Annotated in this window: 108 protein-coding genes, 1 tRNA gene and 1 pseudogene (2 of these 110 cut by a window edge); 50 read left to right on the forward strand and 60 right to left on the reverse strand. The window is 72.8% G+C overall.

Going from position 1 to position 112,298, the window contains the following annotated elements:
* On the forward strand, positions 1-958 hold the 3' portion of the coding sequence (locus tag AAH979_RS18640; protein ID WP_346259390.1) for a hypothetical protein. It extends 260 nt beyond the left edge of the window; 958 of the gene's 1,218 nt are visible here — the last part of the coding sequence; its start codon lies off the left edge, out of view; it ends in the stop codon at positions 956-958.
* Here the strand turns inward: AAH979_RS18640 and AAH979_RS18645 are convergent.
* Genes AAH979_RS18645 through AAH979_RS18660 form a run of 4 tightly spaced genes read right to left on the reverse strand, consistent with a single transcriptional unit; the run spans position 948 to position 3,659 of the window.
* Positions 948-1,754, reverse strand: coding sequence for an ABC transporter ATP-binding protein (locus tag AAH979_RS18645; RefSeq protein WP_346259391.1), 807 nt, complete (start codon positions 1,752-1,754; stop codon positions 948-950). The two genes, AAH979_RS18640 and AAH979_RS18645, sit on opposite strands and share 11 nt — an antisense overlap.
* An 8-nt stretch (positions 1,755-1,762) precedes the next feature.
* Entirely contained in the window at positions 1,763-2,533 is a 771-nt protein-coding gene (cbiQ, locus tag AAH979_RS18650; RefSeq protein WP_346259392.1) for a cobalt ECF transporter T component CbiQ, read from the reverse strand.
* Positions 2,534-2,544: 11 nt separating this feature from the next.
* Positions 2,545-2,922 (reverse strand): PDGLE domain-containing protein, encoded by a 378-nt coding sequence (locus AAH979_RS18655; RefSeq protein ID WP_346259494.1) that lies wholly within the window; start codon positions 2,920-2,922, stop codon positions 2,545-2,547.
* Positions 2,923-2,939: 17 nt separating this feature from the next.
* Entirely contained in the window at positions 2,940-3,659 is a 720-nt protein-coding gene (locus tag AAH979_RS18660; RefSeq protein WP_346259393.1) for an energy-coupling factor ABC transporter permease, read from the reverse strand.
* A gap of 139 nt (positions 3,660-3,798) precedes the next feature.
* On the opposite strand from AAH979_RS18660, the gene bcp reads away from it, so the two are divergent.
* The 3 genes from bcp to AAH979_RS18675 all read left to right on the forward strand — a co-directional run bounded on the left by bcp (position 3,799) and on the right by AAH979_RS18675 (position 5,014).
* Positions 3,799-4,275, forward strand: a complete 477-nt coding sequence (gene bcp / locus AAH979_RS18665; RefSeq protein WP_346259394.1) for a thioredoxin-dependent thiol peroxidase — start codon at positions 3,799-3,801, stop codon at positions 4,273-4,275.
* 30 nt (positions 4,276-4,305) lie between these two features.
* Positions 4,306-4,386 (forward strand) — tRNA-Leu (locus AAH979_RS18670).
* Between the two features lie 109 nt (positions 4,387-4,495).
* Positions 4,496-5,014: a GNAT family N-acetyltransferase gene (locus tag AAH979_RS18675; RefSeq protein WP_346259395.1), complete on the forward strand. Its 519-nt coding sequence runs from the start codon at positions 4,496-4,498 to the stop codon at positions 5,012-5,014.
* A gap of 24 nt (positions 5,015-5,038) precedes the next feature.
* Here AAH979_RS18675 and AAH979_RS18680 read toward each other — a convergent pair whose 3' ends face one another.
* The 3 genes from AAH979_RS18680 to AAH979_RS18690 form a co-directional block, all read right to left on the reverse strand.
* Positions 5,039-6,106, reverse strand: coding sequence for an expansin EXLX1 family cellulose-binding protein (locus tag AAH979_RS18680; RefSeq protein WP_346259396.1), 1,068 nt, complete (start codon positions 6,104-6,106; stop codon positions 5,039-5,041).
* Positions 6,107-6,238: 132 nt separating this feature from the next.
* Positions 6,239-7,075, reverse strand: coding sequence for an MOSC N-terminal beta barrel domain-containing protein (locus tag AAH979_RS18685; protein WP_346259397.1), 837 nt, complete (start codon positions 7,073-7,075; stop codon positions 6,239-6,241).
* Positions 7,076-7,155: 80 nt separating this feature from the next.
* Positions 7,156-8,004, reverse strand: a complete 849-nt coding sequence (locus AAH979_RS18690) for a class I SAM-dependent methyltransferase (protein ID WP_346259398.1) — start codon at positions 8,002-8,004, stop codon at positions 7,156-7,158.
* Between the two features lie 51 nt (positions 8,005-8,055).
* On the opposite strand from AAH979_RS18690, the gene AAH979_RS18695 reads away from it, so the two are divergent.
* From AAH979_RS18695 to AAH979_RS18730, 8 genes are all read left to right on the forward strand, one after another.
* A complete protein-coding gene (locus AAH979_RS18695; protein WP_346259399.1) occupies positions 8,056-8,922 on the forward strand; it encodes a MurR/RpiR family transcriptional regulator in 867 nt (288 codons plus the stop codon).
* A 79-nt stretch (positions 8,923-9,001) separates the two neighbouring features.
* Positions 9,002-10,651, forward strand: coding sequence for a urocanate hydratase (gene hutU, locus AAH979_RS18700; RefSeq protein WP_346259400.1), 1,650 nt, complete (start codon positions 9,002-9,004; stop codon positions 10,649-10,651).
* Between the two features lie 7 nt (positions 10,652-10,658).
* On the forward strand, positions 10,659-11,882 hold the full coding sequence (locus AAH979_RS18705; RefSeq protein ID WP_346259401.1) for an allantoate amidohydrolase: 1,224 nt from the start codon (positions 10,659-10,661) through the stop codon (positions 11,880-11,882).
* Complete coding sequence (locus AAH979_RS18710) at positions 11,879-13,219, forward strand: formimidoylglutamate deiminase (protein ID WP_346259402.1); 1,341 nt, start codon at positions 11,879-11,881, stop codon at positions 13,217-13,219. The genes AAH979_RS18705 and AAH979_RS18710 overlap by 4 nt, the downstream gene beginning before the upstream one ends.
* 83 nt (positions 13,220-13,302) lie before the next feature.
* Positions 13,303-14,475 carry an imidazolonepropionase gene (hutI, locus tag AAH979_RS18715; protein ID WP_346259403.1) on the forward strand — a complete coding sequence of 391 codons (1,173 nt, stop codon included), beginning with the start codon at positions 13,303-13,305 and terminating at the stop codon, positions 14,473-14,475.
* Positions 14,463-16,016: a histidine ammonia-lyase gene (gene hutH / locus AAH979_RS18720; protein WP_346259404.1), complete on the forward strand. Its 1,554-nt coding sequence runs from the start codon at positions 14,463-14,465 to the stop codon at positions 16,014-16,016. The genes hutI and hutH overlap by 13 nt, the downstream gene beginning before the upstream one ends.
* A gap of 10 nt (positions 16,017-16,026) precedes the next feature.
* Complete coding sequence (locus AAH979_RS18725; RefSeq protein WP_346259405.1) at positions 16,027-16,719, forward strand: hypothetical protein; 693 nt, start codon at positions 16,027-16,029, stop codon at positions 16,717-16,719.
* Between the two features lie 160 nt (positions 16,720-16,879).
* On the forward strand, positions 16,880-17,155 hold the full coding sequence (locus tag AAH979_RS18730; RefSeq protein ID WP_346259406.1) for a DUF4190 domain-containing protein: 276 nt from the start codon (positions 16,880-16,882) through the stop codon (positions 17,153-17,155).
* A gap of 81 nt (positions 17,156-17,236) precedes the next feature.
* On the opposite strand, the gene AAH979_RS18735 is transcribed toward AAH979_RS18730, so the two are convergent.
* Positions 17,237-17,452 (reverse strand): hypothetical protein, encoded by a 216-nt coding sequence (locus AAH979_RS18735; RefSeq protein WP_346259407.1) that lies wholly within the window; start codon positions 17,450-17,452, stop codon positions 17,237-17,239.
* A 25-nt stretch (positions 17,453-17,477) separates the two neighbouring features.
* Here AAH979_RS18735 and AAH979_RS18740 point away from each other — a divergent pair, with 25 nt between their 5' ends.
* A complete protein-coding gene (locus tag AAH979_RS18740) occupies positions 17,478-18,005 on the forward strand; it encodes a CGNR zinc finger domain-containing protein (protein ID WP_346259408.1) in 528 nt (175 codons plus the stop codon).
* Between the two features lie 55 nt (positions 18,006-18,060).
* Here the strand turns inward: AAH979_RS18740 and AAH979_RS18745 are convergent, their stop codons facing one another.
* Complete coding sequence (locus tag AAH979_RS18745; protein ID WP_346259409.1) at positions 18,061-18,804, reverse strand: helix-turn-helix domain-containing protein; 744 nt, start codon at positions 18,802-18,804, stop codon at positions 18,061-18,063.
* Between the two features lie 63 nt (positions 18,805-18,867).
* On the opposite strand from AAH979_RS18745, the gene AAH979_RS18750 reads away from it, so the two are divergent.
* Positions 18,868-19,449 carry a TIGR03086 family metal-binding protein gene (locus tag AAH979_RS18750; RefSeq protein ID WP_346259410.1) on the forward strand — a complete coding sequence of 194 codons (582 nt, stop codon included), beginning with the start codon at positions 18,868-18,870 and terminating at the stop codon, positions 19,447-19,449.
* Between the two features lie 140 nt (positions 19,450-19,589).
* Here AAH979_RS18750 and AAH979_RS18755 read toward each other — a convergent pair whose 3' ends face one another.
* The gene (locus tag AAH979_RS18755) at positions 19,590-20,633 is read right to left on the reverse strand and encodes an NBR1-Ig-like domain-containing protein (protein WP_346259411.1); all 1,044 of its coding nucleotides are present in this window, start codon (positions 20,631-20,633) and stop codon (positions 19,590-19,592) included.
* Between the two features lie 181 nt (positions 20,634-20,814).
* Between AAH979_RS18755 and AAH979_RS18760 the strand changes: the two genes are divergently transcribed.
* Entirely contained in the window at positions 20,815-21,318 is a 504-nt protein-coding gene (locus tag AAH979_RS18760) for a peptidase inhibitor family I36 protein (protein ID WP_346259412.1), read from the forward strand.
* A gap of 63 nt (positions 21,319-21,381) precedes the next feature.
* Here the strand turns inward: AAH979_RS18760 and AAH979_RS18765 are convergent, their stop codons facing one another.
* A complete protein-coding gene (locus AAH979_RS18765) occupies positions 21,382-22,566 on the reverse strand; it encodes a low temperature requirement protein A (RefSeq protein ID WP_346259413.1) in 1,185 nt (394 codons plus the stop codon).
* 191 nt (positions 22,567-22,757) lie between these two features.
* Here AAH979_RS18765 and AAH979_RS18770 point away from each other — a divergent pair, with 191 nt between their 5' ends.
* Positions 22,758-23,939 carry a low temperature requirement protein A gene (locus AAH979_RS18770; protein ID WP_346259414.1) on the forward strand — a complete coding sequence of 394 codons (1,182 nt, stop codon included), beginning with the start codon at positions 22,758-22,760 and terminating at the stop codon, positions 23,937-23,939.
* A 66-nt stretch (positions 23,940-24,005) separates the two neighbouring features.
* On the opposite strand, the gene rdgB is transcribed toward AAH979_RS18770, so the two are convergent.
* From rdgB to AAH979_RS18805, 7 genes are all read right to left on the reverse strand, one after another.
* Positions 24,006-24,629, reverse strand: a complete 624-nt coding sequence (gene rdgB, locus AAH979_RS18775) for an RdgB/HAM1 family non-canonical purine NTP pyrophosphatase (protein WP_346259415.1) — start codon at positions 24,627-24,629, stop codon at positions 24,006-24,008.
* Positions 24,626-25,354 (reverse strand): ribonuclease PH, encoded by a 729-nt coding sequence (gene rph, locus AAH979_RS18780; protein ID WP_346259416.1) that lies wholly within the window; start codon positions 25,352-25,354, stop codon positions 24,626-24,628. The genes rdgB and rph overlap by 4 nt, the downstream gene beginning before the upstream one ends.
* 108 nt (positions 25,355-25,462) lie before the next feature.
* Complete coding sequence (locus tag AAH979_RS18785) at positions 25,463-26,209, reverse strand: MBL fold metallo-hydrolase (protein WP_346259417.1); 747 nt, start codon at positions 26,207-26,209, stop codon at positions 25,463-25,465.
* A gap of 279 nt (positions 26,210-26,488) precedes the next feature.
* The gene (locus tag AAH979_RS18790) at positions 26,489-26,965 is read right to left on the reverse strand and encodes a hypothetical protein (RefSeq protein ID WP_346259418.1); all 477 of its coding nucleotides are present in this window, start codon (positions 26,963-26,965) and stop codon (positions 26,489-26,491) included.
* 137 nt (positions 26,966-27,102) lie between these two features.
* Positions 27,103-28,068, reverse strand: a complete 966-nt coding sequence (locus tag AAH979_RS18795) for a cysteine synthase (protein ID WP_346259419.1) — start codon at positions 28,066-28,068, stop codon at positions 27,103-27,105.
* A 10-nt stretch (positions 28,069-28,078) separates the two neighbouring features.
* The gene (locus AAH979_RS18800; RefSeq protein WP_346259420.1) at positions 28,079-28,456 is read right to left on the reverse strand and encodes a MoaD/ThiS family protein; all 378 of its coding nucleotides are present in this window, start codon (positions 28,454-28,456) and stop codon (positions 28,079-28,081) included.
* A 69-nt stretch (positions 28,457-28,525) separates the two neighbouring features.
* Complete coding sequence (locus AAH979_RS18805; RefSeq protein WP_101370024.1) at positions 28,526-29,014, reverse strand: M67 family metallopeptidase; 489 nt, start codon at positions 29,012-29,014, stop codon at positions 28,526-28,528.
* Between the two features lie 178 nt (positions 29,015-29,192).
* On the opposite strand from AAH979_RS18805, the gene AAH979_RS18810 reads away from it, so the two are divergent.
* Positions 29,193-30,053, forward strand: coding sequence for an aldo/keto reductase (locus tag AAH979_RS18810; protein ID WP_346259421.1), 861 nt, complete (start codon positions 29,193-29,195; stop codon positions 30,051-30,053).
* A 73-nt stretch (positions 30,054-30,126) separates the two neighbouring features.
* On the opposite strand, the gene AAH979_RS18815 is transcribed toward AAH979_RS18810, so the two are convergent.
* The 3 genes from AAH979_RS18815 to AAH979_RS18825 all read right to left on the reverse strand — a co-directional run bounded on the left by AAH979_RS18815 (position 30,127) and on the right by AAH979_RS18825 (position 32,596).
* Positions 30,127-30,663, reverse strand: a complete 537-nt coding sequence (locus AAH979_RS18815) for a DUF2017 domain-containing protein (RefSeq protein ID WP_346259422.1) — start codon at positions 30,661-30,663, stop codon at positions 30,127-30,129.
* Positions 30,639-30,929: an ATP-dependent Clp protease adapter ClpS gene (gene clpS / locus AAH979_RS18820; RefSeq protein WP_318401841.1), complete on the reverse strand. Its 291-nt coding sequence runs from the start codon at positions 30,927-30,929 to the stop codon at positions 30,639-30,641. The genes AAH979_RS18815 and clpS overlap by 25 nt, the downstream gene beginning before the upstream one ends.
* A gap of 71 nt (positions 30,930-31,000) precedes the next feature.
* Positions 31,001-32,596, reverse strand: a complete 1,596-nt coding sequence (locus AAH979_RS18825; protein ID WP_346259423.1) for a hypothetical protein — start codon at positions 32,594-32,596, stop codon at positions 31,001-31,003.
* A gap of 224 nt (positions 32,597-32,820) precedes the next feature.
* On the opposite strand from AAH979_RS18825, the gene AAH979_RS18830 reads away from it, so the two are divergent.
* The 4 genes from AAH979_RS18830 to AAH979_RS18845 all read left to right on the forward strand — a co-directional run bounded on the left by AAH979_RS18830 (position 32,821) and on the right by AAH979_RS18845 (position 38,763).
* Positions 32,821-35,499, forward strand: a complete 2,679-nt coding sequence (locus AAH979_RS18830) for a LuxR C-terminal-related transcriptional regulator (protein WP_346259424.1) — start codon at positions 32,821-32,823, stop codon at positions 35,497-35,499.
* 69 nt (positions 35,500-35,568) lie between these two features.
* Complete coding sequence (locus AAH979_RS18835) at positions 35,569-36,864, forward strand: nicotinate phosphoribosyltransferase (RefSeq protein ID WP_346259425.1); 1,296 nt, start codon at positions 35,569-35,571, stop codon at positions 36,862-36,864.
* 2 nt (positions 36,865-36,866) lie between these two features.
* Positions 36,867-37,451: an isochorismatase family protein gene (locus AAH979_RS18840; RefSeq protein WP_346259426.1), complete on the forward strand. Its 585-nt coding sequence runs from the start codon at positions 36,867-36,869 to the stop codon at positions 37,449-37,451.
* Between the two features lie 49 nt (positions 37,452-37,500).
* A complete protein-coding gene (locus AAH979_RS18845; protein WP_346259427.1) occupies positions 37,501-38,763 on the forward strand; it encodes an MFS transporter in 1,263 nt (420 codons plus the stop codon).
* Between the two features lie 162 nt (positions 38,764-38,925).
* Here the strand turns inward: AAH979_RS18845 and ctaD are convergent, their stop codons facing one another.
* The 4 genes from ctaD to eda all read right to left on the reverse strand — a co-directional run bounded on the left by ctaD (position 38,926) and on the right by eda (position 44,143).
* Entirely contained in the window at positions 38,926-40,686 is a 1,761-nt protein-coding gene (gene ctaD / locus AAH979_RS18850) for a cytochrome c oxidase subunit I (RefSeq protein ID WP_346259428.1), read from the reverse strand.
* Between the two features lie 305 nt (positions 40,687-40,991).
* On the reverse strand, positions 40,992-42,098 hold the full coding sequence (locus AAH979_RS18855; RefSeq protein WP_346259429.1) for an FAD-dependent monooxygenase: 1,107 nt from the start codon (positions 42,096-42,098) through the stop codon (positions 40,992-40,994).
* 168 nt (positions 42,099-42,266) lie between these two features.
* Positions 42,267-43,364, reverse strand: a complete 1,098-nt coding sequence (locus tag AAH979_RS18860) for a sugar kinase (protein ID WP_346259430.1) — start codon at positions 43,362-43,364, stop codon at positions 42,267-42,269.
* A gap of 119 nt (positions 43,365-43,483) precedes the next feature.
* Complete coding sequence (eda, locus tag AAH979_RS18865; RefSeq protein ID WP_346259431.1) at positions 43,484-44,143, reverse strand: bifunctional 4-hydroxy-2-oxoglutarate aldolase/2-dehydro-3-deoxy-phosphogluconate aldolase; 660 nt, start codon at positions 44,141-44,143, stop codon at positions 43,484-43,486.
* 54 nt (positions 44,144-44,197) lie between these two features.
* Here eda and AAH979_RS18870 point away from each other — a divergent pair, with 54 nt between their 5' ends.
* Together AAH979_RS18870 and AAH979_RS18875 are read left to right on the forward strand one after the other, a co-directional pair.
* The gene (locus AAH979_RS18870; RefSeq protein WP_346259432.1) at positions 44,198-45,121 is read left to right on the forward strand and encodes an IclR family transcriptional regulator; all 924 of its coding nucleotides are present in this window, start codon (positions 44,198-44,200) and stop codon (positions 45,119-45,121) included.
* Positions 45,122-45,366: 245 nt separating this feature from the next.
* Positions 45,367-46,503, forward strand: a complete 1,137-nt coding sequence (locus tag AAH979_RS18875; protein WP_346259433.1) for a cellulose binding domain-containing protein — start codon at positions 45,367-45,369, stop codon at positions 46,501-46,503.
* Positions 46,504-46,601: 98 nt separating this feature from the next.
* On the opposite strand, the gene AAH979_RS18880 is transcribed toward AAH979_RS18875, so the two are convergent.
* Together AAH979_RS18880 and AAH979_RS18885 are read right to left on the reverse strand one after the other, a co-directional pair.
* The gene (locus tag AAH979_RS18880; protein ID WP_346259434.1) at positions 46,602-47,603 is read right to left on the reverse strand and encodes a hypothetical protein; all 1,002 of its coding nucleotides are present in this window, start codon (positions 47,601-47,603) and stop codon (positions 46,602-46,604) included.
* A 185-nt stretch (positions 47,604-47,788) separates the two neighbouring features.
* On the reverse strand, positions 47,789-48,577 hold the full coding sequence (locus AAH979_RS18885) for an aldo/keto reductase (RefSeq protein WP_346259435.1): 789 nt from the start codon (positions 48,575-48,577) through the stop codon (positions 47,789-47,791).
* Between the two features lie 74 nt (positions 48,578-48,651).
* On the opposite strand from AAH979_RS18885, the gene AAH979_RS18890 reads away from it, so the two are divergent.
* The 3 genes from AAH979_RS18890 (at position 48,652) to AAH979_RS18900 (ending at position 52,747) form a co-directional block, all read left to right on the forward strand.
* The gene (locus AAH979_RS18890; RefSeq protein ID WP_346259436.1) at positions 48,652-49,749 is read left to right on the forward strand and encodes a DNA polymerase ligase N-terminal domain-containing protein; all 1,098 of its coding nucleotides are present in this window, start codon (positions 48,652-48,654) and stop codon (positions 49,747-49,749) included.
* Between the two features lie 151 nt (positions 49,750-49,900).
* Positions 49,901-51,103, forward strand: a complete 1,203-nt coding sequence (locus AAH979_RS18895) for a threonine synthase (protein ID WP_346259437.1) — start codon at positions 49,901-49,903, stop codon at positions 51,101-51,103.
* A gap of 147 nt (positions 51,104-51,250) precedes the next feature.
* Complete coding sequence (locus AAH979_RS18900; protein WP_346259438.1) at positions 51,251-52,747, forward strand: hypothetical protein; 1,497 nt, start codon at positions 51,251-51,253, stop codon at positions 52,745-52,747.
* A gap of 16 nt (positions 52,748-52,763) precedes the next feature.
* Here AAH979_RS18900 and AAH979_RS18905 read toward each other — a convergent pair whose 3' ends face one another.
* Positions 52,764-53,156, reverse strand: coding sequence for a cupin domain-containing protein (locus AAH979_RS18905; RefSeq protein WP_107267926.1), 393 nt, complete (start codon positions 53,154-53,156; stop codon positions 52,764-52,766).
* A gap of 640 nt (positions 53,157-53,796) precedes the next feature.
* Here AAH979_RS18905 and AAH979_RS18910 point away from each other — a divergent pair.
* Positions 53,797-54,258, forward strand: a complete 462-nt coding sequence (locus AAH979_RS18910) for a fibronectin type III domain-containing protein (protein ID WP_346259439.1) — start codon at positions 53,797-53,799, stop codon at positions 54,256-54,258.
* 126 nt (positions 54,259-54,384) lie between these two features.
* A pseudogene (locus AAH979_RS18915) lies at positions 54,385-55,239 on the forward strand (NAD-dependent protein deacetylase); the annotation flags it as partial.
* A 98-nt stretch (positions 55,240-55,337) separates the two neighbouring features.
* On the opposite strand, the gene AAH979_RS18920 reads toward AAH979_RS18915, so the two are convergent.
* From AAH979_RS18920 to AAH979_RS18930, 3 genes are all read right to left on the reverse strand, one after another.
* The gene (locus AAH979_RS18920; RefSeq protein WP_346259440.1) at positions 55,338-56,261 is read right to left on the reverse strand and encodes a DMT family transporter; all 924 of its coding nucleotides are present in this window, start codon (positions 56,259-56,261) and stop codon (positions 55,338-55,340) included.
* A 256-nt stretch (positions 56,262-56,517) separates the two neighbouring features.
* Complete coding sequence (locus tag AAH979_RS18925) at positions 56,518-56,808, reverse strand: adhesin (RefSeq protein WP_346259441.1); 291 nt, start codon at positions 56,806-56,808, stop codon at positions 56,518-56,520.
* A 337-nt stretch (positions 56,809-57,145) separates the two neighbouring features.
* Positions 57,146-58,219 (reverse strand): NAD(P)-binding domain-containing protein, encoded by a 1,074-nt coding sequence (locus AAH979_RS18930; RefSeq protein ID WP_346259442.1) that lies wholly within the window; start codon positions 58,217-58,219, stop codon positions 57,146-57,148.
* An 82-nt stretch (positions 58,220-58,301) separates the two neighbouring features.
* Here AAH979_RS18930 and AAH979_RS18935 point away from each other — a divergent pair, with 82 nt between their 5' ends.
* The 5 genes from AAH979_RS18935 (at position 58,302) to AAH979_RS18955 (ending at position 65,748) form a co-directional block, all read left to right on the forward strand.
* The gene (locus tag AAH979_RS18935; protein WP_346259443.1) at positions 58,302-59,612 is read left to right on the forward strand and encodes a phospholipase D-like domain-containing protein; all 1,311 of its coding nucleotides are present in this window, start codon (positions 58,302-58,304) and stop codon (positions 59,610-59,612) included.
* 105 nt (positions 59,613-59,717) lie between these two features.
* The gene (gene aceB / locus AAH979_RS18940; RefSeq protein ID WP_346259444.1) at positions 59,718-61,298 is read left to right on the forward strand and encodes a malate synthase A; all 1,581 of its coding nucleotides are present in this window, start codon (positions 59,718-59,720) and stop codon (positions 61,296-61,298) included.
* A gap of 113 nt (positions 61,299-61,411) precedes the next feature.
* Positions 61,412-62,878: an FAD-linked oxidase C-terminal domain-containing protein gene (locus AAH979_RS18945; RefSeq protein ID WP_346259445.1), complete on the forward strand. Its 1,467-nt coding sequence runs from the start codon at positions 61,412-61,414 to the stop codon at positions 62,876-62,878.
* A 3-nt stretch (positions 62,879-62,881) separates the two neighbouring features.
* The gene (locus tag AAH979_RS18950) at positions 62,882-64,273 is read left to right on the forward strand and encodes an FAD-binding oxidoreductase (RefSeq protein ID WP_346259446.1); all 1,392 of its coding nucleotides are present in this window, start codon (positions 62,882-62,884) and stop codon (positions 64,271-64,273) included.
* Entirely contained in the window at positions 64,273-65,748 is a 1,476-nt protein-coding gene (locus AAH979_RS18955; RefSeq protein WP_346259447.1) for a heterodisulfide reductase-related iron-sulfur binding cluster, read from the forward strand. The genes AAH979_RS18950 and AAH979_RS18955 overlap by 1 nt, the downstream gene beginning before the upstream one ends.
* Positions 65,749-65,786: 38 nt before the next feature.
* On the opposite strand, the gene AAH979_RS18960 is transcribed toward AAH979_RS18955, so the two are convergent.
* Both AAH979_RS18960 and AAH979_RS18965 read right to left on the reverse strand, forming a co-directional pair.
* Entirely contained in the window at positions 65,787-66,422 is a 636-nt protein-coding gene (locus AAH979_RS18960) for a pyridoxamine 5'-phosphate oxidase family protein (RefSeq protein WP_346259448.1), read from the reverse strand.
* Between the two features lie 65 nt (positions 66,423-66,487).
* Positions 66,488-67,432 (reverse strand): LLM class F420-dependent oxidoreductase, encoded by a 945-nt coding sequence (locus tag AAH979_RS18965; RefSeq protein ID WP_346259449.1) that lies wholly within the window; start codon positions 67,430-67,432, stop codon positions 66,488-66,490.
* 291 nt (positions 67,433-67,723) lie between these two features.
* Between AAH979_RS18965 and AAH979_RS18970 the strand changes: the two genes are divergently transcribed.
* Together AAH979_RS18970 and AAH979_RS18975 are read left to right on the forward strand one after the other, a co-directional pair.
* The gene (locus AAH979_RS18970) at positions 67,724-68,740 is read left to right on the forward strand and encodes an ABC transporter substrate-binding protein (RefSeq protein WP_346259450.1); all 1,017 of its coding nucleotides are present in this window, start codon (positions 67,724-67,726) and stop codon (positions 68,738-68,740) included.
* Position 68,741: 1 nt separating this feature from the next.
* Positions 68,742-69,563: an ABC transporter permease gene (locus AAH979_RS18975; RefSeq protein ID WP_346259451.1), complete on the forward strand. Its 822-nt coding sequence runs from the start codon at positions 68,742-68,744 to the stop codon at positions 69,561-69,563.
* Positions 69,564-69,640: 77 nt separating this feature from the next.
* On the opposite strand, the gene AAH979_RS18980 is transcribed toward AAH979_RS18975, so the two are convergent.
* The 5 genes from AAH979_RS18980 to AAH979_RS19000 all read right to left on the reverse strand — a co-directional run bounded on the left by AAH979_RS18980 (position 69,641) and on the right by AAH979_RS19000 (position 73,944).
* Positions 69,641-71,149 (reverse strand): Nramp family divalent metal transporter, encoded by a 1,509-nt coding sequence (locus AAH979_RS18980; RefSeq protein WP_346259452.1) that lies wholly within the window; start codon positions 71,147-71,149, stop codon positions 69,641-69,643.
* A 96-nt stretch (positions 71,150-71,245) separates the two neighbouring features.
* Complete coding sequence (locus AAH979_RS18985) at positions 71,246-72,010, reverse strand: hypothetical protein (protein ID WP_346259453.1); 765 nt, start codon at positions 72,008-72,010, stop codon at positions 71,246-71,248.
* The gene (locus AAH979_RS18990) at positions 72,007-72,438 is read right to left on the reverse strand and encodes a sigma-70 family RNA polymerase sigma factor (protein ID WP_346259495.1); all 432 of its coding nucleotides are present in this window, start codon (positions 72,436-72,438) and stop codon (positions 72,007-72,009) included. The genes AAH979_RS18985 and AAH979_RS18990 overlap by 4 nt, the downstream gene beginning before the upstream one ends.
* A gap of 166 nt (positions 72,439-72,604) precedes the next feature.
* Positions 72,605-73,375, reverse strand: a complete 771-nt coding sequence (locus tag AAH979_RS18995) for a hypothetical protein (protein ID WP_346259454.1) — start codon at positions 73,373-73,375, stop codon at positions 72,605-72,607.
* Between the two features lie 236 nt (positions 73,376-73,611).
* Complete coding sequence (locus AAH979_RS19000; protein WP_346259455.1) at positions 73,612-73,944, reverse strand: nuclear transport factor 2 family protein; 333 nt, start codon at positions 73,942-73,944, stop codon at positions 73,612-73,614.
* Positions 73,945-74,032: 88 nt separating this feature from the next.
* Between AAH979_RS19000 and AAH979_RS19005 the strand changes: the two genes are divergently transcribed.
* Entirely contained in the window at positions 74,033-74,608 is a 576-nt protein-coding gene (locus AAH979_RS19005; RefSeq protein WP_346259456.1) for a helix-turn-helix domain-containing protein, read from the forward strand.
* A 330-nt stretch (positions 74,609-74,938) separates the two neighbouring features.
* Positions 74,939-77,770, forward strand: coding sequence for a hypothetical protein (locus tag AAH979_RS19010; protein ID WP_346259457.1), 2,832 nt, complete (start codon positions 74,939-74,941; stop codon positions 77,768-77,770).
* 28 nt (positions 77,771-77,798) lie between these two features.
* Here the strand turns inward: AAH979_RS19010 and AAH979_RS19015 are convergent, their stop codons facing one another.
* Both AAH979_RS19015 and AAH979_RS19020 read right to left on the reverse strand, forming a co-directional pair.
* Positions 77,799-78,524, reverse strand: a complete 726-nt coding sequence (locus tag AAH979_RS19015) for a response regulator transcription factor (RefSeq protein WP_346259458.1) — start codon at positions 78,522-78,524, stop codon at positions 77,799-77,801.
* Entirely contained in the window at positions 78,521-79,921 is a 1,401-nt protein-coding gene (locus AAH979_RS19020; RefSeq protein WP_346259459.1) for a histidine kinase, read from the reverse strand. Before AAH979_RS19020 ends, AAH979_RS19015 begins: the two co-directional genes overlap by 4 nt.
* 130 nt (positions 79,922-80,051) lie before the next feature.
* Here AAH979_RS19020 and AAH979_RS19025 point away from each other — a divergent pair, with 130 nt between their 5' ends.
* The 5 genes from AAH979_RS19025 (at position 80,052) to AAH979_RS19045 (ending at position 84,688) form a co-directional block, all read left to right on the forward strand.
* The gene (locus AAH979_RS19025; RefSeq protein ID WP_346259460.1) at positions 80,052-80,951 is read left to right on the forward strand and encodes an ATP-binding cassette domain-containing protein; all 900 of its coding nucleotides are present in this window, start codon (positions 80,052-80,054) and stop codon (positions 80,949-80,951) included.
* A complete protein-coding gene (locus AAH979_RS19030; RefSeq protein ID WP_346259461.1) occupies positions 80,948-81,781 on the forward strand; it encodes an ABC transporter permease in 834 nt (277 codons plus the stop codon). The genes AAH979_RS19025 and AAH979_RS19030 overlap by 4 nt, the downstream gene beginning before the upstream one ends.
* A gap of 1 nt (position 81,782) precedes the next feature.
* Positions 81,783-82,592, forward strand: coding sequence for a hypothetical protein (locus AAH979_RS19035; protein ID WP_346259462.1), 810 nt, complete (start codon positions 81,783-81,785; stop codon positions 82,590-82,592).
* A 98-nt stretch (positions 82,593-82,690) separates the two neighbouring features.
* The gene (locus AAH979_RS19040) at positions 82,691-83,923 is read left to right on the forward strand and encodes a serine hydrolase domain-containing protein (protein WP_346259463.1); all 1,233 of its coding nucleotides are present in this window, start codon (positions 82,691-82,693) and stop codon (positions 83,921-83,923) included.
* 132 nt (positions 83,924-84,055) lie between these two features.
* On the forward strand, positions 84,056-84,688 hold the full coding sequence (locus AAH979_RS19045) for a hypothetical protein (protein ID WP_346259464.1): 633 nt from the start codon (positions 84,056-84,058) through the stop codon (positions 84,686-84,688).
* A 13-nt stretch (positions 84,689-84,701) separates the two neighbouring features.
* Here AAH979_RS19045 and AAH979_RS19050 read toward each other — a convergent pair whose 3' ends face one another.
* Both AAH979_RS19050 and AAH979_RS19055 read right to left on the reverse strand, forming a co-directional pair.
* Positions 84,702-85,874, reverse strand: coding sequence for a hypothetical protein (locus AAH979_RS19050; RefSeq protein ID WP_346259465.1), 1,173 nt, complete (start codon positions 85,872-85,874; stop codon positions 84,702-84,704).
* Between the two features lie 946 nt (positions 85,875-86,820).
* The gene (locus AAH979_RS19055; RefSeq protein WP_346259466.1) at positions 86,821-87,342 is read right to left on the reverse strand and encodes a hypothetical protein; all 522 of its coding nucleotides are present in this window, start codon (positions 87,340-87,342) and stop codon (positions 86,821-86,823) included.
* A gap of 606 nt (positions 87,343-87,948) precedes the next feature.
* On the opposite strand from AAH979_RS19055, the gene AAH979_RS19060 reads away from it, so the two are divergent.
* Entirely contained in the window at positions 87,949-88,485 is a 537-nt protein-coding gene (locus tag AAH979_RS19060) for a roadblock/LC7 domain-containing protein (RefSeq protein ID WP_346259467.1), read from the forward strand.
* A 99-nt stretch (positions 88,486-88,584) separates the two neighbouring features.
* On the opposite strand, the gene groEL is transcribed toward AAH979_RS19060, so the two are convergent.
* From groEL to AAH979_RS19075, 3 genes are read right to left on the reverse strand one after another with little or no spacing between them, the layout of a single operon-like run.
* Positions 88,585-90,945 carry a chaperonin GroEL gene (gene groEL, locus AAH979_RS19065; protein ID WP_346259468.1) on the reverse strand — a complete coding sequence of 787 codons (2,361 nt, stop codon included), beginning with the start codon at positions 90,943-90,945 and terminating at the stop codon, positions 88,585-88,587.
* A complete protein-coding gene (locus AAH979_RS19070; protein ID WP_346259469.1) occupies positions 90,935-91,447 on the reverse strand; it encodes a hypothetical protein in 513 nt (170 codons plus the stop codon). Before AAH979_RS19070 ends, groEL begins: the two co-directional genes overlap by 11 nt.
* Before the next feature lie 57 nt (positions 91,448-91,504).
* Positions 91,505-92,821 (reverse strand): MFS transporter, encoded by a 1,317-nt coding sequence (locus AAH979_RS19075; protein WP_346259470.1) that lies wholly within the window; start codon positions 92,819-92,821, stop codon positions 91,505-91,507.
* A gap of 156 nt (positions 92,822-92,977) precedes the next feature.
* Between AAH979_RS19075 and AAH979_RS19080 the strand changes: the two genes are divergently transcribed.
* Positions 92,978-94,024: a helix-turn-helix domain-containing protein gene (locus AAH979_RS19080; protein ID WP_346259496.1), complete on the forward strand. Its 1,047-nt coding sequence runs from the start codon at positions 92,978-92,980 to the stop codon at positions 94,022-94,024.
* Positions 94,025-94,095: 71 nt separating this feature from the next.
* Here the strand turns inward: AAH979_RS19080 and AAH979_RS19085 are convergent, their stop codons facing one another.
* From AAH979_RS19085 to AAH979_RS19100, 4 genes are all read right to left on the reverse strand, one after another.
* On the reverse strand, positions 94,096-95,667 hold the full coding sequence (locus AAH979_RS19085; protein ID WP_346259471.1) for a PQQ-dependent sugar dehydrogenase: 1,572 nt from the start codon (positions 95,665-95,667) through the stop codon (positions 94,096-94,098).
* A gap of 89 nt (positions 95,668-95,756) precedes the next feature.
* Complete coding sequence (locus AAH979_RS19090; protein WP_346259472.1) at positions 95,757-96,227, reverse strand: hypothetical protein; 471 nt, start codon at positions 96,225-96,227, stop codon at positions 95,757-95,759.
* Between the two features lie 70 nt (positions 96,228-96,297).
* Positions 96,298-98,259, reverse strand: coding sequence for a hypothetical protein (locus AAH979_RS19095; RefSeq protein WP_346259473.1), 1,962 nt, complete (start codon positions 98,257-98,259; stop codon positions 96,298-96,300).
* 2 nt (positions 98,260-98,261) lie between these two features.
* Complete coding sequence (locus AAH979_RS19100) at positions 98,262-99,794, reverse strand: sigma 54-interacting transcriptional regulator (protein WP_346259474.1); 1,533 nt, start codon at positions 99,792-99,794, stop codon at positions 98,262-98,264.
* A 97-nt stretch (positions 99,795-99,891) separates the two neighbouring features.
* On the opposite strand from AAH979_RS19100, the gene AAH979_RS19105 reads away from it, so the two are divergent.
* Positions 99,892-100,089 (forward strand): hypothetical protein, encoded by a 198-nt coding sequence (locus AAH979_RS19105; RefSeq protein WP_346259475.1) that lies wholly within the window; start codon positions 99,892-99,894, stop codon positions 100,087-100,089.
* Positions 100,090-100,182: 93 nt separating this feature from the next.
* Here the strand turns inward: AAH979_RS19105 and AAH979_RS19110 are convergent, their stop codons facing one another.
* From AAH979_RS19110 to AAH979_RS19120, 3 genes are all read right to left on the reverse strand, one after another.
* The gene (locus tag AAH979_RS19110) at positions 100,183-101,271 is read right to left on the reverse strand and encodes a hypothetical protein (RefSeq protein ID WP_346259476.1); all 1,089 of its coding nucleotides are present in this window, start codon (positions 101,269-101,271) and stop codon (positions 100,183-100,185) included.
* 154 nt (positions 101,272-101,425) lie between these two features.
* Entirely contained in the window at positions 101,426-102,127 is a 702-nt protein-coding gene (locus tag AAH979_RS19115) for a class I SAM-dependent methyltransferase (protein WP_346259477.1), read from the reverse strand.
* 123 nt (positions 102,128-102,250) lie between these two features.
* The gene (locus tag AAH979_RS19120) at positions 102,251-102,757 is read right to left on the reverse strand and encodes a hypothetical protein (RefSeq protein WP_346259478.1); all 507 of its coding nucleotides are present in this window, start codon (positions 102,755-102,757) and stop codon (positions 102,251-102,253) included.
* A 21-nt stretch (positions 102,758-102,778) separates the two neighbouring features.
* Here AAH979_RS19120 and AAH979_RS19125 point away from each other — a divergent pair, with 21 nt between their 5' ends.
* The gene (locus tag AAH979_RS19125) at positions 102,779-102,928 is read left to right on the forward strand and encodes a hypothetical protein (protein ID WP_346259479.1); all 150 of its coding nucleotides are present in this window, start codon (positions 102,779-102,781) and stop codon (positions 102,926-102,928) included.
* Here AAH979_RS19125 and AAH979_RS19130 read toward each other — a convergent pair.
* Positions 102,902-103,291, reverse strand: a complete 390-nt coding sequence (locus tag AAH979_RS19130; RefSeq protein ID WP_346259480.1) for a hypothetical protein — start codon at positions 103,289-103,291, stop codon at positions 102,902-102,904. The genes AAH979_RS19125 and AAH979_RS19130 overlap by 27 nt on opposite strands.
* A 572-nt stretch (positions 103,292-103,863) precedes the next feature.
* Here AAH979_RS19130 and AAH979_RS19135 point away from each other — a divergent pair.
* The gene (locus tag AAH979_RS19135; protein ID WP_346259481.1) at positions 103,864-104,667 is read left to right on the forward strand and encodes a helix-turn-helix transcriptional regulator; all 804 of its coding nucleotides are present in this window, start codon (positions 103,864-103,866) and stop codon (positions 104,665-104,667) included.
* Positions 104,658-104,846, forward strand: coding sequence for a DUF397 domain-containing protein (locus tag AAH979_RS19140; RefSeq protein WP_346259482.1), 189 nt, complete (start codon positions 104,658-104,660; stop codon positions 104,844-104,846). The genes AAH979_RS19135 and AAH979_RS19140 overlap by 10 nt, the downstream gene beginning before the upstream one ends.
* Here the strand turns inward: AAH979_RS19140 and AAH979_RS19145 are convergent.
* A complete protein-coding gene (locus AAH979_RS19145) occupies positions 104,824-105,600 on the reverse strand; it encodes an N-acetyltransferase (RefSeq protein ID WP_346259483.1) in 777 nt (258 codons plus the stop codon). The genes AAH979_RS19140 and AAH979_RS19145 overlap by 23 nt on opposite strands.
* An 86-nt stretch (positions 105,601-105,686) precedes the next feature.
* On the opposite strand from AAH979_RS19145, the gene AAH979_RS19150 reads away from it, so the two are divergent.
* Positions 105,687-106,517, forward strand: coding sequence for a peptidylprolyl isomerase (locus tag AAH979_RS19150; protein ID WP_346259484.1), 831 nt, complete (start codon positions 105,687-105,689; stop codon positions 106,515-106,517).
* Between the two features lie 464 nt (positions 106,518-106,981).
* Here AAH979_RS19150 and AAH979_RS19155 read toward each other — a convergent pair whose 3' ends face one another.
* Genes AAH979_RS19155 through AAH979_RS19165 form a run of 3 tightly spaced genes read right to left on the reverse strand, consistent with a single transcriptional unit; the run spans position 106,982 to position 109,572 of the window.
* On the reverse strand, positions 106,982-107,641 hold the full coding sequence (locus tag AAH979_RS19155) for a response regulator transcription factor (RefSeq protein WP_346259485.1): 660 nt from the start codon (positions 107,639-107,641) through the stop codon (positions 106,982-106,984).
* The gene (locus tag AAH979_RS19160) at positions 107,638-109,014 is read right to left on the reverse strand and encodes a histidine kinase (protein ID WP_346259486.1); all 1,377 of its coding nucleotides are present in this window, start codon (positions 109,012-109,014) and stop codon (positions 107,638-107,640) included. Before AAH979_RS19160 ends, AAH979_RS19155 begins: the two co-directional genes overlap by 4 nt.
* Positions 109,015-109,071: 57 nt before the next feature.
* A complete protein-coding gene (locus tag AAH979_RS19165) occupies positions 109,072-109,572 on the reverse strand; it encodes a hemerythrin domain-containing protein (RefSeq protein ID WP_346259487.1) in 501 nt (166 codons plus the stop codon).
* A gap of 107 nt (positions 109,573-109,679) precedes the next feature.
* Here AAH979_RS19165 and AAH979_RS19170 point away from each other — a divergent pair, with 107 nt between their 5' ends.
* Positions 109,680-110,531, forward strand: a complete 852-nt coding sequence (locus AAH979_RS19170) for a class I SAM-dependent methyltransferase (RefSeq protein WP_346259488.1) — start codon at positions 109,680-109,682, stop codon at positions 110,529-110,531.
* A 15-nt stretch (positions 110,532-110,546) separates the two neighbouring features.
* On the opposite strand, the gene AAH979_RS19175 is transcribed toward AAH979_RS19170, so the two are convergent.
* From AAH979_RS19175 to AAH979_RS19185, 3 genes are all read right to left on the reverse strand, one after another.
* Positions 110,547-111,422 (reverse strand): metallophosphoesterase, encoded by an 876-nt coding sequence (locus tag AAH979_RS19175; RefSeq protein WP_346259489.1) that lies wholly within the window; start codon positions 111,420-111,422, stop codon positions 110,547-110,549.
* Between the two features lie 44 nt (positions 111,423-111,466).
* The gene (locus AAH979_RS19180; protein ID WP_346259497.1) at positions 111,467-111,865 is read right to left on the reverse strand and encodes a cold shock domain-containing protein; all 399 of its coding nucleotides are present in this window, start codon (positions 111,863-111,865) and stop codon (positions 111,467-111,469) included.
* 145 nt (positions 111,866-112,010) lie between these two features.
* Positions 112,011-112,298 carry the 3' end of an ABC transporter permease gene (locus tag AAH979_RS19185; RefSeq protein WP_346259490.1) on the reverse strand. Its footprint extends 501 nt past the window's final position, so 288 of the gene's 789 nt are visible here — the last part of the coding sequence; the start codon falls outside the window, past its right edge; the stop codon is at positions 112,011-112,013.

Raw genomic sequence — 112,298 nt, forward strand, 5'->3', positions numbered from 1 at the left:
CTACGCCGGGGAGCCGTACCTGGAGATCCGCCCCGACGGCGTCTACGAGAACACCGCCTCCCCGGCGACGTACCTGAACCGGACCCTCGCCGGGGACACCGCGCTGCCAGCCGGGGCCGATCCGACCCGGGCACCGTCCTGGCGGCGGGTCGGCACCGAGCCGGTGGTCCGCTGGCACGACCAGCGCAGCCGCTGGCTGGCGGAGGCGCCACCGCCCGAGGTCGCCGCCGGCCCGGACCGGCCGCATCGGGTACGCGACTGGGTGGTGCCGCTGCGCGACGGGCTGCGCCCGGTGGAGCTGCGCGGCACGCTGGACTGGCTGCCGCCGCCCGACCCGCTGCCCTGGTGGAGCGCCAGCCTGCTCGGTGCGCTGGCGATCGGGGCGCTCGGGGTGCTGCCCCGGAACTCCCGACCGGGCCGCCGGGTCACCGTCGGGCTGGCCGTACTCGCGGTCGTCGGCGGGGTGGCGGCGCTGGGCTTCGCGCTGGCCCGGGGCGCCGACGCCGGGCTCGGCGGGATGCTGCTCGGACTCGTCACGGGGCAGCTCTGGCCGACCCTGACCGGCGCGGCCGCACTGGCCGCCGGGGTGTACGCGTTGACCCGGCGACCGACCGGCGACTTCGCGCTGGCGCTGGCCGGTACCTGTCTGGCGCTCTTCACCGGGGTGACCAACGCGGCGGTCTTCCTGCGCTCGGTGGTCCCGGTGCCGTGGCCGGCACAGTGGGCCCGGGTCCTGGTCGCGGTGGTGATCGCGGTCGGCGGCGGGCTGGCCGTGGCCGGGATGCTGCGGCTGCGCGCCACCGGCCGGTCGGCCGGCCCCGCACCGACCGGCACCGGTGCACGTCGGGAGCCGGCCCGCCGCTGGTCGGTGACCCTGCCGGCGGGCGAGCCCGGCTCCGCCGCCGACGCAGGGCGCGCCGACGCAGGGCGCGCCGACGAGCCGGCGGTCAGCGGCTAGCAGCGGTAGGGCCGTTGGCGGCGAGTTGCCGGGCGGCCACCGCCGGGTCGAACCCGTACGGCAGCTCCAGGCGGTGCCGGGCGAGCAGGTCGGCGTCGGCGAGGATTTCGGCGGTCGCCCCGTCGGCGACGATCCGACCGGTGTCCAGGATCACCGACCGGTCACAGAGCTCCAGCGCGTACGGCAGGTCGTGGGTGACCATCAGCAGGGTCACCGGCAGCCGGCGCAGGATCCCGGCCAGTTCACGGCGGGCGGCCGGGTCGAGGTTGGAGGAGGGCTCGTCCAGGACGAGGATCTCCGGGCGCATGGCCAGTACGGTCGCGACCGCCACCCGGCGGCGCTGCCCGAAGGAGAGGTGCTGGGGCGCCCGGTCCCGGTGCTCGGCCATCCCGACCGCCTCCAGCGCCTCGGTCACCCGCTCGGCCAGCTCGGCGCCGCGCAGACCGAGGTTCGCCGGGCCGAACGCCACGTCCTCGGCGACGGTGGGCAGGAAGAGCTGGTCGTCGGGGTCCTGGAAGACGATCCCGACCCGGCGGCGGATCTCGGCCAGGGTGGCCCGGTCCCGGTCCACGGTCAGCCCGCCGACGGTGACCGTGCCGGCACCACCGGCGAGGATCCCGTTCAGGTGCAGCACCAGGGTGGTCTTGCCGGCGCCGTTCGGGCCGAGCAGGGCGATCCGCTCGCCGCGCGGCACGGTCAGGTCGACACCGCGCAGCGCGACCTGACCGTCGGGATAGCTGAACTGCACTCCGCGGACGTCCAGGGACGGCGGGTCGGCGGCCGGGGCGGTGTCCACGGCCCCGATCATCCCAGCACGACCGCGGCGGCGGCGATGCCGGTGGCGGCGAGCGGCACCGTCGCCGCCACCAGCCAGTGCCGGGTGGTGGCCGCGCCCGTGGCCAGCCACACTCCCGGCATCCGGCCCTGGTAGCCCCGGGAGACCATCGCCAGATAGACCCGCTCACCCCGCTCGAAGGCGCGCAGGAAGAGCGCGCCCACCCCGGCGGCGAAGCCGCGCAACTGCCACAGGAACCGGGGATCGTCACCCCGGGAGATCCGGGCGACCCGCATCCGCCGCGCCTCGCCGACCAGTACGTCCAGATAGCGCAGCATGAAGGTGGCGATCTGGGTGAGGATCTGCGGGCAGTGCAGCCGGTCCAGCCCGAGGATCAGGTCCCGCATCGTGGTGGTACCGGCGAGCAGCAGCGAGGCCAGCACCCCGAGGGTGCCCTTGGCCAGGATGTTCCAGCCGCCGTAGAGCCCGTCGACGGAGAGTTCGAGCCCCAGCCAGCTCACCCGCTCGCCGGTGCCGAGGAACGGCAGCGCGAACGCGAACACCACGAACGGCAGCTCGATCAGCGACCGGCTGGCCAGCCAGCGCAGCCCGACCCGGGACACCGCCGCCACCAGCAGCACGAGCAGGAGGTAGCCGCCGAAGGCCCAGAACGCCTCCCGGGGGGTGGCGACCACGGCGAGGGTGAAGACCACCATCGCCGCGATCTTGACCTCGGGCGGCAGCCGGTGCACCGCCGACGTCCGGTCCCGGTAGAGCACGTGGGCGTGCCCGGCTCCCATCTCCGCCGTCCCTACTCGGTGCCCGCCGAACCGGTGGCTCCCGGCGAAGCGGTGGTCGAGCGGCGGCGGCTCAGCCAGAACAGGCCGCCGCCGACGGCGAAGGTGATCAGCACGCCGAGTACCCCGGAGAGCCCGGTGGAGAGGAACGCGTTGTCGACGCCCCGGACCCCGTAGTCGGCCAGCGGCGAGTCGGCCAACTCGTGGTCCTTGGCCTGCTGCGCCGGGCAGCTACCACCGGTGATGTTGTCGTCCGCGTCGAAGGTGCAGCCCTCGCGCAGCGACGAGTCCAGGCCGTCCGGGTGGGCCGAGGCGAAGTTGCTGACCACTCCGGCCAGGAGCAGCGCGACCAGCAGGCCGCCCAGGATGAATGCGCCGGAGCGCTTCGAGATCCGGGTTCCTCCGGTCGTCATCGGGCACCTCCGGCCAGCGGCAGTTGGTTGGCGGTCTGGAGCGGGCGCAGCGAGCGCAGCGCGTAGACCAGGTCGGGCCGGACCTTCGCCACGGTGACCACGGTGGTCGCGGTGATCAGGCCCTCGCCGACGCCGATCAGCAGGTGCATCCCGGCCATCGTGCCGGCCAGCCCGCCGAGGCTGCTGCCGACGTCGGTGGTGCCGCCGAGCCAGTACTGCAGGACGAAGCCCTGCGAGGCGACCAGCACGCTGAGCACCGCGGCGACGAACGCGGTGACGGCCAGCCCGGTCACCGTACGGGGCAGGATCCGGAGCAGGAGCGCGACCAGCAGGTACGCGACCGCGACGCCGATCAGCGCCATGTTGGTGATGTTCAGGCCGAGCATCGCCACCCCGCCGTCACCGAAGATCAGCGACTGCACGATCAGCACCACCGCCACGCAGAGCGCCCCGACCCAGGGCCCGACCAGGACTGCGGCGAGTGCCCCGCCCAGCAGGTGGCCGCTGACCGCGCCGGTGAAGATCGGGAAGTTGAGCATCTGGACGGCGAAGATGAACGCGGCGACCAGCCCGGCCATCGGAGCGAGCCGGTCGTCCAGGTCCTGCCGACCGCGGAACACGCACAGCGCGAGCGCGACCAGGGCCAACGCCCCGAACGCCGCCGCCACGGGACCGTTGATGATCCCGTTCGAGATGTGCATTGCCAGGTATTCCACGCCACCTCCCAGGTGCCGGCGCGGGATCCGCCCCGCCGGCCGGCCCAGCCTAGGAGCCGGCCATCACTATTGCCAAGATTTTGCAAGAGCTGGTACGGCAACCGCAATCTCCGGTCCACCTGGCGATAGGGTCGTGGCCATGACCTCGCCGATCCGCCTCGCCCCCGGGGACACCGCGCCCGACTTCGCGCTGACCACCGACTCCGGAGAGACGCTCTCGCTCAAGGAACTCCGCGGCCGCAAGGTGGTGCTCTACGCCTACCCGAAGGCGATGACGCCGGGCTGCACCACCCAGGCCTGTGACTTCCGGGACTCGCTCGCCTCGCTTCAGGCCGCCGGCTACGAGGTGGTCGGCATCTCACCGGACTCCCCCGCCGCGCTGGCGAAGTTCCGGGACCGGGACGCCATCACCTTCCCGCTGGTCTCCGACCCCGACAAGGCGGTACTCGTCGCGTACGGGGCGTACGGCGAGAAGCAGTCGTACGGGCGGACGATCACCGGAGTGATCCGGTCGACCTTCGTCATCGACTCCGAGGGCCGGATCGAGCGGGCGCTCTACAACGTCAAGGCCACCGGGCACGTCGCCAAACTCCGCCGGGACCTCGGCCTGGACTGAGCCCGCCAGCGGTCTAGACTTTGAGCGCGAGCGGGAGTGGTGTAATGGCAGCCACGCAGGATTTAGGTTCCTGTGCCTTCGGGCGTAGGGGTTCGACTCCCCTCTCCCGCACAGCTCGGTCTGGCCGGCGCCCGCGCGGGCGCCGGCCCCGCTGTTAGCACCGTCACGCCCGGCGCGCGGGCCGACGGGGGTAGCCGGGGGGCGGACGAGGATGGCTCGGGTGGGCATCCGCTTCGTACTCGACCCGCCGTCGACCCCCGAGTTGCGCGACGAGATCGTCCAACTGTGGACGGCGGTGACCAACGCCGGTGGCGCGGTCGGGTTCGTCGGCCCGGTAACCGAGGACGACGTCCGGCCGTTCGCGCTGGCCACCCTGCATGCGGCGGACGAGGGGCCGGACCAGCTCCTGGTCGGTTACCAGGGCGACGAGTTGATCGCGCTGCTCTTCCTCACCGACAACCGGTTCCACCTCAAGGCGCACTGGTGCGTGCTGAAGCGGGTGATGGTGCACCCCGACCGCCAGGGGTACGGCTACGGCCAGGCCCTGCTGCGCGAGGCCGAGCAGGTGGCCCGGAAGGCGGGCTGGGAGGCCCTGCACCTGACCGTCCGGGACGGCCGGGGTGTGGAGGAGTTCTACCGGCGGCTCGGCTATCGGGAGGTCGGCCGGCTGCCCGGGGCGCTCCGGGTCGGGCCGGGCGACGACCGCGACGAGATCCAGATGTGGTTGCCGCTGACCTGACGACCGGCCCTCGGGAGATGGCGGTCAGCCGCAGCCGACCGCCGGGGCGGGGCCGCCGGCCGCGCCGGCCACCGGCTGTCCGGACGGGGCCGCTCCGGTCGGCGTACCCGGGTCGGGCGTGGACGACGCGGTCGGCGCCGGGGTGGTGCTGGGGGCGGGCGAGGCGGACGGGCGCGGCGAGCCGGTACCCGCCGGGGTGGCGTCGTACATCCGTACCGTGCCGCGCTGCACCTGCCGGGGCGCCAGCCGGATACCGGTGGCGACCGCCTGGTGCCCGTAGACGTCGGTCACCCGGATCGAGTACGGCCCTGGGCCGATCCCGCCGTCGATCACCCAGTAGTTGTCCGAGCCGCGCTTCGCCGCCCGCCAGCCCGAACCGGCCCGCTTCGCCGCCACCGACTTCACCGGGTTGCCGTGGTTGCCCACCTGCACCGCGAACCAGTACTGCGACACGCCGCTCTTGAGCCGGAAGGTGAGCGGGCCGGGCAGCGGCGGGTCGACCGCCGCCCGGTAACGCACCGGGACGATGCCCTGGGACAGGTCGGCGATCTTGGCGAACGCCTGCCTGGACAGGTCGATCTTGTTGTTCGTGCAGCCCGCGCAGCGGTCCAGCACCATCACCCGGACGGTGCCCTTCGGGCCGGTCACGTCGAGGAAGCTGCCGCAGGCGGCCGAGCCGGCGTACTGGCTGGAGCCGAGCGCGACGTAGAGCCGGTTGGCCGGCGGGCCCGGCAGCGAGCAGTTGCCGCCCGAGCTGCCCCCGTCGTAGTGCGACGCCTTTCCCTTGTAGACGGTCGCACCGAGCGGCGGCCCGAGCCGCTCCACCGGCGGCCCGGCCCGCTCCACAATCGGCCCGAGCCGTTCCACCGGCGGTGCGGCCAGTGCGGCGGCGCAGGCGGCCGACTCGGAGAGCTGCCAGCAGAGCACCAGCCCGAGGACGGCGGCGAGTACCGCCGCGAAACCGCCGGCCAGCCAGCGCCACGACGGCCGCCGCCGTGACACCGCGGCACCCGCGCCCGCGCCGTCGCCAGACTGCGGGGCAGCCGCCGGGGCGCCGCCGTCCGTACTGTCGGGAAGTTCCGCCTCGGTCACCCGGGGCATGTTGCCGTAGCCGTCGCGGCTTTCGCAAGATCTCCAGCGGCCGCGAGCCGGGCCGGTCGACAGGCGCCGATGGGCCGGCGCCGGCCGCCCGGCCCGGCTACCGCCGGGCGGAAGAGGACCGCCTCAGTCGAGCGGCTGCACCGGGTCGCCGACGCTGAGCGTGCCGTTCGAACCGGCCAGGCCGGACACCGGCACCAGGTTCTGGCCGAAGACCAACTGCTGGTTGATCCGGCGGTACTTCGCCAGGGTGCGCAGCGGCTCGCGGCCGCGTACCCCGATTTCCTGGTCCGTGGTGGTGACCAGGCAGCGGCCGCAGGGCTTGGCCACCCGGAACGTCACCGGACCGATCCGGAGCCGGCGGCCGGTCCAGCCATCCTCGGCCCACGGGTCGGCCCCGCCGACCACCACGTTGGGGCGGAACCGGGTCATCGGTAGCGGCGCCTCGACGTTGCCGGATTCGACCAGGGACTCGTTCAGCGCGTCCAGCGAGGCGCGGTTGGCCAGCAGCAGCGGGTAGCCGTCGGCGAAGCTGACCCGGTCGGCGGGGTCGGCCAGACCGGTGTCCGGGATCGGGCGCACGGTCGGGTCGCCGAGCCAGACCAGCCGGACCTTCCGGTCGAGCAGCCGGGAGAGCCAGTCGTCGGCTGCCGGCTCCGCCCGCCGGGCCGGCGCGGCGGGCATGTTCGAGAAGACGCGTACCGCGACCGGCTCGCCGTCGGTCGGCTCGGTGACCTCCAGCGCGGACCGGCCGGCGGCGCGCAGCACCAGCCCGCCGGGGCGGAGTTCGGGGCGGATGGCCACCAGACCGGTCGCCTGGCGCTGGGTGACGCCGATGCCGTCGTCGTCCACGATCATCCAGCGCCGGTCGCCGGCCAGGCCCCACGGCTCGACCCGGGCGGCGTCGAGGTCGAGGCGGTAACAGCCCTTGACCGGGTACGTGTGCAGGGAGACCAGCCGCATGGTGTTCACCCTGCCACAGCGGTTCGGGTGGTCGGGTAGGTGGTTTCCGGCCACCGGGCGCGGAGCGCGGAACCGGACGCCTACCAGGCGATGCCGATCCCGTCGCCCGGGTACCAGTGCTGAGCCGGGGTCTCCCGGTAGGCGAGGAAGCGGCGGCCGGTCTTCTCGGCGTGCTCGGCGAGCACGTTGGTCACCGTGACGTTGTCGGTGAGCAGCCGGGCCCCGGAAGCCAGCTTCGGGGACACGGCCTGGAACTCCCGGCGTTCGTGCCCGGTGCTGTGGTTGCTGTCGTGCAGGAAGAGGTCGACCGGGCGGTCCAGCGCCTTGATCGAGGCGAGCGAGTCCCCGATCACCAGGTCGACCACGCTGGCCCAGGGCTCGGCCTTGGCCAGGTAACCGGCCTCCGGGTTGATGTCCAGCGAGGTGACCCGGCCCGGCTCGCCGTCGGTCGCGTTGCGCAGCAGGGCCGAGGCGAGTACGCAGGTGCCGAGCCCCTTGTCGACCCCGGTCTCCACGACGTGCCTCGGCCGGATGGCCCGGACGATCGCGTACCAGCCGATCCGGCGGGCGTACCGGACGCGCCGGTCGGCCAGCCCGCGCCGGTAGGAGGCGGCGGTGGACTGCTCGATGTGCCGCCGCAGCGGCTCGTCCTGCTCGATCTCGGTGAGGTACGCCCGCACCTGTTTGACCGGTACGTCACAGGTCAGGCTGACGAACCAGGCGAGGTGCTCCCGGCTGAGCGTGGTCAGGTCGTAGGTGTAGTTGTGGTGCTCGCGGGAGGTGAGCAGCCACTTGGCCGAGAGAGTGATCACCCGGGCGTCGTGCCGGGCCACCCGCATGAACCGCTTGGGGAAGGCGGCAACGGGGGCGAGGCGGGTGCGGGCGATCGCACGCCGGAGATCACCCCACCCATCCCGAGGTTTTGTCACGTTCCCGGGTCCCCATTGCCCTCTGAATTATTTCATGCATACAGTCTTCTTGTGAATGACAGCGCTGTCATCGCGGCGCCGCCGATGGACCGCGTGCTCGACCTGTTCCAGGGCATCCGGCTGACGCCGACCCAGCGACGGATCGCGCACAGCCTGGTCCAGCACGCCGCCTCCGCCGCGTACCTCTCCGCGGCCGAGGTCGCCGAACTGGCCAAGGTCAGCCAGCCCTCGGTGACCCGGTTCGCCATGGCCCTCGGTTACGACGGTTATCCGGCGCTGCGCCGCCGACTCCGGGAGATCGCCGCCGCCGGCTACGGCCGGCCCGACCTCGGGATGCCGGCCGGCAACGAGATGCAGCGGGCGATCCGCGCCGAGGCCGACAACCTGGACCGGCTCGCCGAGCAGCTCGCCGACCGGGACGGGGTGACCGCCGCCGGCACGCTGCTGGCCGGCAGCCGCCCGCTGGTCGTACTCGGGTTGCGCGCCGCCGCCCCGCTGGCCGGCTACTTCGCGTACTTCGCGGCGAAGGTGCATCCGGACGTACGGGTCCTCGACTCCGGCGGGACGCTGCTGACCGACCGGCTGGAGCAGGCCGGGGCGGCCGGGGCGAGCGCGCTGCTCGGCATCGTGCTGCCCCGCTATCCCCGGGAGTCGCTGGACGCGCTCCGGGAAGCCCGCGCGGCCGGGATGTCGGTGGTGGTGATCACCGACTCGGCGGTCAGCCCGGCCGCCGAGTACGCCGACATCGTGCTGCCGGCCGCGGTCGGCGCCCAGCTCGTCTTCGACCTGCACACCGCGCCGATGGCGCTGTCGATGGTGCTGCTCCAGGCCGTCTGCGACGCCGCACCGGCCGACGCCCAGCGCCGGCTGGAGGAGTTCGAGCAGTCGGCCGCCCGCCGCCAGTTGTTCGTCGGATAACACCGGCAGTCGCCGATCCCGCAGCACCGCCCCGCACCGCACACCACCATCGAACCGTTCCACTGCAGGAGGAGTTGACATGCCCGAGCCGATCCGCGCCGCCCGCGGCACCACCCGGACCGCCGCCGGGTGGCCGCAGGAGGCGGCGCTGCGGATGCTGATGAACAACCTCGACCCGGAGGTGGCCGAGCGCCCCGACGACCTGGTCGTGTACGGCGGGACCGGCCGGGCGGCCCGGGACTGGCCGTCGTACCACGCACTGGTCCGGACGCTCGGCTCGCTCGCCGACGACGAGACGATGCTGGTGCAGTCGGGGCGGCCGGTCGGGGTGCTGCGGACCCACGAGTGGGCGCCCCGAGTGCTGATCGCCAACTCGAACCTGGTCGGCGACTGGGCCACCTGGCCGGAGTTCCGCCGCCTCGAACAGCTCGGCCTGACCATGTACGGCCAGATGACCGCCGGCTCGTGGATCTACATCGGCACCCAGGGCATCCTGCAGGGCACCTACGAGACCTTCGCCGCCGTGGCCGCCAAACGGTTCGGTGGCTCGCTGGCCGGCACCCTGACCCTGACCGCCGGCTGCGGCGGGATGGGCGGGGCGCAGCCGCTCGCGGTGACCATGAACGGCGGCGCCTGCCTGATCGTCGACGTCGACCCACAGCGGCTGGCCCGCCGGGTCGCCACCCGCTATCTGGACATCGTGGCCGACTCGCTCGACGAGGCGGTCGCGCAGGTCCTCGCCGCCAAGCGGGAGCGCCGGGCGCTCTCGGTCGGGGTGGTCGGCAACGCCGCGACCGTCTTCCCCGAACTGCTCCGCCGAGGCGTGGAGATCGACGTCGTCACCGACCAGACCAGCGCGCACGACCCGCTGTCGTACGTCCCGGAGGGGCTGGAGCTGGCCGACGCCGCCGAGCTGGCCCGGGTGAAGCCGGCCGAGTACACCGAGCGGGCCCGGGCCGCCATGGTCACGCACGTCGCCGCGATGGTCGGCTTCTCCGACGGCGGTGCCGAGGTCTTCGACTACGGCAACTCGATCCGGGGCGAGGCGCAGCTCGGCGGGTACGACCGGGCGTTCGCGTTCCCCGGCTTCGTGCCGGCGTACATCCGGCCGCTGTTCAGCGAGGGCAAGGGACCGTTCCGCTGGGCGGCGCTCAGCGGTGACCCGGCCGACATCGCCGCCACCGACCGGGCGGTGCTGGAGCTGTTCCCGGAGAACGAGTCGCTGGCCCGGTGGATCCGGCTAGCCGGCGAGCGGGTCGCCTTCCAGGGCCTGCCGGCCCGGATCTGCTGGCTCGGCCACGGCGAGCGGGACCGGGCCGGGGTCCGGTTCAACGAGATGGTCGCCAGCGGCGAGCTGACCGCCCCGGTGGTGATCGGCCGGGACCACCTGGACGCCGGGTCGGTCGCCTCGCCGTACCGGGAGACCGAGGCGATGGCGGACGGCTCCGACGCGATCGCCGACTGGCCGCTGCTGAACGCGCTGGTCAACACCGCCAGCGGCGCCTCCTGGGTGAGCATCCACCACGGCGGCGGGGTCGGCATCGGCCGTTCCATCCATGCCGGCCAGGTCTGCGTCGCCGACGGCAGCCCGCTGGCCGGGCAGAAGATCGAGCGGGTGCTCAGCAACGACCCGGCGACCGGCGTACTCCGGCACGTCGACGCCGGCTATCCGGAGGCCGTCGCGGCCGCCGCCCGGGGCAACCTGCGTATCCCGATGGCCGAAGGGTAGGCGGGCGTTGACGTCGAACCCGATCCCGGTGCACACCTGGTTTCCCCGGCTCTGGGCGGAGATCGCCCCGATCGGCCGTGACCCGGGCACCGGCGGCTACCTCCGGTACGGCTTCACCGAGCCGGTACGGGAGTTGGAGCGGTGGTTCCGCGGCGTCGCCGAGGCCGACGGGGCGCACACCGTGGTGCCGGACGGCAACGGCAACCTGATCGCCTGGTACGGCCCGCCGCCCGAGCAGGGCGACGCCGTGCTGCTCGGCAGCCACTTCGACTCGGTACCGCACGGCGGCGGCTACGACGGCCCGCTCGGCATCGTCAGCGCCCTGCTGGCGGTACGGGCGCTCCGGGCGGAGGGGCGGGAGTTCCGCCGCCCGGTCGGGGTGGTGGCGTTCGCCGAGGAGGAGGGCTCGCGGTTCGGCGTACCGTGCCTCGGCTCCCGGCTGCTGACCGGGGCGCTCGATCCGGACCGGGCGGCGGCGCTGACCGACCGGGACGGCGTCACCCTGGCCGAGGCGATGGGCGGTCGGCCGGCGGGGGCCCGACCGGAGCTGCTGGACGGGATCGGCGCCTTCGTCGAGCTGCACGTCGAGCAGGGCCGGGCGCTGGTCGACCTCGGCGCGCCGGTCGGGGTGGCCAGCGGCATCTGGCCGCACGGCCGCTGGCGGCTGGACTTCACCGGCGAGGCCAACCACGCCGGCACCACCCGGATGGCCGACCGGCGTGACCCGATGCTGACCTACGCCTTCACCGTGCTGGCGGCCAACAAGGAGGCCCGACTGCGCGGTGCGCACGCCACGATCGGCCGGGTCGAGGTGGAACCGAACGCCACCAACGCGATCCCGGCCCGGGTCCGCGGCTGGCTGGACGCCCGGGCCGCCGACGCTGGCACCCTGGAGGCGCTGGTCGAGGGGGTACGGGCCAAGGCCGCCGACCGGGCCACCCGGGACGGTACGACACTGACCGTCACCCGCGAGTCGCTCAGCCCACTGGTCGAGTTCGACGGCGGACTGGTCAAGGCGTTCCGCGAGGTGCTCGCCGAGGGCGTACCGGTGCTGCCGACCGCCGCCGGGCACGACGCCGGGATCCTGGCCGAGCACGTGCCGACCGCGATGCTCTTCGTGCGGAACCCGACCGGGGTGTCGCACTCCCCGGCCGAGGCGGCCGGCGACGACGACTGTGCCGAGGGCGTACGCCGGCTGGCCGACCTGCTCGCCCACCTGGCCGCCGGATGACCGCCACCGAGCCGGCGCGCTACCACGCCGAGTACGCCTGGCTGCCGGACCGCCCCGAGCCCGACTCCGACGTGCTGATCGAGGTGGTCGACGGCCGGTTCGGCAGGGTCACCGCCGGGGTGCCGGTGCCGCCGCCGGACGCCCGGCGGCTGCCCGGGCTGACCCTGCCGGGGCTGGCCAACGCGCACTCGCACGCCTTCCACCGGGCGCTGCGCGGGCGCACCCACGGCGGCCGGGGCGACTTCTGGGCCTGGCGCAGCCAGATGTACGCGGTCGCCGACCGCCTCGACCCGGAGCGTTACCTCGCGCTGGCCCGGGCGGCGTACGCCGAGATGGCGCTCGCCGGCATCACCTGCGTCGGCGAGTTCCACTACCTGCACCACGCTCCGGGCGGCGCCCCGTACGCCGACCCGAACGCGATGAGCGCGGCGCTGGTCGAAGCCGCCGCCCAGGCCGGTGTCCGGCTCACCCTGCTGGACACCTGCTATCTGACCGCCAGCGTGGACGGTAAGCCGTTGGCCGGGCCGCAACTGCGGTTCGGTGACGGCGACGCGGTGCGCTGGGCCGAGCGGGCCGCCGCCTTCACCCCGGCCGGCGGGCACGCCCGGGTCGGTGCGGCGATCCACTCGGTCCGGGCGGTACCCGCCGACCAGTTCGCCGAGGTGGCCAGCTGGGCCGCCGACCGGGCCGCCCCGCTGCACCTGCACCTCTCCGAGCAGCCGGCCGAGAACGAGGCGTGCCTGGCGTACCACGGGCAGAGCCCGACCGCGCTGCTGGCCGAGGCCGGCGTGCTCGGCCCGGCCACCACGGCGGTGCACGCCACCCACCTGACCGGCCCGGACGTCCGGGTGCTCGGCCGCAGCGGCACCGGGATCTGCGTCTGCCCGACCACCGAACGGGACCTGGCCGACGGGGTGGGGCCGATCCGGGAGCTGGCCGACGAGGGCAGCCCGATCAGCCTCGGCAGCGACAGCCACGCGGTGGTCGACCTCTTCGAGGAGGCCCGGGCGGTGGAGCTGAACCTGCGGCTGGCCACCCTGACCCGGGGCCACGTCACCCCGGCCGAGCTGCTGCACGCCGCGACCGGGGGGCACGCCGCGCTGGGCTGGCCGGACGCCGGCGCTCTGGCGCCCGGCGGCCGGGCCGACCTGGTCACCGTGCGGCTGGACACCGCCCGGACCGCCGGGGTGCCGCCGGTCGGGATCTTCTTCGCGGCCGGCGCGGTCGACGTGACCGACGTGCTGACCGACGGCCGGCCCGTGGTCCGGGACGGGCGGCATGCGACGGTCGACGTCCCGGCCGAGCTGGCGGCGGCGATCGCGGCGGTGACGCGATGAACCTGCTGATCGGGACGGTGGCCCCGTGAACCTGCTGATCGGGACGGTGGCCCTGTGAACCTGCTGATCGGGACGGTGGCCCCGTGAACCTGCTGATCGACAACATCGGCGAGCTGGTCACCAACACCGGGATCGGCGAGGGCGGGCCGCTCGGCATCCGCCGCAAGGCGGCGCTGCTGGTCGAGGAGGGCGAGGTCGCCTGGATCGGCCCGGCCCGGTACGCCCCGGCCGCCGACCGGCGGATCGACGCCGACGGCGCCGCGGTGCTGCCCGGGTTCGTGGACAGCCACGCCCACCTGGTCTTCGCCGGGGACCGGGCCGCCGAGTTCGCCGCCCGGATGGCCGGCGAGCCGTACACCGGGGGCGGCATCCGGACCACCGTCGCTGCCACCCGGGCCGCCGACGACGACCGGCTCCGCGGCACCGTCGGGCGGCTGCGCGCCGAGGCGGTCCGGCAGGGCACCACCACGATCGAGATCAAGAGTGGGTACGGGCTCAGCGTCGCCGACGAGGCCCGCTCGCTGCGGATCGCCGCCGAGTTCACCGCCGAGACGACGTTCCTCGGCGCCCACGTCGTGCCGCCGGAGTACGCCGACCGGCCGGACGACTACGTCGGACTGGTCTGCGGGCCGATGCTCCGGGCCGCGCTGCCGTACGCGAAGTGGATCGACGTCTTCTGCGAACGGGGCGCCTTCGACGCCGACCACGCCCGGGCGATCCTCACCGTCGGGCAGGCCGCCGGGCTCGGGGTGCGGGTGCACGCCAACCAGCTCGGTCCCGGGCCGGGGGTGCAGCTCGGGGTGGAGCTGGGCGCGGCCAGCGTCGACCACTGCACGCACCTGTCCGATGTGGACGTGGACGTGCTGGCGATGTCGGAGACGGTGGCGACGTTGCTGCCCGGCGCGGAGTTCTCCACCCGGTCGCCGTACCCGCACGCGCGGCGGCTGCTCGACGCGGGGGTGACGGTGGCGCTGGCCACGGACTGCAACCCCGGGTCGTCGTACACCTCGTCGATGCCGTTCTGCATCGCGCTCGCGGTCCGGGAGATGGGCATGACCCCGGCGGAGGCGGTCTGGGCGGCCACCGCCGGTGGCGCGCGGGCGCTGCGCCGCGCGGACGCCGGAGTGCTCCGTCCGGGGGTACCGGCCGACCTGAGCATCCTCGACGCGCCCTCCTATCTGCACCTGGCCTACCGGCCCGGTGTTCCACTGATCAGCCAGGTCCTGCACAACGGAGTACCGCAATGTCAACCGTGACCCGACCCGTCGTCACCGTCCAGCCCACCGGGATCTCCCCGGCCGACGTGCTGGCGGTGGCCCGGGGCACCGCCACCGTCGTCCTCGATCCGTCCACCCTGGACGCCATGGCGGCCAGCCGGGCGATCGTGGACCGGATCGAGCAGACCGGCCGCCCGGTGTACGGCGTCTCGACCGGGTTCGGCGCGCTGGCCACCACCTTCGTCGCCCCGGAGCGTCGGGCCGAGTTGCAGCACGCGCTGATCCGCTCGCACGCCGCCGGGGTGGGCGCCCCGATGCCCCGCGAGGTGGTCCGGGCGATGATGCTGCTGCGGATCCGCTCCCTCGCCCTCGGCCACTCCGGGGTACGCCCCGAGCTGGCCCGGGCGCTGGCCGACCTGCTCAACGCCGACATCACCCCGTGGGTGCCGGAACACGGCTCGCTCGGTGCCTCCGGCGACCTGGCCCCGCTGGCGCACTGCGCGCTGGTGCTGCTCGGCGAGGGCTGGGTGCTCGGCCCGGACGGCAGCCGGCAGGACGCCCCGGCGGCGCTGCGCGCGGCCGGGCTGCGCCCGGTGACACTGGCCGCCAAGGAGGGGCTGGCGCTGGTCAACGGCACCGACGGGATGCTCGGAATGCTGTTGCTGGCGGTCGCCGACGCACGCCACCTCCTCACGATGGCCGACGTGACGGCGGCACTGGCCATCGAGGCGATGCTCGGCTCGGACCGGCCGTTCCTGCCGGAACTGCACGCGATCCGCCCGCATCCCGGGCAGGCGGTGTCGGCGGCCAACATCCACCGGCTGCTCCAGAGTTCGTCCATCATGGACTCGCACCGGGACGACCTGTCGCACGCCGTGCAGGACGCGTACTCGATGCGCTGCGCCCCACAGGTCGCCGGGGCGGCCCGGGACACCCTCACCTTCGTCGACCAGGTCGCCGGCCGGGAACTGCGCTCGGTGGTGGACAACCCGGTGGTACTCCCGGACGGCCGGGTCGAGTCGACCGGCAACTTCCACGGCGCCCCGCTCGGCTTCGCCGCCGACTTCCTGGCCATCGCCGCCGCCGAGGTCGGGGCGATCGCCGAACGACGGGTGGACCGGCTGCTCGACGTCACCCGGTCCCGGGAGCTGCCGGCGTTCCTCTCCCCCGACGCCGGGGTCAACTCCGGGCTGATGATCGCCCAGTACACCGCCGCCGGCATCGTCGCGGAGAACCGGCGGCTCGCCGCACCCGCCTCGGTCGACTCGCTGCCGACCAGCGGCATGCAGGAGGACCACGTCTCGATGGGCTGGGCGGCGGCCAAGAAGCTGCGTACGGTGCTGGAGAACCTGACCAGCCTGCTCGCGGTGGAACTGATCGCCGGGGTACGCGGCCTGCAGTTGCGGGCCCCGCTGACGCCGTCCCCGGCCGGTCGGGCAGCGCTGGCGGCGCTGCGGGAGGCAGTCGGCGAGCCGGGGCCGGACATCTTCCTCGCCCCGGTGATGGAGGCGGCCCGGGCGGTGATCGCCGGGCCGGAGTTGCGGGCCGCGATCGAGGCGGAGGTCGGCCCCCTGGGGTAGAACATCCGGCATGGGTTACGAGACATGGTTCACCGGCCGGGTCAGCATCTCCCCACCACTCAACCCGGCCGAGGTCCGTTACCTGACCCGGTTCGCCGAGGTCCGGCACATGCACCGGACCAAGGGACCGTACTTCGTCGACGGCGGCGGCTACGCAGGGCAGGACATCGAGCCGGACGTACTCGACGGCGGCAGCGAGCCACCGCCCGGGCAGCCCGGCCTCTGGTGCCAGTGGGTGCCGTCCGAGGACGGCTGCACCCTCGGCTGGGACGAGGAGGAGAAGTTCTACGACGCCGAGCGCTGGATGGCGTACCTGGTCGACACCTTCCTCAAGCCCGGCGCCACGCTCGCCGGGGAACTCGCCGCGCCGCTTCCGGAGCGGGTCTACGCCGACGAATTCGCGGAGTTCACCTTCGACCATGTGGTCAACGGTGTGATCGAGGCCCAGGGCGACGAGCCGGACGACCGGTGGCGGCTGGAGGTGCGGGACAACGTCGTCTACGCGGTCCACTACGCGGCACCGCCCGACTACGACGAGATCGACGCGGCGGATCCCGGCGAGTGGGGCGACGCCCAGTGGACGGAATACCATGCCAGGACCCGGCACAACGTCGCGTACGTGGTGCGGAACGGCGAGGTGGTCGAGGTCGACCCGGCGGACGGGCTCAGCTTCGCCCCGGTCGACGGGCCGGACGAAGGCTGACGGCGGAGCTGTCCGGTAGGTGCTCGCCGGCTACCGCTGGCGGGCCACCTCAAGGCGGTCTACTCCCCAGTGGTCGCTACGGCTCGACTTCCGCTCGGAGCGTTACGGGGCTGAGCCGTCTGGGTAACTCCCCTGTGGACACCCACACCGAGGAGGACAAATGGCATCGCAGAGCACCGGCGGGGCGGCCGGGCAGGCAGGTGGGTCGGTTCGCGGCACCAACGTGATGGCGATCCTCTCCCTGGTCTTCGCCTTCGTCTTCGCGCCACTGGGCATCGTCTTCGGCGTCGTCGCCAAGCGGCAGATCCAGCAGACCGGCGAGCAGGGCAGCGGGCTCGCCAAGGCGGGCTTCTGGCTGGGCATCGTCTTCACCGCACTCACCGTGCTCTGGTTCGTCCTCATCGCCGTCGTCGCGGCGGCCTCGAACGGAAGCTGAGCGCAGCGCGAACACCCGGGGTGGTTCGTCCGGTCCGGTCGCGGGCCGGCGGAACCACCCTGCGGCGTTTCACCTGGTACGTCACCTGCGCCAACGCCGCCGGCTGAACCAGCCCGGGCCGCCCGCCGCGAACGTGCTGACCGGCGCTCGGGCGACCCCGGTCGGCACCGCCGACGGTCGTGCCGTCCCGGCCAGCAGCCGCCACATCCCGCAGTGGCACGACTGGTAGCTCACGATCCCGTCACTGGTCCGGTGGCGTGACCGGGTCCGCCAGAGGTGCCCGTTCTCGTCGTTCATGGTCCGAGCCTGCTGTAATGGCATTGTGCATCTCAACCCTTACGGGCAGGACGCCGTACGACTGATCGCCGACCTGGCCAACGACCCGCCCCGCTCCCTGCCCGACCTGGTACGCCGGTGCGGCGCCGCCGGGCTGGTGCTGGACATGCCCGTCGGCGAGCAGGACCTGACCGTGGCCCTGGAGCTGGTCGACCAGTGGTCCGAGATCGTCGACGCCACCGAGCCGGCCCAGCGGGCCGCCCTGGTCAACCGGCTGCTGGCGGCGGCGTCGGCGTACCCCCGGCTCACCGACCACGGCGGTACCGGATGGCACCTGCACTACCGGGACGAGGGCGTACCGCTCGGTGCGGTGCTGCGGGCCCTGGTCAGCGTCGGTACCGCGCTACACCTCGCCGGGCGGGGAATGTCCCGGCTCGGCCGCTGTGCCGCCGACGGCTGCCGGACCATCTACGTCGACACCTCTCGGGGCGGCCAACAGCGGTACTGCTCGCCCCGCTGCGCCAACCGCGACGCCGTCCGCCGCCACCGGGCGGCCGAATCCGTTAGATCTTGACGACTTTTTGTCGCTCCAACCGCAACAAGTCGTCAAGATCTTGGCGGGGTGGATGTCAGTAGCGGGCGGCGTAGTGGGTGGGCGACTCGCCGAACATCTTCCGGAAGTCGCGGGTGAAGTGCGCCTGGTCGGCGTAGCCGAGTTCGGCGGCGAGCGCGGCCCAGTCGACCGGTTCGCCCCGGGCCAGCCGCTCGGTCACCTCGCGCAGCCGGTAGCGCCGGATCACCCACTTCGGCCCGATCCCGACGTACTCGGCGAAGAGCCGCTGCACCGCCCGAACGCCGGTCCCGAGGTGCTCGGCGAGCGCGTCCACCCGGTTGATCCGGCCAGTGGCGGCGATCGTGGCGACGATCTCCGCGACCTCCGCCGCCCGGGGATCGGGCTCGGGCCGGCGGCGCCGCAGAAATTCCTCCACGTTCGGCACGTCGAGCGGATCGGGCAGGTCGCCCGGAAAGACCTCCGCCGCGTCGATCGACCGGTCGGTGATCGTCGAGACCGGCGCGCCCAGGAAGGGCCGGAAGCAGCCCGGCCGGAACGCCACCCCGAAGACCCCGTCGACGCCGGTCAGCACCCTGACCTGGTGCCCGCTGCTGACGCCGGTCACGATCCCGCGACCGCCGCGGAACGTCAGGTGCACGTTCGGGTACGGCACGATCAACTGCCGGTACGGCTCGGGGTACTCCCAGGAGACGATCCAGTAGCGCTCGACGTACGGGGCGAGGTCCGGCGACGGGGTCGCGAAGGCGTGCCGTTGGTATCTGGTCCACGCCCCGCCGAGTTCGCGTACGTCCCTCCGCACTCCCGCCAGGGTATGTCGCGTTCGTTCAAGACGACCGCCACACCTCGTGGTGTGCTTGCCGACATGCCTGACGCACCATTCGTGGCCAGGGCGGCCGCACCGCTGATCGAGATCATCCGCGACATCGAACCCGACCAGCTCGACAACCCCACCCCGTGCGCCGAGTACGACGTCCGGAAGCTGGTCAACCACCTGCTGTTCTGGGGTCCGTCGCTGGAGGGTGCCGGGCGGAAGGAGACCGTACCGCCGCCGGCCGGCAGCGAGACGGAGCTGGACCTGACCGGGGACGACTGGACCGCCGACCTGGCGGCGCTGGTGGAGCGGATCGCCGGCACCTGGGCCGAGCCGGCCGCCTGGGACGGCACCACCCACATGGGCGGCCCGACGGAGCTACCGGCCGCGCTGGTCGGCGGGATGATCGTGACCGAGCTGGTGGTGCACGCCTGGGACCTGGCGAAGGCGACCGGGCAGCGCCCGAGTTGGGACGACGACCTGCTCGGCTACGTGCACGACGAGGTGGCGAAGACCGCCGAGCAGGGCCGGCAGATGGGTGTCTACGGGCCCGAGGTCGCGGTCCCGGCCACGGCGCCGACCCTGGACCGGATCCTCGGAGTCGTCGGCCGCGACCCCGCCTGGAGCCGCTGACCGCTGACCCGCCGACCGGCTTCGGTCCGGAGCCGCTGACCCGATGACCCGCCGACCGGCTTTGATCCGGAGCCGCTGACCCGACGACCGGCTCCGGTCCGGAGCCGCTGACCCGTCGGCCGGTCGACCGGCCTTCCGGCTCAGAGCGGGCTCGGAGTGCCGGTCGTGGCGTCGACGTGGACCAGGAAGAACAACGGTCGGGCGGTGGGAAAGAGCTGCCGGCCGAGTGCGTCGACCATCTTCCAGCGAACCATGCAGGTGGTCGGCGCGGACGGCGCGGTCACGGCGACGGTGATCCACACCCGCTCGTTGGGCAGCGTGTCGCCGATCGGGATCCGCTCCGGGGTCCGGCAGCTCCCCGGCTGGGCCGGCACGTCCTCCCGCTGGAGATAGCGGTTGCGCCAGGACACCGTACCGGCGTTCTGGATCTCCCAGACCTTCACGAAGTTCTCGCCGACCCGTACCCGGGTGCCGTCCGGGATGGTGACGTCGGTGATGAACCGGCTCCGGTCGCCGTCGATCAGCGGTCCGGTCGGCACCCCGGCCGGGGCGGTGGTGCCGGTGCCCGCCGACGCGACGCCGGTCGGGGCGCCGGACCGCTCGGGGTCGGGCCGGGCGGCGACGAGCAGGGCCACCGCCAGCAGCGTGCCCGCCAGGGCCAGCGCCCCCAGCGCGACCGCCCCGCCGAGCCGGGCCGAACCGGGCCGGCCCCACCCCCGGCCAAGACGACGACCCCACGCCGCCACCACCGGGGATTCGCGGGTCATCGGCACTGAACCTTTTTCCACCTGGACCGCGCGGCGCTCACGCACCGCGTCCGACCTTGCGGTCCGCCGGACCGCAAGGGGAGGTTGAAAAAGGTTCACCGATCCGGATTCTCCGGTGGCCGGTGGGGTGGAGTCGGCGGCGGGGCGGGCCGACTCCCAGCTGGCCCGCCACGCCGTCTCGTCGCCGTGGCACGCCCGGACGAATTCCCGAGTGGTCTCCCAGGACGGGAATCGCGTTCCGGAGGCCGCCTCGTGCAGCGTGGTGTGCGAGATCGACCGGGACATCGCGGCCATTCGCCGAAACGACGGGTTTCCCGCCCCGGCGCGCAGTCGGCGTAATGCGTCGGCGAATTCGGTGACCGGGTCGGGTGGTCCGGCGGAAATGCGGTCCCGATCCGGATCGTCGCTGGCACGCATCCAGACCCCCACCTTGTCAGAAGCGTTGTCAGCCTACGTCAGACCCTACCGTACAACGGGACGGCGGCCGAGCCTCGAAGCACAAGGGACGTCGATCCGACAGCGAGAGATTGGCGCTGCCGGATTCCGATGACCAATGAACATCAATCGGAAATGGCCTCGGAAGAAAGCGGGAAAGAGAATGAGAATACGTTTCACCGCCACCGTCGGCACGATGCTCACCCTCGCCGTCGCCTCGACCGTCCTCGGCACCTCCACCGCGTACGCCGCCGGGCCGGACGGCGCGGCCGCGCCGCACTGCGCGTACAACGCGGACACCGCGGAGCTGGCCTGTGCCGCCACGCCGGAGCAGGCCAGGAGGGACGTGGGGAGCCGGGCCAGCTATCTCGTGGCGCAACTGTGGAAGGACGCCGGCTATCAGGGCGGGACGCTGCGCTACTACAAGTCCCGGGCCTGCACCGCCACGATGGCCGACCGGGAGATCTCGGTCCCGGTCGTGCCGGCGGGCTGGAACGACAAGCTCACCTCGGTGAAGACCGATCGCAGCACCGCCAGCACCAGGTGCTCGGTACGGATCTACCAGCACGGTCGCTTCACCGGTCCGTCGTTCACCGTCAACCACTACACGCCGAACCTCGGCGGCTTCGGCTGGAACGACCACGCCTCCTCCTGGTACATCAGCTGAGCCGAGCATCGGCGCGTACCGTCCGGGGTGTCCCGCCGTCGGGGCACCCCGGCCCGGCGGCGGTTACCGGGTCGCCGGCCTCGGCGGATTGGTCAGGGTCTGGATCAGGTTCGACGTCGCGATGCCGGCCAGCACACCTACCACGGTGAGCCCGACCATGACCGGTGGCAGCAGGGGTGTCGCCGCCGCCAGACCGGCCAGCAGGAGCAGCCCGACCAACCGGGCCCGGTTCACGTGGGCGAAGACGGTGTAGTCGAGCAGCGCCCGGCCGACCAGGAAGAGTGCCGGGCCGCCCAGAATGACCGCCGCCAGGGCCGGCGGCGTGTCACCGAACGGCTGGCGGATGACGAGTTGACTGGCGACCGAGGTGCCGACGATGCCGGCCACCATGACCAGGTGGACGAAGGCGGTGATCTCGCTGAGCCGGGCCGGGTTGGCGGCCCTGGCGATGGTGCCGGTCATCAACTGCCCGGCCCGGTAGATGTAGATGCGCCAGATCAGCACCGTGGTCGTGAAGACCACCACCAGGGCCACCGCCCGGTCCCGGGTGTAGCGGCCCTCGCTGAACTCGCTGCCGACCAGGAAGAGCGACGCCCCGAGCGCGACGATCACGAACTGCCGGTAGCGCTCGGCGACCCGCTCCCCGACGCGCCGGGGTTCCCGGGGCGGCCGGCGCCACGCCCAGGGGGTGGGCCAGCCGAGCACGACGCCGAGGTATTCGACCGCGAGCGCCACCGCCCAGAGCGTCGCCCGGGTCCCGGCGTTCGCCTGGAGCCCGCCGATGATCCACGGTACGGCGGCGACCGCCTCCCAGAGCATCGTCCGGTGGGTGCGGGTGCGTGCCGCGCCCGACGGGACCAGGGTGTAGTAGAGCCCGCTGCCGAAGTGGATCGCCAGGTAGGTGACGGCGAACAGCAGCCCACCCTCCTGGTACGCCTCCGGCACCGTACCGGCCAGCAGCAGGCTGCCCGCCATCACGCCGACGACCTGCGGCACCACCGTCGGCCGGGTCAGGTCCAGCAGGTCACCGGCCCAGGTGGCGAGCGCCCAGATCAGCGTGAACGCCAGGAACAGCACCACGGCCCGACCGGTACCGCCCCAGCTCAGGTCGTTGAGCAACTCCTCGGTGACGACGATCAGCGCGAAGATGTACGCCAGGTCGAAGAAGAGCTCCAGGTACGTCGGACGGGTCGGATCGGGCCGGGCCGAGGCGGGGGCGGGTTCACCGGCCTCACCGCGCATCGCCATCGGTCAGCCCGTTTCCCTCCCGGCGCGCGCCCGCCCCGTCCCGACAGCGCCCGACCCGGCACGTCACCGCCCCGAGACTAGAGGTTTCGCTCTCTGCTAACGCCCGGTTTTGTAGGTTTAGGGGCGTCGGGAGTCCGGCCCCGCCGCGGGCGAACGGATGCCTCGGGAAGGTCGGCAGGAGGCCAGAACCCGTGACGACCAGCGAATTGCCGAGGATCCTCCGCCGGCGCGACGAGCCCGAGTACCCGACCTTCCTGGAACTCTTCTTCGACCTGGTCTACGTGTTCATGCTCTCCCGGCTCTCGCAGGGGCTGGCCGAGGATCCCAGCGTCCGCACCGCGGCGCAGATGGCCGTGCTGCTGCTCGCGGCGTGGTGGGTCTGGGTCTTGACCGCGTGGCTCACCGACCTGTTCAATCCCCGGCTACCGGTGATCCAGGCCCTGGTGCTCGTCGTCATGTTCGGCACCCTGGTGATGGCGGTCACCGTACCGAGGGCCTTCGACGAGCTGGGCTTCGTCTTCGTCGCTGCGTACTTCGGCATCCACCTGGCCCGGGGCGCGGTGCTGATTCCGGGTACCCGGGTGCACCGGGCGATCCAGGCCCGCAGCGTCCGGGTCTTCTTCTGGTTCGTCGTCACCGCCGGGCTGTGGGTCGGCGGCGTGTTCGCCGAGGGTACGACCCGATTGGTGCTCTGGGCGGCGGCGGTCGCGGTGGACCTCGGATCGGCCCGGATCGGCTGGCCCACCCCGCGACTCGGCCGCACCGAGCTGGCCAGCCAGATCTTCACCGGCAACCACCTGGCCGAGCGGCATCGGGAGATCTTCCTCATCGCGCTCGGCGAGCTGATCCTGACCGCCGGCGCCGGTCTCGCCTTCGACCGCACCGGGGAGATTCGGCTCGCCGTCTGCGCGGTGGCCTTCGGCAACGCCGTACTGCTGTTCCTGCTCTACTTCCACCGCATAGAGCAACTGCTGTCCCCCCGGAACGTGTCGTCGGTGGAGCGGGTCCGGCCGGGCACCTCGACCTCGTACACCCACCTGGTGATGGTGGCCGGCACCGTGGTGGTGTCCGCCGGCACCACCCTGGTGCTCGGCCGTCCGCTCGGCCCGGCGCCGGTGGCCTGGATAGTCACCCTGCTCGGCGGCCCGGCGCTCTTCCTGCTCGGCACCTGCCTGTTCGACTACGTGGTGACCGGCCGGCTCTTCCGGCCCCGCCTGGTCGCGATCCTCGCACTCGCCGCGCTCGGCCCCGCGATGCCGCTGCTCCCGCCGCTCGGGATCATGGTCGTGGCGAACCTGGTCCTGCTGGTCACCCTGCTGGCCGAGCTGACCGTGCTGGGGCACCGGCTGCCCGGAAGCCCCGGACCGGCCTGACCGACCTGTTCCGACCGGCACGGGATGGCGATCGCCGGCTGCCCGGTTCGGGTGCGGGGCCGCCCGCTACGGGCGGCCCGGCTCCGGCAGTACCTTGGCGATCACCTTCGCCAACGCCCGCAGTGCCTTGCCCCGGTGGCTGATCGCGTCCTTCTGCTCCGGGGAGAGTTCGGCGTTCGTCCGGTCCTGCCCGTCGGCGAGGAAGATCGGGTCGTAGCCGAAGCCGCCCTCGCCACGGGGCGCCCGCAGCAGCCGTCCGGTCTGCCGGCCGTCGACCAGGTGCTCCTTGCCGCCGGGCAGCACCAGGGCCGCCGCGCAGACGAAGGCGGCGCCCCGGTGCTCGTCCGGTACGTCCGAGATCTGCGCGAGTACCAGCTCCAGGTTGGCCCGGTCGTCGCCATGCCTGCCGGACCAGCGGGCGCTGAACACCCCGGGCATGCCGTTCAGGGCGTCCACCGCCAGCCCGGAGTCGTCGGCGATCGTCGGCAGGTTGCTCCACTTGACGCCTTCGCGCGCCTTGAGCAGGGCGTTCTCCCCGAAGGTCAGTCCGGTCTCCGGAACCTCCTGGTACTGCGCGACGTCGGCCAGCCCGACGAGCTGGATGCGCTGCGGGCCGAGGGCGTGGTCGAGGATCCGCTGGAGTTCGGTCAGCTTCTTGGCGTTCCGGGTCGCCAGCAGCACCTTGGTCATTCGGCCAGCGCCTTCCGCTGGGCGTCGGTCAACTCGGCGCAGCCGAGCACACCGAGGTCGAGCAGCGCGTCGAGTTGCTCGCGGGCGAAGACGCCGGCCTCGCCGGTCCCCTGCACCTCGACGAAGTCCCCGGTGCCGGTGCATACCACGTTCATGTCCACCTCGGCCGCCACGTCCTCAAGGTAGTTCAGGTCGAGTCGCGGCTCGCCCTCCACCACGCCGACGCTGACCGCCGCCACCGACCGGTGCATCACCTTCGCCGGCTTGCCGGCCAACGCCTTCCGCTCGGCCAGCCAGTTCACCGCGTCGTGCAGCGCGACGTACGCCCCGGTGATCGCGGCGGTCCGGGTGCCGCCGTCGGCCTGCAACACGTCGCAGTCCAGCACGATCGAGTTCTCGCCGAGCGCCTTCAGGTCGATGCAGGCCCGCAGGCTCCGGCCGACCAGCCGGGAGATCTCGTGGGTACGGCCGCCGATCTTGCCCCGGACGCTCTCCCGGTCCGAGCGGGTGGTGGTGGAGCGGGGCAGCATCGAGTATTCCGCGGTGACCCAGCCCAGGCCGGAACCCTTGCGCCAGCGCGGCACCCCCTCGGTGACACTCGCCGTGCAGAGCACCCGGGTGTCGCCGAACTCGACGAGTACGGACCCCTCGGGATGGATGCTCCAGCGTCGGGTCAGGGTCACCGGTCGGAGTTGGTCGGGCCGCCGCCCGTCAGGTCGCGCCATCCCCGCAGCCTATGTGCTCGCCCGATCGCGCCGCCCGAGGGTGCCCCCGGCGCCCACGTGCCGGGTCGGGGCCGGGCGGGTGGGTCCGGCGGCGGGCAGATCTCGGGGCTACACCTCGTACCGGGCGCCGGGCCGGACGATCTCGACCGGGCCGGCAAAGGCGGAGAGCGCCGCCTCGTGGGTCACCGCTTCGCTGCCCCAGGCGGCGACCAGGTGGGTCAACAGCAGCTTGCCCACCTCCGCCTTGGCGGCGGCCTCGCCCGCCTCGCGCCCGGTCAGATGCAGGTCGGGCGGGTTCTCCACCCCGTCCAGATAACTTGCCTCGCAGAGGAACAGGTCGGCGCGGTGGGCCAGGCGGAGCAGCGACTCGCAGGGGGCGGTGTCCGAGGAGTAGCAGAGCGACCGGCCGCCGTGCTCCAGCCGCACCCCGTAGGTTTCCACCGGATGGTTGACCCGGTCGACGGTCACCGCGAACGGCCCGATGGGGAACGTCCCGGGTTGCAGGCCGTAGAAGGTGTAGACGTCGTCGAGCAGGCCCTCGTCCAGGCTGTACGCGTTGGCGAGCCGGTCCGGCGCGCCGCTCGGGGCGTACACCGGCAGCGGCGGGTAGGGGCCGTCCGGGGCGTACCGCCGGACCACGATGTACGGGACCGCGTCGAGGATGTGGTCGCCGTGCAGGTGGGTCAGCAGGATCGCGTCGACCGCCTTCAGCCCGACATAACGTTGTAACGCGGAGAGCGAGCCCGAGCCGAAGTCGAGCAGCAGCCGGAAGCCGTCGGCCTCGACCAGATAGGCCGAACAGGCCGCTTCGGGGCCCGGGAAACTGCCCGCACAGCCGAGGATGGTCAGTCGCATCAAGTCGCCCCGCCATTACTGATGGTCACGGACAGCCCGCCGACCAATGCGCGAACGATCAACGCCGGAAGGTCTGTCACGGTGCGCAGCCTACGCCGCGACACCTGGGCACAAGAAAGATCTGGGTACAGTTGTCGTCAACGTGACATCCGGTCTGGGCGACCCGGCCCGGTACGGGTTAGACGCCGCAAACGGCCCGACCATTACGTTCCGTCACCTTCGACGGGCATGTCGGTATCCGCCTCCGACCCCGCCGAGGGCACCCTCGGTCACCGTCGCCTACAGGCAGCACCAGCAGTACAGATTGTCCCCGGCGGCCCGCGCCGCCCGAGCCAGTGCGACCAGTTCGGCGAGGGTAGAGGCCAGCAGTTGCGGTTCGGGCGGGTGCCAGGCGAACTCCTCGATGGCGGCCCACCGGGCGGCCAGTCCCGGCACCTGGTCGTCGGTCACGCCGGCCAGTGCGTCCCGGGCCCGCTCCCCCACGGTGAACACCCACGGGCCCTCGTATTCTCGCTGGTCGATCTGGTCCGGGGGCGGCCAGACCAGGTCGGTCGGCACCAGGTCCGTCCTCCACTGCTTGCCGAGGACGAATCCGACCAGCCGGCCGAGGGTCACCGTCGGCTCGATGCCCTTGAGGTCCAGCACGCCGGTCTCGGGATGGGCCGCCGGGTCCAGCGCGTGTCCCCCGGTCGCCGTCATCAGCGCCAGCACGGCGTCCGCGTCCCGCGCGCGGAAGTAGTCGTACAGCACGCCCATCGAAGACCTCCCCGGTGGTTCCCGCCACCGTCGTGGTCGCGGTCGGGAAGATCAGACCACCGGGGTACGACAGCGGGCCGGAACCCCGCCGGCCGGGTCGGTTCGGTGCACCGCGCCCGGCCGGACGGGTTCGCCGGTCAGGCCCAGAGCTGGCCGTCCAGCGCGTCCTCGGCGTCGGCGAGGGTGCCGCCGTAGGCGCCGGTCGACAGGTATTTCCAGCCGCCGTCGGCGACCACGAACGCGACGTCGGCCCGGCGGCCGGCCTTGACCGCCTCGTGCGCCACGGCAAGCGCGGCGTGCAGGATCGCCCCGGTGGAGAACCCGGCGAAGATCCCCTCCACCTCGACGAGCTGCCGGGTACGCAGCACCGCGTCCCGGGTACCGACCGAGAAGCGCCGGGTCAGCACGCGGGCGTCGTACAGCTCCGGGACGTAGCCCTCGTCGATGTTGCGCAGCCCGTAGACCAGTTCGCCGTACCGGGGCTCGGCGGCGACGATCTCGATCTCGTCGACCTTCTCCCGCAGGTAGCGCCCGGTCCCCATCAGGGTGCCGGTGGTGCCCAGCCCGGCGACGAAGTGCGTGATCGTGGGCAGGTCGTGCAGCAGCTCCGGACCGGTGGTCTCGTAGTGCGCCTGCGCGTTGCCCGGATTGCCGTACTGGTAGAGCATCACCCAGTCGGGGTGCTCGGCGGCGATCTGCTTGGCGGTCGCCACCGCCTGGTTGGAGCCGCCGGCGGCCGGCGAGAAGATGATCTCGGCGCCGTACATCCGGAGCAGTTGGACCCGCTCCGCCGAGACGTTCTCCGGCATCACGCAGACCAGCCGGTAGCCCCGGAGCTTCGCCACCATGGCCAGCGAGATCCCGGTGTTTCCGCTGGTCGGCTCAAGGATCGTGTCACCCGGCCGGAGCCGGCCGGCCCGCTCGGCCTCGCGGACCATGAACATCGCCGGCCGGTCCTTGATGCTGCCGGTCGGGTTCCGGTCCTCCAGCTTCGCCCAGAGCCGCACCGGCGGTGCCCCGTCGGGCACCGTCGGCGACAGGCGGGGCAACCCCACCAGCGGAGTACCGCCGCACGCGTCGAGCAGGCTCTCGTACCGCGTCATGGCGGCCTCCTCAGCGAGCGGCGGACGCGGCCGGCACTGACGTGCCGGGCCCGATGTTCGCGGCTGCCGCCGCACTGTGCCCGATGATCGCCGCGGCTGCGGCGAAGCCGAACGCGCCGCCGGCCACGGCCGGCAGGATGGTGACGGTGTCCCCGTCGGAGAGCTTGGCGTCCAGCGCGCCGAGGAACCGGACGTCCTCGTCGTTGACGTAGACGTTGACGAAGCGGTGCAGCGCCCCCTGCTCGGTGACCAGCCGGCCACGCAGACCGGCGTATTTACCGTCCAGGTCGGACAGGAGTTCGTTGATGGAGTCGCCGGACCCCTCGACGACCTTGGCGCCGCCGGTGTAGCTGCGCAGGATGGTGGGGATGCGAACCTCGATGGCCATGACTGATGTGCTCCTTGGAACGACGGAGTGGGGGAACGGACTACGAAAACGGCTGCTGAGCTGCGGAAGTCAGCGGCCGGAACACTCGTAGTCGACCGTCGCCGGGCTCTGCCCGAACATGTACGACTGCACGGCGTTCGGGTCCACCGTGGCGTCGACGACCCTGACCGGCTCCTCGGTCACCACCCCGTCCACGATCCGGAACGAACGGATCTCCTCGGTCTCCGGATCACGGGTGGAGACCAGCAGATAGTGCGCGCCCGGCTCTCCGGCGAAGGAGATGTCGGTGCGGGACGGATAGGCCTCGGTCGCGGTGTGCGAGTGGTAGATGACCACCGGCTCCTCGTCGCGATCGTCCATCTCCCGCCAGACCCGCAACTGCTCCATCGAGTCGAACTCGTAGAACGTCATGGACCGTGCGGCGTTCACCATCGGGATGTGCCGGGTCGGGGTGTCGGCGCCGGCCGGGCCGGCGACCACGCCGCACGCCTCGTCGGGGTGGTCCCGGCGGGCGTGCGCGACGATCGCCTCGACTATCGACCGGTCGATGCTCAGCACAGGCCCAGCCTACCGCCTGTCGGGCCGGTCGGGAGCGGTCGAGCTCGGCCGACGGGAGTGGCCGACCTCACGTGATCCCACGTGGCGGGCGGTGCCAGCCTGTGACAGAAAGAGTGCGACGGGAAGGCCCGGTCGCGCCGGGCCGCCGGCCGGGTGTCCGAGTGGAGGAGGTAGTGCGATGAACTCACGCCGCATCGGGAACACCGAGGTGAGCGCCATCGGTCTCGGCGGCATGCCGATGTCGATCGAGGGACGGCCGGACGAGGAACGCTCGATCCGTACCATCCACGCCGCGCTGGATGCCGGCGTCACCCTGATCGACACCGCCGACGCCTACCACCTGCACGCCGACGAGGTGGGGCACAACGAGTCGCTGATCGCGAGGGCGCTGGCCAGCTACGGCGGGGACACCTCCGGGGTACTGGTCGCCACCAAGGGCGGGCACCTGCGGCCCGGCGACGGAAGCTGGTCGGTGAACAGCTCACCGGAATATCTCAGGAGCGCCTGCGAGGCGTCCCTCAAGCGGCTCGGGGTGGAGGCGATCGGGCTCTACCAGCACCACCGCCCCGACCCCCGGGTCCCGTACGCCGATGCGATCGGCGCGATCCGGGACCTGGTCGACGCCGGCAAGGTCCGGATGGCCGGCATCTCCAACGCCAACCCGGAGCAGATCCGGCAGGCCCGGGAGATCCTCGGCGACCGGCTGGTCTCGGTGCAGAACCAGTACTCCCCGGCGTTCCGCAGCTCGGAGCCGGAGCTGGCGCTCTGCGACGAGCTGGGACTGGCCTTCCTGCCCTGGTCCCCGCTGGGTGGGATCTCCCGGGCCGGCGAGCTGGGCAGCCGGTTCGCGCCGTTCGCCGAGGTCGCCGCCGCCCGGGGCGTCAGCCCGCAGCAGGTCTGCCTGGCCTGGCTGCTGGCCAGGTCGCCGCGGGTGATCCCGATCCCCGGATCGAGCCGGCCGGAGACCATCCGGGACTCGGTGGCCGCCACCGAACTCCAGCTCGACCCGGACGAGCTTGCCGCCCTGGACCGGGCCTGAACCGCCCGGACGGGCCCGAACCGCACGAACCGGCGCCGCGCCAACGCACGACGCGCGGCGCCGGCCTGGACGGTCAGTCGGCGAGCTTGCCGTCGACCAGCGCGGTGAGCAGCGACTCCTGGAGATAGCCCAGGTAGGCGTAGATGGAGAGCTGGAAGACCCGGGTCGAGGTCGGGTCGTGCAGCACCGCGTCGTCCAGTTCGTCGCCGAGGTCGGTGTCGGCGGAGATGTCCAGGCGTACGCCCATGGCCAGCCGGGCGTCGTTGAGGGCCCGCAGCCACGCCTCGGCTGCCTCGGCGTCGAGGCGTACCTCGCCGCCGGTCACCGGGGGCAGCGCGGCGAGTACCGCGCCCGCCTGGTCGATCTTGCCGGTCTTCAGGTCGCCCTCGGTGTACTGCCTGAACTCGGCCGAGTCACCCGGGCTCTCCGGATAGGTGTCCGGGAAGAGCCGTCCGACGACCGGGTCGGAGTGGTCGAAGCCATCGGTGAGCAGGCCGACCACCTCGGAGGCGACCTTGCGGAGCACCCGCACCTCGTCGGCGGCGAACGTGGCGACGCAGTGCTCGCCCTGTCGACGAAACGTACTCACGCCCGGTCCACCGTCGCCCACAGCCCGTACGCGTGCAGCTGGGACGCGTCGTGCTCCATCCGCTCGCGGGCGCCGCTGGACACCACCGCCTTGCCCTTGTTGTGCACGTCGAGCATCAGCTTCTCGGCCTTCTCGTGGCTGTAGCCGAAGAGTTTCTGGAACACCCAGGTCACGTACGACATCAGGTTGACCGGGTCGTCCCAGACGATCGTCACCCATGCCCGGTCGGCGACCGGCACGTCTTCGGTGTCCGGCGCGTCGACCGGTGCAACCTGTGGAGCCGCCATGCCCCCCATCGTGCCACCGTCGACGGCGTAGCGAGGAACCGGAACGCCGCCCGGGCCCGAACCGGGCTCGTTCAGGCGAGCAGACGACCGTGCCGGATCGCCTCGGCCAGCACGTCGGTGAGCGAGTCGGCGACCGCCTCGAACCGCCGGGACACCTCGCGGCACAGCTCCAGCTCGGTCTCCCGCAGCGCCCGGCCGAGCCAGGACCGGGCCTGGATCGGGTCGGCCCGGAACGGGTTGCGCCAGTACTGGTAGCAGCCGCCGGAGAGGCCGACCCCGAGCGGCGGCAGGATGACCCCGCCGGTACCGCCGGGATAGGCCGCGAGCGCGCCGACCGCACCCAGCCCGAGTACGGTCTCGACCTCGCCGGTCTCCCGGATCAGCAGTACCCGGTCGAAGTCCCGGGCGGCCCGGGCGGCGGCGAGTCCCCAGCCGACCGCGGCGGCGGCACGCAGCCGTACGCCCTCGTCCGGCACCGCGCCGAAGACCAGGGCGAGCGACTCGCCCAGCATCTTGTCCACACCCGCGTCGCAGGCCGCCACCACCTCCAGCGACAGCGCCTCGACCTCCCGGTCGAGCAGCCCGGGCAGTCCCGGTACGCCGGCACCGCCGACCACCTCGCGCACGCAGCGCAGATGGATGGCGGCGATCTCCAGGGCGATGTCCCGGCGGAGCTGGTGGGCGAGGCCCCGGGACCGCCGCTCCAACCGGTCGGCCCAGTCGGAGGTCCGGGCGGCCGGCGCGACCGGAACCGTCCGGGTGGACCCGGGCGCGACCGGCGGGGTGAGGCTGGCCCGGCGCAGCCCCTCGGCACTGGCCCAGTCGATCAGGGCCCGGCGCAGGTAGGCGGTGTCGGCGGCGGCCGGATCGAGGTCGATCCAGTCCACTCCGGCGAGCGCGGGCACCGCGGCGACCAGAGTGGTCCGGCGCGCCTCCAGCCAGCCTGCCGACGACCCGTCAGGTGCCGGTTCCTCGTCGTCCTGGCCGGGCGCCGCGAACCCGCTGACGATGGCGGCTGCGGAACCGGTGGAGTACGCCGGTGTGCGCCCGATGCCGTCGGCCGGGCCGCACCCGGCGGCGGCCCAGCGGTCGGCGGCGCCCGGGGTGCCGACCAGGAAGACCGCGGCCTCCTCCGCCACCTCGGCCAGCAGGTCCAGCTCGGCGCCGGCGACCGGCTGGTCGTCGGGGAGTACGTAGAGCAGCGCGCCGCCCCGGCGCACGGCGTCGCGGACCACCCGGATGCCGGCCACACCGAGCGTGCCGGTATCCGGCGCGTCGACCAGGGTGAAGTGCCGCAGCAGCGGGTCGGGCACGGTCAGCTCGACCCGGCGCGGCGGGCGGGCCAGGGCCGGGCCGGCACCGACCGGCTCCGGCCGGTACTCCCGGGAGGAGCGCAGCCCGGGCACGTAGGCGGCGCCGCCGACGGACGGCGCGTAGTCGACCACCAGGAAGCTGCCCGCCGGCACTCGCAGCGGTGGCGCGGCGGTGCCGAGCAGTCCGGCGAGTACGGCCCGGCGGTCCTCGCCGGACGGCCCGACCGTGATCACGGCGAGCGGTTCGTCGGGTGGGGACTCGACCAGCGCCGGTTCGTCGCCCGGCGTACGGCGGGGCGTCCGGGTGCCGGGCGCTGCCGGCGACCCGGAGACGGGGAGCGACCGGAACTCCATCGCCGTCTGCACCTCCCAGCCGACCGGAACACTCCGGCCGGACCGCTGCCGTCGGCAAGGCTCGACCGGTGGTACTGGCCGAGGTCCCGCCGAATATCGGAACGCTACGTGTCGATGCCGGTACGCTACGAGCATCAACGATACTCATGGATGGCCGCACGGCTACTCAAATTCATTCAGTCACCAGACGCGCGCGGATGGCATCCGGTCTATATGCTGCCCCGATGGGGCGGTGGAGCTTCGTTGGCCGAACGGATGAACTCAACCGGTTGGTGAGTGCCGCCACCAGCCCGGGCAGCCGAGGCATTTTCTTCAGCGGCACCGCCGGCGTCGGCAAGAGCCGCCTGCTCGGCGAGGGGCTGGCGGCGCTGCCCGCGCACGGCTGCGCCGTCTGGTCCGCCTCCGCCAACATCGCCACCGCCGGCATCCCGTTCGGCGGACTCGCCCAGGTGCTCCCGACCGACCAGCCCGCCGGTCTCTCCCCGGCCGGCATCATGCGCTGGGCCGTCGACGCGCTGCACCAGCAGGCGGCGGGCCGGCGGATCGTGATCGGCATCGACGACGCGCACCTGCTCGACCCCTCCTCGGCCGCCCTGGTCTATCTGATCGCCCGCTCCGACAACGCGACGGTGCTCGGCACGCTGCGCAGCGGCGAGGCGGTACCGCTGCCGATCCGCGCGCTGTGGACGGACGACCTGGTCGACCACGCCGAGCTGGCCCCGCTGACCCCGGACGACAGCAACGACCTGCTCACCGCGATGCTCGGCGACCCGGTGGACGGGCCCTCGGCGGACCGGCTCTACCGGCTCTCCGAAGGCAACGCCCTGATGCTCCGGGAGCTGGTCATCGCGGCGCACGCCAGCGATGAACTGACCCGGACCTACGGCGTCTGGCGGTGGACCGGCCGCAGCCAGCTCCCGGCCAGCCTCGACGAGCTGATCGACGCCCGGATCGGCCAGCTCGACCCGGGGGTGCGCGCGGTGGTCGAACTGGTCGCGATGGGTGAGCCGATCGGGCTGACCCTGCTGCACCGGGCGACCGACGGCTCCAGCGTGGAGACCGCCGAGGAGCGCGGCCTGATCCGGGTCGACGTGCACGACCGCCGCTCGGACGTCCGGCTCGCCCACCCGCTCTACGGCGAGGTGGTCCGGCGGCGCTGCCCGGTCACCCGGGCCCGCCGGCTCAACGCCCACCTCGCCGAGCTGGTCGAGCGGGCCGGCACCCGGCGCCGCGACGACCTGCTCCGGGTGGCGGTCTGGCGGCTCGACTCCGGCACCGCGCAGGATCCGGCCCTGCTGCTGCGCGCCGGCGGGCAGGCGTTCAGCCAGTTCGACGTACCGCTCGCCGCCAGGCTGGCCCGGGCCGCGCTCGGGGCCGGCGGCGGCTACCAGGCCGCCGAGCTGCTGGCCACCATCCTGATGTTCGGCGACCAGGCCGAGGAGGCGATCCGGGTGCTCGACTCGGTCGCCGACCAGATCTCCTCGGACGAGCGGCGCAGCCGGTGGCTGACCGTACGCGGCATGGTCTCGTACTGGGGGCTCAACCGGGAGTCCACGGTGGCCGAGATCGCGGCGGACGCGGCACGGCTGACCGACCCGGCCGACCGGGCCCGGGTGGTCGCCTTCGAGGCGATCATGCGACTGCACCGGCTGGAATGCGCCGAGGCGCTGCGGCTGAGCCGCTCCGTGCTGGACCGGCCGGCCGCCACGGTGGCCGCCCGGGGCCTGGCCCGGTGCACCATCGCGCACCTGCAGGCCGCCCGGGGCGAGCTGACGCTCAGCGGCCGGGCCGTCGACGGGGTGGCCGCCGAGGCCGCGCAGTGGCGGACCGAGATGCCCTACCTGCAACTCGCGCTGGAACTGGCCCGGGGCACCCGGCTGACGCTCGCCGGCGACCTGGCCGGGATCGACGCGATCGTCGCCGCCGAGTTCGCCGACCTGGCCGACGCGGGCGACTTCCGGCTCGGCTCCGGCTATCTCTCGATCCTGCGTGCCCAGGCGGCCCGGCTGCGCGGCCAGACCGGTGAGGCGCTGCGGACCAGCCTCGGTGCCTGTGCCGTCCTTGCCACCAGCCGGGTCTTCGCCGGGCTGGCCCACGCCGAGCGGGCCCAGGCGGCGGCGATGCGCGGCGACGTCGACTCCGCGGTCGAGGCGATGGCCGAGTCGGACCGGTCGCAGACCTCCGGGATGGCCGTGCTCTACCCCTGGCTCGAACAGGCCAGGGCCACCGTGCAGGCCGCCACCGGCGACCTGGGCAGCGCTGTCGGCACGCTCCGCGAACTGGTACACCGGCTCCAGGCGGACGGTTTCGCCGGGCACGAGGTGCTGGCCCTGCACGACCTGGTGCGGTTCGGCCGGGCCGACACCGAGGTCGGCGAGCCGACCGTCACCGGCCGGCGGCGGACCGTGGCCCAGCGGCTGACCGAGCTGAGCGAGACAGTCGACGGCCCGCTGCCGGCGCTGATGGCCCGGCACGCCCGGGCCGAGTACGGCCACTCCGGCGACCAGTTGCTCGCCGTCGCGGAGGGCTTCGCCGAACTCGACCTCAACGTCTTCGCGGCCGAGGCGACCAGCCGGGCGGTGACCCGGCTCCGGGCGGCCCGGTCGAACCGGTCGCACGAGGCGAACCTGCGACTCGCCGGGCTGCTCCGGCGCTGCGACGTGCTGCGTACGCCCGCGCTGTCGGTACGCCAGCCGGCGCTGACCGAGCGGGAGCGGCAGATCGCCAGGCTGGCCGCCCGGGGGCTGGCCAGCCGGAACATCGCCGAGCAGCTCTACATCTCCACCCGCACCGTGGAGAACCACCTCCAGCGGGTCTACAACAAACTCGGCGTGGCCGGCCGCGGGGAACTGTGGCCGGCGCTGAAGGCGATACCCGAGCAGGAGGGCGAGCCCGACCGCTGACCCGGGCCGGCCACCGGGTGACGAGGTGACCGGCGACCGGCGGCGGCGCGGCACGCTTAGGCTGGCGTGGTGCACAGTTCCCGCCCCGCGCTGCTCACCGACCACTACGAGCTGACCATGGTCAGCGCCGCCCTCCGGGACGGCACCGCCGACCGGCACTGCGTCTTCGAGGTCTTCACCCGTCGGCTGCCGACCGGCCGCCGCTACGGCGTGGTCGCCGGCACCGCCCGGCTGGTCGACCTGCTGGCGGACTTCCGGTTCGACGAGGCGGACGTCGCCTTCCTCCGGGACAGCGGAGTGGTCGACGAGCCGACCGCCGAGTGGCTGTCGAGATACCGGTTCAGCGGCGACATCGACGGCTACGCCGAGGGCGAGCTCTACTTCCCCGGCTCGCCGATCCTGACCGTCTCCGGCACCTTCGCCGAGTGCGTACTGCTGGAGACGCTGACGCTGTCGGTGCTCAACCACGACTCGGCGATCGCGGCGGCGGCGGCCCGGATGGTCACCGCGGCCCGCGGCCGTACGCTGATCGAGATGGGTGCCCGGCGGGCCAACGAGGAGGCGGCGGTGGCCGCGGCCCGGGCCAGTTACCTGGCCGGGTTCGGCTACACCTCCAACCTGGCCGCTGGGCAGCGCTACCGGATACCGACCGCCGGCACCGCCGCGCACGCCTTCACGCTGCTGCACGACGACGAGCCGACCGCGTTCGCCTCGCAGGTCGCGGCGCAGGGCAAGAGCACCACGCTGCTGGTCGACACCTACGACATCGCCCAGGGCATCCGGAACGCTATCGCGGTCGCCGGGCCCGACCTGCGGGCGGTGCGGATCGACTCCGGCGACCTCGCGGTGCTGGCCCAGCACTCGCGGGAACTGCTGGACTCGCTCGGCGCCACCGAGACCAAGATCATCGTCTCCGGCGACCTCGACGAGTACGCCATCGCCGCGCTCGCCGCCGAGCCGGTCGACATGTACGGCGCCGGCACCGCCGTGGTGACCGGCTCCGGCGCCCCGACCGCCGGGCTGGTCTACAAGCTGGTCGAGGTGGACGGCCGCTCGGTGGTCAAGCGTTCCGAGCACAAGGCGACCGTCGGCGGGCGCAAGGTCGCCGTCCGGCGGCACAAGCCGAGCGGTACGGCGACCGAGGAGGTCGTCTCGCACGGCGCACCCGAACCGCAGCCCGGCGACCGGGCGTTGCAGCGGCGATACGTCACGAACGGCGAGCCGGAGCCGCTGCCGAGCCTGACCGAGTCGCGGGAGCACCTGCGGCAGTGCCTGATCTCCATCCCCTGGGAGGGACTCAAGCTCTCGGCGGGCGACCCGACCATCCCGGTCACCGTCGTCTCCGCCGACCAGCCGGAAGGGTAGCGATGAGCCGAGCACTGATCATCGTCGACGTGCAGAACGACTTCTGCGAGGGCGGGTCCCTCGCGGTTGCCGGCGGCGGCGCGGTGGCGGCCGGGATCTCCCGGCTGCTCGCAGCCGTTCCGGACCGCTGGGAGCACGTGGTGGCGACCAAGGACTACCACGTGGATCCGGGCGGGCACTTCGCGGACCGGCCCGACTACGCCACCTCCTGGCCCCGGCACTGCGTCGCCGGCACCGAGGGCGCGCAGTTCCATCCGGACCTGGCCACCGAGCGGGTCGAGGCGGTGTTCCGCAAGGGCGAGTGGGCGGCGGCGTACTCCGGGTTCGAGGGGACCACGGAGGGGGCCGAGGGGCTGGCCGACTGGCTCCGGCAGCGCTCGGTCGACACCGTCGAGGTGGTCGGGATCGCCACCGACCACTGTGTCCGGGCCACCGCCCTGGACGCGGCTCGGGAGGGCTTCGCCACCACCGTACTGCTCGACCTGACCGCCGGGGTCGACCCGGGCACGACCGACGCGGCGCTGGCCATGCTCCGCGAGGCCGGCGTCACCCTGCGCGGCACGCCCCGGGTCGGCGGCAACCCTTAGCGGGTACGTCGTACCCGCCCGGCAGGATGGCCGGGGAGGTGATCACCCGATGAAGCTCACGCCCTACCGGGACGCCCTGGCGCTGCCCGGGGTCCGGCCCCTGATGCTGCTCGCCCTGCTGGTCCGGGTCCCCAAGACCATGACCCTGCTGGCGCTCACCCTCTACGTGGTGGAGCACCTCGGGCACGGGTACGCGGCAGCCGGGCTGGCGGGTGCCGCGATGACGGTCGGCTCCGCGCTCGGCGCGCCGGTGCTGGGCCGGCTGGTCGACCGCCGGGGGCTCCGGCCGGTACTCGTGCTGACCACCGTCGCCGAGGCCGCGTTCTGGTTCAGCTCGCCACTCATGCCGTACCCGGTGCTGCTGGGTGGGGCGCTGCTGGGCGGCCTGCTGACCCTGCCGGTCTTCTCGGTGATCCGGCAGTCGATCGCCGCACTGGTGCCGGCGGACCGGCGCCGGCCGGCGTACGCGCTGGACTCGATGTCGGTGGAACTGTCGTTCATGGTCGGGCCGGCCGTGGCGGTGCTGCTGGCGACCAGCGTGTCGCCCCGGGCCACCCTGCTGGTGGTCGGCGCCGGCATCGTCTTCTCCGGCCTGGCGCTGGTCTGGCTGGACCCGCCGACCCGGGACGACCGCGAGCCGGCCGTGCCGGGCAGGCCGCCGTCCCGCCGGGAGTGGCTGACGCCCCGACTGGTCGGGATGCTGGCCATCACCACCGCCGCCACCCTGGTGCTCGGCGGCACCGACGTCGCCGTGGTGGCGGTGCTGCGCGCCGCCGACCAGGTGCACTGGACCGGCGTGGTGCTCGGCGTCTGGGCCGTCTACTCCCTGGTCGGCGGCTTCATGTACGGCATGCTGACCCGGCCGCTCCCGCCGCTGGCGATCGTCCTGCTGCTCGGGATCTGCACCGTCCCGATCGGGCTCGGCGGTGCCCAGTGGTGGACGCTGGGCCTCGCCCTGCTGCCGGCCGGGGTGCTCTGCGCGCCGGCGCTCGCCGCCACCTCCAACGCGGTGAGCCAGCTCGCCCCGTCCGGGGCCCGGGGCGAGGCGATGGGGTTGCAGAATTCGGCCCTCACGGTCGGACTGGCCCTCGGTGCACCGCTGGCCGGCGCGGTCATCGACGCCTCCGGGCCGGCCTGGGGGTTCGCCGCCACCGGCCTGGTCGGCACGCTGCTCGGGCTGGCCGTCCTGCCCGTCGAGGTGCGCCGGCGGCGCGCGGCCGTCGGAGCCGACCCAACGGCACCGGACGCCGATCCGGCACCAGACGCCGATCTGGTCCCGCCACCCGCGCTGCGGGCCCCGGCCGAACCCTGAGCGCCGCTCGGCGCGGGTCCACCGACTGGATGCTCGACCTGCTGCCCGACTCGGCGTCGGACCCCTGAGCGCCGCTCGGCGCGGGGTCCACCGGGCAAACGCGCTCGCGGCCGGCACCGGAGGGCTGCTCCGGGTGCCGGCCGCGAGATCGAACGGGGTGGGCTACCGCTGGTCGATGTTGCTGGCGGTGTCCTCGGTGTAACTGGCGCCGTGATCGGACTCGCTGGTCAGCGGCTTGGCGCCGCCCTCGGGCGGGCCGGCCAGCGACTGCCCGCCGGCGGCCAGCTCCGGGAACTTCGCGTCGAAGGCCGGCCGCTCGGAGCGGATCCGGGGCATCCGGTCGAAGTTGCGCAGCGGCGGCGGCGAACTGGTCGCCCACTCCAGCGAGTTGCCGTGACCCCACGGGTCGTCGACCTCCACCACCGGACCGGCCTTGTAGGACTTCCAGACGTTGTAGAGGAACGGCAGGGTCGAGATGCCGGTGATGAACGAACCGATCGTGGAGATCATGTTCAGCGTGGTGAACCCGTCCAGCGGCTGGTAGTCGGCGTACCGCCGGGGCATGCCCTCGTTGCCGAGCCAGTGCTGCACCAGGAACGTGGTGTGGAAGCCGATGAAGGTCAGCCAGAAGTGCACCTTGCCGAGGCGCTCGTCCAGCATCCGGCCGAACATCTTCGGGAACCAGAAGTAGATGCCGGCGTACACGGCGAAGACGATGGTGCCGAAGAGCACGTAGTGGAAGTGCGCCACCACGAAGTACGAGTCGGAGACGTGGAAGTCGACCGGCGGGCTGGCCAGCAGTACGCCGGTGAGGCCGCCGAAGAGGAAGGTGACCAGGAAGCCGACCGACCAGAGCATCGGGGTCTCGAAGCTGAGCTGCCCCCGCCACATCGTGCCGATCCAGTTGAAGAACTTCATACCGGTCGGCACCGCGATCAGGAAGCTCAGGAACGAGAAGAACGGCAGCAGCACCTGGCCGGTGGCGAACATGTGGTGTGCCCACACGCTCATCGAGAGCGCCGCGATCGCGATGGTCGCGCCGACCAGACCCTTGTAGCCGAAGATCGGCTTGCGGGAGAAGACCGGGATGACCTCGCTGATGATGCCGAAGAACGGCAGCGCGACGATGTAGACCTCGGGGTGCCCGAAGAACCAGAAGAGGTGCTGCCAGAGCATCGGGCCGCCGGTGGCGGCGTCGAAGACGTGCGCGCCGAGGATCCGGTCCGCGGCGAGCGCGAAGAGGGCCGCCGCCAGCAGCGGGAAGACCATGATCACCAGAAGGCTGGTGACCAGGATGTTCCAGGTGAAGATCGGCATCCGGAACATCGTCATGCCGGGTGCCCGGAGCGTCAGGATCGTGGTGATCATGTTGACGCCACCGAGGATGGTGCCCAGACCGGAGATGGCCAGGCCGACGATCCACATGTTCGCGCCGACCCCGGGCGAGTGCTCCACGTTGCTCAGCGGGGTGTACGCGAACCAGCCGAAGTCGGCCGCGCCGCCGGGGGTGAAGAAGCCGCCCAGCGCCAGCGTGCCGCCGAACAGATAGAGCCAGTACGCGAAGCTGTTCAGCCGGGGGAACGACACGTCCGGGGCGCCGATCTGGATCGGCACCACGAAGTTCGCGAACGCGAAGACGATCGGCGTCGCGAAGAACAGCAGCATGATCGTGCCGTGCATGGTGAAGAGCTGGTTGTACTGCTCCGGCGACAGGAACTGGAGTCCTGGCCGGGCCAGCTCGGCGCGCATCAGCAGCGCCATCAGGCCACCGATCATGAAGAACGCGAACGCCGTGACCATATACATGATCCCGATCTGCTTCGCGTCCGTCGTACGCAGCAGCCGCGTGAGTGCCGAGCCCTTGACCGGCTGGCGGACCGGCCAGGGCCGGGTCACGATCGGCTTGGGTGCGACGGTGGTCACGAGTGGCCTCCGGTTCTCGTTAGTCCCACTCGGCACGCGCTGTTGATCTGCGAGCCGTACCTCGCAGGCAGAATAGTCCCCGGCAGCGGCGGGTCCCTCCTCGGGTACGCCCCGACCCGCCGGGACCGCCCCACCAGCCCCGCCCGGCACCGCCGCGCGGGGCGACGGAACCCGCCGTCAGTCGGCTCGCCGCGCGGGCCGCAGCGCTTTCGCGGGTCCCCGCGGGCGCAGCACCCTGCTCCGCACCGCCCGCTCCGGATCCCGTGGCCGCGCCGCCCGCTCCGGACCATCTGGTCCGCGCACCGTCACGCCGGGTCGACGAGGAGCCGGTAGTGCTCCTGGAAGATCCGGTTGCCCCGGATCCGCAACAGCGGGTCGCGCAGCGGCGGCGGTACGTCCCGGGTCCGGTCGCGGTCGCGGGTCCGGTCCAGCACCCACTTGATCCGGGGCCGGCGCCGGCTCTCGTAGCTGTCCAGCGCCTCGGGCACACTCGCCGACCGGGACAGCGAACGGGCCAGCACCAGCGCGTCCTCCAAGGCCATCGCGGCGCCCTGGGCCAGCGTCGGCGCCGTGGCGTGTGCGGCGTCACCGACCAGCACCACCCGGCCCCGGGACCACGCGCCCAGTTCCACCTCGTCGGTACGGGTCACCTGCACCTGGTCCATCGCGGCCAGGATGGCCGGCACCGGGCCGCCGTACCCGCCGAACAGTTCCCGTAGCCGGGCCAGCGGGTCGGCCGGTGGCGCGGTGCCGACCTCGTCGGCGTAGCAGTGCAGCCGGCCGGCGCCCATCGGCATCGCGACGAACGCGGCCCGCTCGCCGAGCAATCCGGTCCAGTCGTCGAGCGGCGGGCCGCCGCTGACCACGCCACGGTAGCCAACATGCCCCGCCGGCCGGGCCGGGCCGCCGAGCGCGGCCAGCGCGCGGACCGCCGAGCGGCGCCCGTCCGCACCGACCACCAGGTCGTACTCGGCCCGGCCGCCGTCGCCGAAGGTGACCGTGACGCCGTCCCGGTGCAGGTCGAGGGCGCGGACCTCGGTGTTGTACCGCACCTCGCCGCCGGCCCCGCTCAGCAGCACCCGGTGCAGGTCGGATCGGGGCAGCGCCCGGCACTCGCCGACCCCCGACCAGAGTTTGTCGAGGTCGACCTCGCAGAGTTCCCGGCCCTGCGCGTCGAAGAACCGCTGGCAGCGGATGACCTGGCCGAGCGGTCGCACCGGATCGTCCAGCCCGATCTCCCGCAGCGCCCGCTCGGCGTTGCCGGGCAGGTAGAGACCGATCTCGGGGGCACCGGTCCCGGACGACCGCTCGGTGACCTCCGGCCGGAAGCCGGCGAGCCGGAGGGTACGCGCGACCGCCAGCCCGGCGATCCCCGCGCCGACGACGAGAACGCGCAGGTGGGATGCGGCCATCTGGTGACGCCTCCGGAGGGATGGGCACGCGTTGAAGGCAAGACACTACTCCGCGCTATCACCCCAGGGAAGATCCGATCGGATGTGCCCAGCTCACGACCGGGTCGCCGGCATCGGCCACTAGATCAGCGGCGTCGACCCCAAGGACCAGGTGGTCGGGTCACCGACTCACCGCTGGACCCGGGCACCCGCCCCCCGGACGAGTGCCTCGACCTCCTTCAGGCTCGCCATCGAGGTGTCGCCGGGGGTGGTCATCGCCAGCGCGCCGTGCGCCGCGCCGTACTCCACCGCGCTGGCCAGGTCACCGCCGGTCAGCAACCGGTAGATCAGCCCGGAGGCGAAACTGTCGCCGCCGCCGACCCGGTCGAGGATCTCCAGGTCGGGCCGGTGGGTCGCCTGCACGAAGCCGCTTCCGGCGGACCAGGCGATCGCTCCCCAGTCGTTGACGGTCGCGCTGCGTACGGTGCGCAGCGTGGTCGCCACCACCTGGAAGTTGTCGTACTCCTTGGTGACCGCCTCGATCATCCGCTGGAAGTTCGCCACCTCCAGCTCGGCGAGGGACTCGTCGGTGTCCGGCACCGCGAAGCCGAGCGAGGCGGTGAAGTCCTCCTCGTTGCCGATCATCACGTCGACGTACCGGGCGAGTCGCCGGTTGACCTCCTGCGCCCGGGCCTGGCCGCCGACCGCCTTCCAGAGGCTGGGCCGGTAGTTCAGGTCGTACGAGATCAGGGTGCCGTGCCGGCGGGCGGAGGTCATCGCGGCCTCGATGGTCTCCGGGGTGACCTCGGAGAGCGCCGCGTAGATGCCGCCGGTGTGCAGCCAGCGCACGCCCAGGGTGCCGAAGAGGTGGTCCCAGTCGACGTCGTCCGGGCGGAGCTGACTGGCCGCGGTGTGCCCCCGGTCCGAGGTGCCGACGGCACCGCGTACCCCGAAGCCCCGCTCGGTGAAGTTGAGCCCGTTGCGGACGCTCCGGCCAATGCCGTCGTACGGCACCCACCTGACGAACGAGGTGTCCACCCCGCCGGTCAGGATCAGGTCCTCCAGCAGCCGTCCCACCTCGTTGTCGGCGAACGCGGTGACCAGCGCGGTACGCAGCCCGAAGCACCGGCGCAACCCCCGCGCCACGTTGTACTCGCCACCGCCCTCCCAGGCCCGGAACGCCCGCGCCGTGCGTACCCGGCCCTCGCCCGGGTCGAGCCGGAGCATCACCTCGCCGAGCGAGACCAGGTCGAAGCGGCAGTCGTCGGCGGAGCGGAGCGTCAGCATGGGCGGACCTTTCAGGCGGGCCGGACGGCGCGGGGACGGCGGTCAGCGGTGGAGGGTGCGGGACGGGAGCCGAGTCGGGCAGGCGCGGGCCGGGTCGGGTCGGGTCGGGCTGGTCGGGCTCAGCCGGCGGAGCGGCTGGCCTCGACGGCGGCGGCGGTCAGCCGGGTGACCTCGTCCCAGCGCCCCTCGGCGAGCAGCGCGGGGGCGACCATCCAGGTGCCGCCGACGGCGAGCACGGCGGGCAGTGCCAGGTAGTCGGCGAGGTTGCCGGTGTTGACGCCGCCGGTCGGGATGAACCGGACCGACCGGAACGGGGCGGCCAGCGCCTTGACCATGCCGACCCCGCCGAGCTGCTCGGCGGGGAAGAACTTGACCGTGTCCAGTCCGGCGTCCAGCGCCATCTGGATCTCGGTGGCGGTGGCGGCGCCGGGAAAGACCGGCAGCCCGCGCTCCTGGCAGTGCCGTACCACCGCGGGTGAGAAGCCGGGGCTGACCACGAACCGGGCGCCCGCCTCGGCGGCCTGGTCGACCTGGGCCGGCGTCAGCACGGTGCCGGCGCCCACCAACAGGTCGGGGCGCTCGGCCATCGCCCGGATGGCGTCGGCGGCGGCGGCCGTCCGGAAGGTCACCTCGATGGCCCGCAGGCCGCCCTCGGTGAGCGCGGCGGCCAGCGCCGGCGCCGAGGCCGCGTCCTCGAGGACCACGACCGGCAGGATCCGGGTCGCCGCGATGGTCTCTGGTACGCCGGCAATCTGTTCATCATGTTGAACGCTGGTCACATACGCGACCCTACTGCGCTCCCGGACACTGTCAAGCCGACTAGAGTGGCCGGCATGACGACGGGTACGACCAGCGGCGCGGAAATCCGGCCGGGCCCGGCCGGCCAGCCCGTACCCGGCCGGTCGGACCAGGCCGGCCCGGCACTGACCGGCCGGTCGGAGCAGGCCGCCCGGACGGTGCCGTCCGGCGCCACCGCTCCGCTCGGGGCGGTCGAGGCGTTCCAGCCGGTGAAGTCGGCCGGCCGGACCCTCGACGTGCTGGAGGCGCTGGCCGACTCGCCGCAGCGCCGCTCCCTGGTCGAGCTGGCCCGCGCGCTGGGGATCCCGAAGAGCAGCCTGCACGGGCTGCTGCGCACGATGATCCAGCGCGGCTGGGTGGAGGCGGACGCCACCGGCACCCGGTTCGGGCTGGGCGTACGCGCCCTCCAGGTCGGTGCCGCCTATCTGGAGGCGGACGACGCCACCGGCCTGCTGGCCGGGGTGCTCGACGACCTGGCCGGCCAGTTCGGCGAGACCGTGCACCTGGGCCGGCTGGACGGGCCGCACGTCGTCTACCTGGCCAAGCGAGAGTCGGTGCACCGGCTGCGGCTGTACAGCGCGATCGGCCGGCACCTCCCGGCGCACGCGACCGCGCTGGGCAAGGCGCTGCTGGCGCAGCGCACCGACGAGGCGGTGGACCGGCTGCTGAACTGGCCGCTGCCCGCGCTCACCCGACACACCATCACCGACCCGGAACTGCTGCACGCGGAGTTGGCCTCGGTGCGGGACCGGGGCTACGCGGTGGACCGCGAGGAGAACACCGAGGGCATCGTCTGCTTCGCGATGGCGGTGCCGCTGCACTCCCCGGCCGTGGACGCGATCAGCCTCTCCGTGCCGGCGACCAGGCTCGACGCGGACAGCGAGGAGCGGATCGTCGCCGCGCTGCACGGCGCGGTCCGGCAGGTGCGGGCCGCCCGCGCCCTGCTGGCCGGCGCCTGACCCGGCCACCGCCGCCGGTCGCCCTGCTTTCCGGTACGCCGTTCAGCCCGGCTGCGTTACCGCCATAACCGGCTCATCGACATGAACGACACCGGGGCGACTCTCGCCCAGTTGCTTTCCGATTTCAAGCATGTAAATGTGTCTCTGGCTGCCATGGGAGCGCTCCCTCGCACCACCCCGCCGCACCGCCCGGTACCTCGCGGCACCGCACCACTCCACGGACACCCACCACGCCAAGGAGCATCATGAGACGTTCCGTCCCCGTCTTCGCGGCGGTCGCCGGCCTGCTGGCCAGCGCCGCCATCGCCGTACTCAGCGCCGCCGGCCCCGCCCAGGCCGACGTCCAGATCTGCGAGCAGTACGGCTCGACCACCATCCAGGGCCGGTACGTGGTCCAGAACAACCGCTGGGGCACCACCGCCCAGCAGTGCATCAACGTCACCGACACCGGCTTCTCCATCACCCGGCAGGACGGCCAGGGCAACACCAGCGGCGCCCCCGTCTCGTACCCGTCGGTCTTCCTCGGCTGCCACTACACCAACTGCTCGCCCGGGACCAACCTGCCGATGCAGGTGAGCCAGATCAGCAGCGCCAGCAGCAGCATCAACTACAACTTCGTCAGCGGCGCCACCTACAACGCCTCGTACGACATCTGGCTGGACCCGACACCGAAGCGGGACGGCGTCAACCAGATGGAGATCATGATCTGGTTCAACCGGCAGGGCTCGATCCAGCCGATCGGCTCCTCGGTCGGCAGCGCCACCGTCGCCGGGCGTACCTGGGACGTGTGGCGCGGGAGCAACGGCTCCAACAACGTCATCTCGTACCTCGCGCCGTCCCCGATCAACAGCTGGAACTTCAGCGTGCTGGACTTCATCAACGACGTCCGCAACCGGGGTGCCATCACCAACTCGTGGTACCTGACCAGCATCCAGGCCGGCTTCGAGCCGTGGATCGGCGGCACCGGTCTCGGCGTGAACTCGTTCTCCGCGTCGGTGAACGGCGGCGGCAACCCGCAGCCGAGCAACCCGCCCACCAGCCAGCCGACCAACCCGCCGGGCGGCACCCCCTGCCGGGTCGCCTACACGGCGAACTCCTGGAACAACGGGTACACCGCGTCGGTCACCATCACCAACACCGGCTCCAGCACCATCAACAACTGGTCGCTGACCTACAACCTGCCGTCCGGGCAGCAGGTCGGCAACGCCTGGAACGCCACCGTCACGCAGAGCGGATCGGCGGTGACCGCCCGCAACATCAGCTGGAACGGCACCATCGCACCGGGCGGCACGGCCTCGTTCGGCTACCAGGGCACGTTCAGCGGCACGTACTCCTCACCGACGTCGTTCAGCCTGAACGGCTCCCCCTGCACCCGCGCCTGACCCCTGCCTGACCCGCTCCCATCCAGCCGCCCCGTCCCGGGCACAGCTCCGATCGTGTGCTCCTACCACCCCGGCGGGGTGGTAGGAGCACCCGCCGGTCAGCGGGTGGTGGGGCCGGGGCCCAGGTGGAGGCGTTGGCCGGGGAGGTGGGGGTGCAGCGTGCGGGGGTCGGCGAAGACCACCCGGCTCAGGTCGTGCCCGCCGGGGTCGCCGGCCAGCACGCCGGGCACCGCCGACAGCATCGCCGAGCCGGCTGGCGGCACCGTGGGCAGCGCACCCGGTTGCCCGGGCGGCAGCACCGGTGCCAGGGCGCAAAAGGCCGCGCGTACCCGGTCGGCGCGGTAGTCGGCCGGATCGTCGGTCGCCCGGAGCAGTACACCGCCGTGCCGCAGCGGGCGTACCTCGGCGAAGGCGCCGCTCGCCCGGAGCCGCTCCGGCCCACCCAGCTCGGCGACCAGTTCCCGGGGACAGACCGTCACCCACTCGTAGCCGCGCAGGTGCGTACGGCTCAGCTCGGCGGAGGATTCCGCGGACCGGCCGAGCGCCGCGTCCAGCATCGTCGCCGGGGAGAGCAGGCCGGCGTTGACCACAATCTCGCCGTACGCCGGGTCCGTCGCGTCGCTGACCAGCTGGGCCAGCTCGACCAGGGCCGGCAGCACCAGCGGCAGCCCTCCGGACCGTCCCTCGAAGCCGATCGAGATCTGCAGCCGGACGTGCCGCCGACCGGCGAACCGGGCCAGGAAGACGTCCAGTTCGGAGGCGATCGCGGTCGGCGCGACGTCGAACCACCTGGCCGAGAGCTGGGCGAAGTCGGCGGTGATCCCGTCCACCCAGCGTCCCGGCCGGCGGCGCCGCCCCCGCCCAGCGGCGTCCTGCTCGAACGCGGTCAACGAGGTGGTCGGGGCGGCGGCGCCGACCGGATGGACGAACGGCAGCAGCATCCGGCACACCTCGTCGTGCCACCAGCGGGCAAACGTTCCCAGCCAGCCCGGATCCTCGGCCCGGTCGAGGTAGAGCAGCCAGGTGACGAAGTCCGGCTCCGGCCCGTTCTCCTCCGGCCCGGGTTGGCCGAGGCCGCCGCCGAGCAGTTGGTCGTACATCCCGCACCTTCCCCTCGCGCCGCCACGCCGGGTCGACGGCCCCGTGGGCCGGACGGCGCGTGCGCGCGGTGCCCCGGGCGGCGGCTGCCGGTCAGGGTAGTCGCTCGGCGACGCGACGGCTCAGCGGCTCAGCCGGGGAATGCGGGGCTCAGTCCCGGGACGCGGCGGGTCGGGAGTGTGGCGGGTCAGCGGCCCATCGCGTCGAGCTGGCGCAGCTCGCTCTCGCTCAGCGCGAAGCCGAAGAGGTCGAAGTTCTCCTGGATCCGGGACGGCGTGCCCGACTTCGGGATCACCACGATGCCGTGGTCGATGTGCCAGCGGAGCACCACCTGGCCCGGGGTGACCCCGTGCCCGCGGGCGATCTCCCCGAGTACCGGGTCGTCCAGGTCGGTGGTCTTCAACGGGCTGTACCCCTCCAGCACCACGCCCCGCTCCCGGTGCTCGTCGAGCCGGCGCGGGTCGTGCAGTGCCGGACCCCAGCGGACCTGGTTCACCGCCGGAGCCTCCTCGGTCGCCTCGATCAGCATGTCGAGCTGGCCGGTGCCGTAGTTGCTCACCCCGACCGTCCGGGCCAGACCCTCGTCCCGGACGGCCAGCAGCTCCCGCCAGCTCGCGATGCTGGCCCGGTCCTGCGAGGGCGGCCAGTGGATCAGCCACAGGTCGACGTACCCGGTGTCGAGCGCGGCGAGGCTGGCCGCGATGGTCTGCCGCTCCCGACCGGCCTGCTCCGGCGGAAGCTTCGTGGTGACGAAGATGTCCTCCCGGGGCACTCCGCTGTCCCGGATCGCCCGGCCCACCTCGTCCTCGTTGCCGTACATGGTGGCGGTGTCGAGGTGCCGGTAGCCGACGTCGAGCGCCTCCCGGACGGCGTCGTAGGCGCGGCGACCGTGAAGCTGCCAGGTGCCGAAGCCGAGCAGCGGCATCCGGACCTCGCTCGGCAACGTGACGGTGGGCTGGTCGATCGCAGAGGTCATGGTGGGTTTCTACCCGGGTACGCCCTGACCATGCATTCCGGCATCCGGCGCCGGATCGGCGGAGAATGGCCGGCATGGGTGACCGGCTGGACGAGTACCGGCGCAAGCGCGACCGGGCGCGCACGCCCGAACCGGTGCCGGAGCCGGAACCGGGCGCGGAGCCGGCCGCGGCGCGCCCCGGGAACCGGTTCGTCATCCAGCAGCACCACGCCCGGGCGCTGCACTGGGACCTGCGGCTGGAGCGGGACGGGGTGCTCGCCTCCTGGGCGGTGCCGCGCGGGCTGCCGCGCGAGCCCGGGCGCAGCCACCTCGCGGTGCACACCGAAGATCATCCACTGGAATACCTGGAGTTCTCGGGCGAGATCCCGGCCGGCGAGTACGGCGGCGGCCGGATGACCGTCTTCGACCGGGGCGACTACACCTGCGAGAAGTGGCGCGACGACGAGGTGCTGGTGGCGCTGCGCGGCGGGAAGGTCTCCGGGCGTTACGTGCTGTTCCGGGCGGCCCGGGGCGGCGAGTCGGGCCGGGCCGGCACCGGGCGCAGCGAGCGGGACTGGATGGTCCGCCGGCTGGATCCGGCACCGCCGGGTTGGCAGTCGATGCCGGAACGGGTCCGCCCGATGCGCGCCGCCACGGCGGCGAAGCTGCCGGCCGACGACGCGGCCTGGGGTTACGAGATGCGCTGGGACGGCCTGCGGGCCATCGGGTACATCTCCGGCGGCCGGCTCCGGCTCCGCTCCGGCGAGGACGACGACCTCACCTCGGCGTACCCGCAACTGCGGGAGCTGGCCGAGGCGCTGGCTCCCACCGAGGCGGTGCTGGACGGCGAGCTGGTCAGTTTCGACCGGGCCGGTCGGGTACGCCCGGCGGCGCCCCGCTCGGCTGGCCAGCGCCCTCCGGCCCGGGACGGCAGCCAGTACCTCATCTTCGACCTGCTCTGGCTGGAGGGGACGAGCAGCCTGGACCTGCCGTACGCCCAGCGCCGTGAACTCCTCGACGGCCTGGCCCTGTCCGGGCCGCACTGGCAGACGCCCCCGTACTTTCCCGGCGGTGGCCGGTACGCCCTCGACGCGAGCCGCGAGCAGGGGCTGGCCGGCGTGCTGGCCAAGCGGCTGGACGCCGGATACCTGCCGGGCCGGCGCAGTCGGCACTGGCTCGCCGTCGACAACTGACCCGACGCCCGCGACGCCACTTTCGGCACCGGCGGTGCCCGACTTCCCGGTGGCCGGGGCGCGAAAGAGTGATCGAACACGCGGCCGTTACCGCGCGGGCCGGCCGCCCGGCAGGGATCATGGGAGAAACCGAGGTATCGGAGGCCGCCCGGTGTATCTGACGCACCTGCACTGCCCGCGCTGCGACACCCGCTACCCCGCGGACCGCCCGCAGAACCTCTGCTCGTGCGGCTCGCCGCTGCTGGCCCGGTACGACCTCGCCGAGGTGCGCAAGGCGGTGGACCCGGCCGCGCTGGCCGGGCGGTCGGCCGACCTCTGGCGCTACCGCGAACTGTTGCCGGTCGCCGAGGACCGGCACGTCACCACGTTCGGCGAGGGCTGGACCCCGCTGCTGCCGGCAGCCCGGTACGGCGAGTCGGTCGGCGTACCGGGTCTGCTGATCAAGGACGAGGGGCTGGTGCCGACCGGCTCGTTCAAGGCCAGGGGCGCCGCCGTCGGGGTGTCCCGGGCCCGCGAACTGGGCATTCGGCACGTGGCGATGCCGACCAACGGGAACGCCGGTGCCGCCTGGGCCACCTATGCCGCCCGGGCCGGACTGCGGGCCACCATCGCCATGCCGCTCGGCGCGCCCACCATCACCCGCCGGGAGTGCGTGGCGGCCGGTGCCGAACTGCACCTGATCGACGGCCTGATCGGCGACGCCGGCCGGTACGTCGGAAAACTGATCGCCGGCTCGGGCGGCTCACCGGACGGGGAGATCTTCGACGTCAGCACCCTCAAGGAGCCGTACCGGCTGGAGGGCAAGAAGACCATGGGGTACGAGATCGTCGAGCAGCTCGGCTGGCGGGTGCCCGACGTCATCGTCTATCCGACCGGCGGCGGGGTGGGGCTGATCGGCATCCACAAGGCACTGCACGAGATGCGGGACCTCGGCTGGATCGGCGACACCCTGCCCCGGCTGGTCGCCGTGCAGTCCACCGGCTGCGCCCCGATCGTGCGCGCCTTCGGCGCCGGTGCGACCCGGGCCGAGCCGTGGGCCGACGCCTGGACCGTCGCCTTCGGCATCAACGTGCCGGCGCCGCTCGGCGACGAGCTCATCCTCGACGCGCTCCGGGACACCGCCGGTACGGCGGTCGCCGTCGACGACGAGGCGATCCTCGCCGACCTGCACGACTTCGGCGCCCGGGAGGGTCTGCTGCTCTGCCCCGAGGGAGCCGCCTGCCTCACCGCCGTCCGGCAGCTACGGGCCGGCGGCTGGATCCGCGCCGACGAGCGGGTGGTGGTGCTGAACACCGGCGCCGGGCTGAAGTACCCGGAGACCGTCGACGTGGACAGCCTGCCGGTGGCGGGATGACGTCGGCGATCTCCCGGTCGCGGCGCGACCTCGGCGACCTCCCGGTGACCGCACCCCGGCGGGTCGGCGCCGGTGGCCGGACCGGGGGCGGCGAGGTGGACCGAAATTTGACAACGACGGCGTACTGGCACTAGGCGTTGAGTGGTTATGTCTCACGCCGCGAAGCGCGTCCGGGCGACCGGATCGAGCGAACCAGTTGACGTACCGGAGCACCTCGGCGAGGCCGACGCGGAGACCTGGCGCGGCGCGGCCGCGATCCTGGCCACCAACTGGACCGGCACCCACACGGTGCCGTCCCGTACCCTCTATCCGCACCAGTGGAGCTGGGACGCCGGCTTCATCAGCATCGGGCTGGCCCACGTCGCACCGGACCGCGCCTGGCGCGACCTGCGCAGCCTGTTCGCGGCGCAGTGGCCGGACGGGCGGGTACCGCACATCGTCTTCGACCCCGGGGTCACCGAACGCGACTACTTCCCGGGCCCGACCTTCTGGACCGGCGGCAGTCCACCCCGCCCGGGTGGCGTGACGCACGACGGCGACCTCCCGGCCGCCAGCGTCGGTACGGCATCCGGCGGACTCCCGAGCCCCAACGGCAGGGCGGCGTCCGGCGGCATCGGCGCGTCGGGCAACGGTGCCGGGCCGGTCAGGCTGAGCAGCGGGATAGTCCAGCCACCGGTGCACGCGGTCGGCGCCTGGGAGGTCTATCGGCGCGCGCCGGACGAGGCGGCCACGGCGGAACTTCGCTGGCTCTATCCGCGACTCGTCGCCCAGCAGGAATACCTGGCCACCGCCCGGGACGTCGGCGGCGCCGGGCTCGCCGCGATCGTGCACCCGTGGGAGTCCGGGCTCGACAACAGCCCGTGCTGGGACGAGGCGCTCGGCGCCGTACCGGTGGCGGCGGAGGTGTTGCGCCGGTACGTCCGGCGGGACAACCAGGTCGTCTCCTCCGACCACCGCCCCACCGACGACGACTACGCCCGCTACCTGGCCATCGCGCTGTCGTACCGGGACGGGGGTTACCGGGACGCGGATCTGGCGGTACGGCATCCGTTCCTCGTCGAATGCCCCGGGTTCAACGCGCTGCGTGGCGCGGCCGAGCTGGCGCTGGCCCGGATCGCCGAGGTGGTCGGCGCCGACCCGGCACCGCACCGGGACCAGGCCGCCGAGATCACCCGGCAACTGCTGGACCGGCTCTTCGTCCCGGCCACCGGGATGTTCCACGCGCTGGACGTCCGGACCGGCCGGCACAGCCCGGCCCGGTGCGTCAACGGGCTGCTGCCGCTGGTCCTGCCGGGGCTGCCGGCCGCGCAGGTGGCAAGCCTGGTGGCCGCGCTGGAGTCGACCCGGTTCGGGGTCGGTCCCATGCCGGTACCCAGCTACGACCGCTCCGCCGTCGACTTCGACCCGTTCCGGTACTGGCGCGGACCGGTCTGGTTCAACATCAACTGGCTGCTCCGGTCCGGACTGCGTACGCACGGCCGGGACGGGCTGGCCGACAAGCTGCGCTCGGCACTGCTCGACCTGGCCCGGAACTCCGGCTACTACGAGTACTTCCACCCCGACAGCGGTGCCGGGATCGGCTCTGCGGCCTTCAGCTGGACGGCCGCGCTCACCCTCGATCTCCTCGCGGAACCGATGGACTGACGCGGCCGTACCCCGGTCAGCTCGTCGGCGGCTCGTCCTTGCCGGCCTCCTCCATCGCGTCGGCTTCCTCCTTGGTGTGGTGCACCGCCTGGTCGGCGTGCTCCGGAGGGCCGTAGATCGTGTAGAGCACCAGCGGGTTGGGGCCGGTGTTGACGAAGTTGTGCTTCCGCCCGGCCGGTACGACCACCAGGTCGCCCTGGGTCACCTTGCGGGTCTGGCCGCTGACCCGGGCCTCCCCGGTGCCGCTGACGAAGGTGAGGATCTGGTCGATGTCCTCATGCACCTCCTCGCCGATCTCGCCGCCCGGCGGGATCGTCATGATGACCAACTGGGTGTGCTTGCCGGTCCACAACACCCGGCGGAAGTCCGGGCTCTCCTCGGCGACGGTAGCGATCGTGAAGTGCTCCATGGCCCCCTCCTTACCCAGGAAGCGGGGCGTTGATTCCGCGCCTCCTGGGACGGGTGTGGCCGCTGGGACGGCCGACGAACCCACCCGGTTCAGCCCCTACCAGGTCCGGCCGGGCATCGGGTTTGCTTCCGGGCACGGTGGGAAACCCCACACCTAGCCGGAACGACCGACGAGGCGGACCGGTCGAGCCAGGTCCCCGCTGGCGTACCGCCGATGGGCTGCGCGGGCGGGAGACGGCCAGAGCGCGGCGACGCCAACGTTCCACCGGCGGCGCCGCGCGCTCGTGGCCGGCCCCGCTCCACCTGCGGCCAGGCCCCACCCGAAGCAGGCCGGTCCCCGCGGTGCCGGGCCGCACCGCGGGGACCGGGGGACGCCCGGCCGGTGGCGCGCCGGCCTGACGTCGGTGTGTGGTTCAGGGGGAGACGTACAGGTGGAACGCCTGGTCCGCGCGGCGATACCTGCCCGGTCGACATTACTCTCAGTCAACATTCGACCACACTTAGTACGCCTGTCCGATCGAGGACACGGGCTGCGACCCGACCGGAGGCGCCACCTCTGGACAACGGGGGAGCCGACATAGTTTGATAACTGTCAATAGGGGCCGGGCGCTGGAGCAGTCGTACTCAGAAAGGCTCTCACCATGCTCGGACGCAAGCTGCCCACCCTCCTGCACACCGCCCTCCTCACCGTGGCCGCCCTGCTGGCCCTGCCGGGTGCCCCCGCGCAGGCCGATCCACTGATCCCGCTCCCGCCGCCCGGCCAACCGGTGGCCACCGGCATCACCCCGACCGGCGCGACGCTGACCTGGGCGCCGTCCGCCGGTCCGGTCTTCCGGTATTCCATGCAGCGGTTGGTGGACGGCGAGTGGCAGGGCTTCTCCTCGATGCCGTCCACCACCGTCACCTTCGTCGCGCTGACCCCGGGCACCGAGTACACCGTGGCGGTCCGCGCCGCCGCGCTGGTCGGCTCGGGCTACACCCTGAGCCCGCTCTCCGAACCGCTCACCTTCAGCACCCCGCCGGCCGAACCGGCAGCGGACGGGACCGCACCGTCGCCACCTCCGTCGGCCGGTACGGCACCTGCTCGGCGCACGGCACGCTGACCGGGGAGCTGGGCCGCACGGTTCCGGCTGAAGGGGCTCGGTGATCTGCGTTACCCCTGGCCGGTGCCGTACTCGCCACGCATCGGCGACTCGCCACGGCGGTGTGCGGCGAGGCAGCATGGACGGGTGGACAACCCGAGCGCCGAACGCTACGCCCCGCTGGCGCAACTGCTGACCGGTGGCGACGTGCTGGTGCTCAGCGGTGCCGGCCTGTCGACCGACTCCGGGATTCCCGACTACCGGGGGCCGAGCGGGGCGCTGCGCCGGCACACCCCGATGACGTACCAGGCGTTCGTCGGCGACCCGGTGGCCCGGCGCCGCTACTGGGCGCGCAGCCACCTCGGCTGGCGTACCATCGCCCGGGCCACCCCGAACGCCGGGCACCGGGCGGTCGCCGAACTCGACCGGCGCGGGCTGCTGGCCGGCATCCTCACCCAGAACGTGGACGGCCTGCACCAGGCGGGCGGCGCCCGGTCCGTGGTCGAACTGCACGGCAGCCTGGCCCGGGTGATCTGCCTGGGCTGTGGCGAGACCACCGACCGCGAGACGCTGGACCGGCGGCTGCGGCTCGCCAATCCCGAGTTCGCCGCCCGGTCCGACACGGTGAACCCGGACGGCGACGTCGAGCTGCCGGACGAGCTGGTCGAGGGCTTCCAGACCGTGGACTGCCAGGCGTGCCCGGGCGGCATGCTCAAGCCGGACGTGGTCTTCTTCGGCGAGTCCGTACCGCCGGACCGGGTCCGGACCTGCTTCGAACTGGTCGAGCGGGCCCGGCTGCTGCTGGTGCTCGGCTCCTCCCTGACGGTGATGTCCGGCCGCCGGTTCGTGATCCGGGCCGCGAAGCTCGACATTCCGGTGGTGATCGTCAACCAGGGCCCGACCCGGGGCGACGACTACGCCGAGCTGACCATCGACGCACCGCTCGGCCAGGTGCTGCCGGAGCTGGCCCGGCTCGCCGGCCCGGCCCGCCGCACCGCGGCGGCGGGCACGCTCGTTGAAGTCCCGTCGTCTCCCTCCCCCGTCCCCGCCCTGGCGCGGTCCCGGGCCGGAGACGGGGCGGTGGACGTCGGCCCGCGACTCTACGCCGGCGCGACCGGCGACCGGGCGGCGAGCACCACGGCCGTACCGAGCAGCGCCGCGCCGAGCAGGCCGACCGGGCCGAGCCGGTCACCGAGCAGCAGCGCGGCGAGTACCGCGCCGACCAGCGGCTCCAGCAGCGCCAGCAGCGCCGCGGTGCCGGGCCGGACGGTACGCAGCCCGCGGAAGTAGAGCAGGTACGCCACCGCGGTCGGCCCGGTGCCCAGCGCGACCAGCAGCCCGAGGGCGGCGGGACCGGGCGGGAAACCGAGCCCCACCGTGCCGGCGGCCAGTGCCGCCACCAGCAGCCCGCCGAGGGTGAAGCCGTACCCGGTGCCGGCGAGTTCGTCCAGTCCCGGCACCGGCCGGGCCCCGACCAGGGTGATCGCGGCGAATCCGGCGGCGGAGACCAGTGCGAGCAGCGCGCTGGAGAGCACCGCGAGTGCCCCGAAGCCGCCGGCCGGCAGCCCAACCAGCAGCACCAGCCCGGCCACCGCCAGCGCGCAGGTTCCGGCGGTACGCCGGTCCACCCGGCGCTGGCCGGCGACCGCCTCGGCGCCGAGCACCAGCAGTGGGGCGGCGCCGATGGTGACCAGGGTGGCGAGGCTGACCGAGGTCAGCGACACCGCGCCGAAGTAACAGACCTGGTAGAGCCCGGCCAGTACGCCGAAGACGGCGATCCGGGTCCAGGCCGCCCGGCCGCGCGGCGGGCGGCGTCCGGTGAGGGCGAGGAAGGCCACGATCAGGATCCCGCCGACGGCCAGCCGGTATCCGGCGACCGCGACCGGAGAGAGCCCGGTGTGCCGACCCAGCAGGCTGCCGGTGAGCCCACCGGTGCCCCAGAGGGTGCCAGAGACGATCAGAAACCACAGGCCGGCACCGGACCGGTGGCGCACGGCGGCCAGTGGTGCGGAAGAGGTGTGCATGAGGGTTCGCGCTCCTGCGACGAGAGGGGGAAATGGTCGCGGAAGCGGGGCGAGCCCAGGATCACCCGACAGGAAACAGCGCACCGGCCGGATCGGCACGACGCGCTGGGGTTGTCGCCCCGCTCAGAGGCGCGGGGGCGGGGTGATCGGGAAGCAGCGATGCACGGCTGGACTGTACCTGACCAGGACCGGGCCACCCGCCGGTGATCCCAGCCGGCGGGAGGCCCGATCCAGGTCGAAGGTCCGGGCTACGGCGTCAGGTCGTCGGGCCCTGCTCCGCGAAGCCGAACTGCACCGCACCCTGTGCGTCCACCGCGGCGTCCAGGGCCTTGTCGTCGAGAATCTGCGCGGCCTGCGGGTCGAGGAAGACCCGGGCGCCGTCGCTGTCCACCACCTGGTCACCCTGGGCGGGGCTCTCCGCCAGGGTGAGGTTGAGCGACCCGGCGGTGAGGTCGCTGGCGATACGCAGGCCGGCGCCGTCCGGCACCTCCTGTTGTGCGGTCAGGTCCCGGATCACGAGTACGGCGTTCTCGGTCATGGTGAGCATGCAGACTCCTCGTGGATTTTCGTGTGCTCGGCCCGTGCGCCCATCCGGCGGGCGTGCCCCGGGCACCCGCGTCAGGCCAACTGGGCCCTACAGCGCGACGGCCATCGGTCATGTAGCCAGCCCGTTCGTCTGGTCCACCCGCTGCGCGGACCGGGCTGACGCCTGGGTACGGCCGGTGCACGTCGCGCCGAGCCCCCAACTCGTGGCGACAGGCCGTACTTGCCCTACGTTGCCGCTTCCAGCCCGATTCGTCAAATGCGGTGAGCCGCCCGGCGGGGCGTGTTAGGGCGCTCCGCCGGTCCGCTCGGCAGGACGTTTCAGCAGGTCAGCGCGGCATTCACGCCGGAGCCGGAACTGCGTCGAGCAGCCGCCTTATCTCCCGTACGGCGGACCGGCCGGCCCGGTTCGCGCCGATCGTGCTCGCCGACGGTCCGTACCCGATCAGGTGCACCCGGTCGTCGGCGACCACCCGGGTCCCGTCCATCACAATTCCTCCGCCCGGCCCTCGCAACCGCAGCGGCGCGAGATGGTCGAGGGCGGCCCGGAATCCGGTGCACCAGAGGATCACGTCGGCGGCGAAGCTGGTGCCGTCGGGCCAGACGACGCCGTCCGGGGTGATCCGGGCGAACATCGGCAGCCGGTGCAGCAGGCCCTGTGCCCGCATCCGGCGCAGTTGCTCCGTCCACACCAGACCGGTCGCGGCGACGACACTGGCCGGCGGCAGTCCGGCCCGGACCCGGGCGTCGACCCGGGCGACCGCGGCCCGACCCCACTCCGGGGTGTACGCACCCTCGACGATCACCGGCGGCCGTCGGGTGACCCAGCGGGTCTCGGCGGCGACCGTGGCGATCTCGTCCAGCAACTGGAGGGCGGAGGTGCCGCCGCCGACCACCACCACCCGGCGGCCGGCGAACTCGGCCGGTCCCCGGTAGTCGGCGGTGTGCAACTGCCGGCCGGCGAACGACTCCTGGCCGGGATAGTACGGCCAGAACGGGTGCCGCCAGGTCCCGGTCGCGTTGACCAGCGCCCGGGTACGCCATCGCCCGGCGTCGGTCCGCACCTCGAGTCGGCCGTCGTCCCGGTCGTGCACCGCGGTCACGTTCACCGGGCGGTGCACCGGCAGGCCGAACTCCCGCTCGTACCCGGCGAAGTAGTCCGCGACCACCTCGGCGGCCGGCCGGTCCGGATCGACCTCGCCGAGCGCTCGGCCGGGCAGGTCGTGCACGCCGTGCACGGCGGACATCCGCAGCGTCGGCCAGCGGTCCCGCCAGGCGCCGCCCGGTCCGGCGCCGCCGTCCAGCAGCACGTAGCCGGTCTCCGGCGCGAATCCGCTCCGGCCGAGGAAGTAGCCGGCGGAGAGTCCCGCCTGACCGGCCCCGATCACCACCACGTCCACGTCCCGACCGCTCACCTCCGGGGCAACCGCGCCGGGCGGCCGATCCGTACCGGGAACGGAGGTTCCGTCGGTCACAGTTCGGTGCAATCATCTAGCCATGCGGATGCGTAGATTTTCGCCACGTCTGGTCGCCCGGTCGGCACTCGTCTTCATCCTCGCCGCCGGCACGCTCGGGGCACCGGCGCTGGGCGCGGGGCCGGCCAGCGCGGCCGAGCCGGATCCGACGATGAACGACGCGGTCTTCAACCGGCCGACCGGCACGGCCGCGCAGCAGAACGCGATCTTCATCCAGCTCGCCCGGATCATCGACCGGGTACCGGCCGGCGGCGAGATCCAGATGTCCTGGTTCGGGTTCGGCGTCACCGACGTCACCGACTCGGAGACCACTCCCGACCTGCCCGGACGGCTGCTGAACGCGCACCAGCGGGGGGTACGCGTCAAAATCATCCTGGATCACGAGCAGGTCAGCCAGCGGCCCTACCAGCGGCTGCTCCCGGTGCTCGGCAGCAACGACACCGCCGGGTCGTACATCGTGCACTGCGCCGACCAGTTCCCCAGCGCCGACCGGGGCTGCATCGGCACCCGCCGGATCGACTACACCGACTCGTCGGTGACGGCCTACAACCACAACAAGTTCCTGATCGCGTCCAGCATCGTGCTCAACAGCGGCTCGACGGTGTCCAACGTGGTCTTCCAGGGCTCGGCGAACCTGGGCTGGTGGGACGCGAACGAGGCGTACAACAACGGGCTGACCTTCAGCGACGCCACCACCTACCAGGCGTACCGGCAGTACTTCGCGGACCTGCGGTCGTACCGCTACAACTCGGCCGGCAACAACAACTACTACTGGGGCACCCCGACCGGTACGACGTACCGGGCGTACTTCTTCCCCCGGCGGGAGCGCTCCGGGCAGCCGGTCAGCGACCCGGCCACCGACACCATCGTCAGCGTGCTCGACTCGGTCGCCTCCTGCTCGTACGACGACAACGGCACCCGCCGGCAGACCGACGTACGGGTCAACATGTTCTCGTTCAACCGCCCCGAGGTGGCCAAGAAGCTCACCGCGCTGCGCAACGCCGGCTGCTGGGTCGACGTCGTCTACAGCGAGGCGAACGCCGGGGTGCTGAACGCGCTGGGCAGCAACGTCCAGCTCACCCGGTGCAACTACAACGTCGGGCCGGGCCGGGACATCCGGACGCACAACAAATACATGATCATCGACGGCGCGTACGACGACGACATCGTGCCCCGGGTCTTCACCGGCAGCCACAACTACAACGTCTCCGCGCTGCGCCAGGCCGACGAGGCGATGCTGCGGGTGATGGGCCGGGGCATCCACGACGACTACCTCAGCGACTTCTGGCACGTCCGGGACACCTGCCGGGCCAACGGCGGCGCGATCCGCTGAGCCGGTGCACCACCGCGATCCCCGTGATCCGGGTCGAGCACGCCGGGCCGGAACGCCCGGGGCGCCGTACCCTGATCACGGGGATCATCTACGAGGAGGTCGGCGATGAAGCTGCCGCAGGGCGTCCAGGTCACCGGACCGATGAACGACCGCTACCAGGAGATACTCACTGGCGAAGCGCTCGACTTCGTGGCCCGGCTGCACCGGTCGTTCGACGGCCGCCGCCGGGAACTGCTGGCGCTGCGCGACGACCGGGCGGCGGCGCTGGCCGCCGGCGGCACCCTCGACTTCCTGCCCGAGACGGCGGAGATCCGGGCCGGTGATTGGCGGGTCGCCGAGCCGGCACCCGGGCTGGTCGACCGGCGGGTCGAGATCACCGGGCCGACCGACGCCAAGATGACCATCAACGCGCTCAACTCCGGCGCCAAGGTCTGGCTCGCCGACCACGAGGACGCCAACACCCCGCTCTGGCGCAACGTGGTCGAGGGCCAGCTCAACCTCCGGGACGCGATCGCCCGCAAGCTGGAACTGCGCACGCCGGAGGGGAAACACTACCGGCTGCGCGACGGCGAGCTGGCGACCATCGTGGTCCGGCCGCGCGGCTGGCACCTGCCGGAGAAGCACATCCTGGTCGACGGCGAGCGCACCTCCGGCAGCCTGGTCGACTTCGGCCTCTACTTCTTCCACTGCGCCCGGCCGCAGCTCGACGCCGGCTCCGGCCCGTACTTCTACCTGCCCAAACTGGAGAGCCACCTGGAGGCGCGGCTCTGGAACGACGTCTTCGGAGCCGCCCAGGAGTGGCTCGGCATCCCGCGCGGCACGATCCGGGCCACCGTGCTGATCGAGACCTTCCCGGCCGCCTTCGAGATGGACGAGATCCTCTACGAGCTGCGCGAGCACTCCGCCGGACTGAACGCCGGCCGCTGGGACTACATGTTCAGCGTGATCAAGAAGTTCCGTACCCGGGGTGCCGACTTCCTGCTGCCGGACCGGAACGCGGTGACGATGACCGCGCCGTTCATGCGGGCGTACACCGAACTGCTGGTCCGGACCTGTCACCGGCGCGGCGCGCACGCGATCGGCGGGATGGCCGCCTTCATCCCCAGCCGGCGGGACCCGCAGGTCAACGAGACCGCCCTGGCAAAGGTCCGGGACGACAAGACCCGGGAGGCGAACGACGGCTTCGACGGCTCCTGGGTGGCCCACCCCGACCTGGTGCCGGTCTGCCGCGAGGTCTTCGACCGGGTGCTCGGCGACCGGCCGCACCAACTCGACCGGACCCGCGACGAGGTACGGGTCAGCGCGGCGCAACTGCTCGACGTGGCGGCCACCCCCGGCGCCCCGACCGAGGCGGGGCTGCGAAACGACGTCAGCGTCGGCATCCAATACCTGGCGAGCTGGCTGGCCGGCTCCGGCGCGGTCGCCATCTTCAACCTGATGGAGGACGCGGCGACCGCCGAGATCTCCCGCTCCCAGGTCTGGCAGTGGCTGCACAACGACGTCACGCTGGACACCGGCGTCCGGGTGACCCGGGAGCTGGTCGAGCGGATCGCCGACGAGGAGATCGCCAAGCTCGGCGCCGACCCCGACCGGTACGCCGAGGCACGCGGGCTGTTCATGGAGGTCGCCGTGGCGGACGAGTTCGTCGACTTCCTCACCCTGCCCGCGTACGAGCGGATGCCCTGAGCCGGACACACCTGAACGGAAGCGGCGTAGAAGTGCCCTGAGACCCGACGCGTGGCGGCCGAGGCGCGCAGGCGGCGCCGGCCACCGCGCCGCGCAGAGACCGGAGGTCGACGATGCCCCGACCCCAGATCGAGAGGTTGGCCGCCGAGCTGCGCGGCGTTCTCGGTGACGAGCAGGTGATCGACGACCGGGCCCGGTTACGGACCTACGAGTGCGACGGGCTGGCCCAGTACCGGGTGGTGCCGGCGCTGGTGGTGCTGCCGCGGACCGCCGGAGAGTGCGCCCTGGTGGTCCGGGCCTGTGTGGCCGCCGGGGTGCCGTTCGTGGCCCGAGGCTCCGGCACCGGGCTCTCCGGCGGCGCCCTGCCGCACGCCGACGGGGTACTGATCGTCACCTCCCGGCTGCGCACCATCCGGGAGGTGCTGCCGGCCGACGAACGGGCCGTGGTCGAGCCGGGCGTGATCAACCTGGCGGTCACCCGGGCCGCCACCCCGTACGGCTACTACTACGCCCCCGACCCGTCCAGCCAGCAGATCTGCTCGATCGGCGGGAACGTGGCGGAGAACTCCGGCGGGGCGCACTGCCTGAAATACGGCTTCACCACCAATCACGTACTCGGGTTGGAGGTGGTCACCCCGGACGGCGACCTGGTCCGGCTCGGCGGGGCGGCACCGGACAGCCCCGGCTACGACCTGGTCGGCGCCTTCGTCGGCTCGGAGGGCACCCTCGGGATCGCCACCGAGGTCACCGTCCGGCTGGTCCGGCTGCCGGAGTCGGTGCGTACCCTGCTCGCCGCCTTCGCCAGCACGGACGCGGCCGGGGCGGCGACCTCGGCGATCATCGCCGCCGGGGTGGTGCCGGCAGCGGTGGAGATGATGGACGCGCTCGCCATCGAGGCGGCCGAGGCGGCGGTGCACTGCGGCTATCCGGCCGGCGCGGGCGCGGTGCTGATCGTCGAACTGGACGGCCCGGCCGCCGAGGTCGAGGCGCAATTCGCCGAGGTGGAGCGGCTCTGCCGGGCCAACGCCGCGTTCGAGATCCGGATCGCCGCCGACGACGCCGAGCGGGCACTCTTCTGGAAGGGCCGCAAGTCGGCGTTCGCCGCCGTCGGCCGGATCAGCCCGGACTACATCGTGCAGGACGGGGTGATCCCGCGTACCGCCCTGCCGGAGGTGCTGCGCCGGATCGGCGAACTCGCCGCCGAGCGCGGTATCCGGGTGGCGAACGTCTTCCACGCCGGAGACGGCAACCTGCATCCGCTGGTCCTCTTCGACGACGCGGTGCCCGGGCAGGCCGAACGCGCCGAGGAACTCTCCGGCGCCATCCTCGACCTCTGCGTCGCGTACGGCGGGTCGATCACCGGGGAGCACGGCGTCGGGATGGACAAGGCGAAGTACCTGCCCCGGATGTACACCGACGACGACCTGGACACCATGCAGTTGCTGCGCTGCGCCTTCGACCCGCGCTCGCTGGCCAACCCCGGCAAGATCTTCCCCACTCCCCGGCTCTGTGGCGAGGTGCCCGGCCGGCGCAAGGGTCCCCATCCACTCCAGGAGGCCGGTCTCGCGGAGGTGTTCTGACCCATGCCCGGACCCGACACCACCACCGCGCACCTCGACACGCTCCGGGCCGCGATCGCCGCGGCCGGGGACGACGGGCCGGCGACATCCTCCGGCACCCGCCCGAACGGTGCCCGTCCGGCCGGCACCCACCCCGACCGCGCGACCCGCGACGGCACGGCCGGGGTCGACTTCCCACTGGTCCGGCCGGCCGGGCCGGCGGACGCGATCGGCGGCGTACCGGCCCGGATCGTCGCGGCGCCCGGCTCGACCGCGCAGGCGGCGGCGCTGCTGCGGGCCGCCGCCGGGCTCGGGCTCAGCGTGGTCTTCGCCGGCCGCGGCAGCAGGTCGGACTGGGGCAACCCGCCGCGCAGCCTCGACCTGGTGGTGGAGACCCGGCGGCTCACCGGAGTGGTCGAGCACGCCGCCGGCGACCTGATCGTGGTGGTCGGGGCCGGCACCCCGCTGGCCGAACTCCAGCACGCGCTCGCTCCGGCCGGGCAGCAGCTCGGGCTGGACGATCCGGTCGGCGGCGCCACCGTCGGCGGCGCGGTCGCGGTGAACGGCAGCGGGCCGCGCCGGATGCTCTACGGCACCCTCCGGGACCTGCTGATCGGGGTCACCCTGGTCCGCGCCGACGGGGTGGTGGCGCACGCCGGGGGCAAGGTGGTGAAGAACGTCGCCGGCTACGACCTCGGCAAGCTCGTCACCGGGGCGTACGGCACGCTCGGGCTGGTCACCGAGTGCGTGTTCCGGCTGCACCCGGTGCCGGCCGCCCGGTCGTACGTGCGCTGCCCGGTCACCGCCGCCGGGGCAGACGGGCTGGCGCGGGTCGGCCGACTGCTCCGTACCGTGCTCGGGGCCCAACTGGTGCCGGCCGCCCTGGAGGTCGAGGCGCCGCCGGAGGGCGGTTACGACGTGGTGCTGCTGCTGGAGGGGACGCCTGCCGGAGTCGCCGGAAGGGCCGAGGCCGCCGCCCGGCTGCTCGGTGCCGAGGCGCTGCCCGGCACGGCGGCGCCACCCTGGTGGGGGCGGTACCCGTGGCAGCCCGGCGACACCGGGCTCAAGCTCACCGGGGTGCTCTCCGGGGTACCCGACCTGCTGGCCGCGGGCCGGGCGGCGGCCGACCGGCACGACGTGCCGATCGGGGTACGCGGCTCGGCCGGCACCGGGGTGCTCTACGCCGGCCTGCCGGCGGCGGCCCCGCCGGACCGGGTGGCCCGGGTCGTCGAGGAGCTGCGGGGTGCCGCCACCGAGGCCGGTGGGCACGCCGTGGTGCTGACCGCGCCGGACCGGGTCCGGGACCGGGTCGACCTGTGGGGGCCGGTGGAGGGGCTGGAGCTGATGCGCCGGGTCAAGCAGCGGTTCGATCCCGACGCGCGGCTGGCGCCCGGACGCTTCGTGGGAGGAATCTGATGACGTCACCCGACCCGCTCCCGCCCGGATCCGCCGCAGCCGGTGCCAGCCCGCCGGCGCCGGAGGCGCCGTCCCCGGGCGGTACCCGGCCGGCCAGCGCGCCCCGGGACGTGCTCGGGCTGCTCGGGCCGGCGCCCGGCGGGCCCGCCTTCGACGGGCACCGGCCGCCGCCGGCCGACCTCGTCGCCGACTGCGTGCACTGTGGATTCTGCCTCCCCACCTGCCCGACGTACGTGCTGTGGGGCGAGGAGATGGACTCGCCCCGGGGCCGGATCCACCTGATGCGGCAGGGCCTGGAGGGCGAACCGCTCAGCGACTCGATGGTGGGGCACTTCGACGCCTGCCTGGGCTGCATGGCCTGCGTCACCGCGTGCCCCTCGGGGGTCCGCTACGACACGCTGATCGAGAACACCCGGCAGCAGGTGGAGCGCCGGCACCACCGACCCGCCCGGGAGCGGGCGCTCCGGGCCGCCGTCTTCGCGCTCTTCCCGTACCCGAAGCGGCTGCGGCTGCTGCGCGGACCGCTGCGGGCGTACCAGGCCAGCGGGCTGCGTCGCCTGGTGGCCAGGAGCGGGCTGCTGCCCCGGCTGGCGCCGACGTTGGCCACCCTGGAGTCACTGGCACCCCGGCTCACCCGGGCGCCGAAGCCACCCGACCGGGTACCGGCGTACGGGCCGCGCCGGGCGGTGGTGGGGATGCTCACCGGGTGCGTGCAGAGCGCCTTCTTCCCCGGGGTGAACGCGGCGACGGCCCGGGTGCTGGCCGCCGAGGGCTGCGAGGTGGTGATCAATCCGGGCCGGCAGGGCTGCTGCGGCGCGCTGAGTGTGCACAACGGACGCGAGGCGGAGGCGCAGGCGTTCGCCCGGAACCTGATCGACGCCTTCGCCGACACCGGCATCGACTACTTCGTGGTCAACGCGGCCGGCTGCGGCTCGTCGCTGAAGGAATACGGCCAACTGCTCGCCGACGACCCGGCCTACGCCGAGCGGGCCGCCGGGTTCGCCGCCCGGGTACGCGACCTCGCAGAACTCCTCGTCGAACTCGGTCCGGTCGCCCGACGGCACCCGCTGCCGGTCAGCGTCGCCTATCACGACGCCTGCCATCTCGGGCACGCCCAAGGTGTGCGCAGTCAGCCCCGGGAGCTGCTGCGGGCCATTCCCGAGCTGGAGTTGCGGGAGATCGCCGACCCGGAGCTGTGCTGCGGCTCGGCCGGGGTGTGGAACATCCTCAACCCGGAGCCGGCGGCCCGGCTCGGCGAGCGCAAGGCCCGGGACGTGCTCGCCACCGGCGCCCGACTCCTGGTGACCGCCAATCCGGGCTGCCTGATGCAGATCACCGCCGCCATCCCCCGGCTCGTCGGTACGGCCTCGGCGGAGCCCGCCGGAGCCGGCGGTATCGCCGTGGCGCACACCGCGCAGGTACTCGACGCCTCCATCCGGCGGCTGCCGGTCGAGCGGCTGCTCTCCACCCGCTGACGGCGGTTCCCCGGCCGATCGGCCGACCGCACGTGGGATCAGCCCTGGTAGAGCCGGCGAGCGTACTCGGCGCCGTAGTAGCGCTCCAGTTCCTCCAGCGATTCCTCGGTCTGCTGGACCCGCTTGACGATCTGCGGCTGCGGCGGCAGCGCCTCCGGATGCCAGGTCTCCGGCCGCCACAGCGACGACCGCATGAACGCCTTGGCACAGTGGAAGAAGATCTGTTCGATCTCGACGACCAACGCCAGGATCGGGCGGTGCCCCTTGACGATCATCTCGTCGAAGAACGGCGCCTCCCGGACCAGCCGGGCCCGACCGTTGATCCGCAGCGTCTCGCCCCGGCCAGGAATCAGATAGATCAGCCCGACGTGCGGGTTCGCCAGGATGTTGCGGTAACCGTCCGCGCGCCGGTTGCCCGGCCGTTCCGGAATGGCGATCGTGGTGTCGTCGAGCACCAGGGTGAAGCCGGCCGGGTCGCCCTTGGGCGAGACGTCGCAGTTGCCGGCCGGGTCGGCCGTGGCCACCAGGCAGAACGGCGAGGCGGCCAGCCACTCGCGGTCGATCTCGTGCAGTCGTACCCGCTCCTTGGTCACCGCCCGTGGCATCGGCTCGCCGAGCAGCTCCCGCAGCTCGGCCTCGGATGTGACCTCCACCAGCTCCGCCGGCACCGTCATGCCCACCTCCCGCGTCGGTGGCCCCACCCAGCCGACGACTTCCTGCCGACGTCGTGAGCCGGGCCTTATTTTACGAGCTTCGGCAGCACCTCGGCGGCGATGAGTTCCAGGTGGTCGAGGTCGTTGAGGTCGGTCAGGCGCAGGTGCACCCGGGTGGTGCCGACCTCGGCGAACTCGCCGATTCGCTCGACGAGCCGGGCCGGCGAACCGGCCACCGGGTCCTCCGGTGGCAGGGCGCTCTTCTCGTGCAGCGGTGCGAGGCGCCGCCGTACCTCGGCATCGGTCCGTCCGATCGCCACCACGATTCCGGCGGACAGGACCAGCGGATCACGGCCGGTTGCCCGGCGGTCGAGCCGGTCGCACGCCTCGCGGACCCGCGCGTACGCCTCGGCGGTCTCCTTGACCGTCCGGAATGGCATGTTGAACTCGTCCGCGTACCGGGCGGCCAGCTCCGGCGTCCGTTTCGGGCCCCGGCCACCGACGATGATCGGCGGTCCTGGCAGCTGGACCGGTTTGGGCAGGCCGAGGGCGTCCTGTAGCTGGTAGTGGTCGCCGGCGTAGCTGAACCGGGAACCGGTCGGAGTGCTCCACAGCCCGGTAACGATGGCGAGCTGCTCCGCGAGCCGGTCGAACCGCTCGCCCACGGCCGGGAACGGGATCCCGAGCGCGCGGTGTTCCCGCTCGTACCAGCCGGCGCCGATGCCCAGGTCGACCCGGCCGCCGCTCATCTGATCGACCTGGGCGACCAGCACGGCGAGCGGGCCGGGTAGTCGGAACGTGGCCGAGGTGACGAGCGTGCCGAGCCGGATCCGCGAGGTCTCCCGGGCCAGACCGGCGAGGGTAAGCCAGGCGTCGGTAGGGCCGGGTAGCCCGGGGTCGTCGCCCATCGCCTGGTAGTGATCCGCCCGCAGCCAGCCGTCGAACCCGGAGTCCTCGGCCAATCGAGCCATCCGGAGCTGGTCGTCGTAGCTGGCGCCGCGGTGCGGCTCGGTGAAGATCGCTACGCGCATGTCATGCCCCTCCCGCCCCGGCGCGCCGGCGCCTCCCGCGCCATCGGCGGGCAGCAGTCCGGTAGTGGTTCACGCCATTGCCACCCGGCGGGCAAAGATTAGCCCCGCTCGCTGGTCCAGTGTGGCATTGCCCGGGTGTGGACCGGACCTCGCAGGCAGAGTGGCTTTCTCCTACGCTGTACGCGGGCTCTCCCGCCTTCCCCGCCCGGCCGCGCCGCCGCCAAACTCCCGTACTCAACCCCACCCCCACTCCGGACGGTCGGGCACCGCCGGATCGAAAGGAAGGTTCTCGTGAGACTCGCGCGTACGACCGCAGCCGCAGCTCTGGCCACGACATTGCTGCTCACCGCCGCCTGCTCGGACTCGTCCGGGGACGACAGCGACGGCGGCGGTTCAGGCTCCGTGCAGAGGGTGGCATACCTGACCAGTTTCGGGAACTTCGGGCGTGACGCGTACGCCTGGGTCGCCCTTGAAAAGGGGTACTTCCGGGAGGCTGGGTTCGAGGTGGACATCAAGCCTGGCAACGCCACCGCCGAGAACCTCAAGATGGTCGCCGCGGGGCGGGCCGCGTTCAGTCCGGTCGACCTCACCGGTTTCCTCCTCGCCGCCGGGCAGGGACAGGCCAAGGACGTCGTCGCGGTTGCCGCCATCCAGCAGAAGACCATGGCCGCGATCATGAGTCTGGAGGGCAACGGAATCGCCGTCCCGAAGGACCTGGAAGGCAAGACCCTGGCCGACAGCCCCAGTTCGGTTGTCCGGAACCTCTTCCCGACGTACGCCAAGCTCGCAAAGATCGACGAGAGCAAGGTCAAGTGGGTCAACGGCACCCCGCAGACCCTGATCGGCACGCTGGCCGGCGGGGGCGTCCAGGGCATCGGGCAGTTCGTGGTCGGCAAGCCCACCATCGAGGCCGCCGCGAAGGGCAGGAAGGCAGTCGTCCTGCCGTACAGCGACGTCATGCGAGACCTCTACGGCAACGTGCTGGTCACCTCCAAGAAGATCGCGACGGAGAATCCGGACATGGTCAAGCGGTTCACCGCTGCCCTGCTCAAGGGGCTGGAATACAGCATCGCGAACCCCGAGGAGTCCGGGGAGATTCTCCACAAGCACGTGCCGGCCGCGGCTGCCGCGCCGGCCGCCGCCGAGTTGGAGCTGATGGCCACGTACGTGGCCTCGGAGACCGGAATTGGTGGGATCGACCTGGGCCGGGTGGCCGGCAGCATCGCCCTGTTGGAGACCGCCGGGTCGATCCCCCCGGGTGTGACGCCGGAGCAGATCGTCGACGCCAGCCTGACGCCGAAGCCCTGAAATGGTCGAGGTTCGATCCGAGACGCGCGCGACCCGGGACCGGTGGAGCGCCGCCCGGGTGGCGTACGCCGGGGTATGGCCCCTCCTCGGGTTGCTGCTCGCGATCGCCACCTGGTGGCTCGTCACCACCGCGTACCCGCTCGTCCACCCGGCGGTCCTGCCGCCGCCGGCCGATGTTCTGGCCGCGTTCCGTCGCAAGCCGGGAGAGCTACTCGACGGCACCTGGACCACCACTGCGGAAACCGTGATCGGTTTCCTGCTCGCCACCGCCGCGGGAGTCCTGATCGGCATCTCCCTGGCCGCCTCACGCACGACCGAGCGGATGTTTTCGCCGCTGCTCGTGGCCGTCAACGCGGTCCCGAAGATCACTATTGCGCCGCTGCTGGTCATTGCCCTGGACTTCGGTCAGAAGCCGATCCTGACGATGGTCGTCCTGCTCGCGTTCTTCCCCATCGTCCTGGCCACGACGACCGGACTCACCACCACCCCCGCGGACCTGGCCGAGCTGGCCAGGTCCCTGGACGCCTCGCGCTGGCAGGCATTCTCCAAGGTTCGGTTCCCGGCCGCGCTGCCACAGATGTTCATCGGGCTGAAGGTCGCCATGCCGCTGGCGGCCATCGGCGCCGTCCTCGGTGAGTTCTACGCCGCGGACGGCGCGGGGCTGGGCTTCCAGATCCTTCAGTACAGCGGGGTCGCCGACAGCGCGACCGCCTGGGCCGCGATCATCCTGGTCGGAGCCATGAGCATCGTGCTCTACTACGCCCTGGTCGCGATCGAGTGGTTGGCCCTGCCGTGGGTACGGGAGACGACCTCGGCCCGTTGAGCGCCCGTCACCGGCCCACTGCGCGGAAAGGCCCCCTCTTATCGCACTCTGCCGGAGAGGGGACCTCTCCTGACACCTCAGAAAGTGATCAGCGGGTCACCGATGAAGTCGGCGATGAAGTTGACGAAGAAGAAGCCGAAGAACAGCACGTTGAGCACCAGCAGTACGTAGTGCCAGGGACGCGGTCGCGCCGGCCGGGGCAGCCGGCTGTTCAGGTAGATCAGCAGGAACGGATAGAGCAGCGCGCCCAGGTTCGACATGTTGGCCGACCACTGCACCAGGTTGACCGGCACCGCCAGGTGCAGCACCACTGAAATGATCACGAGCAGCAGCAGCATGAACGGGTAGTAGAACTTGCGCGGGTCGCCCTCCAGCAGCCGGCGCAGCCGGGGACTGGTCGCGTGCGCGGCGTCGGTGCTGACCCGCACCATCCCCTCGAAGATCCCGAGCTGGGTGCTGAACAGCACCAGTACGCCGATCAGCAGCATGCCGTAGAACATCAGCGGCCCGTAGTCCGGTTCGAGGGCGGTGGCCACGAAGGTCGGTACGTTCGACGCGGTCGGCGCCTCGCCGGAGAGCTGCACCGCCTGCGCCATCAGGATGGTGGGCAGCAGCATGCCGAGCATCGCGCCGACGAAGAAGATCCCCCACATGTCGATGAGCAGCAGCCGGTACCAGCGCCGCCACCGGGCCGCGTTCGCCGGGTTGTCCGGGAAGGTGACCCCGGTGGCCAGCAGTTCCCGCCGCTCGCCGCGCAGCCCGGAGATGTACCCGGTCCGGAAGCCCATCCCGTAGCCCTTGTCCCGGTAGTGGCCCATCACGTACCAGTTGAGGCCGGAGACGAGGGCGGTGAACCCGGCCAGCCCGCCGAGCTGGGTGGCGGTGATCCCCTCCGGCGGCGCGGCCGGGGTGACGAAGCCCCGGATCCCCTCCCACCAGATGTCCCAGGGCACCACCAGCAACGCCACCAGCAGCAGGGCGAGCAGGATGGTGCTGACCATCACCCAGTTGGCGAGTTCGAGGGCCCGGCTGATCCGCTTCGCCCCGGCGGCGATCAGGAAGACCAGCACCAGCAGGGCGATCGCCCAGAGCCGTGGCTCCTCCGCCCCGGACGGCGGCGCCTCACCGTGCACCAGCGCGTACATGCCCTGGCCGGCCGAGGCCGCCCATCCCCCGGCGATGAACGCGAAGATCACCAGGAACACCGAGAGCGGTACCCAGAGCAGGTAGCCGGGCGGCACCCGTCCCCAGCCGACCACCGGAGCCTCGCCGGTGGCCATCACGTACCGGGAGCACTCGATGTTGTAGAAGGTCTGCAGCACCGCCGAGATCAGGATGACCCAGCCGACTCCGACGAAGCCGAATTGGCCGACCGCCTGCGGGCCGAGCAGCCACTCGCCGCTGCCGATCGAGATGCCCAGCGCGATCAGGCTCGGGCCGAGGGCGTACTTGACCAGCTCTCGGGGGCCGAGCCTACGGACCTTGAAGACCTCCTCGGGCTCGGGAAGGTCGGCCACGGCGAGCGGGGGACGGCTGGCGCCGAGTGGATAGGAGTGGACATCCGGGACCTGTGTCGCTTCCGCCATGAGATGCCTCCTTGGAAGATCCCCCCGGGCATCAATCGTCATCCATCGGAAACCGGTAAGCAATAATCGATCTCTGTCAGCACGCTCCCGGATAGGTCAATCCTGGATCAGATAGTCCACCTGGTTGTTCGACTGGTCGGGGTCGTGCCCGGTGCCGCGTACCGTCACCGTCGCGGGCGTCCGGGCCACCGGGCCGGGCGGTGCGACGAAGTCGAACCGGAACCGTACGGTCGCCCCGGCGGCCAGCGGTCCGGCCGTACACCGAAAGGTGCCGGCGGACCCGGACAGCCGGCACCCGCCGCCCGGCTCCCCCAGTTCCACAGTGGCCGGAGTGGTCACCAGCACGGAGAGTGCGGCGACTCCCGCCGGGCCGGTGTTCTCGACCATGACGAACAGGGTTCCCGCCCGCGAGTCGGCGCTCGGCGGTTCGAACGTCAGATAGCTGCTGCTGGTCGAGACGTCCGCCGCGTCCGGCGACGAGGTCGTCGGGGTGCTGCCGCGCGGCGCCGCACCGGACGGTCGGCCGGTGGTCGTCGCCGAGGGCCGCTGCGTGGGCGCGGTGGACCTGGCCGGGCCGGTCGGGCTCGGCCCGGCGGAGGCGGTGGTCGCCGGAACGGCCGGTGGTACGACCGCGCTCGACTGGCTGGGCGAGGGCCGCTGGACCAGGGCGGTACCGGAGATCGCGGCGACGACCACCAGCACGCCGGCCGCACCGGTCAGCGCCGACTGCCGGACCACCCGGCGGCGCCGGACCCGCGCCCGTACGTCGCCGACCCCTGGCGCCGTGAGGTATGGCCGGCCGACCCGGTCGAACTCGGCGAAGGCGGCGTCGACCGCCCGCTCGTCGTCGAAGCCCGTCATCGCTGCTCCCCCTCCCGCTCGGTCAGCCGGGCGGCGAGAACCGCCCGCCCCCGGTGCAGCCACGACTTGACCGTGCCCGCCGAAACACCTTCCTGGATCGCGATCTCCGCGACGGAGAGGTCGCCGAGGTGGTACTTGACCAGGGCACGGCGCTGGGTGGCGGGCAGTTCGGCGAGCGCCGCCACCAGCATCACCCGGTCCGGGCTCGGTTCCGGCACGTGGCTCTCGCGTTGCCGCCGCGCCCACCGCAGGAAGGTACGGGACCGCCGGAACCGGTTGGTGGCGCGGTTCCAGGCGACCCGGCGTACCCAGGCGGTCGGGTCGTCGTACCGGGAGACTCGGTCCCACCGCTCGAACAGCTCGCAGAAGGCGTCCTGGACCACGTCCTGCGCCTGGGCCAGATCCCCCGTGTACGCCCAGAGCTGCATGGTCAGCGGGTGGAACGTCAGCGCGTAGAACTCCTGAAAGGAGGCGACCTCCGGCCCGGCCCCACCGCCGCTCCCGGCGACGGCCCCGCCGCCCGGCACGCTCGGCGTGGCCGGACGGCAGGAACCCTGGGGCGGATCGGCACGGGAGGTCACCAGAGCGATAGTGTCAGGCACGGTAAACCAGGAAGATGCGGCGATTGTCGTCCGGCCCGAGATCCCGGTAGATCTCGCCACGCTTGCCGCCGGACCAGACGTCGACCAGCCACCGGGAGGTCCGGCTGTCCGCGCCGTCCTTGGCGGCCGGCGACTTCATGCCCAACCGGTACACCCGGGACTGCCCCGGCGCCAGATAGCCCTTCTCGCACTTGGACCCGGCCGGGAAACCGGCCCGGGTCGACCGGAGCGGGGTGCAGCCGGACCAGTCGCCGCCGTCCGCCGTCATGCTCGCCGGCACCTCGACGATGAAGGTCAGCCCCCACACCGGCTGCGGTCCGGTGTTCCGGACGGTCACCGTCAGGTCGCCGTGCCGGACGCCGCCGACCGGTGACCTGAGCCGCAGGCCCGGAGTCTGCGCCGACAGGTCGGTGATGTCCTCGGCCGGGTCGTACGACGCCGGTGGCTTCGGCGTACCGGTCGGCCGTGCCGGAGCCGGCCGGCGCGGGGTGCTCGCCCCGGTCCCGCTCTTCCTGGGTGGCCCGGTCGGCGCGGCCGTCGCGGGGCTACCCGTGCCGGTCTCCCCGACCGGCGTCGCCAGTACGCCGGTCGGCCCGGCCGTCACCGTCGGTGCGCCGCTCGGCCCGGCGGTCACCGTCGATGCGCCGCTCGGCGCGGCACCGGAGCCGCAGCCGGCCAGCGCCACGGTCAGCGCGGCGGCCAGCAGTACCGCCGGCATCGCCACCGGGTGGCGTGGGCTGGTTCCGAACCCGATCTTTCGCATCGGTCCCCCTCGAAGCTCGTGTCCGGGCTCCTTCGTCGGCCCGGTCGGGGCATACACATCCGTCCCCGGGTCGCGGTTGCACCCGATCGGGGCGGAGTTGCCGCCGTGTCGGAGACCCGACGAACCATTGACCACAACCGGAGCACGGCCGAGGCCACAGTGGACAGTGTGGTCGAGGGGGGCGGGAGAGGGCGAGCAGCGCTGGTCGTCGACGAAGATGCGGGGGCGGGCCCCGGTCAGGGGGCGATGCGGAGTCGCCGGATCGCCGCGTCGTCGTACTCCTCGAACCGGAAGCGGAGCCCGGCGAACGGGCTGCCGGGGAAGTCTCCGGTGATGGTGGCAGTCACCACCGTCCCGGCCGGGGTCTGCTCGACGTCGGTGATCTCGTAGCTGACCAGTGGCACCTCGCCCCGCCAGCGGCGGATCTCGGCAATGCCGCGGTACGTCTTCCCCTCGTCCTCGACCACGGCGTCGTCCGCGAACAACCCGAAGTAGGCCTCGGTGTCCGGCCGCGAGGCGTACGCGAAGTACCGGCGGATGATCTCGGGGGCGGCGTTGGCGCTGGTCACGATCGACCTCCTGAGTTACTTTCAAGGTAGAAGCTAGTAACTTCTAAACTAGCATCAACTCGACGGCGGCTCGACGGGAGGCAGACAGGTGGCAGGCAAGATCAGACTTGAGGACCGCGAGTGCCCGCTCTCCACCGCACTCGGGCATGTCGGCGAGTGGTGGACGCTGCTGATCCTGCACGACGCCTTCGACGGCTACACCCGGTTCGACCAGTTCCAGGCGAACCTGAAGATCTCGTCCAGCATCCTGACCAGCCGGCTGAAGACCCTCACCGACAACGGCCTGCTGACGCGCCGCCGCTACCAGACCCGGCCGGACCGCTACGAGTACGTCCTCACCGACCTCGGCCGCAGCCTCCGGCCGGTGGTGATCGCGCTGGCCGCCTGGGGCAACTCCCGGCTCCGTCCCGAGGAACGCAGCATGATCCTGGTGGACCGGGCCACCGGCGTAGAGGCCGACCCGGTGGTGGTGGACCGGGCCACCGGCCGTCCCCTGGACGGGCCCGACTTCGTCTTCACCGCCGGCCCCGCCGCCAGCCCCGCCATGCGCGCCCGGTACGCCGGCACGACCCCACGCCGCCCCACCCCGCGCCCCCCGACTGACGCACCCGTCCGAGCGGGATCGGAGGCGGCACAGACGGGGCAGCTCGACAGTTCCCGATGACGGGGTCGCCCCGTCGGCGCGACACCCCCGTACGGCTGCGGTCCGGCGGAGGGAAGCGGCCCCGGTGCGGAACCACTGGTACGGGCGGGACGCGACCACCCCAACGAGGCCCCCGAGAACGGGCATTCCGGACCACAGCCGTTACCACGATCCCTAGCCTGGAGGTGCGGGTTTTGTCACGAAAGGGGACCGAGCCGAGACTCATCGGTGGCCGAGATGCCTCATCGAGCAAGAAGAACGTCGCACGGTATCCAACGGTCCGAGCAGTGGGAGCAGCCAACGCCCCGGCGGATCGGCAGAGAATCCCGGGCCGCGCCCGCCGTACTGCCGATGCCCCGGACCGGACGGGCGCTCGCCTGGCAACTCCTCGGCACCCTGGCCCTGCTCGCCGCGCTGGTCTGGATCGGCCGCGCGCACCTGCGAGCCGGCCGCCCGGACACCTGGCTGGTCAGCCCGGTGGACGGCCTCGCCATCGCCCTCGGCGGCGACGGGCCGCACCCGATGCGGCAGCGACTCGGGCTACTCCTGCTGGCCCTGATCTGCTTCGCCGCCTGGCGGCACCGGCGCCGGGTCCGGCTCGCCTACCGGCCCGGGCCGGTGGACGTGCACGAGTTCACCGACGCCACCCCGGACCGCAGCGCCCCGGTCGACGACCTGAAGAGCCAGTTCTGCCAGCGGCTCTCCGAGACGCACATCTATCCGCCGTACGCCGGACCCGCCGACCCGCCACCCGAGACCTTCCTCGACGTGGCCAGCGGGGTGGACCCGCGCAGCGGGCACCCGCTGGCCATCCTGCTCCAGATGCTGCCCCGGCTCTGGCCGAAGATCGGCTACCGGGTGACCGGGGTGTTGCAGGTCCGGGCCCAGGAACCCTGCTACGGCGTCTCCGCCACCGTCACCTCGTTCCTCGGCGGCGGCCGCAGCGCGATGACCACCCAGTGGGGCGGCACCTGGGAGGAGGCGACCCGGCGGACGGCGTACTGGGTGCTGGCCACGATCCTGCCGGTGACCCGGCTGGCCCGGGCCGCGCCGTGGCGCAACTGGTGCGGCCGGGAACTGCCGGCGGCACTCTTCGCCGCGTACAACAAGGGCAAGGAGTTGCAGGACCGGCGGCAGTTCGACGAGGCGCTGCGCTACTACGGCGTGGCGCTGGGGCTCGACCCGTTCAACGCCGACCTGCGGGTGATGGTGGCCAGCGTGCAGGAGGAGATGGGGCTCTTCCTGGACGCGCTGGACACGTACCAGTCGGCGCTGGTGCTGCGCGAGCAGGGCGGCTGGTACGACGACCACGTCTGGACCACCCGCGCCGACCGGCTCCGCCACCTGCCCCGGCACCTGCTCGGTACGCTGCGCTACCTGCGCCGCCGCCCCGACTCGATCAAGCTCCGCTACCAGTACGCCTGCACCCTCGCGTACACCGAACGGACCGTGCACCAGTGGTTCAAGCAGGACGGTGTCGGCGACCGGGAGAAGGTACGCCGCCAGATGCGGCAACGCCTGGAGAAGGCGTTCGTCGACCGGTACTGGCCGGTGGTGGTGACCTTCGCCGACGCGCCCGGTGAGCCGGCCGCCAAGGCGTGGCTGCGCCGGGTGCTGCGGGAGTTCCCGGAGGCGACCCGGGTGGTGTTCCAGATCGCCGCCGCCCAGGAGCTGTATCGGCTGCGCGAGGACACCGTGCTCGCCTGGTTCGTCCGGGCCACCCGGTCCGAGGTGACCCACTCGGCGCTGCTGCTGCTCCGGGACGTCTGGGCACCGCTGCGGCTGGCGAAGGCGTGGCACGACTGGGCCGCCGCTGGCTGGCAGCCGGCGCACCGTCCTGCCGCGACCGGGCTGGCCGGGCGGTCCGGTGACGGTGACGGCCGAGGGCGGGTCGGTGACGGCGGAGAGCCGGCCGGTGACGGCGGAGAGCCGGCCGCGCCGGTCGGCCCGTTCGACGACGGGGGCTGCCTCGCCGGCTGGTGGCGGCGCGGCCCGCGCACCCGGGCCCGGACCCTGAGCCGGGAGTGGCCGTGCGGGGGCGTACTGCTGGACCGGGCGATCCGGCGGGCGCAACGCCGGCGGTGGCCGAGACACTCGCTCCGGTCGTTCGACTTCTACAACGCGGCCTGCACCTACGCCTTCGCGCTCAAGGGGTACTTCCCGGAGCTGGAGCGGACCGCTCCGGCGTACCTGTCGGCGGCCGGCCGGGCGCTGTGGCGGGGCCGCCGGCTGATCGCCGACGCGCTGCCGCTGGCGTACGCGCCCCGCTGGCACCGCCGGCCGGCCGCGCCGCCGGCCGCCCCGACCGGTCCGGTGGCGCCGGAGCCGACCCCGCACCCGTTGCCGCGGCCGGTCGCGCCGCTCGTGGCGAAGGCCGTGGAGCAGTTGCGGGCCGCGCTGGCCTGCACCGAGAGCGGGGTCGCCGCCGACCGGCTACGGCGGTGGATCCTGAGTAGCGAGCCCGATCTGGCGCCGCTGCGCCGGTTGCAGGACTTCGGGTACTTCGAGGAGGAGGTGTACCCGAGCCTCAAGGTGGTGCTGCCGCGCCCGGACAAGGTGATCAACTCTCGGATGTCGGCGTACGCCAAGGAGCTGCTCTGCCAGGGTGCCGTACTCCTCGAACAGACCTGGCACGACCGGGCCCTGCCGCCGCAGACCGCCGACCCGCACCAGCTCATCCGCTGGCTCGACCTGGACGCGGAGACCTGGGACACGCTCTGCCGGATCGCCCTGGACCACGCCCGGTACTGGCGGGACCGGGCCGAGTTCATCCGGCTGCTGCGCGAGGCGGTCGACCCGATCCGGATCGCCGAGGCCCGGTTCCCGCCGGCCATCCCGCGCTACGACGACCTCTGCCTGGCCGGCGCCGACCGGCTGGTCGGGGACGGCAGCCGGGCCGAGGAGAACATCGAGCGGCTGGCCCGGCACAACATCGCGCTGGTGGACCGCCGGCTCAACGCCATCTACCAGACCGTCGCCGAGCACGCCGGGGACGGCAGTCTGCGCGCCCGACGCCGGCTGGCCGAGCTGGACTACCGGGGCGAGCCCCTGCGCGGCGACGAGGCGCAGGGCATCTGCACCCGGCAGGCCGGGCGGTGGCACCAGGTTGCCGAGCGGATGCGCGAGACCGGCCCGGTGGTCGACACCAGCGGCCTGGACGTGCTGCGACTCCAGGAGCGCTGACCGAACCGCCGGCCCGCCATGCGCCCGGTCAGACCAGCTCGGCGTCGTGCACGAGCAGGGCCACCTGGACCCGGTTGGTCAGCTCCAGCTTGGTCAGTAGCCGGGAGACGTACGCCTTCACCGTCGCCACGCTCATGAACAGCGCGGCGGAGATCTCCGCGTTGGACCAGCCCCGCCCGATCGCGACCGCGACCTCCCGCTCCCGGGCGCTCAGCCCGGCGAGCAGGCGTACCGCGCGGTCCCGCCGGAGGTCGGCGTCCCGCCGGGCCGGCGTACCCGCGCCGGTCACGTGCGCGATCAGCTTGCGGGTGACCGTCGGGGAGAGCGTCGCCTCGCCGGCCGCGACCCGGCCGATCGACGCGACGATCTCGGCCGGCGGGGTGTCCTTGAGCAGGAAGCCGCTGGCACCGGCCCGCAACGCCCGCAGCACGTACTCGTCGACGTCGAACGTGGTCAGCACCAGCACCTCCGGCGGGTGTGGCAGCCGGCGCAGCGCCTCGGTGGCGGCCAGCCCATCCATCCGGGGCATCCGGATGTCCATCAGCACCACGTCGGGGCGGTGTGCGGCCACCGCCGGCAGCACCTCGCTGCCGTCGGCCACCTCGCCGACCACCAGCAGCTCCGGCACACCGCCGAGGATCATCGACAGACCGGCCCGGACCAGCGCGTCGTCGTCGACGATCAGCACCCGTACCGGACCGGCCGGCGGCTTCGGCCGCGATCCCGACACCGGATCGGCGTGTCCCCCGCTCACGATGGCCACGGTAGCCAGGCCGCCAGCCGGAAGTCACCCGAGTCGGTACGCCCGTGCTCCAGCCACCCGCCGAGCAGCGCAATCCGTTCACCGAGCCCGACCAGGCCGGTGCCGGTACCCGGGATCCGGGGTCCGGCCGGCTGGCCGACCGGCCACCGGTTGCGTACCTCGACGCTGAGCCCCAGCCCCGGCCGTCCCCGCGCGGTCACCAGCACACTGGTCCCGGGGGCGTGCTTGCGGGCGTTGGTCAGCCCCTCCTGCACGATCCGGTACGCCCCCCGCCCGACCCCGGCCGGGGCGGTCTCCGTGCCGGTCAACTCGGTACGCAGGTCCACCCGCATGCCCGCCTCCCGGGACTCGGCCACCAGGGCCGGCAGGTCGTCCAGGGTCGGCTGCGGCCGCTCCGGCGCCCGGGCCGGCGGAACGGGCGGGTCCGGCTCGCCGGCCGCCGGCAGCGGCACCGGCGGATACGGCGGGTCCGGCGGGTACGCCTTCGGCGCCGCGCCCCAGCCGCCGGAGACCGGCACCGGCTCGACCGCCTGCTCCTGCTCCGCCCCGCCCTCCGGCGGGTCCTCCCGGAGCACGCTGATCACCTCGCGCAGGTCCTGCAACGCCTGGTGGGCGCTGGTCCGGATCACCCCGGCCGCCCGGGCGATCTCCTCCGGCGGCGCGTCGGGCCGGAACTCCAGCGCCCCGGCGTGCAGGCTGAGCAGCGAGATCCGGTGTGCGAGCACGTCGTGCATCTCACCGGCGATCCGGGTCCGTTCCAGCCGCCGGGCCGCCTCGACCCGCAACCGCTGCTCCGCCTCCGCCCGGTACGCCCGGTCCCGCCAGGAGAGCACGAGCTGCCGTCGGGCCCGGATGAACATCCCCCAGGCCAGCACCGAGGCGGTCAGTACCCCACTGAGCGCCATCCCGATCCACGGCCCGTCGGCCGGGTCGGGATTCCGGTACTCGTAGAGCACCGCGACCCCAAGGTGGGCCGCGACCAGCGGGCCGGCCACCGAGAGCGGCCGGTGCACCACCAGGGTCAGCAGGATGATCAGCGTGGCGATCCCGGACGGGGTGGAGAAGAGCGCCACCGGCAGGGCGGCGGCGGCCAGCGCGACCGGCCAGCGGCGGCGTACCCAGAGCGCGAGGCAGAGCGCGGTGCTCAGTACCGCGTCGATCGCGACCGCGAGTTCCGAGTCGGCCCGGTCCGCCACCAGGGTCGGCTGCGGGCGCAGCACATCCCAGAAGGCGATGAACGCGTACCCGGAGGCGATCAGGAAGCAGATCGTGTCGACGATCCAGTCCCGGGTCGACCGGCGGGGCCGGGGACGGCCGGTGGCCAGGTCGGCGGTCAGGGTGGCCGGCAGCAGCCAGGGATGCTCGGGGCGCGCCGCCACACCAGTCATCAGCCCACTGTACGAACCGGCGCCGGCACCGGACACCGACCAAAGTCGAGGTCTCGAAATAGCCGAAGGTCGCCGGGGATGGACTCCGGGCCGCAGCGCCCGACCGGCCGGCCCCGGCAGGCTCGACCGCATGATTGCCGTCGAACACCTGACGAAACGGTACGGCCGGCACACCGCGGTCGACGACGTCTCGTTCCGCTGCGAACCGGGCACCGTGACCGGTTTCCTCGGCCCGAACGGGGCCGGCAAGTCCACCACCATGCGGATGATCTGCGGTTTCACCCCGCCGACCGCCGGCACCGCCACGGTCGAGTCGGTCGACTACCGCCGGTTGCCGAACCCGGGCCGGCGGGTCGGGCTGCTGCTCGACGCCGGTGCGCAGCACCCGGGCCGGTCCGGGCGGGAGACGTTGATGCTCTCGGCCCGCACCATCGGGGTCTCCCGGCGCCGGGTCGACGAGTGCCTTGACCAGGTCGGGTTGAACGCGGTCGCGGCCCGGCGACGGGTCCGGGCGTACTCGTTGGGGATGCGCCAGCGGCTCGGCCTGGCGCAGGCACTGCTCGGCGACCCCCGGGTGCTGATCCTGGACGAGCCGGCGAACGGCCTCGACCCGGAGGGGATCTTCTGGATGCGCGGCCTGCTGCGCGACTTCGCCGACCGGGGCGGCACGGTGCTGCTCTCCTCGCACCTGCTCCGCGAGGTCGAGGCGGTGGCCGACCGGCTGGTGGTGATCGGTGCCGGCCGAGTGGTCGCGCAGGGCAGCAAGGACGAGTTGCTGGCCGGCGCGGGCGCGCTGGTCCGGTCCCGCGACCCGGAGGCGCTGCGCGGCGCCCTGGACCGGGCCGGGCTGCCGGTGCGGTCCAGCACCGACGGCGGCCTGCTGGTCGGGGCCGACCCCGGCGCCGTCGGGCAGGCCGCCGCCGACTCCGGCGTGGCGCTGCTGGAACTCCGGCCGGCGGAGAGCGCCGGCCTGGAACAGATCTTCCTGACCCTGACCGCTGGCGACTCCGTCCGGGAGGCCGTGAGATGACCATCGACGCCACCTTGGGTACCGACACGTCGCCGCGCACCGGGGCCGACCGTGACTCCGGCGCGCACCGCCCGGACGGCGCCGGCCGGCCGACGCTGCTCCGGCTGACCCTGGTCGAGCTGCGCAAACTCGCCGACACCCGGGCCGGCTACTGGCTGTTGATCACCATCGGCCTGGTCGCGGCGATCATCGTGGCCGTGCTGCTCTTCACCGCGCCCGACCCCGACCAGCGGTTCGAGAACTTCTTCGCGCTGTCCCAGATCCCGGTCGGCATCCTGCTGCCGATCCTCGGCATCCTGCTGGTCACCAGCGAGTTCTCCCAGCGCACCGTGCTGACCACCTTCGCGCTGGTGCCGCAGCGGCACCGGGTGGTGGCCGCCAAGCTCGGCGCCGGGGTGGTCGCGGCGCTGATCTCCGTGGCGGCCAGCCTGGCGACGGCGGCGGTCGGCACCGTGCTCGCCGGGCTGGCCGGCGACGGCGGTTCCTGGTCCACCGACGGGTGGGCGTTCGCCGGCGCGGCGGTCTTCCAGGTGGTCAACGTGCTCCTCGGCATCGCGTTCGGCCTGCTGCTCCAGAGCACCCCGCTGGCGATCGTGCTCTCCCTGGTGCTGCCGATCGCCTGGTCCACCCTCGGTGGGATGATCGAGCGGCTGCGCGGTGCCGCCGAGTGGCTGGACACCGGGCTCACCACGGCCGCGCTGGTCGAGCCGCCGAACCCGGGGCACCTCGACGGCGGCCAGTGGGCCCGGCTCGGTGTCTCGGTCGCGGTCTGGGTGCTGGTGCCGCTGGTCGGCGGGCTGATCCGGACGGTACGCCGGGAGGTGTCCTGAGGTGACCGCCGACGCGACCCCGCCGGACCGCACCCGGACGCCGTACCGCGCCCCCGCCCCGGGCCGTATCCCGGCGGCGGCGCCCGGCGAGCCGACGGTGGTGGCCGAGCCGGCCGGCCGGGTGGCCCTGGTCTGGATCCTCTGCCCGCCGCTCGGCGCCGCCCTGCTCTGGCTGGTGCAGTTCTCGGCGGGCTGGCTGGCGTCGCTGCGTTGGATCCCGATGCGCGGCCCGTTCATGCTGATCGACGCGGTCGACGAGCCGTGGGCCACCGGTGGCGCCCTGGTCCTCGGCACGCTGGGCGGGCTGCTCCTGGCCGGGATCGCCGCTGCCGAGCGGTTGACGGTCACCGTCGCCGCCGACGGGGTGACCCTGGTGCGGGGCACCGCCACCCGGCGGATCCGCCGGGACGAGATCACCGGGGCGTTCCGGGACGGCAAGCGGCTCGTCCTGCTCGGGCCCGCCGCCGAGGAACTGGCCCGGGAGCCGTCGGACCTGCCGGCCGACCGGCTCCGGGCCGCCTTCGAGGCGTACGGCTACCGCTGGTACGCCGACGGCGACCCGTACCGGACGGACTTCCGGCGCTGGACCGACGGCGGCCCGGAGCTGCCTCCCGGGGCGAACTCGCTGCTCAAGGCCCGGCAACGGGCGCTGGACAAGGGTGACAAGGCGGACGTGGCCGAGTTGCGGAGCGAACTGGTCCCGCTCGGCGTGGTGGTCCGGGACGAGGGCAAGCGGCAGTACTGGCGCCGGACCCGACCACCCGGACAACCCGGGGACGGATCGGTCGGTCGGCCGGCGGAGCCCGGCTGACCAGGTGGCCGACCGTGCCGGCCGGGGGCCGGGGTGTGCCGTGACCGACACCCGGAGGTCGTTGCCGCCCTTTCCGAGCCGGCAGTATGGTTCCGCGAATGAGCCTCCAGCGCAGCGTCGACCCTGACCAGGTCGGCTTCGACCCGGCGAGGCTGGCCCGCGTCGACGACCACTTCGCCCGGTACGTCGACGCGGGGCAGTTGGCCGGTTGGCAGATCGTGGTGACCAGGCGGGGCGAGATCGCCCATTCCTCGACCTACGGGATGCGGGACCGGGAGGCGGGGCTGCCGGTCGAGTCCGACACCCTCTGGCGGATCTACTCGATGACCAAGCCGGTCACCTCGGTCGCCGCGATGATGCTCTGGGAGGAGGGCCGGCTCCAGCTCACCGACGAGATCAGCCGCTGGCTGCCGGAGTTCGCCGACGTCCGGGTCTACGACCGGGGGTCGGCGCTCAAGCCGTACACGGTGCCGGCGGTCGAGCCGATCCGCGTCTGGCACCTGCTCACCCACACCGCCGGGCTGACCTACGGCTTCCTACAGACCTCGGTGGTCGACGGGCTGTACCGGGCCGCCGGGTACGACCTCTATCCCCCGTCGCACTTCGACCTGGCCACCGCCACCGAGGGCCTGGCCCGGCTGCCGCTGCTCTTCCAGCCCGGCGCCGCCTGGGGCTACTCGGTCGCCACCGACGTGCTCGGCCGGCTGGTCGAGGTGGTTTCCGGCCAGTCGCTGGACGTCTTCTTCACCGAACGCATCCTCCGCCCGCTCGGCATGACCGACACCGGCTGGTGGGCCGAGGGCGCCGACGCGGACCGGCTGGCCGCCTGCTACGCCGCGCACCCGACGACCGGCCAGGCGGTCCGGTACGACGAGGTCGGCGCGCTGGCGCGTACGAAGCCGGCCCTGCTCTCCGGCGGTGGCGGCCTGCTCTCCACGGCGGCCGACTACCACCGGTTCACCCAGTTCCTGCTGCGCGGCGGAGAGCTGGACGGGGTACGCCTGCTCGGTCCGCGGACGGTCCGGTTCATGACCCGCAATCACCTCCCGGAGGGGCAGGACCTGGGGCGGCTCTCGACCGGCGGGTTCGCGGAAACCACCTTCGACGGGATCGGGTTCGGGCTCGGCTTCGCGGTGGTACTCGATCCGGTGCCGAGCCGCACCCCGAGCAACGCGGGCGAGTTCTACTGGGGCGGCATGGCGAGTACGGCGTTCTGGGTCGACCCGGTCGACGAGGTGACCGCGCTGCTCTTCACCCAGCTCGTCCCCTCCAGCACCCATCCGCTCCGTGCGGAGCTGCGCCAGCTCGTCTACGCGGCCCTGGTCGACTGACCCGGCCCATCCGGCGGGTCGGCCCCGCGTCCCCGTACCGACAGGCGTCGGGTCCAGAAGGGCCGCTCGCCGGGCCACCGGGGTTGGCGGGGCAGGGGTAGCGTGGTTGATCGAATCCGGGGGAGGTTCGCCATGGCGATGAGGGCGAAGCGGGTGAGTCTGCTCGACATCGGGCTCGACTCGTCGTTCGACGCGGCGATGACGTTCGTCCAGTCCACGTTGCAGAACATCAACGCCGAGCACCAGCAGCCGATCGTCGACATCGACTTCGTCCGCTCCCGCGACCCGGACACGGTGCTGACCGCCTTCACCGCCTCCTGCGACGTACTGCACGTGATGGCGCACGGCGACCACAGCAGTACCCCCACCTTCGCCAGCAGCGACGGCCGGACGAAGATCTCGCTGGAGGCGCTGGGCGAGGAGGCGGCCGCCCGGGGCCGGGGCATCTCGGCGCACGCGATCCTCGCGGACGGCTGCCGGACCGGCACCGGCGCCTGGCAGAAGGCGGTCCGGGACTGCCTCCAGGACGAGGTCACCTACATCGGCACCTCGGCACAGATCGGCTGGCACGAGAGCGGCGTCTTCTGCTCCGCCTTCTACGGCGCGCTGTTCCGCAACCGGGGCCGGGGCATGAGCCCGGCCGAGCAGGCCCAGGACGCGGCCGAGCGGGCGATCGAGGCGTACACCCTGCTCACCGACCGGCACTGCCCGTTCCGGGTGCTCACGCTCAGCCCGAGCCGCTGGGCCCGGATGGCGCTGGCCTGATCCTGCCCGCCGGTCATGCCGCCGATCGGGGGGTCGTCGCCCGGGAGAACCGGCTCGACCCGCCGGCCCGGCGGGTCGGGGCGGGCAGCCGGGAGGTGCCCGGCGGGGCGCCGACCGCCTGCTGCCAGTGTTCCAGCATCGGCAGCAGGTCCCAGCCGACCTCGCGCCGCCGGGACGCGGCGGCGGCGCAGCGGGCCCGCCAGCTCCACTCGCCGAGCTGCCCGGACGGCCCGGTCAACTCCGCGCGCAGGTCGAGCAGCACGTCGACGGAGTGCCGGAACGCGGTTCGGCTCCGTTCGCCGTCCGGCCGGTCGAGCAGCCAGCCCAGGCCCCGGCCGGCACAGGTCGCGCAGTCGCAGTGCCACATCCCGTTGTCCGGGTACCGGCGCATGGTGGCCTCGATTTCGGGCAGCGGGGCGTACGACAGGCATTGCCGGACCACCGCCGACGGTCGGGATACCCCGACCGGTGGCCGGGATCCGGCGGGCCGGCGCGGATCGAGCCGGCGCAGCGCGGGTTCGGTGCCGATCGCCACCGCGGTCGCCCCGGAGCAGAGCACTCCGAGCACCGGCAGGTCGGCCCGGAGCACCAGCACCGGTACGCCGCAGCCGAGCAACTGGAGCAGCCCCCGCACCGTACTGGCCGGGGTGAACGGGTTCGCCGACTCCTCCACCACCACCGCCACCGGTACGCCGACCGCCGCCACGTAGCGGACCAGGGTCTGTCGGGCGATCCGGTCGGCGAGCCAGCACGGGTGCATCGGCAGCAGCGCGATGGCGTCACCGAGCCGGGCGGCCCGTTCGAGGATCCCGGCCAGGCCGGCGGTGTCGTCCCGGTCCAGGTAACCCGAGTCGGTCAGCACCGGCAGCCCGAGGTCCCGCTGGCAGTCGATCCACCGCGGGTCGAACGGGGCGGTTGCGGGCAGCCGGCCGTCTCCGGCGTACCGGGCCGCGTCGAGCAGCACCGGCCGGCGGTAGTGGTCGACCTCCCGCAGGTGCCGGGCCCGGCCCAGGCAGCCGCGCAGGTTGCCCCGGTCGGCGGTGACGACCAGGCCGCCGCCGCTCCGGTCGGCCACCTCGGCCGCCTGGGTGACCTGGCTGGTCCGGCAGTGCAGCAGCAGGCTGCGGTCGAGATCCCCGATCCGCCGCACCGTTCCGCCCGATCGCCCGTCAAGGTCCCGCGCCACGAACCCTCACCCCGCTGATCGTCGTCAAGACATTGATCACCATGAGTGCTTAGATGGTAACTTGACGCAACCGAGAGAGGTAACCGGGGTGCAATTCCTTTGGCAGATTGCGGAAAGTGCCTTGGCCACCGCGACCGGTTCCGGTAACGGAACCCCGCGCCGCCCGGGTGGACGCGCAACTCCGCGCCGACGGGTGACTTTCACCCTCGGCGTGGCCCGCCTCTCGGATCTTTGCGGAAGACTATCGAGCCGCGAGACAGCTATGCGCGACCAGCCCGGACGGCGGTCGGCTCAGAGCACCATCTCTCGCCAGCCCGGGCGCCCACCTAGCCAGGCATCCGCGAGGATGCGCGCGGACGCCTCACCGGGGCACTGTTGCACCTTCGAGCGCCCTTGGGCGCCCCCGACCTGGGCCTCGACTTCCCATCGCTGCCCATCCGTACGAATGTAGACGTCGCGCCGTGAGCGCGGACCCCGATCGCCGTTCCACCAGTGCCGCTCGACTCTCACCCGGTCACGGTATAGCACGGAGAGACCTGCTGGATATCCTCAATAACCAAACCTTGACCTCCCGGTTATCGTCCGGGCCCCGCCGGCGGCTGCCGAAGCCGGACCGATTAGGTGCCGGAGGGTCGGCACCGGGGCGGGCTGGGCCGGCCGTCAACTACGGGGGAAGGTGACGGCCGTACTGCGGGCGCCCGCCCCGGGGCCTGTCCGGGTCGGCCACCGACGACGTCGCGCCGGTGACCGACCTCCACCGGCCCGCCCCCACGTCGGCGGAGGGCGGCCCGCCGGCGTCGGGTCGCGCGGCGGACCGACCAGCGAAGCATGTCGTCGCCCCGGGTCCCGATGTCGGACAATCCGTCCGCTTAGCCCGAAACCACCGACGACGGCCCGGCACCGCGCACGGGCGTCTCCCGGAGCCGGTCCCGCACCGGGCGGCCCGTCATCCGCCGGCCGCCCGGAGAATCTCGGTACGCCCCACCGGGGCCGGCCAGACCTGCAACAGGTAGTCCTCCACCCGGCCGGCGACGGGCCGGCCGACGCAGAAATGCCGCCCCCGGGCGTGCACCCGGATCCGGTAGCTGCCCGCGCCACGGAAGCTGACCCGGGGAAAGTCGGTACCGCCGCCGCGCGCCGACCGGACGTGCGACTGGCCGACCTCGGTCCGGTACGAGATCTCGACCGCGTCGTCCCAGCCGGCCGTCTCCGCCGCCGGCCGTTCGGCGTGCAGCTCGACGGTGAGGTTGACCCAGCCGCCGCCGCAGCCGGTACGCACCAGCATGGCTCCCTCGGTCACTCCCACCAGGCCGTTGTCCCGGGCGTTGGCCTGCCAGTGCCAGCGTGGCGGCGGATCGGGATCGGTCAGGCAGAAGAAGGACCGGGCGACGCGTACGACCCCGGCACAGACCCACATCGCGTCGGTCACCCGGTATTCGAGCAGCGACCCCGCCCCGAGGGGTATCAACGTCGCTCACCCGTTCCACGTAGGGCGGTGATGGGCAGCACCGCGCTTCTCCCCGCATCAGCGCATCAGACAGTTGTATTCGTAAATGTCTTCCCTTGCACTCTGACACAGCACCTCGATGCCGTCCACTCGCGTCCCGTGATGACCTGGGAAGCGCACGTGCATTTGCGGTTTGCAGACGCCACGTGCAATCACACTCCGTTTTGGTCACTGTGCGCAGTGATGTGATGCGTAGAACGACCGCCCATGCCGCGCAACATCGGTCGTATCGCCCTGTTCCCTCGCGGACGGGTCAACAGTAAGTTAGCTGCACAGACAAATACCTGTCTCGCGAGATGCAACTTGCACCACGGCATGCCACTCTCCCCCGAGGAGCAACTCGCGCGTCAGACCGGCCGCCGCCCACATTCGCCGTCCAGCGGTGACGGCACTACGGGCAGTGACGTTCACACCAAGAATGGAGGCGCTGTCAGTGGCGAAGCACCAGCTGATCCGGCCGCTGAGTTCCCGCGCGGGCAAGGAACCCATCCGTCATGCTGCTCCGGCCTGCCCCCAGGTTGACCTCGCATCCGCCCCGCGCCACGCGCGCCAGGTCGAGGAGCGGTGATGACCGTGACGCAGTTCCAGGACGCCAGAGGGGACCTGTTCGACAGCCCGCTGCCCCGGCGTTCTCCAGGGGCCCGGCTGGACAGCGGCGGCGAGGAGGCCCTGCCCGAGAGCGCCTTCGACCAACCGGGTCCCGGCGCCGCCGGCCAGCCCCGGTCCGGCCAGTCGGCCGTACACGCCGAGTTGGGTGTGCTCCGGGACCGGGTGCCCGGAGTACGCGGTGCCGTGCTCGCCGGCATCGACGGGCGGCTCCTCGTGCACGACCTCACCGCCGGCCCCGAGCCGCTCGACCTCGCCGCGCTCGCGGCGACCACCTTCGGGCTCGGTCGGCAGTGCGGCCTGACGCTCCAACAGGGTCCGCTGCGCGAACTGACGGTCCACAGCCACCAGGGCTACTTCACGGTGTACGGGGTGAGCGACCAGGTGTTGCTCGCCGTGCTCGGCGACGACCGGTTGAACGTGTCGTGGCTGCACCTGGAGGCGGGACCGGTCGCCGAACGGATCGCTGACCTGCTGCACGTCGGCGGCACCACGTAGCAGCATGGGCTGGGGCCGGCGCGGGGCAAGCCCTGCGCCGGCCACCCGCCAACTCCCGCTCCACCCGCCGGCCGAATCCCCCACCGGCCCCGGACGCGGTCAGCCGATCATCAGGTAGCGGGTCACCACCCCGGCCGCGGCGGTGACCGCCTGGCGCAGCGTCGCGGCGGCGTCCACGATGCCGGCGTCCAGCGCGGTGACGTACGTCCCGGCCACCACGTCGAAGGTGACCCCCGGACCACGGCGGCACAGGTCGGCCGGTCCGGCCTCCGGGTCCCGCCCCGCGTTGCGCATCAACTCCTCGTACGGCGCGACCAGCGCGTCGACCACCACCGCGTAGCCGAGCGCCTCGTCACCGCCGGGCGGCAGCCGGGGCCCGATCCGACCGGCGACGGTCAGCAGGGCCGCCCCGCCGCCGGGGACGAGTCCCCACTCGACGGCCGCCTTGGCGTTGCGTACCGCGTCGTCGATCTGCCGCTTGCGCTTCTTGAGCTGCCCCTCGGTCGACTCGCCGACCCGGATCACCGCCACCCCGCCGCCCAGCCGGGCCAGCCGCTCCCGCAGCAGTTCCCGGTCCTGCCCGGCCGCCTGCCGCGCCAACTCGGCCCGCAGCCCCTGCACCCGGCGCCGGGCCAGGTCCGGATCGCCGGCCCCGTCCACCAGCGTGGTGTCCCGGCGAGTGGTGATCACCTTTCGGGCACCACCCAGCACCTGCGCGGTGGCGGCGGCGAGCCCGCCCTCGGCGTCGCCGACCACCTGCGCCCCGGTGAGCAGCGCCAGGTCCGCCATCACGGTGCAGCGCTCCTCGTCCGGCCAGGGCAGCCGGACCGCGACCGAGTTGAGGGTGTGCCGCATCTTGCCGACGATCAGCGCGGTCAGGGCGGCGTCCCGGACGTCCCGGGCGAAGACCGCCAGCGGCCGCCCGGACCGGCCGACCTCGTCCAGCAGCGGCTGTAACTCCGGTACGGCGGAGAGCCGCTGGTCGACGATGAGGATCGACGGATCGTCCAGCACGGCCTCGGCCTCCTCGGGGTCGGTCACGAAGTACGGCGAGACGTGCCCGGCCGGCACCCTCGTCCCCCTGGTGAGTTCGAGTTCGAGCCCGAAGAGGTTGCTCTCCTCGACGATCACCACGCCGTCCTTGCCGACCCGCTCCATCGCAGTGGCCAGCAGGTCGCCGATCACCTCGTCGCCGGAGGCGATCGTGGAGACCATCCTGAGCTGCTCCTTCGTCTCCACCGGCACCGCCAGGTCGCCGAGTTCGGCGAGGACCGCCAGGGCGGCCGACTCGATCCCCCGGCACAGCGCCACCGGGTTGGCGCCGGCCCGCAACGCCGCCGAGGCACCGTCCAGCATGGCCTGGGCCAGTACCACGGTGGTGGTGGCGCCGTCGCCGACCCGGTGCCGTACCCCCTCCACCAGTTCCCGGACATAGCTGGCGCCGATCGCGTCCCGGGTGTCGTACGCGGTGAACAGCCGCACCACGCTCGCCGCGTCGGCCAGCTCGTGGTAGGCGCCGGAGGCGTCCTCGACCAGTACCCGCCGGCCGAGCGGCCCGAAGGTACGCCGTACCAGATCGGCGCCGGCCCGGAAGCCGCGGGCGACGATCGCCTGGTGCCGGTTGAAGTTGCTGGGCCGGGGCACTGCCGCGACGGTCTCCTTGACCACCCCGCCCGGTCGGCCCTCGCCGGTCCCGGGCAGGTTGGCCGTCGGCGGGACGGTGGCCAGATAGATGTGCGGCTCGGCGTTGTACGCGCTCCACTTCGGCTTCTGGTCCGGCCGGCGGCGGACCACCCCGTCGTGGACGTACCGGAACAGCTCGTCGACGCCGACCCGGCCGTCGCCGTCCAGGTCGGCACCGCCGGTGGCCAGCCCCTCCAGCAGCACGTCGGTGAAGATCGAGCCACGGGGCGCGGACTCGACCAGGCCGTCGGACTCGAAGGCGTACTCGTAGCTATCGCAGGCGCTGATCACCACGTACCCCCGGCCGACCTGGCCTTCCAGCGCACCCTGCGGCGCGCCCTTGAAGCCCTCGGCGAACGCACCGGCGAAACAGCAGTCCAGCACCAGGACCTTGGCGGCGGCCCGGCACGCCTCCAGTTGCTCGTTGAGGAAGGAGCGGGAGATGGCGGTGCTGGCCGGTCGGGTCCGCACGGTGTTGGCGGCGGCGAAGTAGAGCCGGTGGAACGGGTCGACGATGCCGTGGCAGGAGAAGTAGAGCAGCACCAGGTCGTCGTTGACCCGGTCGGTGAGCAGGTCCTCGATCTCCCGGCGTACCTCCTGGTCGGAGGCGTCCTGCAGGGTGCGCACGGTGAAGTTGCCCACCGACGGGTCCTCCAGCACCGCCGCCAGCCGTTCCACGTCCTGCTCGGGAGCCCGGAGCTGGTCCAGCGACGGGTCGTCGTACTCGCCGACCGCGACCAGCAGCGCGTAACGGCCGGCCGGCGGGTTAATCCGCACCGGGGCCGGGGCCGCTCTGTGTCGGCGGCACGCCGAGCCACTCGACCACCATCTGCTCGGTGTCCTCGCTGGGTGCGCTGATCGTCAGGGTGCGCCGGCCGTCCCGCAGGGTGATCCGCCGGGCGGCGCCGCGTTCGAGGAAGGCGACCGCGACCTGGGCCAGCGCCGCGACGGTGCTGGCCGAGAAGAGGCCGGTGACCACGAGCTCGGCCAGTGATCCGGCGGCACCGCCCTTGCGGGCGAACGCGCCGGTGCCGCCGAACCCGCCGAGGTCGGACAGGTCGCCGCGACCGGGCACTCCGCCGAGTTCGGGCGGTGCGTGCGGGTCGGGCGGCGTGTCGGGATCGGGCGGGACCGTCGGATCGTCGACACCGGGCCGGACGACGTGCAGGATCGTCCGGGTGTGCAGCTCCCGAGCCAGCGCGGAGGCGGATTCGGCGTCGCCGCGCGCGCTACCGGGGACCGGCCCGGAAACCACCAGGGTGAGCACACCAGCATTCATAGAGTAATGGTGTCGTAACCATGAGTAATCTCCTGTCGGGTTACCGACACTGTCCCGTCAGCCTGCTGACACCGGTGCCCCGGATCGTCCGGCCAGCGAAGTGGTGGGGGCGGCGGGCGCGTCCGGCTCGCCGGGCTGGCCCGGGCGGCGGCGCAGCAGGATCGAGAAGACCGCGGCGGCGGCGCAGAGCGCCCCGGCGGCGTACCAGGCCAGGGTGTAGCTGCCGAGCTGGTCCCGGATCAGCCCGGCGCCGGTGGCCGCCACCGCCGCCCCGACCTGGTGAGCGGCGAAGACCCAGCCGAACACCACGGCACCGCTGGCCCCGAAGTACTCCCGGCACAGCGCCACCGTCGGCGGCACGGTGGCCACCCAGTCCAGCCCGTAGAAGATCACGAATACCAGCATGCTCGGCCGGGTCGAGCCGCTGAACAGGCTCGGCAGCACCAGCAGCGACAGCCCGCGCAGCGCGTAGTAGCCGGCGAGCAGCACCCGGCTGTCGAACCGGTCGGTCAGCCAGCCCGACGCGATGGTGCCGGCGATGTCGAAGAGCCCGACCAGGGCGAGCAGGCCGGCGGCGGCGGTCTCGGTCATCCCGTGGTCGTGCGCGGCCGGGATGAAGTGCGTACCGACCAGGCCGTTCGTCGAGGCGCCGCAGATCGCGAAGCCGCCGGCGAGCAGCCAGAACGCCGGGGTCCGGGCCGCGGTGCGCAGCGCCCGGAGCGCCCGGGAGGCCGCCCCGCCGGTCCGGACCGGCGCCGGCACGACCTCGGTCGCACCGTAGGGCGGCAGGCCGAGATCCGCCGGGTGGTCCCGGAGCAGCCACCCCACCAGGGGTACGACGGCCAGCGCCGAGCCGGCCACCACCAGCGCGGCGGTCCGCCAGCCGTACGCCTCGACCAGGTTCGCCAGCAGCGGCAGGAAGACGAGTTGCCCGGCGGCGCCACCGGCGGTGAGTACCCCGGTAACCAGTCCCCGGCGCTTGACGAACCACCGCCCGGTCACCGTGGCCACGAAGGCGAGCGCCATCGACCCGGTACCCAGCCCGACCAGCACGCCCCAGCAGAGGATCAGCTCCGCGCTGGTCCGCATGAACACGGTCAGCCCGCTGCCGGCGGCGACCAGCGTCAGCGCGGCCGCCACCACCCGCCGGATGCCGAACCGGTCCATCAGGGCGGCGGCGAACGGTGCGGTCAGCCCGAACAGCAGCAGGTTGACCGAGACCGCGGCCGAGATGGTGGCCAGCGGCCAGCCGAACTCCGCGTGCAGCGGATGCAGCAGGACGGACGGGGTGGCCCGGAACCCGGCGGCGCCGACCAGCGCGACGAAGGCGACGGCGGCGACCACCCAGGCGGGGTGCAGGCGGCGGGAGCTCACCCGACGAGTCTGCGGGCCGGCGGGACCCCGGACGAGTGGCCGGAAAGCCATGATGCGCAAGAATTGGGCCAACACGACGGAAGAGCGGAGCAGCGGGTGACCATCATCACGCCGGCGGGTACGCCGCCGGAGAACTCCTCGGACGCACGCCCGGGCATGGGCACATCGGGTCAGGGCCGCACCGGCCGCCGGTCGACATCGGCACCGCCCCGGCCGCACCGGATCGTGGTGCTCGCCCTGGACTCGGTGGTGGGACTGGACCTCGGCACCCCGGCCCAGGTCTTCGGCACCGCCCGTGACACTGACGAGGAGCCCCTCTACACCGTCACCACCTGCACCTCCGGCGGCCGGCCGGTAGGCAGCACCGCCGGGTTCCAGGTGCTGCCCGACCACGGGCTGGAGATCCTGGCCGACGCCGACACCATCGTGCTGCCCGGCATCCACGACGGCCCGCCGTTGACCGACGGCACCGTCGCCCCGGAGATTCGCGCGGCGCTGCGCGAGGCGCACGACCGGGGCGTACGGATCATGTCGATCTGCACCGGGGCGTTCGTCCTCGCCGCCGCCGGACTGCTGGACGACCGGGTCGCCACCACCCACTGGGCGTACGCCAACCGGTTCCGCCGGTTCCACCCGAGGGTCCGGCTCGATCCCGAGGTGCTCTTCGTGGACGACGGCGACCTGCTCACCTCGGCCGGGGTGGCCGCCGGCCTCGACCTGTGCCTGCACGTCATCCGGACCGACCACGGCAGCGGGGTCGCCAACCGGTCCGCCCGGCGCTGCGTGGTGCCCTCCTGGCGGGACGGCGGGCAGGCGCAGTACATCGAACGACCGCTGCCGGACGCGGCGGAGACCGGTACCGGCCGGACCAGGGACTGGATCCAGCACCGGCTGCACGAGCCGCTGACCCTGCCGCAGATGGCCGCGCACGCCAGCATGAGCGTCCGGACCTTCACCCGGCGGTTCCGCGAGGAGACCGGCCTCAGCCCGGCGCAGTGGCTGCTGCGGCAGCGCACCGAGCATGCCCGGCTGCTGCTGGAGACCACCGATCTCGGCGTCGACCAGGTGGCCCGGCGGTCCGGCTTCGGCACCGCCGCCGCGCTGCGGCAACAGCTCCACCAGCGGATCGGGGTGCCGCCGACCGCCTACCGGCGTACCTTCCGGGCGCCCCGGGCCGTCGGCGTCGACCCGGCCCAGGCGTAGCGAAGGGGCCCCGCTGGTGCGGCGGGGCCCCTCGGCGGATTTCAGCGTTGTGGACGGATCGGCTCGCGGCGTCAGGTGCAGGTGTTGCCGTTGAGGGTGAAGGCGGTCGGTGCCGGGTTCGGGCCGGTGTTCGAGGCGAGGAAGCTGAACTGGACCGTGCCGCCCGGCGCGATGTTCCCGTTCCAGTTGACGTTCCGGGCGGTCACCACCGCGCCGGACTGGCTGCCGGCGGCGTTCCAGAAGGTGCCGGCGCGCTGCGCGGCGGGGAAGGTCCAGCCCACCGTCCAGCCGCTGACCGGCTCGGTGCCGGTGTTGGTGACCGTCACGGTCGCGTTGAAGCCGGTCCCCCACTGCTGGTCGACCCGGTAGCTGATCCGGCAGGCGGCCGGCGGGGCGGTGGTGCCGAACTCGATCTTGTGGAGCTGGCCCGGCAGGTCGTTCACCAGGTACAGCTCGCCGTTGGCGTCCTGGCCGAGGCTGGTCGGCTGGATGGTCAGCTCGGTCAGCGCCCGGGTCTGGTACGCCCCACCGGGGGTGGCCGGGGGCCGCACCACGAACGCCGTACCGGAGCAGTAGTCGGTGGCCAGGTAGGTGCCGGTGGCGATCTCGGCGTACTCCTCGCCCCGGTAGACGTACCCGCCGATCACCGCGCAGCCGTCGGTCGAGGTGCGGTACGAGTAGATCGGCTCGACGTACTCGGCGCCGGCCTGGCAGCGGTCGGGGTTGAAGACCTGCGGCCCCTCCCGGCAGGACCAGCCGAGGTTGGCACCGGCCTGGTCCGCGCCCAGGTGGTCGATCTCCTCGAAGGTGCCCTGCCCGACGTCGGCGATCCAGAGCGAGCCGTCCCCGCCGAGGTCGTGCGAGAACTTCCACGGGTTGCGCAGCCCGTACGTCCAGATCTCCGGCCGGGCGTTCGCGGTGCCCACGAACGGGTTGTCCGCCGGTACGCAGTACGGCCGCCCGTCGCAGGAGCGGTTCACGTCGAGCCGGAGGATCTTGCCGAGCAGGGTGTTCAGGTTCTGCCCCGAGTTGAGTACGTCGTCCGAACCGCCGCCGTCGCCGATGCTCCAGTAGAGGTAGCCGTCCGGGCCGAAGGCGACGTGCCCGCCGTTGTGGTTGGAGAACTCGGCGTGGGCCTGGGTCAGGATCACCTGCTCCCCGTCCGCCGGGATCGGCGTCTGGTCGGCCGCGTCGAGGGTGAACCGGGAGAGCGTGACCGTGCCCTCGGGCAGTGCGGTGTAGGCGACGTACAGGGTCCGGGTCTGCCCGAAGTCCGGCGTGGTGACCAGGCCGAGCAGTCCGCGCTCGTTGCCGGAGGTGTCGACCCGGTCCCTGATGTCGAGCAGCGGGTCCGTCGCCAGCCCGGTGTCCGGGTGGTAGACCCGGATCGTCCCCTGCTTCTCGGCGATCAGCAGCCGGTCGCTGCCGTCGTCGGGGGCGAAGATCGCGGTCGGCCGCTGAAGGCCGAAGGCGAGCTGAGTGGTGCTGACGGTGAGCTGGTCCAGGGGTGGCACGGCAGCCGCCGCCGCCTGGTCCGGGGCGGGCTGTCCGGCGGCGGGTGGCGTGCCGAACGCGACGAGCGGGGCGATCAGGGCGGCCGCGCCGACCAGGCAGAGGCGCCCGACGGATTGACGTCGCAACATATTCACTCCCATCGGTTAACAGGAAGGTAATGCTGCGAACGATCGCTAGATCACGACGTCCCGAAGTGTGGGAACGCTCCCACGCGCAACTACCGGCCGTCGGTACGCATGGCGCGCACCTGTTCGAGGTGCGCCGGCAGGTGGATCCGGCCGTGGATGTCGAGCATCCGCCCCCACGGCAGGGACTCCTCGATGTGCAGCTCGAAGCCCTCCCGCAGATGCGAGTCGACCGGCGTCTCCGCCTCCGGCCCCAGCCGGTCCACCAGCGCGCAGAGCCGCTCGCTGGTGGAGCGCAGCCGGGCGGCCAGCTCGGGCAGCCCGCCGTCGCGCGGCAGCATCGCGTCCACCTGCGGGCGCAGCGTCGACTGCCCGTCGTAGTACGCCCACGGGGAGCCGGCCAGCACCGCTTCGGTCGCCTCGGTCAGCAACTCGTCGTTGGCGGCGAGGTGCACCAGCACCTCCTCGACGGTCAACTCCCCCGGCGGCGGTGGCCCGAACGAGCCCCCGTCGACCTCGGCGAGCAGGTCCGCGTACGCCCGGCGCAGCTCGGCCGTCTCCATTCGACCGAGTCTAGGAAGAGTTCCCGTGCCGCACCCGGTTATCGCCGGACCGGCCGCCCGCCCCGATCGGTCAGCGACCGCGCCGGCCGCGCCGCGCGCGCAGGTAGTCGGAGACCACGTACTCGCCGAGGTCGTCCAGTTCCGGGGTGAAGACCCGGCCGCCGCAGCGCCGCGCCACCGCGTCGACGAACCGGCGCAGCCCGGGATCCTCGCCCAGCATGAACAGGTTCATCGTGGCGCCGTACCGGGTCAGCTTGTCCACCTCGGCGACCGTCAACTGGATGGTCTCCGGCAACGACGGCCAGTTGAACACCCCGCCGCCGAGTTCCGGATCCAGGTGCGCGGTCGGCTCGCCGTCGGTGACCACCAGCACCACCGGCTCGGAGCCGGAGTGCCGGCGCAGGTGCCGGCCGGCCAGCATCAGCGCGTGTTGCAGGTTGGTGCCCTGCACCATGTCCGGCTCCACCCCGGCCAGCTCCTGCTGGGTCAGCGGCATCGCCTCCCGGCCGAAGCCGATGATCTGCAACGCGTCCTGCGGGAACCTGGTGGCGACCAGGTGCGACAGCGCCAGCGCGGTCTGCTTCATCGGCCCCCAGCGACCCTCGGAGATCATCGAGAAGGAGAGGTCGACGCAGAGCGCCACCGCCGCCGAGGCGCGCCGCTCGGTCTCCACCACCTCGAAGTCCTCGACCGCCAGTGCCACCGGCACCCCGGCACCGCCGCGCCGGACCGCCCGGCCGAGCGTACGCACCACGTCGAGCGGCTGCTCGTCGCCGTACTCCCAGGGGCGGGACGCGCCGGTCACCTCACCGGCGGCACCGGCCGAACGCAGGTCGTGCTGCCCCTGCCGGCCGCTCCGCAACTCGGCGAAGATCCGGCGCAGCGCCGTACCGCCGAGCCGGCGCAGGGCCTTCGGGCTCAGGGTCAGCCCCTCGGCGCCCCGGGTCACCCAGCCCTGCCGGCGCAGCTCCCGCTCCAGTTCGCGCAGCCGGCGTACGTCGTCGGCGGCGTCCCGGCCCAGATTGCGCTGCACCGACTCCACGTCGATGTCGTCCAGGGTCGCCCCCGGATGCTCCTGGCCGAGCTGGTCCAGCAGGTCGTCCAGGTCGGCGATCTCGCCGAGCGCCCCGGCCGCCTCGCCGTAGCCGAGCGGCTGGTCGCCCCGGACCCGCTCCCGGCGGTCCCAGGCCAGGTCGGGGCGGAGCGAGCGCAGGTTGGCGTCCAGCGCGGAGAGCTGCCCGGCCAACTCCGGGCCGAGCGAGGACTCCATCAGCCGGGACAGCTCCTCGCGCTGGGCCGGCGAGAGCGAGCGCATCAGCCGTTCCCCGGCGGCGGCCCGCCGGGCCAGCGCGTCGACCAGCTCGTCCACCGTCTCCGGGTTCTCCGGGAAGAACTCGCCGTGCCGCCGCATGAACTCGGCGAACGCGTCGGTGGTGTCCTCGCCCCGGTCGTGCCGGGCCAGCAGGTCGTTGAGGTCGCGCAGCATCTCGGAGAGCTGCCGCTGCGCCGCCGGATTCGCGGCACCGCGCATCGCGTCCCGGAGCCCGCTGAACCGCTGCTCCAGCACATCCCGGCGCAGCCCGTCGAGAATCTGCTGGTAGGCGGCCCGGGCCTCGTCGCTGGCCCACTCGTAGCCGGAAAGCTCCTCCACCGCCCGGGCGGTCGACGAGGGCAGGTTGTCCAGCACCGCCTCGGCGAACCGGGCGTTGTCGTCGTCCCGGCCACGCAGCTCGTCGCGCTCGGCGGCGAGCGCCTGGTCGAGCAGGGCCCGGGCCCGGGTCACCGCGCCGTCCAGGTCACCCCGGCGCAGCGCGTCCCGGCGCATCCGCCGGGCCCGGGCGACCAGGTCGTCCAGGCCGCCCCGGCCCTGCGGGCCGCGCCGGAGCAGGTTGCGTAGCGCCTCGCGCAGGCTGCCGCCGGCCAGCACCTCGGCGCCGACCGAATCCACTGCTGCCCGTACGTCGTAGGGCGGGGCGAGCGGGTCGGGGCCGCCGCGCCAGGAGCCGTACCGGAAGCGGTTTCCGCCGGCCACGCTCAGGCCCAGTCGTCGTCGCGGGTCGAGCGCTCGCCCGGACCACGCTCGCCGGGGCCACGGCCACCGTCGGGGCTGCGCCCGCCGTAGCGGGTACGGCCCTCGTCGGTCACGTCCTTGGCCAGCCGCCGGGTCAGGTGCAGCCCTTCGAGTACGAACTCGATCCCGGCCGCCGCCTCCGCCGGGGTGGGCGCGTCGCCCAGCCCGAGCCGGTCCAGCGCCTTGGCCAGCCCCGGTACGGTGCCGACCTGCCGGAGCAGCTCGGTCGGGCCGACCAGCTCACCGGTTTCGATGATCGCGCCGTCGGCGACCAGCGCGGTGAAGCCGGAGACGTCCAACCCGGCCATCCGGGCCCGGAAGGTCTCGGCGGTGGCGGTCCGGAGCAGGTGACCGAGGATCTCGATCTCCCGGCCCTCCTCGCCGCTCTCGAACTCGACCTTGCCACGCAGGGTGCTGGTCACCGAGACCGCGTCACCGACCCGGGCCACCGGCTCGGTGTCGGCCGGGGCGGCGGGCTGCCCGTCCGGCCCGCCGGCGCCGAGCAGCCCGGCCCGGCGCAGTGCGGCGGCCGAGACCGTCTCGGCGGCGGCGATGGCGAACCGGGCCGAGACACCCGAGCGCGGGTCGACGGCCGGGGACTCCCGCACCGCCCGGGCGAACCGGGCCAGCACCTCCAGTACGTGCTCCGGCACGGCCGCGACCAGCGCCGCCTCCTGCCGGATCAGGTCCAGCTCCAGCTCCAGGTCGAGCGGGTAGTGGGTGCGGATCTCGGCGCCGAACCGGTCCTTGAGCGGGGTGATGATCCGCCCCCGGTTGGTGTAGTCCTCGGGGTTGGCGCTCGCCACCAGCAGCAGGTCCAGCGGCAGCCGGAGCTGGTAGCCGCGTACCTGGATGTCCCGTTCCTCCAGCACGTTGAGCAGGGCCACCTGGATCCGCTCGGCCAGGTCGGGCAGCTCGTTGACGGCGAAGATGCCCCGGTTGGTCCGGGGTACCAGTCCGAAGTGGATCGTCTCCGGGTCGCCGAGGGTACGCCCCTGGGCCACCCGGATCGGGTCCACGTCGCCGATCAGGTCACCGACGCTGGTGTCCGGGGTGGCGAGCTTCTCGCCGTACCGCATCGACCGGTGCAGCCAGCCGATCGGCAGCTCGTCACCGGACTCCTCGACCGCCCGGCGGGACGCCGGGGTCAGCGGGTGCAACGGGTGCTCGTTCAGCTCGGAACCACGGATCACCGGGGTCCACTCGTCGAGGAGTTGGCCGAGGGCGCGGATCAGCCGGGTCTTGCCCTGGCCGCGCTCGCCGAGCAGCACCATGTCGTGCCCGGCCAGCAGGGCCCGCTCGACCTCGGGGAGCACGGTCTCGTCGTAGCCGACGATGCCGGGGAAGCGGGGTTCGCCGGACCGGAGCCGGGCCAGCAGGTTGTCCCGGAGTTCCTGCTTGACCGTCCGGTACCGGTGCCCGGCGGCGCGCAGCTCGCCGAGGGTGCCGGGAAGCTCGGCCGGCGGGGTCGGTGGGACCTGGGAAATTTCCGTCACGCACCTACGCTAGCTCTCGATCGTGTCGATCGCGGGTCGCCAACGGTCCAGTCAAGATCGATCCGGTACCGTCGGATCCGCTGGAAGGGGGAGGGTTATGAGTACACCGCATGAAAACGGGACGAAACTCGGCATCAGCCTGAGCCTCGGGATCTCACTCGGCGCCTTGGTCGGCCTGCTCCTCGGCCTGCTCCTCGGCAACGTCGCGCTGGGCCTGGCCTTCGGCGCGCTGATCGGGGTGACGTTCGGGACGCTGGTCGGCACCCTCTCGGGAGGCAGCCGCGCCAGGGAGTGACGGCGGCCACCGGCCCCGGGCGACCGCGATCAAGCCAGTCGCCCGGGGCCGGCGCAGGTCCGGGCCCAGTCGCAGCCGGCGCAGCGCCGAGGGTCAGGCGCAGTGGTCGCAGGCGCCCCGGCGGCGCAGGTGGTAGGCCAGGGTGGCGGCGCCGAGCGCGATCCCCCAGACCGGCCAGAGCAGCATCGGGATGACCATCAGGGTGCTCCCGCCCAGTTCGTCGAGGAGTTCCGGCTGCCCGTAGAGGGCCAGGCCGGCGGCGGTGATCGCGACAGCGACCCCGGTGGCGGGGACGACGGCGAGCTTGATCGGCACCCGCCTACCGGCCAGCCCGATCATCCAGCGCGGGAACCGCTCGCCCCACCGCTGCACCAGCCCGAGGGTGAGTACCGCGCCGACCAGCCCGAACGTGGCCAGTCCGGCGCCGGCCCAGACCAGACCGGTCCGGTGCATCTCCCGGAGGAACCCGTCGGTGATGCCGAGCGGGATGCCGGCCGCCCAGGCTAGCCGGACGACCGCGTACAGCACCGGGATCACCGCCGCCACCCAGACCGCCGGGCGCCCCCAGCGGGCCGCCGACTTCGCCGAGGTCCAGCCCGCGTCGCCGGGGCGGCGTCCGCACCGGCCACAGGCTTCGGCGGTACGGAACTGCCAGGTGAGTACGGCCCGAGCCAGCAGCAGCCCGGTGGCGACCGAGAACACCTTGTAGCCGAGCGCGAGGGTGAAGAGTTCGGCGTAGTCGACCGGTGGCCAGCCGAACGGCAGCCCGCCGATCAGCATCGGTGCGTACCCGAGATAGGTGAGCACCTGCACGTCCGGGACGACCAGCAGCAGCCCGGCCACCGCCAGCCAGCCGTAGCCGAGCAGGGCGAGCCGGGGTGCGCCGCGCAGGCGTACCGCGTGCGGGCCGGTGATGGCCAGCGCGGTGACCGCCGCGCCGAGCAGCAGCACCGCGAAGGTCGGCGCCCCGACCCAGGCCGGTACCCGCCAGAGCAGGCTGCCGGAGCCGTCCGGGTCGGCGGTGCCGAACGGATAGCCGTGCCCGGTGACGGTCCAGAGCAGGGCGAGCGAGCCGAAGAACGCGGTCGCGCCGGCGGCCAGGTAGCCGATCCGGTGCGAGTGTGGCTGCGGCTGCGGCACGGCCCGGGCGGCCGTCCGGTCGATCGGTACGGTGCGGGACATCGTCGTTCCCTCCTCGACTTCCCCGGGCCGGCGACCTGTGCCGTGCCCGCTCCCCACACCATCCGCGCGCACGGCAGCGCAGACCTCACGTGCCGGAGTGAGCCGGTTCCCCTGGCAGAGGGAGGCGGTTGACCTCAGCGGGAAGACCCTCCCGTCAGCCGGTCCTGTCCTCCTCCGGCGCCGGTTTGGTGGCCTCGAAGAGGGCGACGCAACCGCGTACGGCGAGCTGGATGTCGGTGAATCGCTGGTCGAGTTGCCAGCGCAGCCCGGCCAGGTCGTCGTCGGTGTTGTGGAAGATTCCGCGCGCGTTGTAGACCTTCATCAGCCGCCGGGCCGGGGCGGTGACCGGCACACCCGAGGAGAGGATCGTGCTGCCGAAGACCCGGCCGCCGGGGCGGAGCGCCGCCGCCGCGTTGTCGAAGACGGCGGCCTTCTCGGACCAGGAGCCGGGCAGGCAGTGCAGCAGGAAGTTCGCCCCGACCGAGTCGTAGTGACCGGTCCGGAGCTTGCCGTCGTCGAAGGGGAGCGGCTGGAGCACGTCCGCCTGCACGACGGCTGGGTGATAGCGGGCAACCCGGGCCGCGCTGACCCGCAGCACGGTCGGGTTCAGGTCGACCAGGGTCAGTTCCGGCATCGCGGTCGGGAAGCCGCACCGGTCCAGGAAGTACGCCGTGCCGGTGCCGAACTCGACGTGCCGGGCTCCGATGTTGCGCCGGTAGTTCTCCAGCATGTGCCGCTTGGCGCACCGCCAGACGAGTCGGCAGTGGAAGCCCAGCACGAGCACGTCGTAGCCGGCGAGCATCAGCCGGTTGTAGACGGCCTGGCCGGCGATGACCTCCTCGGGTGGCGGTGGCACGGCGGTGTTTCCTCCCGCGTATTCCCTGGTTACTGCCTCGCATCCCCAGCTAACCGGCTCGCCGACGGCCCCGCCAGCCTGGAGACGTGGTTGTTCACCCACTGTCGAACAGGGTCGCGAGCCTCAGCGAGTGTCCCGGATCGACCGCCAGTACCGCCCGGTGGCGTCGGTGTACTTGTGCGCGACCGTCGGAGCCGGCGGACCCGGCCAGACGGCGAGGTGGTGCGCCTCCACGATCTCGAAGGGTCGGGCGTTGCGGGGATCGTCGCGATCCCGGGCGTGGAACCTGAGCCGGTAGCTCCCCGGGCCGGCGTGGCTGATCGCCGGTAGCCAGCGCTGCGGCGTGGCGGGCCAACCGAGCAGTTGGGCGTCGCCGGTCGTGGTGGCGTAGCTGACCTCGACGATCTCGTCCCAGTCGTCGAACGGGACGGGCGGCGCCGCCTCGACCAGGTCCACGCTCATGGCCAGACTGCCGGTATTGGCGCCGCTGATCACCTGGATGCCGCCGTCCTCGGCAAACCGGGCCAGCCCGGTGTCGTCCAGCCGGTACGGCGGCGTCGCGGTCTGCACCGAGTCGTGCAGGTAGTACTGGTGCTCGTAGACGTGGATTTTCCCGTCGTACCTGGTCATCGTGTAGTTTCGTCCCCCGGGATGATCAATCTGTCGTCCGCCGTCGTCGTGCTGACCGGGGTGATGGCCACTCCCCGGCTCGGCCTCTGGCTGGACAACTCCGACCAGACGCCGGACGAGGCTATCGACGAGATCCTGGCGAAGCTATCCCTCGCGCGGCTGCCCGACTGACCCGGACGCCTCCCGCCGCCGGATGATGTCCAGGCGCGGGGTCACCCAGCCCAGGAACCGGGCGTACATCCGGGCCGGGTCGGGCCCCGGATCGGGATTGAGCAGGTAGAGGTCCCGCATCGCCGCCGCGAACGCCTCGGCCAGCCAGGTCGTCAGGCCGGCCGGGTCCCGGAGATGGTCGAGCGTCAGCGCCGAGCGCGCGACCGGGCACGGCCATGCCGCGCCGCAGGCCCGGCACAGCCAGATCGGCCGTTGCGGCAGATGCGCCCGTCCCGGCCGTCCGTCCGCTTCCCGACGGGTACGCCCGCCGGCCGGCAATACCTCGTTCGCGAGACTGTCGAGCTGCCCCGCTTGTGCACCCACCCTGCGCCCGGGCTCGACAGCGGCCGGGTGCCCCGTCTGTGCACCCAGCTCTGAAGGCTCTCCACCGGGCGACTCCTCCCCGGGCCGGCGGGCACGATCAGCGTCATCCGCTCGCCCACTCGGGGTCGGCTCGTCAGCGGACCCGGTCACGGTGTGCAGCCGTCGGGACATTCCAGTCGCGCAGGTGACCCCGGTTCGTCGGCCGTACCCGCCCACGCACCGACGGCCTCGGTGAGGGCGGCATCGGCGTCGGTGGAGGCGACGTCGGCATCGGCGGCGGAAGCGTGCCGAGACAACCCCACCGGTGCCCGCACCGGCAGTACCGCCAGAGCCGTCGCCAGTCCCGGCGGTGAATTCTCGGCGTACGTCGAAACCAGCTCACGCCCGGCACCTCCTTGATATGTGGAAGCGGGGGCCGCCTCGGGTGGGAAAGGGAAACCGACGGCCCCCGCGCGGTTCCGCTCGTGACACTCTGCCGCGGAAGGCACTACGCTGAGAAGCTTCTCGATCGGTACGACCCGCGCGTATCCGGGTTTATCCCGCCTGTACGCCCTTCGTCATGGAGGAGTCATATGGAACGGTCCCCGATGCTCGAACACTTCGCCGAGGAATTGCGGCTCGCCCGGGCCGCCGCCAACATGTCGCAAACGGCGCTGGCCGAGGCGATCAACTACTCCCAGCCGATGGTCGCCAAGGTGGAGAGCTGCGAACGCCGGCCGAGCCTCGACTTCGCCCGACGCTGCGATGCCGTCTTCAACACCGACGGCCGTTTCGTACGCATCCAGAAGCGGATCAGCCGAGAAGCCGTCGTGCAGTACTTCCGGGAGTGGGCCGGCGTCGAGCAGGAGGCGAAGGCGCTGCGCTCGTTCGAGCCGGCCTATGTCCCAGGGCTGTTGCAGACGGAGGCATATGCCCGGGCCGTTCTCTCCGGGCCGGGGCTGCTCTCCACCGAGGAGGTCGAGGAGCAGGTGACCGCCCGGCTGGACCGGCAGGAACTCCTGGCCCGGGCGAAGCCACCGCTGCTCACCTTTGTCCTCGACGAGTATGTGCTCCGTCGTTCGATCGGCGACCCAGCGGTGATGCGCGAACAGTTGCTGCACCTGGTCAAGGTCGGCACCAGCGTGCCGCAGGTGAGGATCCACGTCGTGCCGGCGTCAGCCGGCTCCTACGCCGGGCTGGACGGCTCGTTTGTGCTCGCTACTCCACCGACGGGCGAACCGGTCGTCTACTTCGATGGGCACCGTCACGGTCAGATGGACGACCGGCCGGACTACGTGAACTATATGATCGATGTCTGGGAAACCGTCCGGAGCGTGGCACTGCCGCACCAGCAGTCGCTCGACCTGATCGCGGAGGTGGCGGAGACATGGACCTGACCGGAGCCCGGTGGCGGAAAAGCACCCGGAGCAACAGCACGGGCGGCAACTGTGTGGAGGTCGCGGACAACCTGCCGGGCGTTGTCGCGGTGCGGGACAGCAAGGACCCGAGTGGACCCGCGCTGAGCTTCGGCCCGGACGCCTGGCGGGCCTTCGTCAGCGACCTGCCTCGGCGGTAGATCGCGTGCGGTGCCGTACCCAGACGTTCGGTTCGACGTAGACGGCGTAGTCGTGTGCGAGGGCGCAGCGTACCGGCACCAGGCCACCGGGGATCTCGATGTCGCCGTCGCGGTCGAAGGGTAGGCCGGTCCACTCCCGCCACTGGGCCAATGACCCGGCCACCGTCATCGACGCCGGGGCGACCTTCTCGATGGTGCCGCCGACCCTGACGTGCACCCGCAGCCACGGGTCGGCCGGCAGGCCGTCGTCGCGCCGCTGGCGGATGTAGTCGCTCATCGGCAGGCGCGGTTGCAGGTGCTTGGCCGTCGGGCGGACCGGAGCCAGCAGCGTGTCGTGGCCCTGCCTCCCGGCCGCCTGCCGCAGGGCGGCCACCATGCGGTGGGACAGGCCCCGGCCGAGGTAGTCGACGTCGATCGTGATCTCCAGCGCGCTGGCGACGGTCGGCGCGTTCCCCCGGCGGCGGTCGTTGAACGCCCACACCAATACCACGTCCCAGCCCTGTGCCGGCATCTCCTCCCGGCCCTTCAGCACGGCGTTGAACGGGACGGCGAACCCGCGCGCGACGACCCGGTCGCCGTCCGTCGCCACGACGCAGTACTCCGGGAACTCCCCGGGCACCCGCAGGTGCAGCGCGCTCGCCAGCAGGTCCTCGCCAGCGAAGACCGGCCAGGTGTCGGTGATCTCGTAGATCCGGGCCGTCAACTCGGGCCGTTCGGCGAGCGTGGTGATCTGGATGCCGTCGAGGTCTGTCACGACCGCGCATACTGCCATGACCAGGCAATTCGAGCCACGCATTTGCCGGTCGGGTATTCATCGAGCACTGTCGGTAGGCTGGCCGGGTGAGCCAGCCACCTGCCGAATTCCCGCCGCCCGGTCCCGTCCCGCCCGCTCCGCCCTACCAGACGGGAGCGCAGCCGACGCGGAGCCGGCGCCCGCTGGTGATCGGCCTGGTGGCCGCGGCCGTGGCGATCGTGCTCTGCCTGGGCATCGGCTGTGCCGGCCTGGTGGTCTACTACGTGCAGCTCGGCAACGACAGCGGCTCGGACGCGAGCAGCGAGGGCCCGGAAACTCCGCCGAGCCCGGGGACGCGCACCGCGTCGGCGCAGTGTGCCGGCAGCATCACCCCGGCGCACGCCCAGACCAAGGTGGTCGGGCTGCCCGACTTCGACGGGGCAGCGCAGACCGGCACCGCCACGATGCGGCTGAGCACCAACCTCGGCCAGATCGCGATCACCATGGACCGGGCCCGCACCCCGTGCACGGTGGCGAGCTTCCAGCATCTCGCCGGGCGGAAGTTCTTCGACGGAAGCGCCTGCCACCGCCTCGTCACGGAAGGGATCTTCGTGCTCCAGTGCGGCGACCCGAGCGGCACCGGGATGGGCGGGCCGGACTACCGGTTCGCCGACGAGAACCTGACCGGCGCGCGGTACGGCCGGGGCGTGGTCGCGATGGCGAACACCGGGGAGCCAGGCACCAACGGCAGCCAGTTCTTCATCATCTTCCAGGACAGCACGAGCGGGCTCCAGCCGCTCTACACCCCGTTCGGCACGGTCACCACCGGGCTCGACGTCGTGGACCGGGTGGCCGCCGGCGGCCACGACAACTCCATCGCGGCCGGCGGCGGGACGCCGAAGGTCGGGATCACCATCCAGACCCTCTCGGTGGACTGACACACAGCAGCCCGTCCCCGCTGCCCGGAAAGCGGGGACGGGCTGCTGTGCTACGGACGTACCGCCCCAGTCACGCTCGGCCGGCGGGGTGACGCGTCCGTCCCCCGTCAGTCCTGGTACTCCGGAGACCGCCGCTGCTGGCCAGCGGTGTCCGGTGGCACCCGACTGCCGGCCGAGCGCAGCGTACCGGTGCCGTCATCTGGTCGACTTCACCACGGGTCCTGGCCACGTCCGTGACCACTGGTTGATCCGGTCGACATGTGCCGTCGCCTCATCGTCATCTCTCGACCACTGTGACCCGGTCGGGTTTCCCCGCCGCACACCGTTGTGCCCCCGACCGGCCATCCGTCCCCGAGACTGCCCCAGCGACCTAGCGGATAGCCTGCGAGAACCTTGAATCCGCTGGTCAGTGAGCGATTCGGCGGTCACCGGTTCCAGCCGTCGGCCGAGCTGTAGCTGACTTCTCAGCCGTTCGGCGACGGCACCACGAAGCCCGCCTCGTACGCGGCGATCACCGCCTGGGTCCGGTCCCGGGCGCCGAGCTTGGCCAGTACGTTGCCGACGTGCGTCTTGACGGTCTCGACGCCGAGCACCAGTTCGGTGGCGATCTCGGAGTTGGACAGCCCGGTGGCCATCAGCCGCAGCACCTCCGCCTCCCGCTCGGTCAGCCGGGCCCGACCGAGCCGGTCACCGGGCGGGCCGGGGGTGTGTGCCGCGACGAGTCGGCGCAGCGCCGCCGGGAAGAGCAGGGACTCGCCCTTGGCAACCACCCGGATCGCGTCCACCACTTCGGCCGGCCGGGCCCGCTTCAGCAGGAAGCCGTGTGCGCCGGCCCGGAGCGCCTGGTAGACGTACTCGTCGTTCTCGAACGTGGTGACCACCAGGATCCGGGGCGGGTCGGCCGAGGTGGCCAGCAGGTGCCGGGTGGCCTGGATGCCGTCGATGGCCGGCATCCGGACGTCCATCAGCACCACGTCCGGGCGCAACTTGGCGACCAGCGGCGGCACCTCGGCCCCGTCGGCGGCCTCGCCGACGACGGTCAGGTCCGGCTGCGCGTCGACGATGGCCCGCAGGCCGACCCGGATCAGCTCCTCGTCGTCGACGACCAGCACCCTGATGGTCATGTCCGCTCCATTCCGCGCGCTGTTCCCCCCGCTGCTGAGGCGGGCAGTTCGGTCACCATGGTCGGCAGCCACACCGCGACCCGCCAGTTGCCGTCCTCAAGCCCGGCGCTGACCCGGCCGCCGAGCAGCACCACCCGCTCCCGGATGCCGGCCAGTCCCCGCCCCCGCCGCTGCCCCGGCGGACGCGCCGAGCCGGATCTGCCCCGGACCGCGCCGGACGGCTCGCCGACGGCGTTGACCAGCTCGATCTCCAGGGCGTCGTCGCGGGCCGCGACACGCAGGGTAACCGGTCGCCGACCGCCGTGCCGGGCCGCGTTCGTCAGTCCTTCTTGGACGATCCGGTAGCCCTCCCTGGCCACCACCGCCGGCACCGCGCCGAGGTCGCCGGCCAGCTCGACGGTGACCGGGAGCCCGGTCGCCCGGGTGTCGGCCACCAGCCGGTCCAGCTCGTCGAGGGTACGCTGCGGCGCCCGCACCGCCCCGTCACCCGACGGACCACCGTCCTCGCCGGGCGGGCCTCCGTCGCCGGACGGCTCGGCGTCACCCTGGCGGAGCAGTCCGAGTACGTGGTCCAGGTCGGCCATTGCCGCCCGACCGGTCTCCTCGATCGCCCGCAGCGCCCGCCGCACGAACTCCCGGTCGGTCTCCAGCAGCTCACCGGCGGCCGCCGCCTGGAGGGTGGCGACGGTGAGCGCGTGACCGACCGAGTCGTGCAGTTCCCGGGCCAGCCGGTTGCGCTCGGCGAGCCGGCTGGCCTGCCGCTCCAGCGCGGCGATCCGCTCGGTCTGGGACGGGCCGAGCAGCACCGGGGCCATCAGCCTGGCCAGCGCGCCCAGCCCGGCGACCGCGTAGCCGAGCAGCACCAGCAGGGCCACCCCGACCAGGCTGAGCCAGCCCTGGTGCCAGTCGACGAGTGGACCGATCCGCAGGCCGTCGACGGTCTCGGTGCCGACTCCGAACTGCGCGAGGAGGAAGAGCAGCGCCATCGGCAGAGCCGCGATCAGCGCGAACCCGACCAGCCCGCCGGAGACCAGGTGGATGCCGATCCAGAGGGCGCAGCGCAGCCGGCCCTCCCGGTCGATCCCGCTGTCGGCGGCCGGCTCGGCCAGTTCGACGTCGAGCAGGGTACGCGCGGCGGCGATCTCCAGCGCCCGGGTGCCGCGCAGGAACAGCGGCACGGCGGCGATCGCCGTGGCGACCGCGATCAGCAGCAGCACGGCAGGCCGGGGTACCTCGTCGGTGCGCAGCATCTCGGCGAAGACCGTGACCAGCAGCAGGTACGGCAGCAGCAGGACCCCGCCGAGCAGTAGAAAGATCCCTCGGCGGTACGTGGCGCCACTGGTCAGCGGTGCCAGGGCGGCCCGGAGCGTCACCCGGTCATTCTGCCTCGGGACGGCTCGGGTGAGCCGGGGCACCTCGGCTCGGTCGGCTCAGCGGTGTTCCTGGACGTACGCCTTCGGGTCCTTGTCCTGGAAGGTCAGGTCCCGCCCGCCGGGGTGCTCGCCGTAGAAGGTGAGCCAGCGGGCGCCGAGTTCGGCACGTAGTTCGCGGCTGGAGTTGCGCCGGAAGTCCGCCAGCGCGCCGTCCTCCTCCTCGGCCAGGTGCTCGCTGTTCTCCCGTCGGGCCTGCCAGACCGCCGCCCACCACCCGTCGGTGCCGGGTACGTGCCGCTTCGACGCGGCGATCGCGTCCCGGATCTTGTTGTGGTCCCCGATCGCGTCGTCGGTCTCCTCGGCCGTGCCGGGATCCCCGTGCCGGACCAGGTACGGGTAGAGGATCGCCTCCTCCGCCTCGGCGTGGATGTCGAGGTGCAGCGCCAGCGGCTCCCAGATCGCCCGGAGCGCCGCCTCGCCCCGGGCGTCGTCGAGCCGGGCGAATCCCCGGCGGAACGCCGCGTGGTCGTCCAGGATCAGCGCGGTGATGTCCTCCATCGTGGTCTGCCCTCCTCGAACAGATCGACACTTGCCCGATAGACACGGAAGTTCCATTTTTGCGGGGTACTAGCGAAAGTATCGCGATAAAGGACAGAATTCCCCGCATGGCTGTTGGAGAGTTCCAGACGCAGGTCGTCCGGCGTGCCCGGGGGATCAGCGCCGCCCTCAGCACACCGCCGTACGTGAAACCGGGGCACTTCTACTCGCCGGCCACCTCGCCGGCGGACCGGACCACCGCGATCGGCTGGCGTGACCTGGCCCCGGTCGGCGTCGACCTGCGGGAGCCGGACCAGCTCCGGCTGGCCGCCGAACTCGGTCCGCTGATGCGTGAACTTCCCAGCGACCGCTGGCACGACCAGAACGGCATGTACGGCCGCGCCGACGCCGCCGTGCTGCACGCGATGCTCCGGCACCACCGGCCGGCCCGGCTGATCGAGGTCGGCTCCGGCTACTCCACCGCGGTCGCCCTCGACGTCGCCGACCGCTACCTGCCGGATCTGCGGATCACCTGCGTCGAACCGCATCCGGAGCGACTGCGCTCCCGGCTGCGCCCCGGTGACCGGGTCGACCTGGTCCAGCGCCGGGTCCAGGACGTCGACCGGTCCAGTTTCGCCAGGCTCGACTCCGGCGACATCCTGCTGATCGACTCGACGCACGTGGCAAAGGCCGGCTCGGACGTCGTCTGGTTGCTCTTGCACGTCCTGCCGACGCTGCGTCCCGGGGTGATCGTGCACATCCACGACATCCACTGGCCGTTCGAATATCCGGAGCGGTGGCTCCGGGAGGGCCGGGACTGGACCGAGGTCTACCTGCTCCGGGCGTTCCTCACCGACAACGCGGCGTGGCGGGTACTGCTCTTCACCTCGTGGCTCTGGTCGTGCCACCCGGACGCGCTACCGGCCGAACTCCGGGGGCTGCCCACCGGCGCGTTCTGGATGCGCCGGGCCGACCAATGAGCGACAGGACCCGGCTCACCAGGCCAGGTCGGCGTCTCGCTCCGGCGAGCCGACCGGCAGGATCGGCCGGAGGCCGCGGGGCGGCTTCGCCCGCCGCTGCCACTCGCGCGGATAGCCGAGCGACACCTCGTCGAACCGGACCCCGTCGAACCAGTTCACCCGGGGGATGTGCAGGTGGCCGTAGACCACGGCGGCGGCCCGGTAGCGCCGGTGCCAGTCGGCGGTGTGCACGGTGCCGCACCACTGCGCGAAGACCGGGTAGTGCAGGATCGCGGTGACCTCGCGGACCAGCGGAAAGTGGTTGACCAGCACGGTCCGGGTGCCCGGTGCGAGTTCGGCGAGCCGGCGTTCGGTGAGTGCCAGCCGGGCCGCGCACCAGTCCTCCCGGCTCGGATAGGGGTCGGGGTGCAGGAAGTACTCGTCGGTGCAGACGATCCCCGCCTCGTGCGCCAGCGCCAGCCCGGCCTCCTTGGTCTGCGCGCCCGCCGGCCGGAACGTGTAGTCGTAGAGCAGGAAGAGCGGCACCACCGTGACCGGCCCACCCGCACCTGTCCACACCGGGTACGGGTCCTCCGGGGTCAGTACGCCGATCTGCCGGCACATCTCGACCAGCAGCTCGTACCGGGCGACTCCGCGCAACTGGACCGTGTCCTGGCGGGGCGTCCACAGCTCGTGGTTGCCGGGCACCCACACCACCGTGGAGAAACGCTCCTTCAGCAGCCGCAGCGCCCAGAAGATGTCCTCCACCCGATCGGCGACGTCGCCGGCCACCAGCAGCCAGTCCTCGTCCGAGCCCGGAACGAAGCTCTCGACCAGTTTCCGGTTCTCGGCGTAACCGACGTGCAGGTCGCTGACGGCCAGCAGGGTGCCGCCGGGACGCGAGGTGATCACCCGGCGACCCTACCGGGCCCGTACGTCGGGCCGGGCGTCCGCGCTCAGGGCTCGACCCAGCCGTGCGACCGGGCCAGCCCGACCAACTGCTGCCGGATCACGCCGATCTGGGCACCGGTCAGCGACGGCACCTTCTCGATCAGCATCTCGGTGACCTCGACGCTGAACTCGGCTCCGGAGAGTACGTCGCACAACTCGTCGTCTCCGGCCGCCCGGCTCGGACGCGGGCTGGTGGCCGGTCGGTCGGTGATCCGGATCGCCGACGCCTTCAGCCCCCGCTCCCCCTGCTCAACCTCGTATTCCAGCCGCATCCCCGGTTGGATCAGGTGCTTGTCCTCGCCGAAGTCGTTGGCGTGCACGAAGACGTCCTCACCACCGCTGTCAGGGGCGATGAACCCGTAGCCGCGTACCTCGTCGAACCTCAGCAACTTTCCCGATGCCACCACGACCACCGCCACCTCAACCTGACCGACACCAACACACTGGGCCACCCCGGCCCGACAGCACCTGCCGGACCGGCCGGGCCGCCCCTCGCGACACAGTAGCGAGCGGACCGACTCTCGTGCAGCCCCGCCCGGCGGGCACCGGCTACGACGTGATCGCCCGCGCCCACGGTACGACGAGCCGCTCGACCGCCACCACAAGATAGAACAGCAGCCCGCCCATCAACGCCAACAGGGTCAGCGCGGCGAACGCGAGCGGGGTGTCGGCGGACGCTCCGGAGTTGACGATGACCGCGCCGAGCCCCCGGTCGGGGTTGACCACCTCGCCGATGATCGCACCGATGATCGCCAGTGAGATCGCCACCTTCAACCCGACGAAGATCTGCGGCAGCGCCCAGGAGAGTCGTACCTTGAGGAAGGTCTGCCACCACGA

This window comes from Plantactinospora sp. ZYX-F-223 (assembly GCF_039649625.1).
Lineage (GTDB): Bacteria > Actinomycetota > Actinomycetes > Mycobacteriales > Micromonosporaceae > Plantactinospora.

Coding starts and splice junctions, on each gene's coding strand:
- AAH979_RS18870 (WP_346259432.1), top strand. CDS start 44,198: ATGACGACGGGTACGACCAGCGGCGCGGAAATCCGGCCGGGCCCGGCC.
- AAH979_RS18830 (WP_346259424.1), top strand. CDS start 32,821: ATGGGGCGGTGGAGCTTCGTTGGCCGAACGGATGAACTCAACCGGTTG.
- AAH979_RS18800 (WP_346259420.1), bottom strand. CDS start 28,456: ATGGCCATCGAGGTTCGCATCCCCACCATCCTGCGCAGCTACACCGGC.
- AAH979_RS18980 (WP_346259452.1), bottom strand. CDS start 71,149: ATGGCGGAAGCGACACAGGTCCCGGATGTCCACTCCTATCCACTCGGC.
- AAH979_RS19030 (WP_346259461.1), top strand. CDS start 80,948: ATGACCATCGACGCCACCTTGGGTACCGACACGTCGCCGCGCACCGGG.
- AAH979_RS18955 (WP_346259447.1), top strand. CDS start 64,273: ATGACGTCACCCGACCCGCTCCCGCCCGGATCCGCCGCAGCCGGTGCC.
- AAH979_RS19080 (WP_346259496.1), top strand. CDS start 92,978: ATGGGCACATCGGGTCAGGGCCGCACCGGCCGCCGGTCGACATCGGCA.
- aceB (WP_346259444.1), top strand. CDS start 59,718: ATGAAGCTGCCGCAGGGCGTCCAGGTCACCGGACCGATGAACGACCGC.
- AAH979_RS18785 (WP_346259417.1), bottom strand. CDS start 26,209: ATGCGACTGACCATCCTCGGCTGTGCGGGCAGTTTCCCGGGCCCCGAA.
- AAH979_RS19060 (WP_346259467.1), top strand. CDS start 87,949: ATGACCGTGACGCAGTTCCAGGACGCCAGAGGGGACCTGTTCGACAGC.
- AAH979_RS19170 (WP_346259488.1), top strand. CDS start 109,680: ATGGCTGTTGGAGAGTTCCAGACGCAGGTCGTCCGGCGTGCCCGGGGG.
- AAH979_RS19125 (WP_346259479.1), top strand. CDS start 102,779: ATGATCAATCTGTCGTCCGCCGTCGTCGTGCTGACCGGGGTGATGGCC.
- AAH979_RS18825 (WP_346259423.1), bottom strand. CDS start 32,596: ATGGAGTTCCGGTCGCTCCCCGTCTCCGGGTCGCCGGCAGCGCCCGGC.
- AAH979_RS18925 (WP_346259441.1), bottom strand. CDS start 56,808: ATGCTCACCATGACCGAGAACGCCGTACTCGTGATCCGGGACCTGACC.
- AAH979_RS18685 (WP_346259397.1), bottom strand. CDS start 7,075: ATGCGGCTGGTCTCCCTGCACACGTACCCGGTCAAGGGCTGTTACCGC.
- AAH979_RS19090 (WP_346259472.1), bottom strand. CDS start 96,227: ATGGAGACGGCCGAGCTGCGCCGGGCGTACGCGGACCTGCTCGCCGAG.
- AAH979_RS19020 (WP_346259459.1), bottom strand. CDS start 79,921: ATGACTGGTGTGGCGGCGCGCCCCGAGCATCCCTGGCTGCTGCCGGCC.
- AAH979_RS19045 (WP_346259464.1), top strand. CDS start 84,056: ATGGCGATGAGGGCGAAGCGGGTGAGTCTGCTCGACATCGGGCTCGAC.
- AAH979_RS19105 (WP_346259475.1), top strand. CDS start 99,892: ATGAGTACACCGCATGAAAACGGGACGAAACTCGGCATCAGCCTGAGC.
- AAH979_RS18765 (WP_346259413.1), bottom strand. CDS start 22,566: ATGGCGATGCGCGGTGAGGCCGGTGAACCCGCCCCCGCCTCGGCCCGG.
- hutH (WP_346259404.1), top strand. CDS start 14,463: ATGTCAACCGTGACCCGACCCGTCGTCACCGTCCAGCCCACCGGGATC.
- AAH979_RS18880 (WP_346259434.1), bottom strand. CDS start 47,603: ATGTACGACCAACTGCTCGGCGGCGGCCTCGGCCAACCCGGGCCGGAG.
- AAH979_RS18990 (WP_346259495.1), bottom strand. CDS start 72,438: ATGCAGCTCTGGGCGTACACGGGGGATCTGGCCCAGGCGCAGGACGTG.
- AAH979_RS18920 (WP_346259440.1), bottom strand. CDS start 56,261: ATGCACACCTCTTCCGCACCACTGGCCGCCGTGCGCCACCGGTCCGGT.
- AAH979_RS19040 (WP_346259463.1), top strand. CDS start 82,691: ATGAGCCTCCAGCGCAGCGTCGACCCTGACCAGGTCGGCTTCGACCCG.
- AAH979_RS18860 (WP_346259430.1), bottom strand. CDS start 43,364: ATGCTGACGCTCCGCTCCGCCGACGACTGCCGCTTCGACCTGGTCTCG.
- AAH979_RS19155 (WP_346259485.1), bottom strand. CDS start 107,641: ATGACCATCAGGGTGCTGGTCGTCGACGACGAGGAGCTGATCCGGGTC.
- AAH979_RS18885 (WP_346259435.1), bottom strand. CDS start 48,577: ATGACCTCTGCGATCGACCAGCCCACCGTCACGTTGCCGAGCGAGGTC.
- AAH979_RS18790 (WP_346259418.1), bottom strand. CDS start 26,965: ATGGGCGTGCTGTACGACTACTTCCGCGCGCGGGACGCGGACGCCGTG.
- AAH979_RS18890 (WP_346259436.1), top strand. CDS start 48,652: ATGGGTGACCGGCTGGACGAGTACCGGCGCAAGCGCGACCGGGCGCGC.
- hutU (WP_346259400.1), top strand. CDS start 9,002: ATGCCCGAGCCGATCCGCGCCGCCCGCGGCACCACCCGGACCGCCGCC.
- AAH979_RS19165 (WP_346259487.1), bottom strand. CDS start 109,572: ATGGAGGACATCACCGCGCTGATCCTGGACGACCACGCGGCGTTCCGC.
- AAH979_RS18910 (WP_346259439.1), top strand. CDS start 53,797: ATGCTCGGACGCAAGCTGCCCACCCTCCTGCACACCGCCCTCCTCACC.
- AAH979_RS18985 (WP_346259453.1), bottom strand. CDS start 72,010: ATGACGGGCTTCGACGACGAGCGGGCGGTCGACGCCGCCTTCGCCGAG.
- AAH979_RS18965 (WP_346259449.1), bottom strand. CDS start 67,432: ATGCGCGTAGCGATCTTCACCGAGCCGCACCGCGGCGCCAGCTACGAC.
- AAH979_RS18760 (WP_346259412.1), top strand. CDS start 20,815: ATGAGAATACGTTTCACCGCCACCGTCGGCACGATGCTCACCCTCGCC.
- AAH979_RS18935 (WP_346259443.1), top strand. CDS start 58,302: ATGCGGATGCGTAGATTTTCGCCACGTCTGGTCGCCCGGTCGGCACTC.
- AAH979_RS18840 (WP_346259426.1), top strand. CDS start 36,867: ATGAGCCGAGCACTGATCATCGTCGACGTGCAGAACGACTTCTGCGAG.
- AAH979_RS19010 (WP_346259457.1), top strand. CDS start 74,939: ATGCCCCGGACCGGACGGGCGCTCGCCTGGCAACTCCTCGGCACCCTG.
- AAH979_RS18900 (WP_346259438.1), top strand. CDS start 51,251: ATGTCTCACGCCGCGAAGCGCGTCCGGGCGACCGGATCGAGCGAACCA.
- AAH979_RS18795 (WP_346259419.1), bottom strand. CDS start 28,068: ATGACGCGGTACGAGAGCCTGCTCGACGCGTGCGGCGGTACTCCGCTG.
- AAH979_RS18725 (WP_346259405.1), top strand. CDS start 16,027: ATGGGTTACGAGACATGGTTCACCGGCCGGGTCAGCATCTCCCCACCA.
- AAH979_RS18945 (WP_346259445.1), top strand. CDS start 61,412: ATGCCCCGACCCCAGATCGAGAGGTTGGCCGCCGAGCTGCGCGGCGTT.
- AAH979_RS18975 (WP_346259451.1), top strand. CDS start 68,742: ATGGTCGAGGTTCGATCCGAGACGCGCGCGACCCGGGACCGGTGGAGC.
- rph (WP_346259416.1), bottom strand. CDS start 25,354: ATGGCGCGACCTGACGGGCGGCGGCCCGACCAACTCCGACCGGTGACC.
- AAH979_RS18855 (WP_346259429.1), bottom strand. CDS start 42,098: ATGGCCGCATCCCACCTGCGCGTTCTCGTCGTCGGCGCGGGGATCGCC.
- AAH979_RS19140 (WP_346259482.1), top strand. CDS start 104,658: ATGGACCTGACCGGAGCCCGGTGGCGGAAAAGCACCCGGAGCAACAGC.
- AAH979_RS19085 (WP_346259471.1), bottom strand. CDS start 95,667: ATGTTGCGACGTCAATCCGTCGGGCGCCTCTGCCTGGTCGGCGCGGCC.
- AAH979_RS18710 (WP_346259402.1), top strand. CDS start 11,879: ATGACCGCCACCGAGCCGGCGCGCTACCACGCCGAGTACGCCTGGCTG.
- cbiQ (WP_346259392.1), bottom strand. CDS start 2,533: ATGGGAGCCGGGCACGCCCACGTGCTCTACCGGGACCGGACGTCGGCG.
- AAH979_RS19025 (WP_346259460.1), top strand. CDS start 80,052: ATGATTGCCGTCGAACACCTGACGAAACGGTACGGCCGGCACACCGCG.
- AAH979_RS18960 (WP_346259448.1), bottom strand. CDS start 66,422: ATGACGGTGCCGGCGGAGCTGGTGGAGGTCACATCCGAGGCCGAGCTG.
- AAH979_RS18950 (WP_346259446.1), top strand. CDS start 62,882: ATGCCCGGACCCGACACCACCACCGCGCACCTCGACACGCTCCGGGCC.
- AAH979_RS18810 (WP_346259421.1), top strand. CDS start 29,193: ATGAACTCACGCCGCATCGGGAACACCGAGGTGAGCGCCATCGGTCTC.
- AAH979_RS18995 (WP_346259454.1), bottom strand. CDS start 73,375: ATGCGAAAGATCGGGTTCGGAACCAGCCCACGCCACCCGGTGGCGATG.
- AAH979_RS19120 (WP_346259478.1), bottom strand. CDS start 102,757: ATGACCAGGTACGACGGGAAAATCCACGTCTACGAGCACCAGTACTAC.
- AAH979_RS18730 (WP_346259406.1), top strand. CDS start 16,880: ATGGCATCGCAGAGCACCGGCGGGGCGGCCGGGCAGGCAGGTGGGTCG.
- rdgB (WP_346259415.1), bottom strand. CDS start 24,629: ATGACCAAGGTGCTGCTGGCGACCCGGAACGCCAAGAAGCTGACCGAA.
- AAH979_RS19070 (WP_346259469.1), bottom strand. CDS start 91,447: ATGAATGCTGGTGTGCTCACCCTGGTGGTTTCCGGGCCGGTCCCCGGT.
- clpS (WP_318401841.1), bottom strand. CDS start 30,929: ATGGCGGCTCCACAGGTTGCACCGGTCGACGCGCCGGACACCGAAGAC.
- AAH979_RS18735 (WP_346259407.1), bottom strand. CDS start 17,452: ATGAACGACGAGAACGGGCACCTCTGGCGGACCCGGTCACGCCACCGG.
- AAH979_RS18750 (WP_346259410.1), top strand. CDS start 18,868: ATGCCTGACGCACCATTCGTGGCCAGGGCGGCCGCACCGCTGATCGAG.
- AAH979_RS18755 (WP_346259411.1), bottom strand. CDS start 20,633: ATGCGTGCCAGCGACGATCCGGATCGGGACCGCATTTCCGCCGGACCA.
- AAH979_RS18845 (WP_346259427.1), top strand. CDS start 37,501: ATGAAGCTCACGCCCTACCGGGACGCCCTGGCGCTGCCCGGGGTCCGG.
- AAH979_RS18905 (WP_107267926.1), bottom strand. CDS start 53,156: ATGGAGCACTTCACGATCGCTACCGTCGCCGAGGAGAGCCCGGACTTC.
- AAH979_RS19135 (WP_346259481.1), top strand. CDS start 103,864: ATGGAACGGTCCCCGATGCTCGAACACTTCGCCGAGGAATTGCGGCTC.
- AAH979_RS19110 (WP_346259476.1), bottom strand. CDS start 101,271: ATGTCCCGCACCGTACCGATCGACCGGACGGCCGCCCGGGCCGTGCCG.
- AAH979_RS18875 (WP_346259433.1), top strand. CDS start 45,367: ATGAGACGTTCCGTCCCCGTCTTCGCGGCGGTCGCCGGCCTGCTGGCC.
- bcp (WP_346259394.1), top strand. CDS start 3,799: ATGACCTCGCCGATCCGCCTCGCCCCCGGGGACACCGCGCCCGACTTC.